Origin of the sequence: Tatumella sp. JGM118 (assembly GCF_018257515.1) — a bacterium.
GTDB lineage: Bacteria > Pseudomonadota > Gammaproteobacteria > Enterobacterales > Enterobacteriaceae > Tatumella > Tatumella terrea.
Genome location: NZ_JAERJR010000003.1, coordinates 203,432 through 305,242, shown reverse-complemented (window position 1 = coordinate 305,242; position 101,811 = coordinate 203,432). Strand labels below are relative to the sequence as shown.

Here is a 101,811-nt window from a genome sequence, read left to right as displayed (position 1 = left end):
GGAATAGCTCAGTTGGTAGAGCACGACCTTGCCAAGGTCGGGGTCGCGAGTTCGAGTCTCGTTTCCCGCTCCAGATTTTCTCCGGTATTTTCTTCCGTTTTACACTTCGCTTTTTTATCCTGTGCTGATTTGCTGATTTGCTGATTTGCTGATTTGCTGATTTGCTGATTTGCTGATTTGCTATGCCTGCAATAGCGGATAAAAAAATCAGCGCACCAGGTACGCTGATCGATATCACCGCAAAACAGGCAAGGCCAACGTTTGTCGGACCTTATCTGCTGTGTCTTCAGCCCTGAACTTTCTCTGAGGCTTCGGTAAAGGCCTGATATAACTCGCGGGCACGGGCACTGACAGGGCCACGGGTCAGCGCTCTGTCTTCGATACGGTTACAGTGCAGAACCTTACCATGGTTGCCGGTACTGAAGATTTCGTCCGCATTCAGGACATCTTCCGGGGTTAACGTCACTTCCTCTACCGTAATACCGTCTTCACGTAACAGGGCAATGACCCGCTGACGGGTGATCCCGTTCAGGAAAGTCCCGTTAGGCACCGGGGTATAAGCGATCCCGTTTTTGACGATCCACAGGTTAGCCGCCGCAAATTCTGCCACATTACCTTCACCGTCCAGCACCACCGCGGTGTAAAAGTCACGCTGGCTGGCTTCACGGATAATGCGTTGTGTGTTCGGATACAGACAGGAGGCTTTGGCTTCTGTCGGGGCCATGGTGGCATCCGGACGACGGAACGGACTGAATGTGGCGCTGAATCCGTTATCATCCGGCAGGGCCGTTTCAAAAATATGCAAAGCGAAAGTGGTACTTTCAGGATCCGGCAGCAGGAACCCGCCAGGAGAGAAGAACAGGACTTTAATATAGTAATCGGTATCGTGAGGAAGCTGTGCCAGTCCCTGGTGGACTAAACGAATGATTTCGTCAGCGGTAATTTTAGGTTCCATTCCCATAGAAAGCGCAGAACGAATAGCGCGCTGACAGTGGGCTTCCAGGTCCGGAAGATGGCCTTTCACAGAGCGTGCGCCGTCAAAAACGGTAGAGGCCATCCATAATGCATGATCGGTAATCCCAATCGCAGGTTTATCTGTTGTGCTCCATTCGCCTTTGAACCAGATAATTTCTTGGTTATTCATTGTTTTCCTCAATACCCATAATGCCCTGTTACCAGGTGGCCGATATAATTAATGTTTTTGTGAACTGTCTTTTGGAATGCCAGACGCCAGTACTAACAGTTAAGCTCAGCTTAGCAAGAAATCAGATATAGCTGAATAACTTCACCCCGCCAGCGGCGTCACTTTTTTTAACACCTGCCGGACGATCGGTAAAAGATCCTGATTTCTGTAAAGGATCCATTTAGCTTATTGATATTTATGATCTCTCAGGGACGGGCGGTTTTCATGGGCGGGTCAGAGTTTGCAGGGTTTGTACAAATAACCAACGGTCGGTATTTGTTAGTGGATTTGATGGTTGCTATCACTGTGTGTTCTCTGCATAATACGCCTCCCCGAAATACAGCGCCGATGGCATGCTATTTCGCGCCGCATTACAGGAAGCCTTTATTTTTACAAAAGATTCATCCTGGCGTGTCATTAACGGGCTTCGCTTCTGCAGTCTGTAAACAGAGTTATCCACAGTTTTATCTTTTTTTTACCCCCCGCTTTTTTGCGCACAGTGATCATTCACGATAGTTAGCAAGCAACTGATTTAAATCATAATGTCTTATTTTTTCTGCAATGTGACTTTAGTCATGTTCTTTCTGTATGCCTTGAATAAAAAAGATATTTTTATTTTTATCCACAGACAGAAATTCTCTGCAAAAAGAAACCCGGTAAAATGATTTAGCCCGGCATTTGTGTGGCAGACAGGCGCCGGTCAGGGACTCACTCCCTATTTTTTCCCGCTATGTTATTCTGTCGCCCTCTCTTTCCCGCGATTAAGAGGTCGTCAATGTCTGAGTATGATCAGGATCTTTCTTCATCATCATCGTCTGTCTGGCCGGTGAAAACCTTCCCTGAACTGGAACGCGCGCTGTGTGAAAGTCGTGGCATTACCTGCTGGCAACTGATGCAGCAGGCAGGTATGGCGGCGTTTACGTGTCTGCGGCAGACCTGGCCCGAAGCACGGCATTTACGCATCTTATGTGGATCCGGAAATAATGGCGGGGATGGCTATATACTGGCGACCCTGGCAAGCATGGCAGGCTATACCGTGAGTGTGATGGCCTGTGATCAAAAGGATCCGCCCGCGGAAGCCGCGCAAGCCAGAGAGCAGTGGCTGGCCTGTGGCGGTGAATGCCAGCCTGCTGAGGGGGAGTGGATCGGCAAAGAAGATCTGATCGTTGACGCCTTGCTGGGGATCGGGCTGAATCGCGCGCCTGAAGATCCTTATCTGTCACTTATCGAAAAAACCCAACAGCGTCAGGTACCGATCCTGGCTCTGGACATCCCTTCCGGTGTGATGGCGGATAGCGGGGCAGTCCCGGGAGCGGCTATCAAAGCCACCGTGACGCTCAGCTTTATCGCGCTGAAAGCCGGACTGCTGACCGGGAAAGCCCGCGACTATTGCGGTAAGGTCATGCTGGATCTCACCGGACCGTTACCCGCGCGGGAACAGGCTACACCGCCAGCCTGGCGCAGGACAGCCGGTGATCTTTCGCGATGGCTGCAGCCCCGGCAGGGGACCGCTCATAAAGGCAATAATGGCCGGTTAGTATTGATCGGCGGCGCCGAAGGGACCGGGGGGGCGATACGTCTGGCTGCAGAGGCCGCCTTACGCAGCGGAGCGGGCCTGGTCAGGGTGCTGACTCACGCTAAAAATGTGTCTGCCATTCTGAGTGCTCGTCCTGAGCTGATGGTGGCAGAAGCTTCAGACGAGAAATTAAAGGAATCACTCGAATGGGCCGATATAGTGGTGATTGGTCCGGGACTGGGGCAGAGCGCCCGTGCCCGTGAGATCCTGAATCAGGTAAAAAAAAGTAAAAAAGACACACTTTGGGATGCCGATGCCCTCAACCTTCTGGCAATCGATCCCGATACACGTCAGAATCGAATTCTTACCCCTCATCCGGGCGAGGCCGCACGATTACTCGGGGTGACGGTCAGTGCCGTCGAACATGACCGGCTACAGGCGGCGCGCGAGCTGACACGGCGTTATGGTGGTGTGGCCGTACTGAAAGGGGCGGGCACAGTGATTGCGGCTTCCGGTGACGGTATGACAATAGCCGATGTGGGAAATCCCGGCATGGCGACCGGGGGCATGGGTGACGTGCTGAGTGGTGTGATTGCGGCACTTGCCGGGCAGAAACTCTCTCTTTATGATGCGGCCTGTGCCGGTGTGGTTGCCCACGGCGCCGCAGCCGATGCGGTTGCCAGCGAATTCGGCATGCGTGGTATGTTAGCCAGTGATTTATTTCTTCCGCTTAGGCGATTTGTTAATCCGGATATGAACGTAAAATAAAGAATGAAAACCTCTGTTATCGCTTTACCTGATGAATCGGCCACTCTGGCTTTAGGCGCATCTCTTGCACAGGCCAGTCACCGGGCCACGGTCATCTATCTGTACGGTGATCTGGGGGCCGGTAAAACGACCTTCAGTCGCGGGTTTATTCAGGCCCTCGGGCATCAGGGAAACGTGAAAAGCCCGACCTACACCCTGGTAGAGCCTTACACCCTGGTAGAGCCTTACACCCTGGGGCAGCGCACTGTTTACCATTTTGATCTGTATCGTCTGGCGGATCCTGAAGAGCTGGAATTCATGGGGATCCGTGATTATTTCGGCGCGGAGGCGATCTGTCTGGTTGAATGGCCTCAGCAGGGAAAAGGCTTTTTACCTGAACCGGATCTGACGATTACCCTGAGTTACGTGGCCGATTGCCGGCAGGCAGAGATCGTGGCCCATACCCCGTATGGGGAAAACATTGTCGCGCAGTCAGGCTCAGACAGGGATGGAGTATGACCTTAGGGCAGTTGTATCGGCATGGACTCTTATTACTCATCCTCCTGTTGCCGGGGCTGAGTGTTGCAGCATCGTTATCCAACATCAGTGTCGATAATGGCGGTTCACTGGCCACGGTGACACTGCATTTTAACGGTAAACCTGCCTACTCATGGTTCTCTCTCCACAAACCCGAACGGGTTGTCATGGATATCAATCAGTCGGGGGTGATTAAAGGCCTGCCGCTGAATTTTAGTGGTGAGAATATCGTAAAGCGTATTCGTACCAGTAAACCGGTCAACACGCACAGTTTCCGGCTGGTCTTTGAGCTGACTCAGGCGGCGAAAACCACCACACGGATGGATGTGCAGGGAAATGATTACCAGGTGATTTTTTCTCTGCGCGGAAGAAACGCCGTCACTTCGGCCGCTAAAGCGACGCCGGCCAGTGATCCTTTCAAAGGGCAGAACGGCGCCACGGCGACCAATACCAACACGACGACCTATCCCGGCGGTAAAGTCCGTAATAACGAGCAGGTGATTGTCGCTATCGATGCGGGACATGGCGGCCAGGATCCCGGCGCCATCGGTCAGAACGGTCTGAAAGAGAAAAATGTCACTATCTCTATCGCCCGTAAGCTGCAAACGCTACTGAACGCCGATCCGATGTTTAAAGCGGTGATGACCCGGACCGGCGATTACTATGTCTCCGTGATGGGACGTTCAGAGGTTGCCCGTAAAGAAAAAGCCAACCTGCTGCTCTCCATCCATGCGGATTCTGCACCGAGCCATTCTGCCACCGGGGCCTCAGTCTGGGTGCTTTCTAACCGGCGCGCAAATTCAGAAATGGCTGGCTGGCTTGAACAGAGAGAAAAACAGTCTGAATTACTGGGCGGTGCGGGTGATCTGCTGGCAAATAATCAGGCTGACCCGTATTTCAGTCAGGCCGTGCTGGACCTGCAATTTGGCCATTCACAACGGGTAGGGTACGACGTTGCGGTTAAAGTCATCCAGCAACTGCGCGTAGTGACGACGATGCACAAGCGTCTGCCCGAACACGCCAGCCTCGGGGTATTACGTTCGCCGGATATCCCGTCCTTGCTGGTGGAAACCGGATTTATCAGTAACCGAAAAGAAGAACGTTTACTGGGGAGCGGGGCGTATCAGGATAAGATTGCCAAAGCGATTTACCACGGCCTGCGCAATTACTTTAAAGCGCATCCGCAGCAATATGTGCCGCAGCGGGAGAATAAAGCGCAACCCGCGACACCGGCAATCTCTGCCACACCAACGGTTCATGTGGTGCGATCCGGCGAAACACTGACGGGTATTGCACGGAGTTACGGGGTCACGAACCGTTCACTGATTGACCTTAACCGCCTGAAGAAAGAAACTGTCATGACAGGACAGCGTCTGAAAATCCCTGCGACCGCGACGAGCCCGCAAAATGTGAACTCCGCTAAACCTTCTGCCATTATCCGGCATAAAGTGGTCAGGGGAGATACACTCAGCAGTATTTCCGCTAAGTATGGTGTGAGCTCAACGCGTATAATGCAGCAAAACCATATGCGTTCTGAAAATGTTATGCTGGGCCAGACACTGACCATCTCTCCGCCATGATCCGCTGACAGAAGAGAACTTCTGGTCATCAACGTTCTGTGAGGAAGGGAATGACAATAAAAATATTACCACCTCAACTGGCGAACCAGATCGCCGCCGGAGAAGTGGTTGAAAGACCGGCCTCGGTCGTTAAAGAGCTGACAGAAAACAGCCTTGATGCCGGGGCGACCCGCATTGAAATAGAAATTGAGAAAGGTGGTGCAAAGCGGATATCCATCCGTGATAACGGCTGCGGGATAGCTAAAGATGAACTATCGATGGCACTCGCCCGTCATGCTACCAGTAAAATCGCCAGCCTGGATGACCTGGAAGCTATCATGAGCCTGGGGTTTCGCGGTGAAGCCCTGGCCAGTATCAGTTCTGTGTCACGACTGACCCTGACTTCCCGCCCGGAATCGCAGGAAGGCGCATGGCAGGCGTATGCACAGGGGAGGGAGATGGATGTTTCTCTCAAACCGGCGGCGCATCCCTGCGGGACGACCCTGGAAGTGCTGGATCTGTTCTATAACACACCGGCACGGCGGAAGTTTCTGCGTACCGAAAAAACCGAATTTACACATATTGATGAAGTGATCCGCCGCATCGCCCTGGTGCGTTTTGATGTGGAGTTCTCCCTCAGTCATAACGGTAAACGCATCCGTCATTACCGCGCAGCCAGTGAGCAGAAGCAGCAGGAGCGCCGGCTGGCGGCTATCTGCGGGTCTGCTTTTCTGGAACATGCCCTGCACCTTGAATGGCAGCATGATGCCCTGGGGCTGACCGGCTGGGTGGCGGACCCCCGTGCGGCGGGCCAGTTCTCAGAGTTACAGTACTGCTACGTTAATGGCCGTATGATGCGCGATAAACTCATTAATCACGCAATCCGGCAGGCGTATCAGGATAAGCTGGGGGCCGATCAGCAACCCGCCTATGTACTCTATCTGACCATCGACCCGCACCAGGTCGATGTCAATGTCCATCCGGCCAAACATGAAGTCCGCTTCCATCAATCGCGACTGGTCCATGACTTTATCTACCAGGGCGTACTGAGTGCGTTACAAAGTGCGACGGAACACCTGCCGGAGATGACGGAGGCCCCGGTAAGCACGGCGGCAGTGAACCGACGGGCCGCCGGGGATAATCTGTACTCTTCGCCACCGCGGCCTGCGGCTGTCGACCGCCCGGTTCCGGGCGATAATAGCGGCAGCATGCAGGGAAAACCCCCCGGCCGTGCGACCGGGACGGCGCCCCCGGCCGCCTATACCGCACCGCGCTATCAGACCCGGGAAGGGGAGCTGTACCAAAAGATGCTCTCTGCGGCTCAGTTACCGCCGTCAGCACAGGAGCAGGTTCCGGCGCCGGCACGGAGTCATCCACGGGAAACCGACGTGCCTTTAGTCTCACACCCGCGAAGTTTTGGCCGGGTGCTGACCGTGCTGCGCCAGGTGTATGCACTGACCGAACATCGGGACGGGGTGCAGCTGATCGCGCTGCCTGTGGCCTCGCGCTGGCTTATCCAGGCGCAGTTACAGCCGGGTGAGACGGGGCTTCGCTCCCAGCCATTGCTGATCCCTGTCCGGCTGAAAGCAGAAAAGTCAGAGCGTCAGGCACTGTCGGTACACAGTGACGCGCTGCACTCTCTGGGGCTGGACTTTGCGACGGATGCCCAGCATGTCACATTGCGGGGGGTGCCTTTACCATTGCGCACACAAAATTTACAAAACTTGATTCCGGAGCTGTTAGGCTATCTTGCCCGACAATCAGAGGTCAGTGCAGAGCAGCTTGCCCGATGGCTGGCAACCCGCTGTAATACCGGACACTCTGAATGGAATCACTCACAGGCTATTGCTTTACTGGCAGACCTGGAGAGGCTGACACCGTCGCTGGTTGCTGCCCCTCCTGCCGGATTATTACAGGCAGTGGATTTAAACAATGTATTTGAAGCGTTGAAAAATGAGTGAATTAAAACAGTCCGGCCGGCCGAAGGCTATTTTCCTGATGGGGCCGACGGCTTCCGGTAAAACGGCCCAGGCCATTGCGTTACGTCAGCAGCTGCCGGTAGAAATTATCAGTGTCGACTCTGCGTTAATTTATAAGGGTATGGATATCGGCACAGCCAAACCGTCAGCAGAAGAACTGGCTCTGGCCCCGCACCGTTTGCTGGATATCCGTGACCCGGCGCAGGCCTATTCGGCGGCAGAGTTCCGCCGGGATGCTCTGAAAGAAATGGATGAAATTTCACAGAGCGGGCGTATTCCGCTGCTGGTGGGCGGTACGATGCTTTATTATAAAGCCTTGCTGGAAGGGTTATCCCCGTTACCTGCGGCTGATCCGGAAATTCGCCGGCAGATAGAAGAAAGAGCGGAAGCGGAAGGCTGGGAAGCGCTGCATCGCGATTTATGCCGGATTGATCCCGAGGCCGGGCATCGTATTCATCCGAATGATCCCCAGAGACTGTCGAGGGCACTGGAAGTTTTTTATATTTCAGGTAAAACTTTAACAGGGCTGACAAAAACATCTGGCGAAGCGATACCTTATGATGTCATACAGTTTGCAATTGCTCCCTCCAGTCGCGAATTGTTGCATCAACGCATCGCATTGCGGTTTGAGCAGATGCTGGCGTTGGGATTTGAGGCAGAAGTGCGAAAATTATTTATGCGGGGTGATCTGCATACAGATATGCCATCTGTCCGCTGTGTAGGATATCGCCAGATGTGGTCATGGTTATCGGGTGAAATCGATTACGATGAAATGGTTTTTCGCGGGATCTGCGCGACGCGACAACTGGCAAAACGGCAAATCACCTGGTTACGGGGATGGGAAAATATCCACTGGCTTGACAGTGATCAACCCCGGTTAGCACAGGAAACGATAATGAAGGTTGTTAGTGCTAACATTGGGTGATTGTGTACAATTGACGGGTTACGGTGCGCAAAATTTTCGCAATTTTAAACTGTTGGTTCTGAAATAATAAACAACAAGCATATAAGGAAAAGATAGAATGGCTAAAGGGCAATCATTACAAGACCCGTTTTTGAACGCATTGCGTCGCGAACGTGTACCGGTTTCAATTTATCTGGTTAATGGTATTAAATTGCAAGGTCAGATCGAATCCTTCGATCAGTTCGTCATTCTGTTAAAAAATACCGTCAGCCAGATGGTCTATAAGCATGCTATCTCGACGGTAGTACCGTCACGACCGGTATCTCACCACACTAATGCGCCGACGGGTGGCAGTAACTATCATAATAATGGAACTGCATCTGCTCAGTCACAACAAGACGGTGATAGCGCAGAGTAATTTGTCACTGTAATTCCAGGGTCGGTGTCCGCAACAAGGTCGCCGCCCTGGTTTTTTTATTAAGAGAGGTTTTCGCTTGTTTGAGCGTTATGAAGCTGGCGAGCAGGCTGTTCTGGTCCATATCTGGTTTACCCAGGACCGGGATCAGGAAGATTTACAGGAATTTGAGACACTCGTATCTTCTGCGGGCGTAGAAGCCCTGCAGGTAGTGACCGGTAGCCGTAAGGCACCCCACCCCAAATATTTTGTGGGCGAAGGAAAGGCACAGGAAATTGCTGATGCGGTCAAAGCGACCGGTGCCTCCGTCGTCCTGTTTGATCATGCATTATCCCCGGCCCAGGAACGTAATCTGGAAGCTATCTGCCAGTGCCGGGTCGTCGATCGCACCGGATTGATCCTGGATATTTTTGCTCAGCGTGCACGTACCCATGAGGGTAAATTGCAGGTTGAACTGGCTCAGTTACGTCACCTGGCGACACGACTCGTCAGAGGCTGGACTCACCTGGAACGTCAGAAAGGCGGGATAGGCTTGCGCGGGCCCGGCGAAACCCAGCTGGAAACGGACCGCCGTTTACTGCGTAATCGCATCAGTCTGATCCTCTCGCGCCTGAGCCGGGTGGAGAAGCAGCGTGAGCAGGGACGTCAGGCACGCGCAAAAGCGGACATTCCTACCGTGTCGTTGGTGGGATATACCAACGCCGGGAAATCCACCCTGTTTAACAAGGTGACGTCGGCCGACGTTTATGCGGCTGACCAGTTATTTGCAACGCTGGACCCGACACTCCGTCGCCTGCACATCGCGGATGTCGGGGACGTAGTGCTGGCCGATACGGTCGGGTTTATTCGTCACCTGCCGCATGATCTGGTGGCTGCATTTAAAGCCACCTTGCAGGAAACCCGTGAGGCCTCTCTGCTGATACATGTGGTGGACGCGGCCGATCTGCGTCTGGATGAAAACATCGATGCCGTCGATGAAGTGCTGGCAGAAATTGAAGCCGATGAAATCCCGGCATTGCTGGTGATGAATAAGATAGACCGGCTGGAAGACTTTGAGCCGCGTATTGACCGTAACGAGGAAAATATGCCGATCCGGGTCTGGTTATCGGCACAAAGCGGAGCCGGCATTCCTCTGCTCTGGCAGGCGCTCTCTGAACGTCTGGCGGGGGAAATTGCGCAATATGAACTCCGCCTGCCGCCTCATGCCGGTAAGTTACGCAGCCGTTTCTACCAGTTACATGCGATCGAAAAAGAATGGAATGAAGATGATGGCAGCACAGGCCTGCACATCCGGATGCCCGTCGTGGACTGGCGCAGGATGTGTAAGCAGGAGCCATCGGTGATTGACTATATTGTCTGATTTAATTTTTCAATACCTGAACGACGTATCTCAGTATCCGATACCACCGCACTTACAATTTTCACCGCAATTACTATAAATGGAGTATAAGCATGGCGTGGAATCAGCCCGGTAATAACGGACAGGACCGCGACCCGTGGGGGAGCAGCAATAAAAAAGGCGGCAACTCCGGGGGTAATCGTGGCGGGCGTGATCAGGGCCCCCCTGATTTGGACGATATTTTCCGTAAACTCAGCGAAAAACTGGGAAAATTTGGCGGATCAAAATCGGGCGGTGCCGGCCAGCCGGGCGGGAAAATCGCCGGCGTGGTTGTACTTGTAGCGGTGGTTGTTTGGGCAGCCAGTGGTTTTTACACTATCGGTGAAGCAGAGCGTGGGGTAGTGACCCGTTTTGGTAAGTTCAGTCATCTGGTTGAACCCGGGCTGAACTGGAAGCCGACCTTTATCGACCATGTGCGTGCCGTGAACGTTGAAGCGGTCAGAGAGCTTGCCACCTCAGGTGCGATGCTGACGTCTGATGAAAACGTGGTGCATGTGGAAATGAACGTGCAATACCAGGTCACCGATCCGGAACAGTATCTCTATTCCGTCACCGATGCCGATGACAGTCTGCGCCAGGCGACAGACAGTGCCTTACGTGGCGTCATTGGTCGCTCGACGATGGATCGCGTGCTGACGGAAGGGCGTACGGTAGTACGCAGTGAAACCCAGCGTGAAATCGAAGAGACAATCCGTCCTTACCATATGGGGATCAGCATCCTGGATGTGAACTTCCAGGCGGCCCGTCCTCCGGAGCAGGTGAAAGCCGCGTTTGATGATGCAATTGCTGCCCGGGAAAACCGTGAACAGTACGTGCGTGAAGCCGAGGCATATGCGAACGAAGTCCAGCCAAGGGCAAATGGCCAGGCCCAGCGTATTCTGGAGGAAGCCCGTGCATATAAAGAGCGGACAGTCCTGGAAGCGCAGGGGGAAGTCGCTCGTTTCTCAGAAATTCTGCCGGAATATAAAGCAGCCCCTCAGATAACCAAAGAGCGTCTGTATATCGATACGATGGAGCGGGTATTATCCGAAACCCGTAAAGTGGTGGTCGGTGATAAGAGTAATAACCTGATGGTACTGCCCCTTGATCAATTAATGAATGGCGGATCGTCGGCGCAAAGTAACGGGACCCGTAAAACAGTACCTCCGTTAAAAGCGCCATCAGCGACTTCTTCGGCAACCAATGCACGTCGTGAAGCGTCGTCATTGTCGACGGAAAGCATTATGGATCAGCGCAGAGCGAATGCACTGCGTAATGATGGCCTGCGCGAAGGAGAGGAATAATGCGTAAATCTGTAATAGTTGTCGCAGTGGTCGTGCTGGTCCTGCTGTTTACCTCAATGTTTATTGTGCCGGAAGGGCAGCGGGGGATCGTTGTTCGCTTTGGTAAAGTATTACGCGATAATGAAAACAAGCCTCTGGTCTATTCGCCAGGCCTGCATTTCAAAATCCCGTTCTTTGAAACAGTAAAAACCCTCGATGCGCGTATTCAGACCATGGATAACCAGGCGGATCGTTTTGTCACCAAAGAGAAGAAAGATCTGATTGTCGATTCCTATATTAAATGGCGTATCAGTGATTTCAGCCGTTACTATCTGGCGACCGGCGGCGGCGATATTTCTCAGGCGGAGCTGTTACTGAAGCGTAAGTTTAGTGACCGTCTGCGCTCAGAAATGGGCCGGCTGGATGTGAAAGATATTGTCACTGATTCACGGGGTCGTCTGACAACGGATGTGCGTGATGCACTGAATACCGGGAGTGCCGGAACGGATGATGAAGTTCAGACTCCGGCCGCAGACGATGCTATCGCCAGTGCGGCAGCCCGGGTAGAGAAAGAAACTCAGGGCAAAGTCGCGGCCGTGAATCCGAACAGTATGGCGGCACTGGGTATCGATGTTGTTGATGTCCGCATCAAACAAATCAACCTGCCGGCTGAAGTTTCGGATGCGATTTATAACCGTATGCGTGCGGAGCGTGAATCTGTTGCCCGTAGCCAGCGCTCGCAGGGGCAGGAAGAAGCGGAAAAAATTCGCGCCCAGGCGGATTATCAGGTGACAAAAACACTGGCTGAAGCGCAGCGTCAGGCGCTGATCACCCGGGGTGAAGGGGATGCAGAAGCGACGAAACTGTTCGCGGATGCCTTCAGTAAAGATCCGGACTTCTTTACCTTTATCAGAAGTCTGCGTGCTTATGAAAATAGCTTTAAAGGTGATCGTGACGTGATCGTGATGAGCCCGGACAGTGATTTCCTGCGCTTTATGAAATCACCCGCTCAGACGACTCACTGACAGACGGTATTAAATGTTCAGGCCGGCCCTTCGCCGGCCTTTTTTATTGGATGGAGAGTATGAATTCAACAATATGGACGGCGCTGGCCCTGGTATTGGTGCTTGAAGGGCTGGGCCCGATGTTATATCCGGGCGGCTGGCGAAAATTTATTGCCGCGATGACTCGATTACCGGATACCTTACTGCGTCGTTTTGGCGGCGGGCTGGTGGTGGCTGGCATCGTTATCTATTACATGGTGAGCCGCTGATTACCGGAAAGGGCGGGTGTTGCGGCCTGTGACGGGATGCTGCAGATAACAGTATGATGAAAATTGCGTCAAAAAAAGTGCGCAATCGTATGCTAAAAATGCTGAAAGTGAATTTTTCAGATGGTAGAATCCTTTTTTAAGCAATCGGTGGTTTTGGAAAATGGGTAAGAACGTTGTCGTCCTTGGCACCCAATGGGGTGACGAAGGCAAAGGTAAAATCGTAGATCTTCTGACTGAACGTGCTAATTATGTTGTCCGCTACCAGGGGGGCCACAATGCCGGTCACACACTTGTCATCAACGGTGAAAAAACCGTCCTCCACTTAATTCCATCAGGTATTCTGCGTGAAAACGTTATCAGCATCATTGGTAACGGCGTCGTATTATCACCTGAAGCTCTGATGAAAGAGATGAAAGGCCTGGAAGATCGCGGAATTCCGGTACGCGAACGTCTCCTGTTATCCGAAGCCTGCCCGCTGATCCTTCAGTATCATGTCGCGATGGATCTGGCACGTGAAAAAGCCCGTGGCGATAAAGCTATCGGTACTACAGGACGCGGCATCGGTCCTGCGTACGAAGATAAAGTTGCCCGTCGTGGTCTGCGTGTCGGTGACCTTTTTGATAAAGAAACCTTTGCCGTCAAGCTGAAAGAAATTGTTGAGTATTATAATTTCCAGCTGGTCCATTACTACAAAGCCGAAGCCGTTGATTACGACAAAGTACTGAACGACGTACTGGCGATTGCTGACATCCTGACCGGAATGGTGGTGGATGTTTCTGAATTACTGGACAACGCGCGTAAACGCGGTGATCTGGTGATGTTTGAAGGGGCACAGGGGACACTGCTGGATATTGACCACGGTACCTACCCGTATGTCACCTCTTCAAACACGACCGCAGGTGGTGTCGCGACAGGTTCCGGACTGGGGCCGCGTTACGTAGATTACGTGCTGGGAATTGTTAAAGCCTATTCTACCCGTGTGGGTGGAGGTCCTTTCCCGACCGAACTGTTTGACGATGTCGGTGAGTACCTGGGGCAGAAAGGTAATGAGTTTGGCGCAACGACGGGTCGTCGTCGTCGTACCGGCTGGCTGGACGCGGTTGCTGTCCGCCGTGCAGTGCAGATCAACTCATTATCCGGTTTCTGCCTGACCAAACTGGACGTGCTGGATGGATTAGAGACCGTCAAAATTTGTGTCGGATACCGTATGCCTGATGGCCGTGAAGTGACGACCACTCCACTGGCTGCAGAAGGCTGGGAAGGTATTGAGCCGATTTACGAATCAATGCCAGGCTGGACGGAGAGTACTTTCGGTGTGAAAACGCCTGAAGGGTTACCGCAGGCAGCGCACAATTATATTAAGCGTATTGAAGAACTTACCGGCGTACCGATCGATATTATTTCTACCGGTCCCGATCGCAGTGAAACGATGATTTTACGCGACCCGTTTGATGCTTAATCATACTCTGGCCGGAAGTTTTCCGGCCTTTGTCTCTCCTGCTATCAACTGCTCTTTCCCTCTGTTTGCTGATCAAGTTCATCGGTTACTTAAATAATTCTCCGCAAATCCGGACTCTGGTTTATTATCAGTACACAGAGATGCCTTTTGCTTACCAGCCGTGCATCGGTTTTTGTTCGGTACACATTCCGGGGATACAGTGCAGCTAACCAGCTTTACAGATTACGCTCTTCGGGCATTAATTTTTATGGCGACATTGCCTGAAGGCCAGATGACCAGTATCACTGAGGTGACAGATGTCTACGGGGTTTCACGGCATCATATGGTCAAAATTATTAATCAGCTGAGCCATGAAGGCTTTGTGCAGACCAGTCGCGGTAAACATGGCGGGATCCGTCTCGGGATGCGTGCAGAGGCGATAAATCTGGGCCGCGTTGTCCGGCAACTGGAGCCTTTGCAGTTAGTGAATTGTGATGAGTGTGCTATTACCCCGGCTTGCCGCCTGAAAGCAGCGTTACATAATGCAATGGAACAATTTCTGAAAGAACTGGACACCTATACGCTTGCGGATATCGTTAGAGATAACAACAATTTATATAAAATTCTTATCACGGATGCCGCTGTGGTAACGACACATTCATGACATCGGAGGTACCTATGTCACAAGACCCTTTTCAGCAACGGGAAGCGGAAAAATACGAAAACCCGATCCCCAGCAGGGAGTTTATCCTTGCGCATCTGGAAAAACGCGAGAAACCTGCCCGCCGCGATGAGCTGGCACAGGAACTCAATATCACCAGCGAAGAACAAACCGAAGCGCTGCGTCGTCGTCTCCGTGCGATGGAAAGAGACGGTCAGCTGGTCTTTACCCGTCGTCAGTGCTATGCCTTGCCGGAACGGCTGGATCTGCTGCGCGGAAAAGTCATCGGCCATCGTGATGGCTATGGCTTCCTGAGACTCGAAAACGCGAAAGATGATCTCTATTTGTCGGCTGAGCAGATGAAGTTCTGCATGCATGGCGACATTATTCTGGCGCAGGCGGCCGGTGCAGACCGTCGTGGTCGCCGCGAAGCCCGGGTAGTCCGGGTCGTTGAACCCCGTAACAACCAGATCGTCGGGCGTTATTTTGTCGATGCCGGGGCCGGATTTGTGGTGCCGGATGATAGCCGCCTGAGCTTTGATATTCTGATTGAGCCGGAGCATACGCAGAATGCCCGTATGGGCGCTGTCGTGGTGGTGGAACTGGAAAAACGACCGACCCGCAGAGCAAAAGCGATTGGCCGGGTGATTGAAATCCTCGGGGATAATATGGGCACCGGGCTTGCTGTGGATATGGCCTTACGGACCCATGAAATTCCTCATGACTGGCCGGAAGCCGTTGAACAGCAAATGGCGGCGCTCAGTGAACAGGTCCCGGAAAAGGCGAAAGCCGGACGGGTGGACCTGCGCCAGTTACCCCTGGTCACCATTGATGGTGAAGATGCCCGCGACTTTGACGATGCCGTTTACTGCCAGAAAAAACGCGGTGGCGGCTGGCGTCTGTGGGTGGCTATCGCGGATGTCAGCTACTACGTACGTCCCGGGACCGAGCTTGATAACGAAGCCCAGGCTCGTGGCACATCGGTTTACTTCCCTTCGCAGGTCGTACCCATGCTGCCGGAGGTCCTGTCCAACGGACTGTGCTCGCTCAATCCTCAGGTCGACCGTCTGTGTATGGTCTGTGAAATGACCATCTCTGCCAGTGGTAAACTCAGTGGCTATAAGCACTATGAAGCGGTCATGAATTCGCATGCGCGTCTGACCTATACCAAAGTGTGGAATATCCTGCAGGGCAATGAAGAGCTGCGCGAACAGTATGCTCCGCTGGTCGGCGACCTGGAAGAATTGCACCGTATGTATCAGGTGCTGGAACAGGCCCGTGCTCAGCGTGGCGGTATTTCTTTCGAAACGGAAGAAGCGAAGTTCATCTTTAATGCCGATCGCCGTATCGAGCGGGTCGAGCGAACCGCCCGTAACGATGCTCATAAGCTGATTGAAGAATGCATGATCCTGGCGAATATCGCCTCGGCACGTTTTGTCGAAAAATATCAGGAACCGGCGCTGTTCCGTGACCATGATCGTCCTTCAGATGACAGCATCAAAAGCTTCCGTACCGTATTGAGTGAACTGGGCCTGACTCTGTCTGGCGGCACAAAACCGGCACCTGTGGATTATTCGGAATTGCTGGAGAAGATCGCGGGACGTCCGGATGCGGAAATGCTGCAAACTATGCTGCTGCGTTCCATGAAACAGGCGGTCTATGACCCGGAAAACCGCGGTCACTTTGGTCTGGCATTGACCTCCTATGCACACTTTACATCGCCTATCCGCCGCTACCCTGACTTATTACTGCACCGGGCGATTAAATACCTGCTGGCTAAAAATGCCAATGAACTGCAGGGGAACACGACACCGACCGGCGGCTATCACTATGATATGCAACAGATGCTGCAGCTGGGTCAGCATTGTTCCCTGACCGAGCGTCGTGCCGATGAGGCTACCCGCGATGTGGCAGACTGGCTGAAATGTGATTTCATGCAGGACCAGGTCGGGAATACCTTCAGTGGTGTTATCTCGAGCGTGACCGGGTTCGGTTTCTTTGTCCGTCTGAGCGACCTGTTTATTGATGGTCTGGTACACGTCTCGAGCCTGGACAATGACTATTACCGGTTTGACCCGGTCGGTCAGCGGCTGATCGGCGAGTCCGGCGCACATACCTATCGTCTGGGCGATATTGTTGAAGTCCGTGTTGAAGCTGTCCATATGGATGAGCGTAAAATCGATTTCGCACTGATTTCCAGCAAACGTCAGCCACGCGGTGCAGGAAAAACGGCGCGTGAAAAAGATGCCAAAGCGGGTACCACGGCGGGTAAAAGCCGCAAGGGGGCGCGTTCAGGGGCTAACTTCGAAGCGGATGAAACCTTCCGGAGTGAGAAGAAAAAGTCCGGCAAAAAACGCGGCAAGAAGAAGCCTGCGGCGAAAGAAAGTGCGACAGAAGCTCCGGTGAAGAAAGTTAAAAAAGTCTCGGAGAAAACACGTAAAATCGCCGCCGCGACCAAAGCGAAGCGGGCAGCAAAAAAAGATAAGTCTGCGACTAAAAAAGCGGACTGATTTCAACAGCACAGGTCCCCGTCGGGGATCTGTGCCTGGTATTTAACGTCTAACCATTGAACTGAGTTATGAGCGAAATAATTTTTGGCATTCATGCCGTTGAAGCCTTACTGGAGCGTGATCCTCAGCGTTTTCAGGAAGTTTATATTCTGAAAGGACGCGATGATCGTCGCCTGCAACCGCTGGTCTCCGCACTGGAAACTCAGGGGGTTGCTGTTCAGGTGACAACCCGTCAGTGGCTGGACAGCAAAGCCGAAGGTGCTGTGCATCAGGGCATTGTGGCGCTGGTAAAACCCGGCCGCCAGTACCAGGAAGGCGACCTTCCGGATCTGCTGGAAAAAACCGAACAGCCGTTTTTGTTGATCCTCGACGGTGTGACCGATCCCCATAACCTGGGCGCTTGTCTGCGCAGTGCGGATGCTGCCGGGGTACATGCCGTTATTGTGCCGAAAGATCGTTCTGCCTCGCTGAATGCGACTGCCAAAAAAGTGGCCTGCGGTGCGGCGGAGACGGTTCCGCTTATCCGTGTGACTAACCTGGCGCGTACGATGCGTCTGTTGCAGGAATACCATATCTGGATTGTCGGCACCGCAGGTGAAGCCGATCATACGTTGTATCAGAGCAAAATGACCGGCCCGATGGCGCTGGTGATGGGGGCTGAGGGTGAAGGAATGCGCCGTCTGACCCGGGAACATTGCGATGAACTGATCAGTATCCCGATGGCAGGTAGTGTGTCTTCACTGAATGTCTCGGTGGCGACAGGGATTTGCCTGTTTGAAGCCGTGCGTCAGCGTCAGAGCTGATTTGCCGGGCAGTGCTCCGCAGCCCGCTCAGGGCTGTGGAACGCTCACTGCACAGGAACCGGCATAGGTTCCGTAGAAGATTGCCTCCCCGTACCACTGCCCCGGAATGACCGTTTCACTGGTCATTATAATGCGATACCAGCGGACACCCGTCCGGTTAGCTTTTTCTGCGAAAGCCCTCTGTGCATCATCCGGTGACCCCCTGACAACCACATGTACCTCTGCGGTTTTACACAGGTCGTATGTCATGTTTTGGCTCAGCTCCTGAGCATAGGGCTGCAGAGGAGGGCGGGGGGCCGGAGCCGGCGTCAGTAACGCGCAGCCGCTGAGCCCGAAAATCAGGAAGACCGTCAATATCAGCCGATGCATCTCAGGCCCCGGACGACCGGACGTGTTGGCAGGACACGGATTATTTGTCCGTGTAGTTAAACGCCTGCGGATGATTCGCCAGGCTGCCGCTGAGGGCCGCATATAAAACGGTTTTCCCGTCAATCGACAGGGCATCACTGATATTCAGCCACTGTAACTCTTCACGATGGCGGGCTTCGTTGTTACGGGCGAACAGGCCACTCATCGTATTATCGGCGGGCGAGTAAATCAGCGCAAAATTCTCGCTGGCACAATCATGGGGTTTGCAGGCACTGTATACCTGATAAGTGACCCCCTTAAGCGTCACCTGCTGCATCGGACTTTCAACGCCGCCTTTGATTATCCAGTCCGGCAGGTGCTGATGGGCAATCAGTTTAGAAAAGGCGCTGCCCCCCTGCTGACTGGCCACCAGACTGCTCAGTGTGGGCGTCTGAGCCAGAGCGGTAAAAGAGATCCCCGTACAGCAAAGGGTAGTCAGAAGAGCCATTGTGCGAAATTTCATAATATCCCCGGTCCGTCATCATGTGAGTTTAAGTATATCGTGAATTCCGTGAATTACCGGGCGTAAAGGGAATTCTGCTGCCTGTGTAACGGAGGAGCGTATCAGGCCGTGTGGCTGTTTCTCTCTGCCGTGTGATTTAGCGATTTATTTGCTTGAGTTTCAGGCACCATATAAGTATTATTACGCGTCAATTTTTCAGCCGCATTTTAACACGTTCCTTGCTTCCATGGGCCGCGGCTGACCCTGACAGGAGGCTGAATAATCCGTAAGGAGCAACCGATGCGTCATTACGAAATCGTATTTATGGTCCATCCTGACCAGAGCGAGCAGGTTCCTGGCATGATCGAGCGTTACACTGGTGCTATCACTGGTGCTGAAGGCACGATCCATCGTCTGGAAGACTGGGGCCGCCGTCAGCTGGCTTACCCGATCAACAAACTGCACAAAGCACATTACGTTCTGCTGAACGTAGAAGCTCCGCAGAGCGTTATCGATGAGCTGGAAACTAACTTCCGCTTCAACGACGCCGTTATCCGTAGCATGGTTATGCGCGTTAAAAACGCGGTAACTGAAGCATCTCCGATGGTTAAAGCGAAAGAAGAACGTCGTGATCGTCGTGAAGACTTCGCTAACGAAACCTCTGATGACTCAAGTGCTGAGGATTCTGAAGAGTAATCCATGACGGTGGCGAATCGTCTGCGTCTGTCCGGCAATGTCTGTGGCAGAGTCGTCAGAAAGACCAGCCCCTCAGGAATTCCTCACTGCCAGTTTGTGCTTGAGCACCAATCGATGCAGGAGGAAGCCGGATTATCCCGGCATGCATGGTGTCGTATTCCTGTCATTATCAGTGGTACAGCACACCTGCAGATTACTCAACATATAACGGTCGGCACGCAACTCATTATTGACGGTTTCCTGCACTGCCATCAGGCAGCGACGGGACAGAGCAAAATGGTGTTACATGCCGAGCAGATTGAATTGATAGATTCTGGAGACTAGCCTAATGGCACGTTATTTCCGTCGTCGCAAGTTCTGCCGTTTCACCGCGGAAGGCGTTCAAGAGATCGATTATAAAGATATCGCAACGCTGAAAAACTACATCACTGAAAGTGGCAAAATTGTACCGAGCCGTATTACCGGTACTCGCGCAAAATACCAGCGTCAGCTGGCCCGTGCTATCAAGCGCGCGCGCTACCTGTCTCTGCTGCCGTACACTGATCGTCATCAGTAATCGGCCACTGTCCATTAACGACTTTGAGAGGATAAGGTAATGCAAGTTATTCTGCTTGATAAAGTAACAAACCTGGGTAACCTGGGTGATCAGGTCAACGTTAAAGCGGGCTATGCTCGTAACTTCCTGGTACCAAAGGGCAAAGCTGTCCCTGCGACCAAAACTAACATCGAGTTTTTCGAAACTCGTCGTGCTGAGCTGGAAGCTAAACAGGCTGAAACTCAGGCTGCTGCCAATGCCCGTGCTGAGAAAATCAACGCACTGGGTACTGTAACCATCACTTCTAAAGCCGGTGACGGTGGCAGACTGTTTGGTTCTATCGGCGCACGTGACATTGCTGATGCAGTGTCTGCAGCGGGTGTTGAAGTTGCTAAAAGTGAAGTACGTTTATCAGAAGGCGTTCTGCGCTCTACTGGTGAGTACGAAGTTAATTTCCAGGTTCATAGCGACGTTGTTGCTAAACTGGTTGTTAACGTTGTTGCTGCATAATCGCAGACAACATAAAAACGCCGGCCTTGTGCCGGCGTTTTTGTTTTCAGCGCGTACATTTTTGCGGCTGCGGATCAACGGGCCTGAATAAAACTGCCATCCTGTTGACGAACAAAGAGCACCTGACCCTTTTTAGTGGACAGTGTCAGTCCGGTCACTGTACCGCGATCATTAATTCGTAATCTCACTTCCTGGCCGGTCTGTAAGTTACTGAGCGGTTTATCCTGGTCTTCCACATCTGCCATGGCAAAGACATCCCCGACCGGTAAATTATTGTCACGGAATAACTGGGCCAGCGTTTGTCCGGCAGCAATATGGTAGCGATGCCATTGCCCCTGTGGGTCATCAGAAGAAGGCGGCGGAGATGCGTCGTTAGCATCCTGCGAGTTATCCAGTTGTGCCTGCATCACCGTGGACGACGGTGGGATGGCATGTTCCACCGGGAACGGTTGTCTCTCGCCCGGCAGCAGAACCCCGACGATCAGCATGACCAGTCCGGCAAAAATACCCCAGCGGTGAAACAGCGACAGTGGATCCATCCAGTGCAGCTTTTCAGGCCAGTGCGCCATCGTGCTGACAAACGTTGTGCTACCGTTAATTCTCTGTTTACGCATCGCCGTTTCCTCGCCCGGGGATACCTCTTTCCTGACCAGGCCTTGATATGACTTTAATTTTTCCGTGATACGGTTACGGATTCCGTTGTGTTGCCGACGGGCGAAATGGCCCATAGAGTTTCTCACTTATAACACGGGTGATACCCGGGGATTGATATACCGTCATAGTGTTTATAGCAGAACGACGGATATCTGCATTTTAAGTGTCATATTCTTCATCTTTCTCAAAAAAAAGTCATCAGTGACAGGTTCGGTTTTACCCGGGAAGCATGCGCTGTTATGCTTTCGTTTCACATATAGTAGATAAATCAGGAACAGAAATGACGACTCTTTCTTTTGATAGCGTTGAAGCGCAGGCGAGTTATGGTATCGGTCTGCAAGTGGGACAGCAGCTGCTGGAATCAGGTCTACAGGGTTTACAGCCTGAAGCGTTACTGGCCGGTCTGCGTGATGCGCTGGAAGGAAACTCGCCTGCTGTGCCTGTAGATGTCGTTCATCGCGCCCTGCGCGAAGTGCATGAACGTGCTGAAGCCGTTCGTCAGGAACGTACACAGCAGATGGCAGCAGAAGGCCTGAAATATCTTGAAGAGAACCGTCAGCGTGAAGGTGTGAACAGCACCGAATCGGGTTTACAGTTCCGGGTGCTGAAACAAGGTGAAGGTGCTATCCCTTCACGTCAGGACCGCGTACGTGTGCATTATACCGGTAAACTTATCGACGGAACGGTCTTTGATAGTTCGGTTCAGCGTGGCGAGCCTGCAGAATTCCCGGTCAGCGGTGTGATTGCGGGCTGGATTGAAGCACTGACGTTGATGCCAGTCGGTTCTAAATGGGAACTGGTGATCCCTCAGCAGCTGGCCTACGGTGAGCGCGGTGCCGGCGCGTCTATTCCGCCACTGAGCACATTAGTCTTTGAAGTTGAGCTGTTAGAAATCCTGTAAGCGATTAGCATTCAGGACAGTAATCAAGCCGGTCAGATGACCGGCTTTTTTTATCCCCTGAACCTGAGCGTGCCGGGTCTTCTCCGTCCTATCGCTGGCTCTGCGTTAAAGAAAAAAATCGGTTACACTGACAGAACACGCTGAAGATAACGCACCTGTCCGCGGGGTGCCGAAAGTAACGAGGTGAATGATGCTGGAACAAATCTGTCAGCTGGCACGGGATGCCGGACGGGAAATTATGGAGATTTATAATGCGGCTCATCCTGCCGAAGTTTCGCATAAGGCCGACAATTCGCCGGTGACGGCTGCGGACATTGCCGCACATCATGTGATCCTTCACGGGCTGACCCGGCTCACCCCGGAGATCCCGGTGCTTTCTGAGGAGTCACCGACGGACTGGGAGGAGCGCCGTCACTGGCAGCGTTACTGGCTGGTTGACCCGCTGGACGGCACGAAAGAGTTTATTCAGCGTAATGGTGAATTTACCGTAAATATCGCGCTGATAGAGCAGGGCGTGCCGGTCTCGGGCGTTGTCTACGCACCCGCCAGTGACCTGATGTATCTGGCTGCCGGGGGAAAAGCCTGGAAAGAAGAGAACGGGGTCCGCACGCAGATTCGGGTACAGGAAGCCCATCCTCCCCTGGTGGTAGTGAGTCGTTCCCATGGTGATGCGGAATTAGCGGAATACCTGCAACAATTAGGTGAGCATCAAACTATTGCCGTTGGGTCATCGCTGAAATTTTGTCTGGTGGCGGAGGGGAAAGCGCAATTGTATCCGCGTTTCGGACCGACCAATATCTGGGATACCGGGGCCGGACATGCCGTTGCTAAAGCGGCCGGTGCCCATGTGACTGACTGGACAGGTAAGACGCTCGATTATACGCCGCGTGAATCTTTTCTGAATCCGGGGTTTCGTGTGAGTCTGTTCTGAAAATAAGGCGAACGGAATATTCACCGTGCTGAGAATAAAAAACCATAGCCGAAGTCATCACTCATAAACCTGAGAAATAATCCCCCGGTTTTCCCCGATCCTACACCCGGTGACTTACCGCGACATCGCACCGCTGAGTGAGCGAATATGTCCAGGACGAGCCGCAGGGACGCGGCGAGAGGTCACGCTGAGCAGGAGCGAATCGTGACCGGTCCGTAAAGGACAAATGAGTAAGCGAAGGTACCGCGCAGCGGCGGGCAGGCTTGTCGCCAGGCCCGGAGTGCAGAGGGCGCTGCCCTGTGCCCTTTGCCCGGTCGCCCCCGGCGGGGCTAAGGCAGCCTGCCTTAACATAAAGCGAACGGAATATTCACTGTCCTGACTATAGAAATCCACAGATGAACCGAACACTCACCGTCCCGGGAAAAAAAAATCAGATATCTATAACCTGCCAGCTTTTCTTTTACTGCAAAAGATACATCCACTTTTCCGCGGATATCTGCACCGTTGGTCGGGCGACATCGCACCGCTGAGCGAGGGAGTGCGTCCAGGACGAGCCGCAGGGACGCGGCGAGAGGTCACGCTGAGCAGGAGCGAATCGTGACCGGTCCGTCAAGGACAAATGAGTGAGCGAAGGTACCGCGCAGCGGCGGGCAGGCTTGTCGCCAGGCCCGGAGTGCAGAGGGCGCTGCCCTGCGCCCTTCATTTTATTGCAATATCCTTCCGCCAGAATATCTCTCCGGTTAAATGTTAAAACTTTGTGTACAAACGCACAGTTATGATTTTTGTCCTGTATTAATATCGATATGCAAAATATAAGACTAATCCATAGCGAAAATGTGGTTTATCTGATGGGTAATGCGGCACTTTTTCGGTAACCTGTTGTCTTAACCGTGCCAACTGAGTCTGAGTGCAGGGGGCATAGTGATACAGGACATAAGTAAGTAAGGATCAAAAGGATGAAGATTTTTCAGCGATATAACCCTTTGCAGATTGCCAAATACGTCAAGATTTTGTTCAAAGGGCGCTTATATATCCGCGGTATCGGTACGTTCGATTTCGATAAAGGCAGAGTGTTACTGCCTGTCGTGAAGGATAAGCAGCAACTGAATGTGATGTCGGAGATCAACCGGCAGGTGCTGCGTTTACAAGCGGATTATCGTTAGTGATGACGGGGGCGGATGCCGCCCCCGTGGCAGCAGAAATTATTCGGCGGCGAGATTTCCGACAGGTAAAACGGCAGGGCGCTCGTCAATACGGGTGACCAGTAATTGATCGATGCGATAGCTGTCGATATCTACCACTTCAAACTTATAGCCGGAAAACATCACGAAATCAGTACGTTTCGGGATCTTCCTTAGCATATACATCATAAATCCGCCGATCGTTTCGTAGTTACCGGATTGCGGGAACTCATCGATGTTCAGAACCCGCATCACATCATCGATAGGCGTTCCGCCTTCCACCAGCCAGGAGTTCGCGTCACGGGCAACAATCTGCTCTTCAAAGCCCTGGCCGACCAGGTCTCCCATCAGGGTGGTCATCACATCATTCAGCGTAATGATCCCTACCACTAATGCATATTCGTTCATGATCACGGCAAAGTCTTCACCGGCAGACTTAAAGCTTTCCAGCGCTTCTGACAGGGTTAAGGTATCCGGCACAATCAGTGCCGAGCGGATCTGAACACCGCTATTCAGCGTCAGACTCTGATTGCCTAATACCCGTAACAGTAGTTCCTTAGAGTCCACATAACCAATAATGTGGTCAATATCGTTGTTACAGACCAGGAACTTGGAGTGCGGATGGCGGGCAATTTTCGATTTAAGCGTGGCTTCATCTTCGTTTAAATCGAACCAGACAATATTTTCCCTCGAGGTCATGGATGAAGGTACGGTGCGTGATTCCAGCTCGAACACGTTTTCAATAAGCTCATGTTCCTGTTTACGCAGTACCCCGGCAAGGGCGCCGGCCTCAACCACCGCATAGATATCATCGGGTGTAATATCGTCTTTGCGGACCATCGGAATTTTAAACAGCCGGAAAATGTTGTTCGCCATTCCGTTAAAGAACCATACCAGTGGACGGAACACGGTCAGGCAAAACCGCATCGGATGAATAATCCGTAACGCGATAGCTTCCGGGGCAATCATACCGATACGTTTCGGTGTTAAATCCGCAAATAAAATAAACAGGCTGGTGACTATCGTAAATGAACAGATAAAACTCAGCTGTTCTGCCCATTCGGGAGAAAGGAAACGTAAAAATAACCGGTTAAATGCCGGGGAAAACGCCGAATCACCAACGATACCACCGAGGATGGCGACCGCATTCAGTCCGATTTGTACCACGGTAAAGAACATCCCCGGGGATTCCTGCATTTTCAGAATGTGTTGTGCGCGCACATCACCGTCATCTGCCAGCAATTTCAGTTTAATTTTGCGGGCTGCAGCCAGAGAGATTTCAGAAAGAGAGAAAAAAGAACTAATAACAATCAACAATAAGATGACAAGTAAGTTATCTAACATAAGAGATCCAATTTTTATACTCTTGTCATTTTTGGCCTGGGCAACACAATCACGGGTTACCGTACAACAGCACAGTCCCGTGGGCTATCCGCGCCAAAAATGTCTGTCCCGCACCCGGGGCGGGCACTTGTCGGACAGAAACACATCAGGATGACCTGAAGCGCCCATTATAACAGCAGCCGAAGAGAGCCTGCCAGAGGCAAAATTGATTAAATGTTAGCCGGTTTTCTGTGCGCGGATACCCCGGACGTTGCCCGGGTTAAGGCACGACGGGGCAGATAAATACAGGAAAATACCGGTGAACAGTGTTTTATCTGTTCTCAGGTGTTGTGTTAGCCGGAGCATTTTCAGACAATACCTGCCTGCAGGCGGAGAGCATTTTTTATCGGTTTTTCTCTCCGGTTTCGGAATGGACGACTACGCTGTAGTTAAGCAATTTCATACTGTCAGGGAAATCTCCCCGCAGAAGAGAACGGTTTTTTAACAGGAGTTTACGTGCCACGTCTACGTTTATCACTGTATGGTATGACACTGTTGCTGCTGGCTGCACCAGCAATTCAGGCGGCGACCGTTCGGTTACAACTGGAAGGCTTGTCGGGCGAATTACAAAATAACGTCAGACTCGGTCTCGCCTCCATATCCAGTGAGGAAGTCTCAGCAGATAGTCGCTTTCAGGCACGTTTGACGGATTCAATCAAAAAAAGCCTCAGTGCTCTGGGATATTTTCAGCCGGTAATCACCTTTCAGACATTACCTGAAGCACTGAGCACAAAAAACAGTGTGATTAAAGTGACGGTTGACCCCGGGCCACCGGTCAAAATTGCCGGCAGTACGATCGTGCTGGAAGGGGAAGCCAGACTGGACCCGGAATACCAGGCCTGGATAAAAAAAGGCCGGCCTGTCACAGGGACCATCCTGAATCAGGGTGATTATGATAGCTTCAAAAATGGTTTCTCAAGTCTTGCCCTGCGTAATGGCTATTTTGACGGTGAGTTTAAAAAAAGTCAGCTTGGCGTTTCTGTCGACAGGGGAGAGGCCTTCTGGGATCTGGATTATGACAGCGGTAAACGCTACCACTTTGGTGATGTCAGCTTCCAGGGGGCCCAAATCCGTCAGGAATACCTGCGTCGTCTGGTTCCGTTCCATCAGGGCGATAAATACAGTTCGCTGGATCTTGCTGAATTAAACCGTCGCTTATCGGCGACCGGCTGGTTCAGTTCCGTGGTTGCCTCTCCTGATTTTTCTAAAGCACATACCACAAAAGTATTACCTATCGATGCAGTACTGACCCCCGCGGTGAAAAACAGTGTCGAAACCGGGGTGGGTTATTCCACCGATGTCGGCCCGCATGTCAAAGCGACCTGGAAACGTCCCTGGGTGAATGATGACGGGCAGAGTATGTCTTTCAGCACTTACCTGTCTCAGCCTGAACAGCAACTGGATATGAGTTACAAAGTCCCGTTACTGAAGAGCCCGCTGGAGCAGTACTATCTCTTCCAGGGCGGACTGAAACGAACCGATCTGAATGATACCAAGGCCGATACCTCTACCCTGGCGGCGTCCCGTTACTGGGAAAACAGCTCTGGCTGGCAGAAAGCGCTGAACCTGCGCTGGAGACTGGACCACTATACTCAGGGAACCGTCACGGATACCACGATGCTGCTCTACCCGGGCGTCAGCGTCAACCGTACCCGCTCGCGGGGAGGTATGATGCCAACATGGGGTGATTCACAACGTTACTCTGTGGATGTTTCTGATACCACCTGGGGCTCTGACATTGATTTTGTCATTCTGCAGGCACAGAACGTCTGGATCCGCACACTGGCTGAACGTCACCGGTTTGTGTTCCGCGGCAATGTGGGCTGGATAGAAACCAATGACTTTGATCGCGTGCCGCCGGATTTACGTTTCTTCGCCGGGGGGGATCGCAGTATCCGTGGTTATAAATATAAAGATGTCTCGCCGCGAGATTCCGATGACAAGCTGACCGGGGCTTCTAAAATGGCGACCGGTTCGGTGGAGTATCAGTACAACTTTACCGGCAAATGGTGGGGCGCCGTGTTCCTTGATTCCGGTGAAGCGGTAAACGATATCAAAGATACCGACATCAAAACCGGTACCGGGGTCGGGATCCGTTGGGCTTCGCCGGTGGGGCCAATTAAACTGGATATTGCCCGTGCGGTGGGTGATAAAGATGAACGCGGATTACAGTTTTATATCGGGCTGGGGCCGGAATTATGACGCTATGGAAGAAAGTCCTGACAGGGATCCTGGTATTCTTATTACTGCTGATAGTGATTATCGGGTTGTTGATCGGGACAACACCGGGACTGCATCTGGTTCTTAATAGTGCTGCCCGCTGGGTACCGGGGTTGAAGATCCAGCAGGTGAACGGTGGCTGGAAAGATCTGACCATTAAAGGCCTCGGCTACCAGATGGATGGGGTGAGTGTATCCGGTGGCGAGCTGCATTTATCGCTGGATGCCGGATGTCTGATCCACTCCTCGGTCTGTGTTAATGATATCACGCTGAAAGATGTGAGCGTGGTGGTGGATAGCAGCAAAATGGCCCCGTCATCGCCCGCCAAAAGTGAGGACAAAGGCAGCGGAGAAATCTCAACCCCTTATCCGATACTGCTGCGGCATGTGGCTTTAGAGAATGTGAATGTCAAAGTCGATGACACCGCCATCTCATTGGGGAGCTTTTCCACGGGGCTAAACTGGCAGGGCCGTCAGCTGACGCTGACCCCGACCCGGATAGAAAACCTGCTTCTGGCCCTGCCAAAAGCGAAAACCGCGGTGGCAAGTGCGGCGACCGATGTCGCGACAAAAACTGTCAACAGTACGCCGGCGAAACCTGCGGCGCCGGGCACAGAGAAAACCGCTCCGGCGGCGGAGAAAGTTCCGCAACAGTCACCGGCAGACATGCTGAATGGGCTTTTTGCCAAACCGTTGCTCAACCTTCCTGAATTCCGTTTACCGCTGGATATTCGTATTGATGAAATCCTCGGTGAAAACCTGCGCCTGACGGGAGACACCGATATTACGGTGAACCGTCTGCAATTAAATGCTCAGGCCATCGATAACCAGGTAAATTTACAAACCCTGCGCATCAATGCACAGCAGGGGATCCTGAGCGCTACCGGACAGGCGACCCTCAGTGGTGACTGGCCGGTGAACCTGACCCTGAACAGCGATGTGAATATGGCCCCGGTGAAGGGTCAGAAAGTCAGACTGCTGATCGATGGTGCGGCGAAGAAACAGGTGAACCTGAATCTGAATCTGTCCGGCCCTGTCCGTGCGCAGCTGCAGGCAATGGCTCAGCCTGCCGTGACCGGACTGCCATTCTCTCTCCGTCTGACCAGCCCGCAATTACGCTGGCCTCTGAGCGGGCAGTCCGAATGGCTGGTGAATAATCTGGCATTAACGGCCGGCGGGAAAGCGACTGACTACACTATCGCGTTCCGGAGTTCGGTGTCGGGCAGCACTATTCCTCCTGCAGATATTTCGCTGGACGGGAAAGGGAATACGCAGCATTTCTCACTGGATAAACTGCATATCGGTGCATTACAGGGAAGTGCGGATGTTAAGGCTCTGGTTGACTGGACGAAAGCTATCAGCTGGAACAGCCAACTGACGCTGGCCGGCATCAATACCGCGAAGCAATACCCGCAATGGCCGTCACGTCTCGACGGGACGATCACCACCCGGGGCAGCCTGTATGGCGGAAGCTGGCAGGTCAGCGTTCCGACGTTATTACTGAAAGGGAACGTCAAACAGAATGCGGTGAACGTTAAAGGCTCCCTGTCGGGTAACAGTTATAACCAGTGGACGATCCCCGGAGTGACCGTGGCGCTGGGACAAAACCGGCTGGATATTAAAGGGGCGCTGGATAAAAAAATCAGTCTCGATGCTGATATTGACGCCTCGCACCTGGATAACGCACTGCCAGGTCTCGGCGGCAGGGTGAAAGGGTCGGTGAAAGCACGCGGCACACTGGAAGCCCCGGAAATTCAGGCCGACCTCGCGGGCCAGGCATTACGCTGGCAGCAGTTACAGATCCATGATTTCAGTCTGAAAGGTAACGTCAGTTCCGGAAAAGAGATTGCCGGAAAACTGGCCTTACGGCTCAACCAGCTCCGGCAGGATTCGCTGGATATCCGTAGTGTGGTACTGGATGCCAGTGGCAGTGAAAAACAGCATCAGCTCACACTGACGGTAGAAGGCAAGCCGGTTTCCGGGCAGTTAACCCTGAAGGGCAGTTTTGACCGTCAGCAGCAACGCTGGCAGGGGTCTCTCAGTAATACCCGCTTTGCGACCCCGGTGGGTGACTGGCGCTTAAGCAAAGCCGTGAGTCTGGATTATAAAAACACGCTGAAGAGTATCACTGTCGGCAGCCATTGCTGGCTGAATCCGGATGCGCAGATCTGTGTACCGGAACCGATTGTCGCCGGCGCGGACGGGCATGCGCGTATTCAGTTAGTCCGTGTTGATTTAGCGATGCTCAAACCACTGTTACCCGGCACGACGCAACTGAAAGGGGTGTTCAGTGGCGATGCCCGCGTAAACTGGAAAGCCGGTTCAGGCTTACCTACCGGGAATGTTGTGCTGGACGGTAAAGGGGTCGAGGTAAAACAGGAGGTTCAGGGGAAAACTCTGCCTGTCGCATTTGATGCCCTGAACCTGAAGGCGTCGCTGGTCAACGGTAAGGCGCAACTTGGCTGGCTGATCCGGATTGCTAATAACGGTCAGCTGGACGGAAACATATTGATTAATGACCCGCAAAAAGTCCGTAATCTGAGCGGTAACGTCAATATCAATAACTTCTCTCTCGGGTTGTTTAATCCGGTGCTGGCCGCAGGAGAGCAGATCAAGGGGGTACTGAATAGTCAGTTACGGCTGGGCGGAAATCTTGCTAACCCGCGGGTCTACGGCCAGACTGCACTGACCGATGTGGATATCAACGGTAACTTTATGCCGATCGATATGACCACCGGCAACCTGAAGCTGGTGTTCAACGGTGTCAGTTCCACTCTTGAAGGGATGATCGGCACACGGCAGGGGAACCTCAATCTGACCGGCAATGCAGACTGGAGTCAGCTGGATAACTGGCGGGCGAAGATTGCGGCGAAAGGGGAAAAGATCCGTGTCACCGTGCCACCGATGGTCAGAATGGATGTTTCTCCGGACCTGGTGTTTGAAGCCACGCCGGCTGCATTTAATCTGGATGGCCGGGTGGATATCCCATGGGCAAGAATTACTGTACAGTCCGTGCCGCAAAGTGCCGTCGGTAATTCATCAGATCTGGTAATGCTGGATGATAATTTACAGCCTATTAAGCCGAAAACGACAGCAATTCCTATTAATAGTAATTTAATCATACATATAGGTAATGATGTCCGTTTGTCCGCCTTCGGTCTGGATGCCCGGCTGAACGGAGATTTGAAAGTATTACAGGATAAGAATGGACTCGGGCTGAATGGACAGATTAATATCCCTTCAGGACGCTTCCATGCGTATGGTCAGGATCTTGTGGTTCGTAAAGGACAGTTACAGTTCTCCGGACCGCCTTCTGAACCCTATGTCAATCTGGAAGCTATCCGTAATCCTGAAGCGACAGAGGATGATGTTACCGCAGGTATTCGTGTCACCGGTCTGGCAGATGCACCGAAAGTTGAAGTGTTCTCTGACCCGGCAATGTCACAGCAGGAAGCCCTGTCGTATCTGTTACGCGGGCAAGGCCTGGGCAGTGATGGTGACAGTAATGCGCTGACATCGGCTTTGATTGGCCTCGGGGTTGCACAAAGCGGACAGGTGATGGGCAAAATTGGTGAAACCTTTGGTGTCAGTAACCTGGCGCTTGATACCGCGGGTGTCGGCGATAGTCAGCAAGTGCAGGTCAGTGGATATGTCCTGCCGGGACTGCAGGTAAAATATGGTGTCGGCTTATTTGATTCACTGGCGACACTGACACTGCGTTACCGGCTGATGCCTAAACTCTATTTGGAAGCCGTGTCTGGCGTTGACCAGGCGCTCGATTTGCTTTATCAGTTCGAGTTTCAGTAATGCGAATAATTGTCTATGGCAGTTTAAGGCGCAAGCAGGGAAATAGTCACTGGATGACCAATGCGCAGTGGTTAGGGGATTACCGGGCCGAGGGATATGAGCTTTATCATCTGGGGCTCTATCCCGGGGTGGTTGAGGGAGAAGGTAGCGTCTATTGTGAGGTCTACCGGATTGATGCCACCACACTGGGGGAGCTGGATGCGTTGAGAACACGCGGGGGGGAATATTCACGCCGGTTAATCTCTACCCCTTACGGCAGCGCATGGATGTATATTTATCAACGTCCGGTGGCCGGGCGTCAGCGAATTGACAGCGGCGACTGGCTGGAAAGGGACTGAACATCGCCATCAATAAAAAAACGCCGTCTGTTGACCGGACGGCGTTTTTTTTCGTTCAGCAGAAATTACTTCTGAGCGCGTTTGAAAGATTCCAGAATTTCAGCTTTCGCTGCAGCCGCATCGGCCCATCCGTCAACTTTCACCCACTTACCTTTTTCCAGGTCTTTGTAGTGCTCAAAGAAATGTGTGATCTGAGCGCGCAGTAATTCCGGAAGATCAGTCACATCTTTAACGTGATCGTACTCTTTGGTCAGTTTGCTGTGCGGTACAGCAACGACTTTAGCATCTTCACCGGACTCATCGGTCATTTTCAGTACACCCACCGGGCGGCAACGGATCACAGAACCATGCTCTAACGGGTACGGTGTAGGGACCAGTACGTCTACCGGATCACCATCCAGAGACAGGGTATGGTTGATGTAACCATAGTTACATGGGTAGAACATGGCAGTAGACATGAAACGATCGACAAACAGAGCACCTGAGTCTTTATCTACTTCGTATTTGATAGGATCAGCGTTCGCCGGGATTTCAATGATAACGTAAATATCTTCTGGCAGATCTTTACCTGCCTCAACCAGGTTCAAACTCATCGTTTAATTCCTTTAGTGACGTAAATTAAGTGCCCGGTATTATAGCTAACTGACAGTGAAAGTATTGTCTCTTTTTCTTCTTTCAGAGTGATCCCCCCGGGCGGAATAACGTGGCCGGCCAGGTCGGGGGATACGATGGATAAAAAACCGTCAGTTGCCGCAGGGGCAGGGCGAAGATACGGGGAGAACGTCAGCGTGAGCGGGGCAGGCCCTCACCGGGAGACGGGAAACACCGCAGACCCGAAGTCAGTGGTCACGATGTCTGTCGTAAGGCAGACATCGTGACTGACACGGCTCCCGGACAGTGTCGCAGAGCTTAGCGTGGCGCTTGTTCAGGGTTCTCGCGCATAAAACGTTCCACGTCATCGACCATGGAAGTGTTACCGACGAAGAACGGGCTCCGCTGGTGGATAGTCTGGGGTTTCAGTTCCAGAATACGGTTTGCGCCGTCACTGGCTTTCCCTCCGGCCTGCTCCGCCAGGAAAGCCATCGGATTACATTCATACAGTAAACGTAATTTACCGTTCGGGTACTGAGCGGTGCTCGGATAGAGGTATATACCGCCTTTCAGGAGGTTGCGGTGGAAGTCGGCAACCAGTGAACCAATATACCGTGAGGTGTACGGGCGGCGGCTGGCTTCATCATCTTCCTGACAGAATTTAATGTATCTTTTTACTCCTTTCGGGAAACGTGAGTAGTAGCCCTCGTTTATGGAGTATGTACTGCCCTGTGGCGGAAAGGTCATACGCTCCTGGCTCAGACAGAACAGGCCGAGTGACGGGTCATAGGTAAAGGCATGTACTCCATGGCCGGTGGTGTAGACCAGCATAGTGGACGACCCGTAAACCACATAACCTGCGGCCACCTGCTGCGTACCCGGTTGCATAAAGTCTTCTTCGGTCACCGGCGTTCCGGTCGGGGTGATACGATGATAAATAGAGAAAATGGTGCCGACTGAGACATTGACATCAATGTTAGAAGAGCCGTCGAGGGGATCCATCAGGACCACATACTTACCGTCCTCGACCCCTTCAAAAATGACGAACTCGTCTTCCTCTTCGGAGGCAATCCCGGCGACGATCCCGCGGGCTTTCAGGGCAGATTTCAGTTTTTCGTTGGCGAACAAATCCAGCTTCATTTGCTGCTCGCCCTGAATGTTTTCGACACCGCTGGTACCAAGAATATCCACCAGGCCGGCTTTATTAATATCACGATGAATCACCTTTGCACCCAGCTTGATAGCCGAGATCAGTGCGGTAAGTTCACCGGTGGCATGAGGAAAGTCATGCTGCTTCTCAACAATAAATTCACCCAATGTTTTCATAACAATTCTCTGATTTGTTAATTAATGACTCACCTGATATTAACACTATCGCAACCTTATCGGGGTGCAACAACTTAATCAATCATCTGTTTCTTAGTTGTCGGCTCAGGAGTTACACTGTAGCTGAACTTTTGGGTAATGGATCTGTTTATGCGAATTCACATTCTGGGTATTTGTGGCACATTTATGGGCGGGTTAGCAATACTCGCCCGTGCGCTGGGACATGAAGTCACCGGCTCGGACAACAATGTTTACCCGCCAATGAGCACGCTGCTTGAACAACAGGGTATTGAATTAACTCAGGGTTATGACCCGGTACAACTGGATCCGGCCCCTGACCTGGTCATTATTGGTAACGCGATGGCGCGGGGGAATCCCTGCGTGGAAGCGGTGCTGGAAAAAAATATTCCGTATCTGTCCGGTCCTCAATGGCTTCACGATTTTGTGCTGCGTGACCGCTGGGTGCTGGCGGTCGCGGGAACACACGGTAAAACCACCACCTCAGGGATGGTGGCCTGGATCCTGGAAGCCGCCGGGCTGGCACCGGGATTTGTGATTGGCGGTGTGCCGGGTAATTTTGATGTTTCCGCCAGGCTGGGGGACAGTCCGTTTTTTGTGATCGAAGCCGATGAATACGACAGTGCCTTTTTTGATAAGCGGTCAAAATTCGTCCATTACTGTCCGCGTACTCTGATCCTCAATAACCTCGAGTTCGATCATGCGGATATCTTCGATGACTTACGGGCTATTCAGCGTCAGTTCCATCACCTGATACGCATCGTGCCGGGGCAGGGGAAAATCCTGTGGCCTGAACAGGACAGCCATTTGCGTCAGGTCATCAATATGGGCTGCTGGAGTGAACAGGAAACGCTGGGCGAGCATGGTCACTGGCAGGCACAAAAGCTCACGGCAGATGCGTCACGCTGGAAAGTTTTGTATGACGGCGAGCCGGTGGCAGAGGTCAACTGGTCGCTGGTCGGTGAACACAACATGCATAACGGGCTGATGGCGATGGCTGCCGCGCGACATGTCGGTGTGACCCCGGAAAATGCGGCGCTGGCGCTGAATGACTTTGTGAATGCGAAACGACGTCTGGAATTGCGGGGACAGTTTAACGGTATCGATGTGTATGATGATTTTGCACACCATCCGACGGCCATACTGGCGACCCTGTCAGCGTTGCGCAGCAAAGTCGGCAATGGCGGCCGGATTCTGGCAGTCCTTGAACCCCGCTCCAATACCATGAAACTGGGCATCAGTAAGAATGAACTTGCCCCATCGCTTGCCAAGGCTGATCAGGTCTTTCTCTATCAGCCACACCATATCGGCTGGCAGGTATCTGAAGTGGCAGAAGCTTGTCTTCAGCCGGCACACTGGAGTGCGGATATCGATACGCTGGTGGAGATGATTGCCCGGGAAGCAAAACCAGGGGATACCCTGCTGGTCATGAGTAATGGCGGATTTGACGGTATCCACCAGAAACTTCAGCAGCGGTTACTTCAGGCGGGATAAGATCTCAGCCGGGCGAGGAGACTCGCCCGGTCTGAACGCTTATTCTGCTTCTGCCAGCTCACGCAGATACTGAAAGATTAACCGCGCAGATTTCGGCGCTTTGTTTGTCGCCTTCTCTTTTTGTGCGTTGCGGATAAAACTCCGTAGCTGCTGCCGGTCAGCGGCCGGGTAGAGGTTAATGACTTCAGCGATAGCATCATCACCTTGCTCAATTAACCGGTCACGGATCCCTTCCAGCTTATGGAATAACGCGACCTGCTGATTATGGCGGTTTTTCAGCTTATCCAGCGCCTGGCGGATAGGCTCGACATCGCGGGAGCGTAACAGCTTACCGATCAGCTGGATCTGCCGGCGGCGGGCTTCTTTCTTAATACGCTGCGCCAGTTCAATCGCTTCACGTAATTGCTCATCCAGCGGTATACGCTCCAGAGAACTCTTACTCAGGTCGATAAGCTCGGCTCCGAGGCGTTTCAGTTCTTCGGCGTCACGCTTTATCTCACTTTTACTGACCCAGATAATCTCATCATCTTCATCTTCTAGCGGGTCCGGCTCGTGGTCGAGCCACTCTTCGGGTTGTTTTGTCATTATCTGGCTCCTGAAAAAAGAGGCTAATGCTAACAGGTTACAGGGTGACTGCGAAATTGTTCTCTGACTCTGATAGACTGATTATATTCATACATAAGAGTAGACGGCAGATCGATGAACGTATCAACTCAGGTTGCAGAACAACGTAAAGTACTGGAACAGGCAGTTTCTCACGCGCTTGAACTGGCGAAAGCCACCACCGATGGCGCGGAAGTCGCAGTAAGTAAAACGACGGGACTCAGCGTCAGTACCCGCTATGGCGAGGTGGAAAATGTTGAATTCAATAGCGATGGTGCGTTAGGGATCACCGTTTACCTGCAACAGCGTAAAGGCAGCGCTTCTTCGACTGACCTTAGCCCGGAAGCTATTCAGCGGACGGTGCAGGCAGCGGTAGATATTGCACGTTATACCTCACCGGACCCTTATGCCGGTGTCGCAGAAAAAGATCTGCTGGCCTGGAATCCGCCCGATCTGGACCTGTTCCACCCGCTGGACATCGGGGTTGACCGTGCGATTGAACTGGCGGCAGAAGCCGAGCAGAGCGCCTTACAGGCGGATAAACGCATTGTGAATACCGAAGGTGGCAGTTTTAACACCCATGCCAGTATTCGCGTATTCGGTAACAGCCACGGTCTGCTGAACAGCTATTGCAGCAGCCGTCACGGCATTTCCGGCAGCGTAATTGCGGAGCAGGACGGGCATATGGAACGTAACTATGCCTACACCGCGGCCCGTGACTTTGCCGATTTGAAATCTGCGCAATGGGTCGGCGAAGAGTGCGCGCGCCGTACACTGGCCCGCCTGGCCCCGCGTAAACTGGCGACCATGAAAGCGCCGGTGATCTTTGCCTCCGAAGTGGCGACAGGATTATTTGGTCATCTGGTGGGAGCGATCAGTGGCGGCAGTGTCTACCGCAAATCCACTTTCCTGCTCGACTCGCTGGGGAAAGAAATTTTTCCGCACTGGCTGACGATTGAAGAACGACCGCACGTACTGAAAGGCGTGGCTTCCACGCCGTTTGACAGTGAAGGTGTCACGACCCGCGACCGGACGATTATTGATCACGGTGTCTTACAGCAATGGCTGCTGACCAGTTATTCGGCCAGGAAACTGGGGCTGCACAGCACAGGACATGCCGGTGGCATCCATAACTGGCGTATCGCCGGTCAGGGACATACCTTTGACCAGCTACTGAAACAGATGGGCACCGGGCTGGTGGTGACTGAACTGATGGGGCAAGGGGTCAGTGCCATGACCGGAGACTACTCCCGTGGCGCTTCCGGCTTCTGGGTAGAAAATGGCGAAATCCAGTATCCGGTCAGTGAAATCACCATTGCCGGAAATCTGCAGGATATGTGGAAGAATATCGTCACCGTGGGTGATGATATCGAAACCCGCAGTAATATTCAGTGTGGTTCCGTTCTGTTACCGGAAATGAAAATTGCCGGTCAGTAGACCCGACAGTAAAATAATATAAGAAAGGGGCCGCTATCGCGGCCCCGTTTACCGTAAGGAGTGAGCAATGCGTCTGTCTTCAGTGGTGGTTCTCACCGCATCATTAATATGCTTCCCGCTCATCGCCAATGCGCTGCCCCTCGAGCAGGACATGGACATTCTGGGTTCTGAACTGGTCACCGTACAGAACGCCGGTAATGCTCAGGAGATGCATCAGTCGCTGGAAAAAATGCGTCATGCCGCAGAAGATGCCAGAACAGGTACCCCGTATACTTTGCAGGGTCAGGCCGCTGACAGCGAAAATATGAAGGCCTACCGTGCCGGCATTGATCAGTTGATTGCACAAATTAATGTTGTGGATGCACTGGCGGTGAAAAATAAATTACCGGAAGCCAAAGCCGCGGCTAAAAAGCTGATTGATATCCGCAATCAGAACCACCGCAAGTTCCGCTAATCACGGAGCCACCACAGCACCCCTGTTGCCCGTGGTGGCCGTGAAACGGGGGCGCGGTATCTCAGTGGCGATCGTCCGCCTCTAACCAACGTACCAGTGCGTCCCAGTGCTTCTGAGTGACCGGATCATTGCCGTCGCTGAACCGTGCAGACTGCTCCCGGACTTTTTCTATTGCCTGTCGCGGCGCCGGCAGAATATTATCCCGTCCCCCGGCCAGAGCGGCTATCTGGATATTACAGGCCCGCTCAAGGACATGCAGATGACGGAAAGCCTGAGCGATATTCTTACCGGCCGCCAGCAGCCCGTGATTACGCAGGATCATCACATCGCTCTCCCCTAAGTCACGAACCAGTCGCTGCTGTTCATCCAGGTCCAGGGCGACCCCTTCGTAATCGTGATAAGTGATGCGGGAATAGAAACTGAGCGCATGCTGGGACAGCGGCAATAAACCGTCCCGCTGAGCGGAAACGGCGGCACCGTCCCGGGTATGGGTATGCAGGATCACTTTCAGGTCCGGTCTTGCCCGGTGAATAGCACTGTGGATCACATATCCTGCCTGATTGATCCCAAGCCCGGTCGGGTCATCGATAATATGACCGTCCACATCGATTTTGGTCAGGTTTTCCGGGGTGATCTCCTCAAACAGCAGCCCGTAGGGATTAATCAGGAAGTGTTCCTCCTCGCCCGGCACCCTGGCAGAGAAATGGGTATAAATGTGGTCGGTGAATTTCAGCTTTGCTGCCAGGCGGTAGGCCAGGGACAGATCGCGGCGAATACGTGCTTCTTCTGCAGACCAGCGACTATGCTGGCCAGGCGCTGGGCGGACTAATATTTCTGTACTCATTACAACTCCTGTTTTTCAGGGTTACCAGTCTGTTCCCTGGCCGAGCAGGGCCAGGATCTCCTGCCGTTGTTTCACCAGCAAGGGGGAATCGCGATGGCGCGGGAAAGGGGCGGGATTATGGAATTCCGCCAGGATCCGGGCAGGCCGGGGGGAGAACACCACGACGCGGTGACTCAGTAATAACGCCTCTTCAATATCGTGGGTCACCAGTACGCTGGTATATCCCTGACTTTGCCACAAGGTAATCAGCTCACTCTGCATCCGGATACGGGTCAGCGAGTCGAGTTTACCCAGCGGTTCGTCCAGCAGTAACAGGCGCGGTTCATTCAGCAGTGCTCTGGCCAGCGCGGCGCGCTGTGCCATTCCGCCGGATAACTGTGCCGGCCAGGCCTGAGCAAACTCCTGTAAGCCGATGCGTGAAATTAACCGATCTGCCTGAGGGCCTAACCCTTTCAGTCCCCTGGCCTGCGGCCCCAGTAAGACATTCTGTCTGACCGTCAGCCAGGGATAGAGTGTCGGGTCCTGAAAGACCAGGATCCTGTCCGGCCCCGGGGCGGTTACCGGTTGCCCGTCAGCCAGCAGTTGCCCCGCCTGTAAGGGCTCCAGACCGGCCAGCAGACGTAACAGCGTCGATTTACCGCAACCCGACGGACCCAGCAAGGCCACACTCTCGCCCGGCGCTATTTGCAGGCTGACATTGTCCAGTACCGGCAACTGCTTATCTTTCAGAGTGAAACGGTGACTGATATTCTTCAGGCGAATGGCCAGCCCGTCAGCATCCGCTATGTTTTGTGCCGCATTTACCATTTCATCGTTCCTTTTTGCCAGCGTAACACCCGGTTTCTGACTAAAAACAGCAGGCTTATCAACCCGGAGCAGAGCAGGGCCATCAGCAGTAAGGCTGCATACATATTGGGATAGGCCGCCCAGCCCTGGGCCCACTGCAGGTAGAAGCCAATTCCCGATTTAACGCCGACCATTTCGGCCACAATCAGTACTGAGAACGACGCCCCCAGCCCCATAAATAAACCGACAAACACACTGGGCAACGCCGCAGGAATAGCCACGCGTAAGATGAGAAAGCGGGAGTTTCCGCCCAGTGTTCTTGCCACGTCATACCAGGAGGTATCGATAGCCGCGACGCCGGACCAGGTCAGCACCGTGACCGGAAACCAGGTGGCCAGGGCAATCAGAAACACGCTGGCATCGTGACTGGTCGGGAACAGAAAAAAGCACAGCGGTAACAGGGCGGTCGCCGGTAACGGCCCCAGAATACGCAGTAAGGGATGCATCCAGTAGCCAACCCGTGGAGACCAGCCGATAGCGAGGCCCGCAATAAATCCGGCCAGGGTTCCCAGCACCACCCCACTCAGTAATAACGACAATGAGTGATAAAGACTGTCGAACAGCCGTGGCCAGTCATCGTGAAAGACCTGGATCAACGCCTGTGGCGGAGCAAAAAAAGGGACCGGCAGGATCAGCAACTTCGCGGTTAACAGCTGCCAGACACTGAGTAATACCGGTAAGGCAATCAGCCAGGCACCTGCGTATTTCAGACGCGGGAGATGCAACGACCACTGGCGAAATGTGAGCGACAGGATCAGTAACAGCAGGGCAATGCCGGCATGACATTCTGCCCAGAGTTGAGAATAGGGCCACAGCCTGCTGCCGTCCGGCCAGTATTGTGTGATGGCGGCCGAAGCGAGCCAGGCACCGGCGGCTATGACCCCCTGTGTCCACAGCGGCGGCAATAGCCGTGCGGGCCTGTCGAACACCGCCTCAGGCGAAGACATTTGCATAGATACTCTCCGCAAACTGATGAGGATTGACTGACGCACTGATCACCTGTACCCGCTGCAGATCGGTGACGTATTGGGTCATTTCGTTCACAAAGGCCTGGCCGACCGCGTGGTGGCTATGGGCCTGACTCATTAAAATCGCGGATACTTCCTGCGGAGTCGTATTCAGGGCATGCGCCATGAATTCCGTGCCCACTTTTTGAGGATTTGTGGCTGCAAAGCTATGAGCATCCAGCAACGCCTGGGTGAGTGCCGCCGCTGCCGGTTTATGTTTCCTCACCAGGGCACCGCTGACACCAATAACGCAGCAGCTCAGATGCGCGTATTCACCGCTCATATTACTGGCCAGCAGATGATATTTTCCGGTATCCAGTAACCGGGTACTGAAAGGTTCACTGCCACTGATGGCGGCTATCTCGCCTTTATCCAGGGCCTGGCTCATCAGGTCTGCAGGATAGACTTTCCATTCGACCTCTGTAATGGGATCGATACCGTGATTGTTCAGTAAAATGGCAAAGAAATTCTTATCCGGCCCGGCCATATCGGTAACGCCGATAGCCTTACCTTTCAGGCTTGCCAGCGAGGTATACGGCGAATGATTGGCGGTGATCAGGCTCAGGCAACCGCCGTGGGTGCCGGCGGTCAGTTTGACATCAAACCCCTGCTCCAGAGCTTTAAGCCAGCGTAACGCCATGCCAATACCGGCATCGGCTTTACCGGTCGCAATCGCCTGCAGCAGAACATCGGTCGAATTACCAAAATTAACGAATTCAACATCCAGATTATATTTACTGAACAGATTCTGTTGCTGAGCGACGGTAACCGGCGCGATACAGATAGCGCTCTGATTGATGGCCAGCTTCAGTTTAAAGGGTTCGGCCAGCCGCAGTGATGAGGTATCGGTCTGTCCGCCGGGCGTATTATCGGCCGTTTGTATCCTGTCTGCCATACCTGGCATGGCACCGGCACTGTCTGCCCATAACGGGGCGGAGAAACCGCCAAGCAGCGAGGTCGCAGCCACACCGGAGCCGAGCGTCAGAAAACGTCTGCGGGAGAATACGGAAGAGCGCATAAGTCAGTTCCTTTTCATCATTCCCCTGTCCGGGGAGAAAGAGTGAGTCACAAAAGTATTTGTCCGGCCCTGATCATCCGGCCGGGAGTGGCGGCAGAGAGGGTCAGGGCAGACCTGCCTCCAGCCGTTGCCGGCCGGCACTTAGCCAGGCACTGTCCTGTTGCGGCGTATGTACCCGGCCACATAAAACGTTCCGGTAATGTCGTTCCAGCGGGTTACGTCTCGTCAGCCCGTAATTTCCTGATAACCTGAGCGCCAGGTCGACAACCGTGATCGCATTATCTGTGATAGTGTTTTTAGCCAGCCCGGCCCCGACCGTGGTGAAGCCTTCCGCCGCCGCCCGTTCCAGCAGCGTGCTGTTCACCAGTAACAGCGATTCCATCTGTCCGGTCTGTTCCTGAATCCGCGGCAGCGTCGCCAGGGGTTTTCCGGTCCCCGCCGGAATGCGTTGTTGCAGCCACCCGGTCAGCCAGTCGGTAGCGGCACGGGCTATTCCGTCGTAAATGGCCGCCAGCAGCGCAGTATTGGCATTCGCTGAGAGCGCTGCCGCCCGGTCATCGGCAGGTGGCTGATGGCCCAACGGGCTGACGGCGGCGGCATAGCTGAGTGGCACAGTGACCTCCTTCAGGATCACTTCATGGCTGCCCGTGCCGCGCATCCCCAGGTGATCCCAGCTGGGAATAATGCGGATGCCGGGGGCCGATTTTGGCACCAGCCAGCTTCCGACCAGCGGAGGCTCATCGTCACTGCGGGCCCATACCGCCAGCCAGTGCAGGCCTTCAATACCGGTGGTGTATAATTTATGGCCATTCAGGACCCAGCCGGTGGCCGTCCGTCTGGCCAGGGTCTGCGGCAGTCCCCCGCGTGCCGGAGATCCGAGTTCCGGTTCGACCCGCAGGCTGTTGATCAATGCCCCCTCCGTCACGGCGGTTTCACTCACCTGACGGACCAGGCTGGCAGGCCAGTTTGCGGGCTGACGCAGACGTAAATGGTGCAGGTAATGCATGCAGACAATCAGCGCGGTTGAAGGCTCAGCCAGGGCAATCGCACGGATCACCGCCTGCAGGGCCGGCAATGAAGCACCGCCACCGCCATAATGCGAGGCCGTCGCCAGTGACAGCAGCCCTTGCTGACGTAACCATGCCAGATTCTGATGCGGGAAAGCCCCCGTCCTGTCGGTCTGCTCTGCGTTTTCAGCCATCGCCTGCGTGATGGCCGCGGCGGGGATAACGCCAGGTGGATGCCCGTTGATCTGTGGCGCACTCTGCTGATTAACCTCAGGCACGTTGGCGTACCTCCTGCTCCTGTTCACGGCGGGCTACTTTTTCCCGGGTGAGCGGTATTAAGGCCTTACCGTAATCAACGGCATCGTTGAGGGGATCAAAACCACGGATAAGAAAGTGACGGACACCGAGGTCGTAGTAGTCGAGCAGGGCATCCGCAACCTGCTCCGGTGTACCGACCAGTGCCGTAGAGTTCTGGCCCCCTCCGACCAGTCGGGCGATCCCTGTCCACAGTCGTTTGTCGACAACCTTTCCCGACTCCGCAATAGCCCGCAGCCGTTGTGCCCCGATACTCTGGGGTTTGTTATCCCGTTTCAGCGGTCCGCTGTGACGCTGACGTTCGGTCGCCACCGCGAGGATGTGATCGGCCTTTGCCCAGGCCGCCTCTTCCGTATCGGCGATAATCGGACGAAATGACACGCTGAAACCGACGGTCCGTCCATGGCGTGCGGCTTCAGCACGGACACGTTCGATGGTCTCTTGTGTCCCGGCCAGCGACTCCCCCCACAGGGCGTACACATCCGCATGCTTACCGGCGACCCGGATAGCCGCTTCGGAGGAGCCCCCAAAAAATACCGGCACAGGGTGCTCAGCCGGAGGACGGATCGCCGAGACGGCCTGTTCTGCCTGATAAAAATCGTTACGGATATCGAGAGGTTTATCACTGGTCCAGATATCACGGACCACCTGCAGGAAAGCCTCTGAACGGGCATAGCGCTGGTCATGATCCAGATAATCACCATCACGGCGCTGTTCGGCATCACTGCCACCGCTGATGATATGAACCGCCAGACGGTGATTGAGTAACTGATGCAGGGTGGCAAATTTGCGGGCAGCCAGTGTCGGCGAGACAAAACCGGGACGATGAGCTAACAGAAATTTAATTTTTTCCGTCGACAAGCCGGCGAGAGCGGCGACCAGAAAGCCATCCGGCTGGTCAGAGGCATGGGCGACCAGCAGACGGTCAAACCCTGCGGCTTCATGGGCCCTGGCAATACGCGTGATGTAATCAGCATCAAATACCGGACCGGAGGGAGGGAGGGTTTCTGAGGCCAGGCGATGGCTGATCATACCGATAAACTCAATGCTCATAATGGGTTCCCGTGCGTCATGGTCATATCAGGCACGCTCCTGTCAGGGGCGCGTATTTTTTATACTGTAAAACGGCGGTTAATATGATCAAAATTCATTTTTAACATTAGTTACTATGCTTATTTGATATAACAGGCCCCAGACCTTCTTACCGGAGGAAATCCGGCGCGGCATGCTCACTGACATGCACTTTTTCCGGGAGAATGCCGTAACCATAAAAGCGATCGGCGGTGGCCTGCAGACTGGCAATATCGCTGGCATTGACACTGCGCGAGCCGGAAGGCGCCCGTGAGGTGATTAATTGCGCGGTGCGGTAGGGGAGCTGGCTCAGCTGAGCGTAGCTTTGGGCATATAACGCCGGATGGCGGATAGCCCACACTCTTGCCCGCAGAACGCGGCGCGCAAAATCCCGGATCGCCTGACGTTTGGCAGGGGAGTCCAGTGACGCGGTGGTGGCTGTCAGGAAAGAAAAAGAGGGCGTCAGCTGACTGGCATCGGTAAGTTTTCGGGCACCATTCTCTTCAGCCACGGCGAGATAGGGGTCAAAGGTTGCCCACGCCCCGATTTGCCCGCTGCTAAAGGCGGCGCTGGCATCGGTCGGCAGTACGAAACGGATCGGCGCATCCTGCCGCGATAACCCGGCCTGCTGCAGTGCCAGGTAGAGCAGATTTTGAGAAATGCTGCCTGCCGCCGAGGAGACGACGACCTGCCGGCCTTTCAGATCACGGATACTTTTCAGGGGGCTGTCAGCCGGCACGATGATCGCATTGCCTTTTCCGGTCCCTGTTTCGGTGAGAATAATGGTCAGTTTTACTCCGCCCGCCAGGGCCTGAATGACCGGTAAGTCTCCGGCGTAGGAGGTATCTACCGCATCTGCCCGCTGGGCCTCAAACAGCGGGGCCGCTCCCTGAAAGTTAGCCCAGCGCAAATGGTAGGGGATGCCCTGTAACACTCCGGAGGTTTCCAGCAGACTTCGTAAGATCCGGGCCTGGTCGCCGATCACCAGGGTGGGTTCTGCCGTATTAGCGTACGAGTTGCCGGTCAGGGTCAGCCAGATCCCCAGCAGACCAGTAAGCAAAGTTAAACGTGAACGGGGCATAAAAGGATAATGCATAACAATTCCCTGCAACTATGAAATGTGATATTTACGTTAGCAAAGGGATTTTCATTCCTAAAATTCAATTTTAAGCTAAGTTAATATGCGTAAAGTTCATAAGAGACGGGTATGCGAATAGACGATATCGACGCACTGCTGGCAGTCGTGCAGTTTTCTTCTCTGAGTCAGGCGGCAGATCATCTGGGGATCACCCAGTCAGCCATTACCCGCCGTTTGCAAAGTCTGGAGCAGTCTCTGGGTACCCGGCTGCTTGACCGGCAGACCAAACCTTTACGCCTGACTACGGTCGGACAGCGGGTCTACCAGCAATGTCTGACGCTGAAGCGTGAAGCCCGGCGTCTGTATGCCCTGGCTAATGAGGAAGGAGAGGCCCGTGGCCCGCTGCGTCTGGGGTTACCGCAAAGCCTGAGCGAACTCTGCCTGTCCCGGACACTCGCCGGCCTGAATGCGCATTCGGCTGAGGCCGATGTGACGGTCAGTTGCGGCTGGGGAGGCCAGTTATTATCACGGCTGGAAAACCTTGATCTGGATGCGATGCTGGCTATCGGACCGGCAAATCTGACCATCCCCGACACGCTCCGCGCGACCCGGCTCAGGCCTTTGGCGGTGGGCGTGATTGTCCGTCAGGGAGTATTCAGCGAAGGTATGACGCTCAGTGAGGTGGCCAGGCTGGGCTGGGTGGTGAACCCGGAAGGTTGTGGCTTACGCGCCGGCGTCATCCGCTATCTGGAGCAGCAGGGAAGCCCGTTTAAAGTGAATGTGGAAAGCGCCGGTATCCATCTGCAGTTACAGCTGGTGGCGAACGGGGCAGGGGTGGGCATTGTGCCTCTGGCGGTGCTGGAAAACAGCCCGTTACGCGAAAGCCTGCAGGTGATTGCCAGCGAAGAGTACTGCCCGGAAAACTATCTGTGGCTATTATCTGCCCCGGACCAGGGCAATCTGGCACCGGCAATCCGTGAGTTTGCGCAGCTGGTCTCAGAGCAGTTGCCCTGACGTTCAGACGTTCCTGCGGGGGGAGGCCGGCGATGTCCGGCACCGGCCGGGCGTTGCCAGGTCATGCCGGCAGGCCATATCAATCCGCGCTGGCAGAGAGCGGAAACAAAAAGGGGCTGCTCCTTCCGCGCCCGGTTATCCGGTATGCGGTAAGAAACAGCCCCTGATTGTATCGAATGAGTCGAAGCTGACCGGTAAGCCGGGTTCTGTCGTGGACAGTCATTCGTCTAGGCCAGCAATCGCTCACTGGCTCAAGCAGCCTACCCGGGTTCAGTACGGGCCGTACCATGTGAACCCCTATTTGGCCTTGCTCCGGGTGGAGTTTACCGTGCCACGGACTGTTGCCAGCCGCGCGGTGCGCTCTTACCGCACCCTTTCACCCTTACCTGATCCCGTAAACGGGCCATCGGCGGTTTGCTCTCTGTTGCACTGGTCGTAGGCTTGCGCCTCCCAGGCGTTACCTGGCACCCTGCCCTATGGAGCCCGGACTTTCCTCCCCTCCGCCCGTCTCCCCGAAAGGACGACGACGAAGCGGCGACTGTCTGGTCAGCTTCGGCGGCGGATGATAGGGCATTTGCCACCGTTTGTCACGCGTCTTCCTGATCTTCCTTCTGATCCAGCGCGTACCGGTATAAAGCATTTTTCTTCACGCCATGAATTTCAGCGGTGAGGGCGGCGGCTTTTTTCAGCGGCAGTTCGCGCTGCAGCAGGCCGAGTGTCCGTAAGGCTTCCGGAGGCAGTGCTTGTTCATCGGCATGATAACCTTCGACAATCAGCACCATCTCACCTTTACGGCGGTTATCATCCTCGCGGACCCAGGCGAGCAGCTCCGCGACCGGCGCGCCGTAAATGCTTTCCCAGGTTTTAGTAATTTCCCGTGCCAGCACCACATAGCGGGAGCCACCTAACTCCTGCACCATATCCTGCAGGCAGTCCAGTAAGCGGTGGGTAGATTCATAGAAAATCAGCGTCCGCGGTTCCTGCACTAAGGCGCGGAGGGCATCGCAGCGGCCCTTGGTTTTCGCCGGCAGAAATCCTTCGTAACAGAATCGATCGGACGGTAATCCCGAGGCACTTAATGCTGTGATCGCCGCACAGGCACCGGGGAGGGGGACAACTTTCAGTCCGGCTTCCCGGCATTTACTGACCAGATGATAGCCGGGATCATTGATTAATGGCGTACCTGCATCGGAGACCAGGGCTATACTTTGACCCGCCTGTAAGCGGCTGATGAGTTGGTCAGCTTTTTGCTGTTCATTGTGATCGTGCAGTGCGAACAGGCGCGCATTGATTGCGAAATGTTGTAGTAACATACCTGTGTGGCGTGTATCTTCTGCGGCAATCAAGTCTGCATCTGACAGGACAGTCAGCGCACGCTGAGTGATATCGCCCAGGTTACCAATGGGGGTCGGGACAATGTAGAGCGTGCCCGCAGAAATCTCTGTCTGATCGTTTTGTTTCATTGTTTCATCCGAATTGCCGATTTAATATTAGGCGTTCTGAGAAAAACATAACCGGATACCGTATGCTTCTTTCAAAAGTGAATCGTCGTAAAGCAGGGCGTTTTGTCCCCGTCGTTCTCGCCGGGCTGATTCTGGCGGCCTGTACCACTCAGCAGCCCCCGGCACCTGCTGTTGATGTGCAGGGCGCGGAAACTGGCACCTCTGCCTATTACCTGCAGCAAATGCAGCAAAGTCGTGATGATAGCAAGACCGGCTGGCAATTACTCGCAATCCGCGCGCTAATCAACGAGGGTAAAGCCCCGGACGCTGCAAAACTGCTGCAGACACTCCCTGATAACCTGACGACAGTGCAAAAGCAGGAGCTGAGCTTACTGAAGGCGCAATACGCGGTATCTGTGCATAATGCCGCTGACGCCGTGCCGTCGCTGAAAGCGATTGACCTGAGCAGCTTATCTGCCGATCAGAAGGGCCGGTATTACCGTACCTATATTGCGGCAACCGCCGCACAACCGACGCTGGATACCCTGCGGGCCTTTATTGCTCTTCAGCCTCTGTTGCCGTCTGCGGACGAACAGCAGAAGAACATTAATGCGACCTGGCAGGCACTGCGTGCGATCCCTCAGCCGCAGGCAAATAACTTTGTCATTAATGCCAACGAAAATATTCTGCAGGGCTGGCTCGATCTGCTGGGAGTGTACTACCGCAGCAATAATAATCAGGATGCACTGAAAGCGGGGGTTAAAGACTGGCAGATCCGTTATCCGGATAACCCGGCGTCGAAACGACTGCCTGCCGGATTGCTGCAGAGTATGAATATGACGGCGGCCTCGACCAACACTATTGCTCTGTTACTTCCGTTAAGTGGCCCGGCGGCGATTTTCTCGCAGGCTATAGAGCAGGGGTTTGAGGATGCCCGTAACGGTGTGCTGGCGCAGGCATCGTCACCGCAAACCTCAGCAGCCTCCGCAGGACAAGCTTCGCCTGCAACGGCGGCACCGTCCGGGACCTCAGCACCGGTGGTCGGCAGTGCTGATATGCCTATCAGCGCCACCCGTCCTGCGGCCGCCGCCGCTCCCGCCGCTCCGGTCAGCCAGAATGCGGTGGTCAGTCCTTCCGCCGCGTCGGTGACATCGCTGACGGACCCGGCAACGGGAAATCCCTCTGCTGCGTCGGCAGGGCAGGTGAACGCGACTCCGGCAACACCCGCCACCCCGGCACTTCCTGCTACCGCACCGGCGAACAGTGAGGCGCAGATCAGGGTCTATGATACCAATACCAGGCCCGTGGATCAGATACTGCAGCAAGCTCAGAGCGACGGCGCAACCCTGGTCGTTGGCCCGTTGCTGAAAGAGAATGTGCAGCAAGTGGCGAATACGTCCACCCCGCTCAATATCCTGGCGCTGAATGAACCGGACGGCTTACAGAATCATGCCAATATGTGCTATTTCGCCCTTTCTCCGGAAGATGAAGCCCGTGATGCGGCTCGCCATATCCGGGCGCAAAATAAGCAGATGCCACTGCTGTTAATTCCCGCGAACAGTTATGGGCAACGGGTGGCGAATGCCTTCGCGCAGGAATGGCAAAAGCTGGGCGGTTCCCAGGTTGAAGAGCAAACTTTCGGTTCGATTGCCGACCTGAAAGCCCGTATAAACAGTAATTCGGGCATTGCAATGACCGGAACACCGGTCACGGTGCAGCCTGCGAATAACACCGCCGGTTCTGCGGTCTCCGTGGCGGGGATGACCTTTAATGCACCACAGACGGCTCCTGAGGCTCCTGCCGCGGCATCCGGCAATATCGATTCTGTGTACATTGTGGCCAGCCAGGGTGAACTTGCGCTGATAAAGCCGATGATCACCATGCGCACCGGGTCCCGCAGTAATATTGCCCTCTATGCCAGCTCCCGCAGTTCTCAGTCCGGAGCCGGCCCGGATTTCCGTCTTGAGATGGACGGGCTGCAGTTCAGTGATATCCCATTGCTGTCCGGGGCGAACCCTGCTTTGATGCAACAGGCAGTGAAGAAGTTTAATAACGACTACTCACTGGCACGCCTGTATGCGATGGGGGTGGATGCCTGGACGCTGGCTAACCACTTTAGCCAGTTACGGAACAGTACCGGTTATCAGATCGACGGAAATACCGGTATTCTGAGTGCCGGCTCAAATTGTGTGATCGACAGGACGTTGTCATGGAATCAGTATTCTCAGGGAGAAATCGTGCCGGTGCCACAGACCGCACACTGACCGGTAAAGGGTATGAGTGGCGGGCACGCCACTTTTTACAACAGGCCGGACTGGAGTGGGTCGCCAGTAATGTTCGCTACCGTTACGGTGAAATAGACCTCATTATGCGTGATACCTGTGGATGGGTATTTGTTGAAGTCCGTTTCAGAAAAAATGATCACTTTGGCGGTGCGCTGGCAAGCATCACCCGTGAAAAAAAGCGGCGTCTTCTTCGCGCCGCAGCGGCATGGCTTGCCGCCCGCCAGCAAAGTTTTGCTACGGATGACTGTCGTTTTGATATCATTGCCGTCACAGGAAGTGATGTGCAATGGATTAAAAACGCTTTTGATACCGAAATGTAATTATCAGGTGGTCGTGTGCAGGAAAGAATAAAGTCTTGTTTTACCGAAAGTATTCAGACGCAGATAGCGGCGGCAGAAGCATTACCGGATGCGATTTCCCGGGCGGCGCTGACGCTGGTTCAGTCGTTACTTAACGGGCACAAAATACTGAGCTGTGGCAACGGTGCCTCCGCCGCTAATGCTCAGCATTTTACTGCAACGATGATAAATCACTTTGAAAATGAACGACCCAGCCTGCCGGCAGTCTCATTAAGTGCCGATAACATTATGCTTACCGCCATCGGAAACGATCGGCAACATGATGAAATCTACGCTAAACAGGTGCGTGCGCTGGGCCAGGCGGGTGATGTGTTACTGGCAATCTCGACCCATGGTAACAGCCGGGATATCGTCAAAGCCGTGGAAGCTGCAGTGACCCGCGATATGACGATTGTCGCATTAACCGGCTATGATGGCGGAGAACTGGCGGGGTTACTGGGTCCGCATGATGTCGAAATTCGTATTCCCTCTCATCGCAGTGCAAGGATTCAGGAAATGCATATGCTGACGGTGAATTGTCTGTGTGAACTGATCGATAACACGCTGTTTCCCCAGCAGGAATAATTGAAGGAGCATTGATGAAAATATTTTCTGTGTTAGCCGTAGTGATGTCTGCTCTGTTGTTACAGGGCTGTGCTGCTGTTGTGATTGGTAGTGCTGCGGTGGCCACAAAATCCGCGACTGACCCGCGTACCGTCGGGACTCAGGTGGATGATGGCACGCTGGAGCTCCGGGTCGCTAATGCCCTGGCGACAGATAAGCAGGTCAAAGCCGCGCATATCAACGCCACCGCTTATCAGGGTAAAGTCCTGCTGACGGGTGAGGCTCCGGATCAGTCTGTCGCGGATAAAGCGAAGCAGATCACCGCCGGTGTCGAAGGGGCTACCGAGGTGTATAACGAAATCCGTATCGGACCCAATGCAAGCCTGGGTACCTCCTCGACAGATACATGGATCACCACGAAGGTACGTTCACAGTTGCTGGCCAGCGACAGAGTGAAATCGTCGAATGTGAAAGTGACCACAGAGCAGGGAGAAGTCTTTCTGCTGGGACTGGTGACGGCACAGGAAGGCCAGGCCGCCGCAGAGATTGCCAGTAAGATCAGCGGAGTAAAACACGTTACGACCGCATTTACTTTACTGCAATAACAGCCCTGTCAGGCAGCCGTTCAGGCTGCCTGCTCACTCCCGCAACAATCAATAATCAGCAACCGGCAGTCGCTTACGGCGGTAATATTCAGCTGTTTTTCATCGCTGATAAATACACCGTCTCCGCAACCGGCCTGAAGGGAAGTATTCTCTCCGCCCAGTGCCACTTCGCCATACACAGACTGCAGATAGCAATGTGACCCGTGCAGGGGAAAATTCTGTATCTCTTCCTGCTGTAACGAAAGCTGAAAGACCCGGATCTGCTGACGGAGTTTGAGACTGCCTTGCTGCCCGTCGCCAGAGGCGATCAGTACAGACTGCTCATTGGCCGGTAACGGCCGGTGTTGCAGGATAGGCGCATTTTGTTCCGGACAGGTCTGCAACCACAGTTGTAAACGGACGAGATCGGTCGCCGGTGAGGGATTACTTTCGCGGAAAATCGTATTATCACCGGCAAACAGCAGTGCATCCCCGGCGCGTGCCGATGTCACCTGACCGTCACTGCTACGGTATTCGGCTTCACCTTGCAAAATAATATTCAGGACATCCACTCGCGGGAAACTGCGTGGCTGAAAGGTCGATCCCGCTGCCAGCACTTCCTGATTAAGTACCTGCAGATAGCCAAAACCGAGTAATTGCGGGTCAAAGTAGTGTCCGAAGGAAAAACTGTATCGGGACTTCAGCCAGCCATAGTCAGCACTGCCACACTTTTCAGCGGCTCTTAGCCTAAACATTTTTTTCCTCCGGCCAGTGATATTCTGCATTTATCTTAAAGCGCTGGACGGCTGAATGTTAGCCAGTTAATCTGCCTGCTCTGTTCAAATTTACTGAAAGAGAATCCGATTGTGAGAGAACGGGCACTGACACTTGAAGCGCTGCGCGTGATGGATGCCATTGAGCGGCGCGGTAGTTTTGCCGCCGCAGCTGATGAACTCGGTCGGGTTCCTTCAGCCCTCAGTTACACCATGCAAAAGCTGGAAGAAGAGCTGGATGTGGTGCTGTTTGACCGCTCCGGGCACCGGACAAAGTTCACTAATGTCGGTCGCCTGTTGCTGGATCGCGGCCGGGTGTTGCTGGACGCGGCAGATAAACTGACGACGGATGCGGAAGCCCTGGCGCGTGGCTGGGAACCCCATCTGTCCATCGTGACGGAAGCGCTGGTGCCTTGTGAACACCTGTTCCCCCTGGTCAATCGTCTGGCCGAAAAGGCGAATACTCAGCTCTCACTGCAGACCGAGGTTCTGGCCGGTGCCTGGGAGCGTTTAGATCAGGGGAAAGCCGATATTGTGGTCGCCCCGGCACTTCATTTCAGAACCTCCAGCGAAATCAATACCCGTAAACTTTACAGCATGATGAGCGTGTATGTGGCCAGCCCGGATCATCCTATTCATCAGGAACCGGAGCCGCTCTCAGAAACCACCCGGGTGAAGTATCGTGGGATTGCCGTTGCGGATACCGCCCGTGAACGTCCGGTGATTACGGTTCAGTTACTGGATAAACAACAGCGACTGACCGTGAGTTCACTGGCAGATAAACGCAAGGCCCTGCTTGCCGGTCTCGGTGTGGCCACCATGCCCTGGCCCTGGGTAGAAAAAGATGTCGCCGAAGGGCGTCTGAAGGTGGTGAGTCCGGAGTATAAAGCCGACATTAATATCATTATGGCCTGGCGACGGGACAGTATGGGGGAGGCGAAAGCCTGGGCCCTGCGCGAGATCCCGCGCTTACTGACAAAATATCAGACTTCCTCGCGGTGGTAACACCGCGCAGCCGGAAGCGGTACTGTCGTCAGCCGGCATCCCTGTGATGCCGGGCAAGCCTGTCGAGCTGCAGAAGGCCTGGCACAATGCCGCCGCCTGCGGTCCCCGGCAGCGGTACTGTCGTCAGCCAGCATCCCTGTGATGCGGGGCAAGCCAGTCATGCTGCAGACGGTCGGGCACAATGCCGGCGGGATTAAGATGCGGATGGCTGCGGTAGTAGTGGTGACAAATATGGCGGAGGTCCACCGTATCGGCAATACCGGGCTGTTGATAGATATCGCGTAAGTAGCCGTAGAGATTCGGGTAATCGCTGATGCGACGGCGATGGCATTTAAAATGCGTCACGTAGACGTCATCGAAACGGATCAATGTGGTCCACAGACGAATATCGGCTTCGGTCAGTTGTTCTCCGGCCAGATAACGTTGCTGTGACAGGATCTCTTCCGCTTTATCCAGCCCGTCGAACACCGCGTCTGCCGCGCTATCGTAGGCTTGCTGGCTGGTGGCAAAGCCTGCCTGATAAACACCGTTGTTAATTTGCGGATAGATCCATGCATTGAGGGCATCGATCTGTGGCTGCAATTCCTGAGGATAATAGTCGGGCGTTATGGCAGCCATCTCTGTAAACGCCGTATTCAGCATACGGACGATATCTGCTGATTCATTACTGACTATCGTTTCACGATGCTTATCCCATAACACGGGAACCGTAACCCGTGTCGTCGCCTGAGGATCGGCTTTCTGATACAGCTGATACAGGTAGTCCAGCTGATAAAGTGGATCACCGTCTGTCCTGGGAAAATCCCGGGCGAATGTCCAGCCATTTTCCAGCATCAGCGGGTGAACGACGGAGACGCTAATGAGCTTCTGTAATTGCTTCAGTTGTCGCAGGATAAGCGTCCGGTGTGCCCATGGACAGGCCAGCGACACGTACAGATGGTAGCGTCCCGGCTCAGCCGCGAAGCCGCTCGCTCCGTGCGGCCCGGCCTGACCCTCGGCCGTGATCCAATGGCGCCATTGTGACTGTGTACGGACAAATTTGCCCTGACTGGCTGTCGTATCATAGCCAATGTCGACCCAGCGACCTTCCTGTAGCATGCCCATCCAGTGCTCCCGGGATAACGTTCTGTGTGATAGAAAAAAGGTGAGTATCAGGCGTGACGGGGAATAAAAGGGCGGCGAAGTACAACTTCGGCCTTATTCCGGCCTGTGGGGGGAAGAGCTTTTCAGTCAGCGAGCCGCTGACTGAAAAGAGAGTCGCTTATTAGCGCCGTGGCAGCGCTTTACGGATCATCCGCCAGCTGCTCCATAAACCGAACCCACGCTTGGCCCAGCGGACAATAAACGCAGGATGGCGCATAGACCAGACCGCCGCCAGTCCGCTACCGATCGCAATATAACGGCGTAATCCTACGACGGTATGCCACAGAGTGTCATACCGGGCAGTCCCCTGATACCAGTCACGCTCGCAGGCTTTTAAATCCAGCCGTTGTTGCTGAACCAGAACCAGCAGGGCATTTTTACGTCGTTCTATATCGCGACGGCTCATGACTGACGCTCCTCCAGTAGCTTACGATCCGTGGAAAGTTCTTCACGGGAACTGCTCAGCAAGGTCGAACGCCGGGATTTAACAATGACCCAGATACCCAGTATCAGTGCCAGAGCAAACAGCACCCCGGTGGTAACAGCAATTGCCATCAGACGATATTGAGGCTCTACAGCAACGATAACCAGGATCATCAAACTCATCAGTCCGAACGCTGTAAAAAGCATGGTTAATCCGACCATCAGCAACATCTGGATCAGATTCGCCTTTTCCTCTTCTAACTCGACAATTGCCAGACGAACCCTGGTCTCTACAATACTGACCAGGGTCGTGACCATGCGCTGGCCGACATTGATAAGGCCTTTTCCCGGACCTTCGTTCGGTGAATGATTATCCATAATTATCGACGCGAGATAAGAATACCGAAGACCACACCAATCGCCGCACCGATCCCGACGCCGTGCCATGGATTGTCGCTGACATATTCATGGGCTTTTTGTGCCGCTTCACGGGTGGTTTTACTGAGCTGCTGACCGGATTCCCCCAGGCTTTCCCGGGTCGAGTCTAATGTTGCCCGTGCTTTTTTATGTAACTTATCGACTTCAGATTTTGATTTATCACTGGCCCCGCTCAGTACTTCTTCCAGTGTGTCCGCCAGGGCAGACAGTTCAGCACGCAGATCCTTTGAAGATGGAATATCAGCCATATAAAACTCCTTCTGAAAGATGTTGGTTGGCTCCGCCGGGCGGAGAAAAGCACACAGGCACTTAAAAGAGACTTTTCAAACCGCAGAAAAAGGGTCTCTGTTTCTGCGTTATCAGGGCGATGCCGGGTGTGGCGCAGCACGGGTGACCTTGCTGCGGGAGCACTGGCGCTGAATTCCGGCTAATGCCTGTTTCAGGCCGTCGATCCTGTGCTGATTGTGATGCTGCCTCGCCAGTGAGATTTCATACTCAATGTTGTTAATGTTGTCCTGAGGGTATCGCGGACAGTGGGTCCCGCGGGCACCGGCAGTGACCGGTAATATCATCAGCACAATTAGCAGACCATCTACGCTCTTCATCAGGATCTCTTATCCCGGGCCTAAGTGCATGACATCTGTGTGATGTCACTGCAAATTTACCTGACTGTTTTACTTAGTTATCTGAGTATAGATAGCCCTGGCAGAAAGTTCAAAGTCAGGGCAGAGAGGAAATAAAGAAAGCGCCTCTTTCCGGCATGCTGCCGCCGGGTCAGGCCGTGATATACCCTGCCGATAAGATGTGACTAAGGATACGCCGGGCAGCCAGTTGCTGCTCTTCATTTTCCAGGTGGATCACCAGACTATCAGGGCCCGGGGTAATACTTTTTATCGTGATCCCTCTGGCGGTGAGCTGCTGGTAAAGAAAGAAACCATCCGGCAGGCTCATCCCTTTATGGGTCACCATAATCCGTACGACCGGGTCACTCACGACCATGCCAGGCATCAGCCGTATCGTCGCGAGGATAATCAACGCGACGATCACGATAAAAGGGAGCAGCCGATACCTGGAGAACAGCGTTTGGCGGGACATTACAGAGATTTCCCGCCTTGCTGAGAACGTTTACGCCACAGAACATACAACGAGCCGAACAGACCAAAAACCAGCAACACCAGAGGTAACAGCATCAGACAAAACATCAGCTGATCTTCATACTTCTGGAATAAGGGGGTTTTACCGAGGGCGAAGCCGGCGCAGGTCAGGATAACAACCCAGAGTAATCCGCTAAACCAGTTAAAAAACTGGAACCGGGCGCTGCTCAGTCCGGAAATACCCGCAATGGTTGGCAGCAATGTGCGGACAAAGGCAATGAAACGGCCGATCAGTAATGCAGATAATCCGTGCCGGTGAAAAAGTGCATGCGCCCGCTGGTGATATTGTGCCGGAAGGTGAGACAGCCACTTCCTGACCAGCGGCGTATTGCCCAGCCATCGCCCCTGAATATAGCTGACCCAGCACCCCAGACTTGCCGCAACGGTGAGGATAAACAGGGTCATCGGGAAGCCCATGGTCCCTTTTGCGATCAACACGCCGACCAGGATGAGCAGGCTATCGCCCGGTAAAAATGCCGCAGGCAGCAGGCCATTTTCCAGGAATAAAATGATAAATAAAATGCCATAAATAGCCCATACCAGAGAAGGATCGGCGAGCGTTTCAAAATCCTGTTGCCAGAGTGCGTGCAGTAGGGCGTGTAAGGTATCCATTAACTGTTCCTGACCATCATTAATATTCCGGAAGAAGTCTTAAAGATAACGCATTCCGGAAAACCCGGAAGGGCAATGAGGTGACTTCTGAACACTTCACCACTGTTATCCGGGGAAGGATAACAGCAAATAATTGTAACAAAAAATAAGTAAGGGCAGTAAGTTTAATCGCGCAGAGGCACAGAGTTTTACCTGTTCTGCGCGATTAAAAAAGGATATTTACACGGACTGACATTCTCCGTGGCTCTGCCGTGCAGAGAAGTCTTGCCGGTAAAGCCGGGAAACGGTGGCGAGTGCAAAGAGGGGTACCGTGACGGCGCGGAAGAGATCCCGCACCGTCTCAGACCATTATCTGACCGACGCCTGGCGTTCCGGGCTTTCAGCCGTTCCGGAGACGGATTTTTTCATCGCTTCTGACTGGCAGACCGCGGCGGTAAACAGAATATCGGTGGAAGAGTTCAGTGCAGTTTCCGCAGAGTCCTGCAACACACTGATTAGGAACCCGACGGCGACGACCTGCATGGCGATATCATTAGGGATCCCGAACATATTACAGGCCACGGGGATTAACAGCAGAGAACCACCAGCGACTCCGGAAGCTCCGCAGGCACATAATGATGCCACCAGGCTCAGGACGACCGCCGTCGGTAAATCGACAGCGATGTTCAGGGTATGTACCGCCGCCAGGGTCATCACGGTGATGGTGACAGAGGCACCTGCCATACTGATATTGGCTCCCAGCGGAATCGAGACGGAATAGGTGTCTTCATCCAGATTCAGGCGCCTGGCAATCGCCATATTTACCGGAATATTGGCGGCGGAGCTGCGGGTGAAAAATGCAGTTACACCACTTTCCCGCAGGCATAAGAACACCAGCGGATAAGGGTTGCGGCGAATTTTCCAGAAGACCAGTAACGGGTTGACGACCAGTGCCATAAACAGCATACAGCCCAGGAGCACAGACAGTAAGGTCGCATAGCTCCACAATGCAGAGAAGCCGTTGGTGGCCAGCACCGAGGCGACCAGCCCAAAAATACCCAGCGGAGCACAGCGGATCACCTTACGTACCAGCCAGGTGACCGCAGAAGACATATCATTCAGCACCTGTCGGGTGGTATCACTGCTGTGCCGGAAAGCAAGGCCCAGGCCGATAGCCCAGACCAGAATACCGATATAATTAGCGTTCAGCAGTGCGTCAAACGGGTTAACGACCACACTAAGCAGTAAGCCGCGCAGGATCTCCTCAATGCCCCGGGGCGGAGTGACTCCCTGATGGACATCGGTCAGGCTTAATACCTGAGGGAAGTGGAAACTGGCAACCACGGCCACCACCGCAGCAAAGAAGGTACTGAGCAGATAAAGAATAGCGATCGGTTTGATATTCGTTTTCTGCCCCTGAGCATGGTTGGCGATCGACGAGATCACCAGTACCAGCACCAGTATCGGGGCAACGGCTTTTAAGGCATGAACAAAGAGTTCACCCAGTAACCCGACGTCGCGTGCACTTTCTTTTGACACCGCTGCCAGCAAAATACCCGCCAGCAAACCCGCAATGATCTGTCCAATCAGATTACCTGAGCTCAGCCAGAGCATCAGTTTGTTATTTTTTTTAATCATATAATATTTACTTATTTTTTAAGGAATTCTCATTTTCCTGACGTGGTTAGCGTCACTGAAAATAATGGGTCGCGGGCAAGTATAAGTAAAAGATATACATAATAAAGAAGAAATCAGACCGCCAGATTCTGCAGCCAGTGTGAAAATATCTTCAGGTGTGCGCTTGTTAGCGGTAAATCATGCAGATTGATTTTTACATGAAGGATTTGAGGGGGTTTTCACCCCCCTTTGGGATATTGTTTCGTTATAGCTTGTGCGCCATCTGACGGTTTTTCAGATGATTTATGCCCAGGGTGATCAGCAGGATGGCGGCAACCACCGTCAGGGATACTGCGGTCGGAATATGATAAACCTCCAGCAGCAGCATTTTTATGCCGATAAAGACCAGGATCACGGCCAGGCCATACTTCAGTAATGAGAACCGCTCAGCAACCCCTGCCAGCATAAAATACATGGCCCTCAGACCGAGGATGGCGAACAGATTTGAGGTCAGTACGATGAAAGGGTCGGTCGTGACGGCGAAAATAGCCGGAATACTGTCTACCGCAAAAATAACATCACTGAACTCCACCATGATCAGGGCCAGAAACAGGGGAGTGGCATACCTGAGCCCCTGGCGTTTAACAAAAAAGCGTTCACCCTCCAGGGATTCTGTCATACGTATATGGCGGCGTAACCAGCGGACGACCGGCTTTTCTGTGCTGCTGTCTGCTGCTTCGTCGGAAGGGATCGCCATCCTGACCCCGGTGATCACCAGGAAGGCACCGAACAGATAAAGGATCCAGCTGAACTCACTCACCAGCCAGCTGCCGGCAAAAATCATGGCGGTACGCAGTACGATGGCACCCAGAACACCGTACACCAGGACCCGTTGTTGCAGGGCGGCCGGAATAGCAAAATAATTGAATAACATAAGCCAGACGAATACGTTATCTACCGCCAGTGCTTTCTCCAGCACATATCCGGTGAGAAAGGCCAGGGTTTGCGAAGAGGCAACCGCCGGACCTGCATGTTCCCGTAAATACCACCACAATGCGGCACTGAACAACAATGAAAGGGCGACCCAGACAACGGACCAGAGGGCGGCCTGTCTGACCGTCATACCGGCACGATCGCGGCGACCCTGTAAGCGAAGATCAACTAACAGCATGATCACGACAACTACGATAAAACTGCCCCAGAGGAGTGGGTTACCCACGCTGTGCATAATGTTTTCCCCGAAAAAAAACGGCTGAGATCAGAAGATATCAGCCGCTGTGGTGTGACAGGCAAACCTTACCTTCCGGCAAGGTCTCACTTGCAACACCGGATTTCCGGGTTGCGCGGCGACCGGTTGTTATACACAACGTAATGACGATCAGCCGGCTTTTAAGTTACTCCCCTTTGCTTTCTACAGGCTAGGAGGGATCAGGCATAAATTCAAGTAAAAAAGAAATAAAATGAAACATTCTGATAAATCTGTTCACTTAATTGCGGTAAACAGAGCCGATTGCCTCCGGCGGGCGACAGTTTTATCATAGCGGTTCTCCCTCCCGGCCCAGGATACTCAGTGAAAGAAGGTAAGCACGCACTCCGATGGATGGCACTACTGATAGCGATTCCGGTCGGATTCGCCGGCGCGATGGTTACGCTGGCTTTTCGTCATACCCTTGATTTTTTCAATCGCCTGCTGTTCGGGCGTAGTGATGATATCACTCTGGCGATGCATGCCTGGCCCTGGTACTGCTGGCCACTGATTGTGGGGGGCGGGGGACTGATAGCCGGTATCTTCCTGCAATATGCGGTCAGATTAGAGAAAAAACAGCGTATTAATACCGACTATCTGGATGTCATCAATGCCAGGCTGGATGCCGTTCCTACGCGTACCTCGTTGTTTCGGGCACTCTCGTCGATCGCCAGTATTTCCAGTGGGGCCTCCATAGGGAAAGAAGGACCGATGGTCCAGTTAGCGGCACTGTGCGGCAGTATTATCGGTCGTTTTCTGCCCGCCGCGACCTTGCTGAAAAACAGTGATGTTGTGGCGATGGCTGCGGCTGCCGGTCTGGCTTCGGTTTACCATGCACCGCTGGCCTCTGCGATTTTTGTCGCCGAAGTGGCTTTTGGTATCTCCGCCTTGCAGCGGTTGATCCCGCTGGTGATTTCAGCCGCCGTCTCGGTAATGACCCTGTGGTGGCTCGGTGACCGATCAGCCCTCTATCCGCTGGCTGAGGTACAGTTCGATGTCAGTATTGCCAGCGTCGTGACGGTGGCGGCGATTGGCTGTATCGGCGGCCTGGCCGGGGCCGGATTTATCACCCTGACCGGCTACAGTAAAAAACAGTTTTCCCGGATCACCCGTCTGCCTTACCGGCTGGCGAGCGGGGGGATCGCTGTGGGCCTGTTAGCCATACTGTCCACGGATATTCTGGGAAATGGCTATGAGGTGATCGTCAATATCTTTCGCGGTCACTACCTGTTGTCCGGGCTGTTGCTGGTGCTGGTGTTAAAATTGCTGGCGACCTGTTGCTCCGTCGGCTCTTCTGCGGTCGGGGGCATGTTTACGCCTTCATTACTGATAGGGGCGCTGGTGGGGGCAATGTTTACGGTGCTGACGGTACACCTCGGGTTTGGCACACAGCCTGGCTGGCTTTACGCGGCCGTGGGGATGGGGGCCGTGCTGGCGGCTATCAGCCAGGCACCGTTAATGGCGATGCTGATGGTGATGGAAATGACCCTGAACAGCAGCCTGCTGTTCCCGTTGATGATAGCCACGGTACTGGCCACGATGGTGACCTATCGCCTGCAGTCCGCCGTGACTTATCCGCTGATCGCTACCCACTTTTCCCGTGCCGAAGCGAAGTTTGATTTTGATAACACCTCGATTGCTGAACTGATCATCCCCGGGGCGGCTATTTTGCCGGGAACCCCGGTCAGTGATGCTCTGGCGATCAGTACACTGAAGCGTGAACGCTACGTCTATGTCATCAATGAAAGCGGGCGCTTTCTGGGGGTGGTTTCTATTCATGAAATCGCAGCCAGTGTGCTTTCCCAGAAGATCACCTCAGACTCTCCGGTCAGTACCGTGATGGATAACGAGTTTCCGTATGTCTGCCAGGGACAGAGCCTGCGGGAAGGCTGGGAGGCCTTTGAGAAGGTCACGTTAGAGCGTCTGCCGGTACTGAGTGATGATACCGGGCGCTATTTCCTGGGGGCGCTGACGAAAACCAGTCTGGTCCGTAAAGCCGGAGCCTTTATCTGAGCCAGCCGGAACCGGTCTTTGCGGTTGGGTTTATCGGCTAAAGCCAGTATAACTGCGCCCCTTTTCAGAAGCCCCTGTTTGCCAGACCCGTGCCGGAGATATCATGACCCTATTTGAAATGAGTGATTATTCACTTAACCTGCAACGCTTTCCGCGGACAGGCGATGACAGTGCTTTACAGGCCTGGGATGCCGCAGATGAATATCTGTTACAGCAGGAGATACCTCAGGGGCCGGTGTTTGTCTTTAACGACAATTTCGGGGCGCTGACCTGTGCGCTGGTCCATCAGGGGCGTCAGGTCTGGCACATCAGCGACTCACTGAATAGCCAGCAATCGGCACAGCAGAATCTGGCACTGAATGGCCTGGATGAAAGTCATGTCACCTTTGTCGATAGCATGACAGCGCTGCCGTTAACCCCCGCGGTTGTGCTGATTAAAGTGCCAAAAACTCTGGCCCTGCTGGAATTCCAGCTCGGGACGTTGCGTGATGTGCTGCAGCCGGACACGGTGATCATTGGCGGAGCGAAAGCGAAGGATATCCATAATTCCACGCTGGCGCTGTTTGAACGTATTATCGGCGAAACAAAAACCTCACTGGCAAAGAAAAAAGCGCGACTCATTTTCAGTCGCTTCACGGTGGCAGAAATGACCCCGCGTGATGTTGCCGAGCGGTGGCCGCTGGAAGGCACCCCGTATATTATCCATAACCACGCGAATGTTTTTTCCCGTCAGTCGCTGGATATCGGTGCCCGTTTCTTTATGCGTCACCTGCCTCGCGGTCTGGAAGGGGAGATCATTGACCTCGGCTGTGGTAACGGCGTGATCGGCCTGAAAGCGCTGGTGGAGAATCCTGAGGCTAATGTTCACTTTGTGGATGAGTCCTGGATGGCCGTCGCCTCGGCACAGATTAATGCGGAAACGAACCTGCCCCATGAGCTTTCCCGCTGCCGTTTCACGGTGAACAATGTGTTGAGTGGTTTCGCCCCGGACAGCTATTCGGCGGTGTTATGTAATCCGCCCTTCCATCAGCAAAATGCGATTACGGAGCATGTCGCCTGGCAGATGTTCCGTGATGCGTTCCGTTGCCTGCAATACGGCGGGGAATTAAGGATTGTTGCCAACCGTCACCTTGACCATGATCGAAAACTGAAAAAGCTTTTCGGTAACTGCCAGGTGGTGGGTTCTGATACAAAATTTGTCGTGCTGCGTTCCGTTAAACTCCGCTAAGCCGCAGGTCACCGGTGGGCCACTGAGTGTGGCCCACCGGTCGTCAGGCCCGTTCTGCGCATGCTTTCAGGCTTAATTCCCGCCACCTTTCTGCGGGGCCCGGGTCCCGGGACCAAGCCGTAGCCCTTTAAGCCGGTATCGTCTGTAAAACCCGATACCTGTTGTGCTGTCCGGTATAGTGCCGCAAACCCCGATATTCGATGAAATAAGTGACGCGCCAGCGAAAGCGCATTTCCTCCGGGACCCCCGATAACTACTGTACAGTCCGGCATAGTGCCGCAAACTCCGATATCCGGTGAAATGAGTGATGCGCCAGAGAAGGCGCATTTCCTCCGGGAACCCCGATACCTGCTGTGGAATCCGGCATAGTGCCGCAAACCCCGATATCCGGTGAAATAAGTGATGCGCAGCGACAGCGCAATTCCTCTGTTAACGCCGGCATCTGCTTCGTAGTCCGTTGCTTTCTGTTTCCTGTGGCTCTCTCTGGTCGTCAGTCAGCCTGCGGCCGCGCGGGTAAATCACTGGCAATCCATGAAAAGCGTAACTGATAGCCTTCATCCGTATGAGTATTACGCCGGTAACTGGCCCCCGGTTCTGCCATACAGTAAGTACACTGATTCAGGTTATCGATCCGCGATGCCGCAATTCCTTCCTGCAGTAACATCCGGGTGGCCAGTGCCGGTAAATCCAGCCAGAAAGCGGGCTGTGTGGAGGGTGCGGTCGGGCGCAGAGCGCGGGGATTTATCGCCGGGTGAAAGGCGCCGGGGAGCGGCCCGCTGACATAACGGCAGGCTTTAATCTCTTCCACCAGGGGTAAACCCAGTTCATAGCAACAGGGGCCTATCGCCGGGCCGATCGCCACGAAAAGATCAGCGGCGGTGGATCCCGCCTGAAAAAACTGTCTCAGGGTCTGTTGCAATATCCCGGCCAGCGTACCTTTCAGCCCTGCGTGGGCTGCCGCCACCTGATGTGTTTTTTCTGATGCGATAAGTACCGGTAAACAGTCGGCAGTATAGATGGCGACCGGTTGCCCGTGATGGCTGAACAAGGCATCCGCCACCGACTGCTTCGGGGGAAAGTTACTCTCTGCCGGACAGACGGTGGCGGTATGACGCTGCAGAGCATAGGCCGTGTTATCGGGAGGACGCTGACCTGAAGGTAAAAAGCTATGTCTGACCCAGCCGAGAGAACGGAGAAGGGACGATTGCTGACCTGCGGAAGAGGGAAGGGACATAGGCATTTCCTGTTGAATAATTTCATCCAGCGATTGCATTTATAGTGAAGATACTGCGATAGTCCTTACGGGGTCAATGATTGAATATTAACAATAAGATGAGGAAATTAAATGAAAAAGCGCTGGCTTTTAACCTTACCTGCGCTGGTAGTTCTTGGACTATCCGGCTGTGCGCAAAACACACAACAACGACTCAATGACCAGACGGTGACTGCGGTAAACTGGATGCAGCAATCCGGTGAATATCAGGCACTGACCTGGCAGGCATTCAATGCAGCCACGGCCGCGTTCGATCATGCCTCCTCGCTGACCGGTAAACCGAAAGCGGTGATTGTTGATCTGGATGAAACCATGCTGGATAACAGCGCCTATTCGGCCTGGCAGGCGAAGAATGGCAAATCTTTCAGTGATGCGACCTGGTCTGCCTGGACACAGGCGAAGCAAGCCCGTGCTATCCCGGGGGCGGTAGAGTTTGCCCGCTATGTCGACAGTCATGGCGGTACGGTGTTCTATGTCTCTAACCGTGATCAGAAAGACTATCAGGCCACCGTCGAAAATATGCAGGCACTGGGCTTTCCTGGTGTGAACGAAAAAACCGTGTTCCTGAGTACCGGTTCGTCTAATAAGCAGGCCCGTTTTGATCAGATCACCCAATCCGGGGCGAATGTGGTGCTGTATATCGGTGATAACCTCAATGACTTTGGCGGGGCGACCTGGCATAAAGGGAATGCTGAGCGCCGTAACTTTGTCAGCAGTAATCATCAGTTGTTTGGTACCCGTTTTATTATTCTGCCCAACGCAGAGTACGGTGACTGGGAGAGCGGAATGGCTCCCGGCTATAACTCTCTGACCGACCAGCAAAAAATCGATGTCCGTGAGCAGCATTTGCGTGCATGGGACGGAAAATAAAGATTAAGCGTTAAGCGGGCGCCCTCTGCGGGGCGCCTTTTCACGATTAAATCCGGCCACCGACCGATATTCACTCTGTCAAAGCCTCCTCCGGTGCAGTAAAATTCCTAACTTCATCCAACATCCGTCGCTCCGTCATCAGAACCCTGACACTGAACGCCTGTCATCGCACACCCGATTGTGCGGTGTATGTTTCGGTTGACTGCGGTTTTACCTTCAGGCAGGTCATTACGTTCTGCTGATTTCCGGGTGGTCTTTATCTGCGTGGTCCGCTGAGACACACCTAACCGGGGCCGCAGGGATCCCGGTTTATGAAGACACGAGCAGGCACCGCCTGGGGTAGTAAGTCATGACATTTCGGGTATTCCGTGAAAAAAATACCGTTGCCAACGGACTGGTCATTTTTTTCTTAACCGCCTTCTTATGCGCTATCGGCAGCCATTTGCGTTTGCCGATGGTGTTATCGCTGTTCTGGATAGTCAATGCGGTCATTGCAGGGTTATTTATCCGTAAGCCCTGGCTGCACACGCCGCTGAACTATCTGTGGTGTTATGGCGGTATGGTGGCCAACGATGTACTTTTTTCCGGGTGGGCGATGGAATCGTTTACGATCAATATCGCAAATATTATTTTTATTCTTATCGCCTCCTGTGCCCTGAACCGTTACCCGCCTTATTTGCAGGGGAAAGCCAATATTCGTCATATTATGCTGATTTTCCCCGTCTGTTTGCTGGCGGCATTGGCCTGCGGTCTCTGGGGGGCACTGGCCTCGGGGGGGATCAATAGCGGGATCGCGTTTATGCTGTCTGCCGGCGACTGGAGCAGTGAACAGTTTTCGACCGGCCTGCTGTTATTACCCCTGATCCTGACGTTTTATCGGAAAAGCGACTATCACTGGCGTCTGCATTCTTTGTTACCGATAGGGTCGGTGATCCTGTTATTAGCCGCCGCCATTATGCTGGGCGGGCCGGGTAGCCTGGCGCTCCCCCTGCCCGGGCTTATCTGGTGTGCACTGGTGTTACCGATTTCCGTGACCTGTCTGATGACGTGCCTGACCGGTGTGGCTGAAATCATGCTGATTTATATGAATATTATCCGCGTCAGTTCCGGCTTTTTACCTTCGGCGGTGACACCGCTGATTTCGGTACGTCTCGGGATTGCGGCGCTGGCACTGACGCCTTATATGGTAGCGGTCAGTCTGGAGGCTATTCGGGAGTTAAACCGGCAACTGGCGACGCGTGCTAATTACGATTTCCTGACCCGCCTGCTCTCGCGGGCCGGATTATTCGACAGCCTGACCCGACAGCCTTTCCGCCCCGGTAAGACGATGGGGTTGATCCTGCTGGACGTGGATTTCTTTAAGCAGATCAATGATAACTACGGCCATGATGGCGGTGATTTGGTATTACGGGAAATCAGTCGCCGTCTGGCGGGATCGGTAGTCCCGTCGGCCAGACTGTCACGCTTTGGTGGTGAGGAGTTTGCTGTGGTTCTGTTTGAATGTGATGAACCCCGATTATACCGGCAGGCTGAGGCTTTACGCCTGGCCGTCTCCGGTGAGCCTTTTACCGTAGTACAGGGAGAAATTCCTGTGTCGGTCAGCCTGGGCACTGCGCTGGAAATTGCCGGTGAGGACAAGAACTGGACCACAGTAATGAACCGTCTGGTCAGCGTGGCGGACAGTCATCTGTATAGTTCAAAACGTAGTGGCAGAAACCGGACAACTCCGGTCTGGCAGGAGCCTGCCAGACCGGGGGAACCTGACATCGATTAGTGGTCAAAGGCCGCTGTCATTTGTTTATCCTGGTCATAACGTTCAAACGCCAGTTCAATCAACCGGGTGATCAACTCACTGTACCCGAGACCACTGGCCTGCCAGAGTTTAGGGTACATGCTGATATTGGTGAAGCCAGGTAATGTATTGATTTCGTTGATAATAACCTGGTTTTCCGGTGTCAGGAATACATCGACACGCGCCATGCCACAACATTCAAGTGCCTGAAACGCCTGCAGTGCGATTTCACGGATACGGCTATCGGCATCCGGGGATATCTCTGCCGGTACGACCACCTGTGCGCCTTGCTCATTAATGTACTTGGTCTGATAAGAGTAAAACTCATCACTGAGCACGATTTCACCGCAGTGGCTGGCTTCAGGCTGGTCGTTGCCGAGCACAGCACATTCGATTTCACGTCCGACAATGCCGGTCTCGATCAGCACCTTACGGTCATAGCGGAACGCTTCTTCTAACGCAGGCAGTAATTCGCCGGCATGGTGAACTTTACTGACCCCGACAGAAGAGCCCTGGTTCGCCGGTTTTACGAACAGGGGCAGCCCCAGCTCTGCGATCACCGCAGCCGGATCGATCTCCTGCTGGCGGTTACGGTAAGCGGTAATGAAAGGTGCAACCTGTAATCCGGCATCCCGTAACAGGCGTTTAGTGACTTCTTTATCCATGCTGACCGCGGAGCCGAGGACGCCGGAGCCGACAAAGGGCAGGTTTGCCATCCGCAGCAGCCCCTGAAGAGAACCGTCTTCACCCAGCGTGCCGTGGACAATCGGGAAGATGACATCGACCTGCGGCACAGGTGCCAGTACGTCACGCTCAATTAACTGTTGCTGCTCCTTACCGGGAACCAGGGCGACCTCGCGGGCCGAACGGTTAAGCGCAATATGCTGAGGGTCATTAGCATGCAGTAAGAAATCAGACTGCTCATTCAGTTGCCAGTATCCCTGCTTATTAATCCCCAGAAGCACAACTTCAAATTTTGTTTTATCAATAGCATCAATGATATTTTTGGCTGACTGTAATGAGACTTCATGCTCAGCCGATTTCCCACCAAAAATAATTCCTACACGTTGTTTTGTCATTCTGGTCTGCCTGAATAGCCTGGTACAAGGGCACAACATACCATGCAGCGAATGGCGACAACAGTACTCTGCTTGATTACACGCCGGGTGGCTCATTTTTCAGACCAAAGATAAGCGTTGTTACTGTCCTGTCCACTCGCGCAACAGGTTATGGTACAGATGCAGTAACGAAACACCGACCGCCGGGGCTTCTGCGTTTTGTTGCAGAGTGCGGATGTTTTCATCGAGAGAGATCAGCATGGCACGTTTGTTTTCATCACGGATCATCGACTGGATCCACATAAAGGAGGCCAGGCGCTCTCCGGACGTCACCGGTGTCACACAATGCAAACTGCCGGAGGGGTAGAGCACCAGGTCTCCCGCGGGTAATCTGACCCGGTGCTCGCCATAGGTATCCTTGATCACCAGTTCTCCGCCCTGATAACTGTCCGGGTCTGAGAGAAATAAGGTGGCGGAAATGTCTGTTCTCAGCCAGGCGTTGCCTTCACGCCGCACGGCCCCGTCGACATGAAACCCGTAGGTGCCCCCTTCGCGGTAACGGTTGAATAGCGGGCTGGAAATATTGACCGGCAGAGTGGCCGAGAAAAACTGCGGGTGGCTGTTGAGTTTATCCAGCACAAAACGTTGTAACTCCTGCCATTCATGGCTGGCGGTATCGACCTGCTGGTTAGACTTGACCTCAGCCCCCAGATGGCCGGTGGTGGCCCGGCCATCGACCCAGGGGCTGACCGCCAGTTTATTACGGATCAGTCTGACTTCGTCCGGGCTGAGCAGGCCGGAGATTTTTTGCATCATAAACAGGTTCCTGCAAAGATGCCGCAGCCAGGCTGCGGCATGTCGGGGATCAGAAATGAACGTTGGCGGTCAGCATCCAGCTGCGCTCTGCGCCCGGGAAGTACCGGTAGCCGCTTTTGTTTATGGACGCCACATAATGGGTATTAAAGACGTTATAGACGTTCAGTTGCAGATCCAAATTATTGTTCACACGGTAGCCGGCCATGGCGTCGGCGACCCAGTAATTATCAACTTTATCCGGTGTTCCTGCCGCACCATCGGACCCGCGATGCATGCTGCCCACATAGCGGGCCCCGGCCCCGGCCAGCAGCTTATCGGTCAGCTGATAGGTCGTCCAGGAGGTGAATGCATGTTTCGGGGTATAACTCAGCGCAGAGGACCCGTCATTACTGACAGTACTGCCTTCTTCGACGACGGCATTCTGCAGGGTATAGCCCATCATCAGATGCCATTTATCGGTCAGATTACCGCTGGCAGTCAGTTCGTATCCCTGTACGCGCTTGCGCCCGGTCTGGACATAGTCGAGCGTGATCGGGTCCTGGGTCACTTCATTACGGATATCGGTACGGAACAGTGCACCGCTCAGTAACAGGGTGTCATCAAACAGGCTCCACTTGGTGCCTACTTCTGCCGTCGCGGTTTTTTGTGGCTGGAAGTCGGTACGGTTCGCACTGTTGCCGCTTCCGCTTTCGGCCAGCTGGAAGTTGCTGCCGCCCGGAGGTTGCTGTGAAACGCCATAGTTAATATAGACGTTCCCCTGCGGGGTCAGATGATACAGGGCACCGGCTTTCCAGTTAAACAGTTTACCGCTTTTGGCGGTGTCTACCGTCGATACCGGTGTCCCGGCAGAGACTCCTGCCGGACAACTGACGGCACCGCGTCCTGTTCCTCCGCAGACCGATAAGGCGCTATAGCGGGTACGGTAACTGTCCAGTCGGACACCTCCGTTCAGCTCGAACGCTGGTGTGACCTGTAAGGTATCAAAGGCATACACGCCAAAGGTATCGGTCGTTCCCCGCGCATCGGCCCCGGTCGGGGTCAGTCCGCCAATGGAAACATCACTGTCGGGATGATAGATATTCACCGCCGGTGCCGTCAGAGATTTCACACCGTAGTTGACCTGTGTTTCCCGCGTCACTTCTACCCCGGTACTGATATCGTGGCTCACGGCCCCGGTGGAAAAACGGGAGGTCAGATTGGTCTGGTTAGTGACTATCTTGTTCAGAGCATCTTTGGTGTTGATCAGTCGCGCCCAGTCCCAGTCACCCGCAGAGGCGGAGCCGTGGGTCGTGATCTGGGTGTTTCCGCCCATAATCGACGTCAGTAAATATTTCTGACGTGTCTCTGACCAGCGGGTGGTGTTACGCAGCGTCGTGTTGTCAGAAAAATCATGTTCGAAACGCAGGGTCGCGGTATCACTGTCGGAAATATCAAAATCAGAGTCCGTGCCGTAATAATTGTGGGTGTTGACCTTCCCGCTGCTATTCAGTGCTGCAAAGCCTGCCGGGGCGGTATAGCCCGGCAGACCGATCGTCGGGATACCGCCATCCGGAGTGTTGTGTTGATGTACATGTTCATAATCCAGATAGAGCCGCGTTGGCGTATCCAGTCCGAAAGCTATTGAAGGGGCAATCCCATACTTTTCATGGCTGATATTATTACGGGTATTGCTATGACCTTTGTCACCCATCATGTTGACACGAAAAGCGGTCGTATCATTAATCATCTGATTATAGTCGACGGTGGCACGTCGTTCAGAACCACTGCCATAGCTCACCGATCCTGCGACAGAGGTTCCTGCCAGTGGCTGTTTGGAAATCCGGTTGATGGACCCGGACGGGGCGCTGCGGCCATAATCCGACCCGGAAGCCCCTTTAATGACTTCAACGCTCTCGGTGTTGAAGGTGTCGCGGGTCGTGGTGCTGATATCGCGGATCCCGTCCAGATAAATACTGGACGACGTATCGATGCCGCGCATATAAATCGTATCTCCGGTCGAGGTACTGCCGTTTTCCCCGGCAAAAAATGCCCCGGCCCCGGCGACGTTTTTCAGCGCATCCGTCAGGGTCGTGGCCTGCTGCTCCTGCATCACCTGTTGCGGAATGACCGTGACCGTCCGTGTGGTGTCAGCCAGCGGGCGGGTAAATTTCGGGTCAGACAGTGTCTGTGGCAGGTAAAGCGACGGTAAGGTGCCTTTGACCACCAGGGTCTCGTCCGGGGCAGAGGCTTTTTTCGGGCTTCCGGCGACAGGCGTCGGTGGGGTTAATGCGGTCTCAGTGGCTGACATCGCGGGTGCAGAAAGGCCGACACACAGACTGGCGAAAATGGTCAGTGTGCCTGAGACAGGGAAAGCCGGTGAAATATTGGAATCAGGTTTCAAACGAAAGGTCTCCGCAAATGCTAAATGTAATGAGAATTATTATCATGATAATTCTCATTATGGCGTCTTTCATTTTTCAGGTAAAGGGATGTAAATGAATATTGCTGAAAAGAGGTGAAATTGACAAAACCTGAAGAAAAAACCGACAGAAGACCAAAAAAAGGGGCAGCCATGGCTGCCCCGCAGGGAAGATCTTATCAGATTACTTACGTAACGGTGCCGTGCGTGCCGGAGCATCACCCGCGATAAAGTACGGCGCGGTGCTGCGTGGCAGTGGCTGACGACCACGAATGATGTCGGCCATCTTCTCACCGATCATGATGGTGGTAGCGTTCAGGTTACCCGTGACAATTTCGGGCATGATCGACGCATCGACCACACGCAGTCCCTCAAGCCCGTGGACCCGGCCTGCGGCATCAACCACTGCCATCTCATCGTTACCCATTTTACAGGTTCCGCAAGGGTGGTAAGCCGTTTCCGCATGGTTACGTACAAACTCATCCAGCTGTTCATCGCTCTGGCAGTCCATGCCCGGGCTCAGTTCTTTGCCGCGATATTTATCCAGCGCCGGCTGATTGATGATCTCACGGGTCAGGCGGATACAGTCACGAAATTCCTGCCAGTCCTGATCATGAGACATGTAGTTAAACAGAATCGACGGATGCTCATGGGGATCGCGTGATTTAAGCTGGACACGACCGCGGCTCGGAGAACGCATGGAACCGACATGACACTGGAAGCCGTGGGCTTCAATGGCATTGGTGCCGTTGTAGTTAATCGCCACCGGCAGAAAATGGTACTGGATGTTCGGCCAGGTAAACTCTTCGCGGCTGCGGATAAATCCGCCGGCCTCAAACTGGTTACTGGCACCGATGCCGGTACCGTTAAACATCCATTCAGCGCCAATCTTCGGCTGATTCCACCATTTCAGTGCCGGATACAAAGAAACCGGCTCTTTACATTCATATTGCAGATACATTTCCAGATGGTCCTGCAGATTTTCCCCGACCCCGGGTAAATCGTGAACCAGCGGAATATTGAATTTTTTCAGTAACTCTGCAGGGCCGACGCCGGAACGTTGCAGGATCTGCGGTGACGCGATGGCCCCGGCAGACAGCAGCACTTCTTTGCGTGCGGTGGCCCGGACAGGGGTTTTATTGTCCCCCTGCAGATATTCCACGGCGATGGCCCGCTTACCTTCAAACAGAATACGGTCCGTCGTGGCGTGGGTCACAATGGTCAGATTACTGCGTTGTTTGGCCTGATCCAGGTATCCGCGCGCGGTACTGGAGCGGCGGCCGTTTTTAGTCACGGTACGGTCCATCGGGCCGAAACCTTCCTGCTGGAAACCATTCAGATCATCCGTCCGCGGGTAACCTGCCTGTACACCGGCTTCAACCATGGCGTCGAATAACGGGTTTTTATCCGCTTTCGGGGTGGCGACACTGACCGGGCCTTCACCGCCGTGATAATCGTTCGGGCCGATATCGCGGGTTTCCGCCTTACGGTAGTAGGGCAGGCAGTCCGCATAGGTCCAGTTTTCCAGTCCCGGTGCTTTAGCCCAGTTTTCCAGGTCCATCGCATTACCGCGGATATAGCACATGCCGTTGATCAGGGAGGAGCCGCCGAGGCCTTTGCCGCGTCCGCACTCCATGCGGCGGTTATTCATATGCGGTTCCGGGTCAGTTTCATAGGCCCAGTTATAACGCTTACCCTGCAACGGGTAGGCCAGTGCCGCCGGCATCTGAGTGCGGAAATCGGCACGATAGTCAGGGCCGCCCGCTTCCAGCAGTAAGACTTTCACATTGCTGTCTTCGGTAAGGCGGGTAGCCAGTACGTTGCCGGCAGAACCGGCACCGATAACAATATAATCAAATTCCATCATCATTCCTCAGGCTGAGTGTTTAAAATACGGACTGGAAGGTTTCCAGTTCGACCTGAACAGATTTCACCCGGGTATAACTTTGCAGTGTCATTTGTCCGTTTTCGCGGCCAATCCCTGAATGTTTGTAGCCACCGACCGGCATTTCTGCCGGGGACTCTCCCCAGGTATTGATCCAGCAAATGCCGGCTTCCAGCTGGTGGATAATGCGATGAGCCCGGTTGATTGAAGGCGTGACGACGCCTGCCGCCAGACCAAAATCGGTATCATTAGCCCGGCGGATCACTTCTTCTTCGCTCTCATAGGTCAGAATAGACATCACCGGCCCGAAGATCTCTTCACGGACAATTTCCATATCATCTGTGCAATCGGTAAAGACGGTGGGGGCAACCCAGGCACCGTCGTCAAAGCCCGCTGAGGTCAGTGGTTCACCGCCGCACAGCAGGGTGGCACCATTCTCAACACCGGAACGGATGAAACGCAGCACATTATCGCGATGAGCAAAGCTGACCAGCGGTCCGAAGTTAGTATCCGGCTGTTGCGGATCACCGGCACGGATGCGGGCAACGCGGGTCAGGATCTTTTGTTCAAACTCTTTTTTCAGTGCCGACGGGATGAAGACACGGGTGCCGTTAGTACAGACCTGACCCGAGCTGTAAAAGTTAGCCATCATGGCAATATCGGCCGCCAGATCCAGGTCAGCATCATCACAAATCACCAGTGGTGATTTGCCGCCCAGTTCCATGGTGACTTCCTTCAGGGTAGAGCCGGCAGAGTTCGCCATCACTTTACGGCCACTGACCACGCCTCCGGTAAAGGAGACTTTATCGATGCCAGGGTGTTCAGTCAGGGCCTGGCCGGTAACCGCTCCGGTACCCGGTAATACGTTGAAGACGCCATCCGGTACACCGGCTTCGGTATAGATTTCGGCCAGTTTCAGTGCGGTCAGCGGTGTGACTTCACTGGGTTTGAAGATCATGGCATTACCCGCAGCCAGCGCCGGGGCAGATTTCCAGAGGGCAATCTGGATCGGGTAGTTCCAGGCACCGATACCGGCGACCACACCCAGGGGTTCACGGCGGGTATAAGCAAAGGAGGTATCCCGCAGCGGGATTTGCTGGCCTTCAAGGGTAGTTGCCAGCCCGGCATAATATTCCAGCACATCCGCCCCGGTGACGATATCGACCGCCTGAGTTTCGCTCAGGGGTTTTCCGGTATCCAGTGTTTCCAGTACAGCCAGTTCGTCGTTGCGTTCACGCAACAGATCCACGGCTTTGCGCAGGATGCGCGAACGCTCGACGGCAGTCATGGCTGCCCAGATTTTCTGACCCCGGCGCGCGGCGGCCACTGCCAGATCCACATCCTGCTGGCCGGCTTCATGCACCGTGGCGAGAACTTCTCCATTGGCGGGGTTCACCGTCTGAAACGTCGAACCGCTCTGTGCGGGCACACTGGCCCCGTTGATGTACAGTAACTGTTCTGCGAATCGTGACATAGTTTATTCTCCGTCAGTTGATTTTCTGTCCGCCAGCTGCTGGCGGATGAATTGGGTGGTAAGCGCTTTCGCTGACGCCTTGTCGAAAGGTTTTCCGCTCAGCGCGGCGCGCAGCCATAACCCGTCAATAAGTGCTGATAATCCGTAACCGGCAATTCTGGCCTTGTCCCTGGGCAATTCACGGCGGAATTCAGCAATCAGTGTCGAAAGCAGCCGCTGGCTGCTGGCTATCTGTAACCGGTGCAGCATCGGCTGGTGCATACTGCTGGCCCAGAAATCAAGCCAGGCCTTCATTGCGGCACTGTGCAACTGTGTATCATCAAAGTTACCATCAACGATCGCCGACAGACGAACACTGGCATCGGCCGCCGGGAGTTGCTTCAACCGGCTCAGCACGGCAATCCGAAGCTGTGACGTGATGTCACGCATCGTGGCTTCCAGCAGTCCGTTTTTATCCCCGAAATAGTGACTGATGATCCCTGTTGAAACACCGGCGCGTTTGGCTATCTGTGCAATAGTGGCGTAATGCAGCCCGACATCATTGATAGTTTCCAGTGTGGCATCGATAAGCTGACGCCGACGAATGGGTTGCATACCTACTTTAGGCATACCGCTGACTCCCCGAGACTTTGTTATGCAGTATTAAAACTTTTTTTGATTGGATGTTCAATATAAAAAAAGAAATTGTTATGATTAACCCCTCAGACTGCTATACGGTCAGGAGAAACGTCCTGACTTCATAATAAATAACTGCTACAGGGAGTATTAGCAGAGACTATTGTCAGCCCGTGGGTGTCCGGGGGTTATCCACGGACACCCACGGGCAAGCCTGCAGTTTTCACATCGCTTAGTTACCGGAGGTATTGAATGAATCACCCGCCCGCCGAAGGAAAAGACAGAATTAACCCGGTGGTGTTTTACACCTCCGCAGGATTAATTTTGCTGTTTTCGCTGATGACATTCTTCTTCAGCGACACCTCAGCCAGGATAATTCAGTCGACAGTCAACTGGGTGTCCGCCACTTTTGGCTGGTATTACATGCTGGCCGCGACCCTGTATATCGTCTTCGTTCTGTTTATGGCCGGATCACGCTTTGGTGCGATTAAACTTGGCCCCGAACACTCAAAACCGGAGTTCAGCTTACCGAGCTGGGCGGCCATGCTGTTTGCCGCAGGTATCGGTATTGACCTGATGTTTTTCTCGGTTGCCGAACCGGTTACCCAGTATATGCAACCCCCGGAAGGGTCGGGTCAGACACTGGAAGCCGCCAGACAAGCGATGGTCTGGACCTTATTCCATTACGGAGTGACCGGCTGGTCGATGTATGCCCTGATGGGAATAGCGCTGGGCTACTTCAGTTATCGCTATAACCTCCCTCTGACCATCCGTTCGGCCTTATACCCGATATTTGGTAAACGGGTAAACGGCCCTATCGGGCATACGGTAGATATCGCCGCCGTGGTGGGTACCATTTTTGGGATCGCGACCACGCTGGGAATTGGTGTGGTACAGCTGAATTACGGGTTGAATGTGTTATTTCACATCCCGGACAGCCTCAGTACTAAAGCCGCCCTGATCGTGCTCTCGGTGGTTATCGCGACCATTTCGGTCACCTCCGGGGTGGATAAAGGGATCCGGTTGCTCTCCGAACTTAATGTCCTGCTGGCGCTGGGCTTGATCCTCTTTGTTTTATTCTTCGGCAATACCGAATTTTTACTGAATGCGCTGGTGCTGAATGTCGGTGATTATATTAACCGCTTTATGGGTATGACGCTGAACACCTTTGCTTTTGATCGTCCGACCGAATGGATGAATAACTGGACCCTGTTTTTCTGGGCCTGGTGGGTGGCCTGGTCGCCGTTTGTCGGCCTGTTTCTGGCGCGTATCTCCCGTGGCCGTACCATCCGCGAGTTTGTGCTTGGCACCCTGATTATTCCGTTTGCCTTTACCCTGTTGTGGCTGTCGGTGTTCGGAAATGCTGCGCTCTACCAGATTATTCACGGTAACCTCAGCTTCGCCAACGATGTTATGCAGCATCCTGAGCGCGGTTTTTATAACCTGCTGGCACAATATCCGGCCTTTACCTTCAGTGCGTCGGTGGCCACCATTACCGGCCTGCTGTTTTATGTGACCTCTGCGGACTCGGGGGCGCTGGTGCTGGGGAACTTCACCTCGCGTCTGAAAGATATCAACAGTGATGCCCCTAACTGGATCCGTATCTTCTGGTCTATCGTTATTGGGGTACTGACGCTGGGAATGCTGATGGCTAACGGGATTTCGGCGCTGCAAAGTACCACCGTGATCATGGGGCTGCCGTTCAGTTTCGTCATTTTCTTTGTGATGGCGGGGCTGTATAAATCGCTGAAGGTTGAAGATTACCGTCGTGTCAGTGCCAGCCGTGATACCGCGCCTTATCTGGCAACGGCCCATGACCGCCGTAGCTGGAAAAAACGGCTTTCCCGGTTGATGAACTATCCGGGCACCGGGTATACCCGCGAAATGCTTGAGCAGACCTGCTGGCCGGCGATGCAGGAAGTGGCGAAGGAGCTCGAATTACGCGGTGCGCATGTGACCTCTGAAAACCTGCTGCCGGAAGGGGATGACGACCTGGGCCATCTTTCTCTGACCGTGAATCTGGGGGAAGAGCAGAACTTTGTTTATGAGATCTGGCCACAGAAGTATTCGATTCCCGGCTTCACCTATCGGGCACGCAGCGGCAAGTCCAGTTACTATCGCCTGGAAACTTTTTTGCTTGAAGGGAGCCAGGGCAATGATTTAATGGACTACAGTAAAGAGCAGGTGATCATTGATATCCTTGATCAATATGAACGCCATCTGAACTTTATTCATTTACACCGGGAAGCACCTGGAAATCATATCAATTTTCCGCACTTGTAAGGATGATTGACCCGGCAGGGGGAAGCCTCTGCCATTCTCTGCGGGGCCGGGGAACGGCCCCGGTCAGCATGTTTTTCCGGCGTTATCGCATCCTGTGAACTGCACTCAGGGAGATGTAATGCAAAAAATCCTCAATACCTTTCTGCCCCTGTACACCACCACACTTCTGATGCTGCTCGGCTCCGGCCTGCTGACAACCTATGTTTCATTGAGACTGGCCCACGAAAATGTGAGCGGTACGATGATTGGTCTGATCACCGCAGCAAACTATGTCGGGCTGGTGGTCGGCGGAAAGATTGGGCATAACCTGATTGCCCGTGTGGGACATATCCGTGCCTATGTCGCCTGTGCCGGGATTATTACCGCGTCAGTCATTGGTCACGGACTCAGTAGCTATATTCCGGTCTGGATTGTGCTGCGCTTTATCATCGGGTTATGCATGATGAGCCAGTATATGGTGCTGGAAAGCTGGCTCAATGATCAGGCAGAGTCTGATCAGCGTGGCGTTATTTTCGGTTTTTATATGGTGGCGACATACCTGGGGTTATCTGCAGGGCAGATTATCTTATCGCTGGAAACCGGCTTCGGTATGCTACCGTTATTGATCGTTGCCCTCTGTTTTGCCTTGTGTCTGGTACCGATTGCCTTAACCACACGAACAAAAGTGCAGCCCATGTCACCGGCTCCGCTGGAACTGGGCTATTTTCTGAAGAAAATCCCGAAAATCCTGATCATTACCCTGATCACCGGCATGGTGATCGGCGCGTTCTATGGCATGGCACCGGTCTACGCCAGCCAGATGGGGCTGTCCACCTCACAGATCGGTACCTTTATGGCTGCCACTATTTTTGCCGGACTGGTGACGCAGTTTCCGCTGAGCTGGTTATCCGACCGTTATGATCGCGGGCATCTGCTCTTTTTTATCGCGATTTTATTTCTGGTCGTCTCGCTCCCGCTGGCATTCATGGAACATCTGAGTTTTATCGCTATCCTCAGTATTTCTTTTGTGGTCAGTATGATGCAGTTTGCGTTATATCCGCTGGCGGTGGCGATGGCCAACGACCGGATTGTGGCTGAACGCCGTGTCTCTCTGACCGCATGTCTGCTGATGTCCTATGGTATCGGGGCGAGTATCGGGCCACTCCTCACCGGTGCGGTCATGCAGCCTCTGGGGGGCAATATGTTGTATCTGTTTTTTGCCCTCTGTGGCGTGGTGATTATCGGCCTGACCTGGTTCAGATCGCCGGTCCCGGTTGCGCTGCAGGAAAGCCAGGTTCCGCACGTCCCTCTGACCGATGGTCTGGTGAGTTCACCGCTGGCAGCGGCATTGAACCCGACGCTGGATGAAGAAGATATTCAGAACACGATGGTGACCACGCCGGAAGATGAGGCGGCAGAAACTGTTACCGACCCGGCCGCGATGCCGGAAGAGGAGAAGGCTGCCGTGCAGCACCCGCCGGAAGAGGAGCATCAGCGTGAGCCCTGGCCCTGAGCGCGGGTATCCATGGCCTGACCGGCAACAGCCAGCGGAGCACGTCTCTGTGCCGGCTGCTGCCGGATATTCGTCCGTCTGCTGATACCCGGCTTTAAAATATATCAGGAAACTGTAGAGAGTGGCATACAGGCTGGCGGAGCACGTCCCTGCGCCGGTCGGATCTGCTGACGGTTATTTGTCCGTCTGCTGATACCAGGCTTTAAAATATTTCAGGAAACTGTAGAGAGTGGCATACAGGCCGGTGGCGGCACCGACCTTGCCTTGCCGCCAGGCGCCACTCATCAGATACCATTTGAAAAATGCCCCGATGGCGCTGATCACTCCGCGCAACAGTGAAGGCCGGATTTTCCGGAAACGGACCAGCCGGGTGGTGTAAGCATTCATTTTGCTGAACATTTCATGTAATGAGTAAAAGGTATCATGCCGCACATGGCCCGGGATTATCTGCGTCAGCACCGGGCCGGTGACTTCATCGTCGACCGGACGGTCATTAAACCGGGCAACGGTACGGTTAAACAGACGTACAGGATAGTCGGGGGAGGAGACCGGATAAATCGTCTTAACCTGTTCTCCCAGCACGTACCAGTAGCGTGAGATGCACCACGCCTGCTCCGGGGGTAAGGGGGCAGGTGAGTCTTTTAACCGGCGCAGGTAAGTGATAGTGGCCTCATCGAGGATCTCATCACTGTCCAGACAAAAAACCCAGTCATGCTCTGCCAGGGCGATCGCGTTATTCATCTGTTTACCGTGCATTTCATACGGGCAGTAGCGTGGCTCAATACCGTACTGACGGCAGACAGACAAGGTCTCATCATTGCTGCCGGAGTCGAGGACAATGACCTGATCGGCAAACTGAAAAACCGGGGCTAACACGGCCTCCAGGGTGCGTGCGGAATTATACGTCAGCAGACAGACGGTTATTTTTATCATAGGCGGTCTGACCAGGATCATCCTGTAAAAGAGTCGATTATAATTAACCGATGCGCCTTCTGATGGACTTTTGATGTGAACGTGCTGGTATTTCAGCAAAGTGTGATCCCGGCCGGAAGGGCAGGGGCACCGGGAAAGCAGCGGCAGGTCGTCTGCAAAGCATCGCAGAAGGTTTTCTTAATTTGTGAGCAACTTCTTTATAAATATTCATTTTAAATCATCATTTGCCCGGCGTATGGTGTATCCATTCTCCCTGACATTGCAGTAAGGATTTCTTATGACTGATTATGCATTATCTCTGAACCCCACTACCGGTGAGGAAATTGCCCGTTATCCGTTTCAGGGGAGCGATGCCATCGAAAGCAGCCTGCAGCGCAGTACTACCGCTCTGAAAGAGTGGCGGGTCACTTCGATGGATGATCGTGTTGAAGTATTACGCACCCTAGCGGTTCGTCTGCGTGAACGTTGTGATGAACTGGCGGAAATGATGACCCTGGAGATGGGTAAGCCGATCGCCCAGGCCCGTGCCGAGGTCAACAAATGTGCGCAGGTATGTGAATGGTATGCGGACAATGGCCCGGCCGTCCTGGCGGCACAGCCGACCCAGGTGGAAAATCAGCAAGCCTGGCAGGAGTTTCGTCCGCTGGGCGTGATCCTCGCGGTGATGCCGTGGAACTTCCCTTACTGGCAGGTGCTGCGCGGGGCCGCCGGGATGCTGCTGGCGGGGAATACTTATGTCCTGAAACATGCGCCGAACGTCATGGGATGTGCATCGTTACTACAGGATGTGATGAATACCGTAGGCTTCCCGGAAGGGACATTCGAATTACTGAATGTGACCAATGAGGGCGTATCTTCACTGATCAAAGACCCGCGTGTTGCCGCCGTGGCCGTGACCGGCAGTGTCGGTGCGGGTGCAGCGATTGCCAGCCAGGCCGGTGCAGCACTGAAGAAAACGGTTCTGGAACTGGGCGGTTCCGACCCGTTTATCGTGCTGGCCGATGCGGATCTGGACGAAGCGGTAAAAGCGGCAGTAGCCGGTCGTTATCAGAATACCGGACAGGTCTGCATGGCCGCAAAACGCTTTATTATCGAAGCGCCGGTGGCGGCTGAATTTGAAGCCCGCTTCCTGGCGGCGGTACAGGCGCTGAAGATGGGCGACCCGCTGGATGAAGCGAACTACCTCGGTCCGATGGCGCGTTATGATCTGCGTGATGAACTGCACAATCAGGTCACTGAAACCCTGAAGCAGGGCGCGCGTCTGGTGTGCGGTGGTGAGAAGATTGAGGGCGCCGGTAACTATTATGCGCCGACGATTCTGGCCGATGTCACTGAGTCAATGACCGCGTTCCGCCAGGAGATCTTTGGTCCTGTCGCGGCCCTGATCACTGCAAAAGATGCCGACCATGCGCTGGAACTGGCTAACAATAGCGATTTCGGTCTGAGTGCGACCGTATGGACCGCGAATGAAGCCGTGGCGGATCACTTCGCGCTCACTCTGGAGACCGGCGCCGTCTTTATTAACGGTTATGGCGCTTCAGATCCACGGGTAACCATCGGGGGTGTGAAGAAAAGCGGTTATGGCCGTGAGCTAAACCACTTCGGACTGCATGAGTTCTGTAACATTCAGACGGTCTGGCGTAACCGCCGTTAATCTGAATCCTACCCTGTCTTAGCAGACAGGGTATTTTTTTAGCTATCGCCCGGTGACAGAGGGCGCACGCGACAAAGTCCGGCATTGATCAGACATTGTCTCAGCAGATGAAACGCCGTGAAAATCTGCTGTTCATTAACACAGGCATATCCCAGCAGTAACCCGCGTTTTTTCTGACGTTGCATGTAATATTGCGATAATGGTCGCACGCTGACACCTTTACGCAGTGCGTCATGGGCAATGGCAACATCATCACTCTTATCCGGTAATCTCAGTACCAGATGCAGCCCTGCATCATGGTTATAGGGTGGCATAAAGGCTTCACCCAGATACCGCTGGATAAGCCCCAGCAGAAACCGTCGCCGCTGACTGTAGAGCAGGCGCATCCGGCGGATATGGGCCGCATAATGGCCCTGGCTGATAAATTCCGATACCGCCCGCTGAATAATTAAATGTCCTCCGCGATATAACTCGGCCGCTGCCGTGCGCAAGGGTTGCTGCAGGTTTTTGGGGACCACCAGATAACCGATACGCAACGCGGGATAGAGCGTTTTACTGAAGGTCCCCATATAAAGTACCGGAGCATCTTCTTCCAGGCCCTGTAGCGAAGGATACGGGCTGCCTGAGAAGCGAAATTCGCTGTCATAATCGTCTTCAATTATCCAGAAACGATGACGACGTGCCATCGCCAGCAGATGTTTCCGGCGACTCAGGCTCAGGTGAACCCCTAACGGATACTGGTGGGAGGGGGTGACAAACACCATTTTCGGGGCCGGATGGCGGGCGGTAATTTCGGGGATCATCCCTTCTTCATCGACCGGAACAGCATGCACATCCAGTCCGTTGATCCTCAACAGGTTACGGGTTCCCCAATAGCCAGGTTCCTCTATCCAGACCGGATCATTCTGGTCACAGAGTACCCTGGATACCAGGTCAACGGCCTGGTGGATCCCTTCGGTAATGATTATCTGATCGGCATCGGCCCGGATGGAACGGACAACCCGTAGATAATCCGCCAGCGCCTGACGCAGGTGCGGGCATCCGCCGCCATTACTGTAAATAAGCTGGTCGATTTCCGGTTGCTGGTGCAGTTTCGCCTGGATTTTACTCAGTGTTTTATGCGGGAACGCCGTCACATCCGGAGCGCCGGGCACAAAAGCCCCCCACTGATGCGGGGAGGCTGTGGCATAACCGAGCAGTGCGGCACCGCGTGACGAAAGGCTGGGCGGCTGGGTCTGCGCGGGATGAGGAGGCTCAGCGGATTGCGCACTGTTCAGGCAGAACTCAGGCAGGGTGCTGGCTACCCGTGTTCCGCTGCCGGTGCGGGATGTGACATAACCTTCTGCCAGCAAGCTGTCATAGGCATTCATCACGGTGTTACGTGAAACGCCCAATTGTTTTGCTAAATCACGGGTCGATGGCAAGCGTGTTTCCGGCGGAAAGACACCGTCGATAATTGCCTGCTGTAAGACCCGCAGGACGCGCTGATGCAGTCTGCCATGCTGCTCAAACTGTAAACGCTCCAGAAGGTGGTCGGTATAGAGTGTCCGCAATTGGCTCCCTCATTTTGATGATGAATGGCTCTGGAAACTACCTCAAATGGCAGGATAAATAAACGGAGTTTATTAATAAAAGTCCATCAGCCAGATTAACGAGGCAGGAACATCATGAGCGATTCTAAAAATACATTAAACCAACGCAAGCAAAATGCGCTGCCACGTGGCAATGCTGTCATGTGTGACTGGTATGCCAGCAAAGCCGAGAATGCCACACTCTGGGATACTGAAGGACGTGAAGTTATTGATTTTGCTGGTGGCATCGCGGTACTGAATACCGGGCATCGCCATCCGAAAGTCGTGGCGGCGGTCAAAGCACAGCTGGATAAATTCACGCATACGGCTTTCCAGATCGTGCCTTACGAAAGTTATATCTCTCTGGCGGAACGTATTAACCAGCGTGTTCCGGTGGAAGGCCCGGCTAAAACGGCTTTCTTCTCTACCGGTGCAGAAGCGGTAGAGAACGCGGTGAAGATTGCCCGCAGCTATACCGGCCGTCACGGCGTGATCACCTTCGGTGGCGCGTTCCATGGTCGTACCATGATGACGATGGCGATGACCGGAAAAGTGTCTCCTTACAAACAGGATTTCGGGCCGATGGTTCCTTCCGTGTTCCACGGACGTTTCCCGGATGAAAAAGAAGTCACTGTTGAGCAGGCCCTGAACAGCCTGGACGATATCTTCCATTACGATATTGCGCCTCATAACGTGGCGGCTATCGTGCTGGAGCCAGTACAGGGTGAGGGTGGTTTCCGTGTGGCACCGAACGCCTTTATGACCGCGCTACGCGAACTGGCAGACAAACATGGCATCCTGCTGATTGCCGATGAGGTGCAAACCGGGTTTGCCCGTACCGGGACGCTGTTTGCGATGGAAAACTTCGATGTGAAACCTGACATTATCACCATGGCGAAAAGCCTGGCCGGTGGCTTCCCGCTGTCAGCCGTGGCTGGTCGCGCAGAAGTGATGGATGCCCCGAACCCGGGCGGTCTGGGGGGTACCTATGCCGGTAACCCGCTGTCGATTGCAGCAGCACATGCGGTACTGGATGCCATCGATGAAGAACAGCTGTGTCAGCGTTCAGTACAACTGGGCGGTGAGCTGGTGAGTTGTCTGCAGGAGCTGCAGGCCCGTTGTCCGGCCATCAACGAAGTTCGTGGACTGGGCTCGATGGTGGCCGTGGAATTCCATCAGGCAGACGTTGCCCGTAAGGTGCAGGCGGCCGCCATGGAAGCCGGTTTATTACTGCTGACCTGTGGACAGAAAGGCAATGTTATCCGCTTCCTGTACCCTCTGACCATCCCGACGGAACAGTTCCGTCAGGGACTGACCATCCTGACCCGGGCACTGCAGGAAAACGCTGCCTGATCACGAGAGTTTCTCATGTGCTGTTCCGGAGACCGTTCCTCTCCGGACAGCCTGGTAAAGTACTTCCCGCTCAACCGCAGGTGACTGAATCTTCAGTCACTTAGCAAAAAAACTATTATGAGGGAAAACCATGAGCGTTACTTCTTCTGGTACTGATTCATTATCTCCGGGGCTGAAATCCCGTCATATCCGTATGCTCTCGATTGCCGGTGTGATCGGCGCGGGATTATTTGTCGGTTCCGGCCATGCGATTGCTGAAGCCGGACCCGCTGTTCTGATCGCCTATATTATCGCCGGCGGGCTGGTAGTATTAATTATGCGTATGCTGGCGGAAATGGCCGTCAGTACCCCCGACTCCGGGTCGTTTTCCACTTATGCACAAAAAGCCCTGGGCCGCTGGGCCGGGTTTACCATCGGCTGGTTATACTGGTGGTTCTGGGTGCTGGTGATCCCGCTGGAAGCCAATGCCGCGGCGACCATTCTTAACGCGTGGTTCCCGCAGGTGGCTATCTGGCAGTTCACGCTGGTGATCACCCTGCTACTGACGGCAAGTAACCTGTTTAGTGTGAAACATTACGGTGAATTTGAGTTCTGGCTGGCGCTGGTGAAAGTCGTTGCGATTGTGGCGTTCCTGGTGCTGGGATGTGTGGCTATCTTCGGTCTGATGCCTGGTAGTCAGGTCAGCGGTATGTCGCATTTATACGATACCGGCGGCTTTATGCCCCACGGCTTCGGTGCAGTGCTGGCGGCTATCCTGACCACCATGTTCTCTTTTATGGGCACCGAGATTGTCACGATTGCGGCGGCTGAATCTAAAAACCCGGGCCGTGAAATTTCACGGGCAACGAACTCCGTTATCTGGCGTATTTCTCTGTTCTACCTGTTATCTATCCTGTTTATTGTCTCTCTGGTGCCCTGGAATACCCCGGCACTGGCAAAAAACGGGTCTTATCAGACGGTGCTGGAACTGATGAATATTCCGCATGCCCGGCTGATTGTCGATATCGTGGTGCTGACCGCGGTGTGTAGCTGTCTGAACTCTGCCCTTTATACCTCATCACGTATGCTCTATTCACTGGCCACCCGTAAAGATGCCCCTGCGGCAGCGGCGAAAACCAGTAACAGCGGAACACCGTGGGTGGCCGTATTGTCTTCCACCGCGGCCGCGTTCCTGGCGGTGTTTGCGAACTACTTTGCACCGGCAGAAGTGTTTGACTTCCTGCTGGCCAGCTCAGGCGCGATTGCCTTGCTGGTGTATCTGGTCATCTCCTGCTCGCATCTGGTGATGCGTAAACGTATGGAAGCACGGGGTGAGGTGCTGGATTACAGAATGTGGCTGTTCCCTGGCCTGACCTACGCGGTGATAGTGGTGATTGTGGGTATCCTCTGCTCAATGTTGTTTATGCCTGCCCACCGTAGCGAGATTATTGCGACCGGTATTCTGGCGTTACTCGTCGTACTGGCAGGGATGGTGATCCACCGTCGTCAGCGCAACAACCGCTCTGAACCATCATTGCAGGAAAACGGTATCTGATAGCCGTGACCTGTTATAAAGAGCTTCTCTGAAGAGCTGATAATCATAAAACCGCAGACAGAGTGACTGCGGTTTTTTTTGTCTGAACCGGGGCTGGCAGACCGCGAAGCTGTCCTGTAAGCGGTCTCCGTGTTCCCGGGGAGTGAGTGTTTATTCTGAGGTTATCGTAAGAGGTGGTCATGAAATTTACACAAGTCATAACCCGGTTACCGGCCCTGAATTGCGCGGAAGGGCAAACCACAGCGGATGACGGGCGGCCGGATAGCGGGAAAACCCGCCAGCAATTTTTCAGGTATATCGAAATTATGCTGGAACTGGGGATCCGGGTCACTATCCTGCCGGCAGAGCCAGATTTTCCGGATGCACACTTTGTGGAAGACCCGGCGGTGATCCTTCCTGAGCTTGCCATTATCACACATTCCGGGGTACTCAGTCGTCAGGGGGAAGGTGCATTGCTGGCACCTGAACTGGAGAAGTATCGCCCGCTGTATGTGATGAGTGATAAAGGGCAGCTTGATGGCGGGGATGTGTTACTGGCGGATAAACACTTTTTTATCGGGATGACCCGACGCACCAATATGGCCGGGCTTGATGAGTTTGCCACGGTGGTGGCGCCCTTAGGCTACCGGGTGACGCCGGTTGCGGTGGATTCCGGACTGCATCTGAAGAGTGTGGTGAATTATATTGGTCAGAATACGCTGCTGATGACGTCGGCGTATGAAGCTCTGCCCGCGTTTGCCGGGTTCCGGCGGCTGGTGATCCCCGATGATGAAGCCTATGCCGGGAATACCTTACTGATTAACGGCACCCTGGTGATGCCGGAGGGATATCCTGTCACCCGGGAAATCCTCCGTCAGACAGGCATGCCTGTGGTGACCCTGGATACCAGTGAATTTAAACGGATGGATGGCAGTTTGTCCTGTCTTTCGTTACGTTTCTGACCCCTCAGATTGCTGAGCCACTCAGGATCTCCTGTTTATCCTGCCGGACGTCGGGTCCGGCTTTTTTGTGATTACGCTCTGTTGCGCCCTTTACCCCCTGCAGCCGAAGACTGAACCCGGCCCCCAACCCGACTCAGACCCCGATCCGGACCCCGACTCAGACCCCGATCCAACCCCTGCTCAGACCCCAATCCAACCCCGGTTCAGACCTCAATCCAAATCCTGCTCAGACCTCAATCCAAATCCTGCTCAGACCCCAATCCAACCCTGACTCAGACCCCGATCCGGACCCGGACTCAGGAAAATACACAGGCCGAACCCAACACACAACCCAAAACCCAAAACCGGCTTTTATCCGATATCGGTGCCTGAGGCGGAGAGCCGCGACAGGGCGGCCGTCTGCGTTTTTTTTTCTCTGTCATCGGGCAGTCCCCGATGACAGAGAAAATCTGATAAGTATTTAGCTGGGCAGTCAGTATAAAAAAAATAATTTCTCTGCCGCCGGCCTCCGGTGATGATGGCCGTTATCAGACTGCGGGGTCATGGTTGCCGGATGCCGGTAACGGAGATGCAGCACGAGCATGACTAAGATATCCCCGCGCAGACATCACATACCGGTTAACGGGGGCAGACCGTGCCGGATCTCTCATCATGACCGAAGGAAGGACGTATCCTATGACAACACCGACCCATACCCGGATCCGAATGTTTAATACCAAAGAGACTTACCCGAACCAGTCTCTGGACAATGATTTATGTCAGGCCGTGCGTGCGGGCAATACCGTTTATGTCCGCGGTCAGGTCGGTACAGACTTTGAAGGGCGTCTGGTCGGACTGGGCGATGCGCGTGCCCAGGCAGAGCAGGCGATGAAAAATGTGAAGCAGTTGCTGGAAGAAGCGGGCAGCGAGTTGTCACATATTGTGAAAACGACGACCTATCTGATCGACCCCCGCTACCGCGAGCCGGTCTATCAGGAGGTCGGTAAGTGGCTGAAAGGTGTATTTCCGATCTCCACCGGACTGGTCGTTTCCGCGTTAGCTCAGCCACAATGGCTGATGGAAATTGATGTGATTGCAGTGATCCCTGATACACAATCCACTGAATAATCTGAGGTGCGACGATGACATTTTCTATAGCCGCCCGTTGTGCGGAGACCGGACAGCTCGGTATTGCAATCAGCTCATCCAGTATTGCGGTAGGTGCGCGCTGCCCCTGGCTGCGTGCCGGTGTGGGGGCCGTCTCCAGTCAGAACATCACCCTGCCGGCCCTCGGGCCACAGATCCTCGCCAGGCTTGAACAGGCCAGCCCGCCGGTACAGGCGATTAAAGAGGTTCTTTTTAGTCAGGGGTACAGCGAATACCGGCAGGTACTGGCGATTGATGCCGGGGGAAATACGGCTTTTTTTAGTGGCGAAAAAACGCTGGGGACCCACCGCGGTGTTGCCGGTAAAGACTGTGTGGCGGGCGGTAATATGCTCCGGACCCCGAAGGTTGTCGACGCGATGGTGAAGGCTTTCGAAGACGCCAGTGGATTGCTTGCCGAACGATTATTGGTCGCCCTGCAGGCGGGACTGGCGGAAGGGGGCGAAGCCGGCCCGGTGCACTCGGCGGCACTGAAAGTGGTGGGAGACCTGGTCTGGCCGGTGGTTGATCTTCGTGTCGACTGGGCAGATAACGATCCGATCGGTGAACTGCAACGGCTGTGGCGTAGCTATGAACCGCAAATGGACGACTATATTTTACGGGCTATCGATCCCTCATTAGCCCCGGGCTACGGAGTCCCCGGCGATGAACGTTAATGTCAAAGAGTGGCTCTCGCGGCTGATTGCCTTCGATACTACCAGCCGGCTGTCGAACCTGCAGTTGATTGAGGCGATAGCCGGGTATCTTTCTGAACTCGGGATAACCCATCAGCTGATCTATAACTCTGAACGCAGTAAAGCCAATTTATATGCGCGGATCGGGCCGGTGACTGCGGGCGGGGTGATGTTGTCCGGACATACCGACGTAGTCCCGGCTCAGGGACAAGTCTGGCAGATGCCTCCTTTTCAACTGACCGAGCAGCAGGGCAGGTATTACGGACGCGGCACTGCGGATATGAAAGGCTTTATCGCCTGTGTGCTGGCCGCTCTGCCGGATTTTCTGACCGCGCCACTGCATGTCCCGCTGCATCTGGCCTTCTCCTATGATGAAGAGGTTGGCTGTCTGGGGGTAAGAAGTCTGATCGATGCTATCCATGACCAGCCGTGTAAACCGGCGCTCTGTATTGTGGGGGAGCCGACCGGAATGCGCCCGGTATTCGGTCATAAAGGGAAAGCGGCCATGCGTTGTCATGTCCGGGGGCATGCCTGTCATTCTGCTTACGCCCCGGAAGGGGTCAATGCGGTGGAATATGCGGCCAGACTGATAAGCCATATGTGCACTCTGGCGGAGACGCTGAAGCAGCATCAGGACAGCCGTTTTTCTCCGCCCTTCAGCACATTACATACCGGAGTGATCTGCGGCGGGAATGCCCTCAACATCGTCCCTGCGGAATGCAGTTTTGATTTTGAATTACGTCATCTCCCCGACAGTTCCCCGCAGGCTACGCTGGATGCGATCACCGGCTTCGCCAGACAGCAGTTGATACCGCAGATGAAACAGACTGAGGAGACGTGCGATATCCGTTTTACCCGGCTGAGCGAGTATCCGGGCCTGTGTACGGACGTTGAATCCGTGGCGGCGCGGCAGATTATGGCCTGGAGCGGCGTCAGCGACGCCGGTACGGTGCCCTATGGCACAGAGGGTGGATTATTCCATGAAGCAGGCATACCGACCCTGGTCTGTGGCCCGGGAAATATGGATCAGGGTCATAAGCCCGATGAATACGTGGCCATCGATCAACTGGATCAGTGCAGCGCGATGCTGCAGAACCTTTGCCGGTGGATGCAGTCGTCAGACTGATCCCCGGCGGGATCGTTTTCAGGCATCCTCAGCCAGCATTTCTTTACAGAAATCAACAAATAATCGTGCCGGTTTGGTCAGCTGTGTCCGGGTCAGCCAGGCGGCAGAAAGACCCGAGCCTTCCACTTCTTCGCTGATTTCAAGCGTGACCAGCGGCTTACCATCATAACTGAACGGGCTGTGCGGACAGGTTACCAGTAAGGCGAACCCGAACCCGTGACCGACCATACCGCGCACCATTTCGATGGAGGGCGAACTGAACACAATGTTAGGGGTCAGGTCGGCCTGCGTGAACAGATCGACGAAATAGTTACGGCTTGGCTGTACATCGAGCAGGATCATCGGTTCGGACGCGAGATCTTTCAGCGATACCGATTGCTGTTGAGAAAAACGGTGGCCTGCCGGCAATAAGACATAGGGCCTGGAAGGAGGCATCAGAGGCTCGGTGGTAATACTCTTATCCAGCTCATGTTTATACAATAACGCCAGATCGAAACTGCCGGCAGTCAGTCCCTGCACCAGTTCATGCTGTTCGCCATCCCGCAGGATAAACTCGACCCCCGGGTAGCGTTGTTTGAAACCGGCAATCAGTTTAGGCAGGATCAGCGGGGCAACGGTTTCAAAACAGCCAATATCAATCTGTCCCGCAACAATATCGTTATCGGCCAGCGCGTTTTGTTCAAACTCATGGGCCATACGCAGGAGTTTCTGGGCCTTACGATAAAAGCGTGCACCGGACGGCGTCAGTGAGACTCCCTGCGCATGGTGTCGGATAAAGAGTTGTACCCCGAAGCTGTCTTCCAGTCCTTTAATCGCCGTGGAAATGGAAGGCTGCGCGATATACAGCTTACGTGAGGCTTCTGCCACACTGCCGCATTCCACCGTGGTAATAAAATACTTCAGTTGGCGCAGCGTATAGTTAGCCATTAGTTCTCTCCGGTCATAGCCATTTCCTATGATCAAGCAATTAACATGCCATCAATTCCCTTGTTATTGTGTGGTTTTTGGGTGGGCAGGGTCCCGGATAACATCGTTGCCGGTGAGTTATTTTTTTACCGTCCGGGGTCAACGACCGCGGTTAGTTTTTTTAGTGTCAGGGCCAACATATTTAATAATTTTCAGCGATGCCAAAAGCCCTGAGGATGGAGGTGAAGGAGATCCTCTCCGTTCCTCAGTATCTGCCGCTGTGGTTTCGCAGCCCTCGTGCGAATACTGACGTCAAAGCAGAATAAAGGGCGCGCATATGACGTTTGACTGGAGTTATTTATTCAGCCTGTTCAAAGATACGGATTTCTGGTGGGCCACCTGGACCGTGATCCGGCTGAGTCTGTTAGCCTGGGCTATCAGTATGGTACTGGGCTTCGGGCTGGCACTGGCTAAGCAGTCCGCAAAGCCCGTTCTGCGTTTTCTGGCAAATCTGTATATCTGGTTCTTTCGCAGCCTGCCATTGCTGGTGTTACTGATTTTTGTCTACAACATGCCACAGGCCATTCCGTCCACGTCGGGGGTATTGAGTAATCCGTTTTACGCCGGGCTGATCGCGCTGGTACTGAGTGAAACCGCCTATATGGCAGAAATTCACCGCAGCGGCCTGTTGTCGATAAACAAAGGGCAGTACGAGGCCGGAAGGGCGCTGGGGCTGGCCTATGGCGGTATCCAGTGGAAGATCATTATTCCGCAGGCGGTGCGCGTCGCTCTGCCCGGGCTTGCCAACGAATATATTTCTATCGTCAAACTGACCTCCCTGGTCTCTATAGTTTCTCTGACGGAGATTCTGCTGGTGGGACAGCGCCTGTATTCAGAAAACTTTCTGGTCATGGAAACGATGACGGCGGTCGCTTTCTACTACATTCTGGTCGTGACCGTGTTTGATTTTTTGCTGAAACAGCTGGAGAAATATCTGGATGTTACGCGCAAAAAAGGACGACAGGTCCCTTCGCAATGGCTGGAACTGGCGCAGACCCCCGTCGCGGTAGTCAGCCCTGCCGCAACGCGGGGAGAGGTTCCGGCGCTGTCAGCGCGGCGGTTACATAAAGCGTATAACAACGTCGAAGTCCTCGGTGCGGTGGATCTGAGTGTCAATGCGGGTGAGGTGGTCTCGGTGATCGGGCCTTCCGGGTCCGGGAAAACCACATTGATTCGTTTGCTCAATGGTCTGGAAAAACTGGACCAGGGGGAAGTGAAAATGAACGGTGAATCCTTTATTCATCTGAAGCAGTCTGGCGCATCGTTACCGGTATTTACCGAAAATACGGCCTTGCGATTAAATATCGGGATGGTCTTTCAGAGCTTTAATTTATTTCCCCACCTGACGGTGATGGACAACTTACTACTGGCACCGCAGTATCACCATATCGGTGATAAGGCTTCACGGTTGCACCATGCCTGTGCATTACTGCAGAAAGTGGGCATGCTGGAACATGCCTGCAAATATCCTCACCAGTTGTCAGGCGGCCAGCAGCAACGAGTGGCTATCGCCCGGGCGTTGATGATGCGGCCACAGATTATGCTGTTCGACGAACCCACATCGGCGCTGGACCCGGAGAAAGTTAATGAAGTCCTTGGCGTGATTGAGAGCCTGGCCCAGGAAGGGATCACCATGGTCATCGTCACCCATGAAATGAACTTTGCCTTCGGGGTATCTGACCGGATTGTCTTTATGGAAAAAGGGCGGGTTGTCGTAGATGAAGCCCCCGGACTGCTACGGCAGGGCAGCAATGCAAGGGTCGCAGATTTTCTGAAAGACGTCACGCTGGCCGGATGATCTCCGGAACAACGTGGGGTATCTGATAGCGTCCGGCACCACCTCTGAGAGAGCGAGAAAAGTATGTCGTTAACACCTGAGCAGCAATTACGTATTGATCTGGCGGCCGTCTTCCGGCTTTCGGCTCAACTGGATATGCATGAAGCCGTCGCTAACCATTTCAGTGCAGCCGTGTCTGAAGACGGTAAAAAATTTCTGATTAACCCGAAATGGGTACATTTTTCGCGACTCCGGGCCAGCGATTTACTGCTGCTGGATGCCGATAACCCGGAGGACGGCCTGCGGGACGATGTGGATCCTACCGCCTGGGCGATCCACGGGCAGATCCATCAGCAGTTACCGGAAGTGCGGGTGGTGCTGCATCTGCATCCGGTGTATACCACCGCCATATCCTGCCTGGCGGATCCGGTGATCCCCCCCATCGATCAGAACACGGCACGCTATTTCCGGCGGGTGGCGGTCGATACGTTATATGGCGGCATGGCGGATACGGAATCGGAAGGCAAACGACTTTCTGCCTTGCTGCAGGGCAAACAACGACTACTGATGGGAAACCACGGTGTGATGGTGACTTCAGGGAATGTGGGAGAAGCCTTCGATGATATTTATACCCTGGAGCGTGCCTGCCGGATCCTGACCACCGCCTGGTCCACCGGTCAGCCGCTGAAAGTGCTTTCCGATGAAGTCGCTGAAAAAACAGCTCAGGACTGGGAGAAAATTACCGACTTTTCCCGCCGGCATTTCGAGGAAATGAAGCTGTTATTGATGAAAAGCGATCCCTCATTTATGGAGTAGTCGTATGACATCCCTGCCGCTATCCCCCGACACAGCAACGTTCACGGGCGGTGCCGTATTTTTAGATTATGCGTCTCTGGATTTCGGAGACCTTGATGCGGCGGCCCTGTATCGGGTATTTCCTGACCTGACGTTGCATCTTCACACCACTCCCGCGCAGATAGCTGAACGTCTGGCCGGGGCGGAGGTCGCGATTGTCAGCGATCTTCATTTGCCGGCAGAGATCCTTGGCCGGCTGCCGCGGCTGAAGCTGATCCTGCTGGCCTCCACGGGGACGAATGCGGTCGATCTTGCTGCGGTACGGCGGCTGGGGATCACCGTATGTCACTGCCAGGGGTATGGCACGCATGCTGTCGCTCAGCATACTCTGGCGCTGATACTGGCGCTGACAAATCATGTGGCCCGTTATTCTGCACTGGTCAGTGCCGGCCAATGGTCTGCGGCTGATCGTTTTTGTCTGACGGATTATCCGATCAGCGGGCTGAACGATAAACGGCTGGCGATTGTCGGGCAGGGTGAGCTGGGACGTCGGGTGGCGTATCTGGCGGAGGCCTTCGGAATGCAGGTCAGCTTTGCCGGACTCCCCGGACGTGAGGGTCCGCAGGATAAAATCGCTCTGGATGAACTGCTGCCCCTTGCCGATATCGTGAGCCTGCATTGTCCGTTGACGCCGGAAACGGCCGGGCTGATAAACACGCGGCGGCTCGGGCTGATGAAACGCTCAGCATTGCTGATCAATACGGCCCGGGGCGGTCTGATCGATGACACTGCCCTGGCCGGGGCGTTACGGGAGGGACGGCTTGCCGGCGCGGCGCTGGATGTACTGAGTCAGGAACCCCCTCCGCACAACCATCCGTTACTGACCGGCGATATTCCGAATCTGCTGATCACGCCGCATGTGGCCTGGAGTACGACCGGGGCCAGGCAGTGCGCTTTGCAGCAACTGGCCGAAAACGGACAGGCCTGGCTGGCGGGCCAGCCGATCCGGGTCGTGAGTTAAGCGGCCGACAGGAGGCATTCTTTTGGCGAGGTTAGTCACCTTTCTCCCCGGCACCAACACACCGGATCCGTAAGACGGCAACAAATGACAGGATCCTGTATGGCTGAGACGGCCACCCTGGTCCGGCGGGCAGGGGATCACCGGGCTATGCTGCGTTTCAGTGATGGTCTGCCGGCTGGTTGTTTTCTGACTGCAAAGCCCTCTCTGCAAGACGAGCGAGATAGCGGGAAACCGGTAACAGAACATCATCATTGATGCGGAAGGCAGGGTGATGTAAAGCATACTGCTGGCCTGTTCCCACCATCACAAACGCTCCGGGAAGTTGCTGCTGATAAAATGCAAAATCTTCACCAATGGGGCTGGCTTCAACCTCTCTGGCTTCAAAACCGCTGGTGGTGGCTTGCTGAAGCGCAAAACCGGCCCAGCCGGCATCATTAATGACCGGTGGCGGACCGGCCTGCCAATCCAGGCGGATTTCAGCCTCAAACCCAGCGGCAATGCCGTTCAGCAGATTTCGTAAACGGGTCTCAATCAGCTGACGTGTCGCGGGCGAAAACGTCCTAACTGTGCCTTCCAGCCAGGCACTGTCCGGGATAACGTTCCATGTCGTACCGCTGTGCATCTGTGTGACAGAGACCACGGCATTATCGGCGGAAGGTGTATTCCGGCTGATCAGCGTCTGTAATGCCGTGACCAGCTGACCGGCGATGACTATGGGGTCATTGCCCTCATGGGGACGGGCGGCATGACTACCCGTACCGGTGATAGTGATCCTGAATTTATCCACCGCCGCCGTCAGCGCTCCCGCTTTCGTGCCAATAACACCGGCAGGCAAGGTGGGATCATTATGTAACCCGAAGATCGCAAATGCTTTCTTTAACGCACCGGTATTAATGATCTCCGGTGCGCCCTGACCGGTTTCTTCTGCGGCCTGAAAAAGGATCCTGACCCGGCCCTTCAGCGTGGCTTCCTGTTTTTTTAGCAGAATGGCTGCACCCAGTGCGGCGGTGCAATGAAAGTCATGGCCACAGGCATGCATGACGCCCGGATTTTGTGAACTGTATTCAACGCCGGATTGCTCTTCAATGGGCAACGCATCGATATCTGAGCGTAATACCACCAGCGGGCCCTGAGGATCCCCCACCTCGGCCACTAATCCGGTCTTCAGCGGCAGGTCCAGAATGCGGATCTGGTAAGATTCCAGCCGGGCACGCAGCCGGGCAGTGGTTTCAAATTCCTGATTCGATAGCTCGGGAAAACGGTGCAGTTCATGACGAAAGGCGATAAGGTTTTCAGAAAAGCCGGGTTCAGTTAATTCAGTCATATTTTTCTTCTATCCGGTGATTGGTGATCGGCGATAATGCCTGTTGTGCCAGCCAGAGAGTGTGTGCGGACTCATCAAGGATTTTTTTCATATACAGGGTGATATGGCCTTTTCCTGAATCGGCGGTGTGCATAGGTATAAATCCTCGTTTCCGGTACATATTTTTCAGCCAGGGATGACTGATTGCCGTACCCAGTGAAACGGCCGGAGCCCGCAATTGTTCTTTCAGTATTTTTCGTTCTACCTGTTCCATGACCTTCAGACCGTAATGCCTGCCAGGATAATCAGGGTGTGCAGCAAACCAGCCAATGTGTGGCAAGCCGAACGGGCCAGGCAGAGGGCCCCAGGGATAGCGAACAGTGGCCGATGAAACCAGTGTTGTTCCGTCGTAAAGTGCGTATACCCCATGATCTTGTATGTGCTGCCGTGTTTTTTCCCGGCTGGTACTGGCGGCATCAAAATGAATACCCAGCGCTTTCGTCGCAGCATAAGCCGCCAGAATCAGCGCCTGATAGTCATCCGTTTCATCTTCCCTGACCTGACGAAAATCAAGAGACATACACTTTTCCTTACCGGTAAACGATGAATAAATAATAACGTTAGCTGCCAGTTATGGATAAGTTATCAGTAAATGAATGCAGAGGGATAGTTAAAGTCCGCATAAGCTAATGCATAGTCGATATTTCACAGGCTGTTTATTTCATAACGTCTTTTGGCTGATGAGGTAAGGCCGGAAATTATTTCCCTGTGGATATCGACGGGGAGGAATAGAGTATTTTTTCTTTACTGATATATTCATAGTAAACCCGGTCCAGTGATCTTTACGATGTTTACGCGATCTGCGGAAATAACGATCTGACATGGGGTAACAGATATTTTTAGTGTTATAACGTGGCGATATAATGAGGAAAGTTTAGTTATTACAGTGGGTAACATTGACTTCTTCACGAGTGAATAATTCCCGCTGCAGCGCCCGGAGGCATAATCTGCTGCAGGGTTGATGCCATGTTATCAATGATAAGCGGGCAGATAAGATGACTCCTGCGGGTATTTCTGATGATGGTTCACAGGTTTATTTCATATTATTTCCTGCAGCATTCCGTTATTATCCCGACATGCTTATGCACCGGGGAATATTCTGCTTCATATTTTACGGTCGGTTGTTAATACCGGTGATATAAAGAATAGTAGCCTGTACCAGGCATTCATGGAGGAATACCGTTACGCAGATGCTGCTGCCGGAAAAATACGGGAAGTCCCCTGGCTGGAAAAGCCTCAGCAAGACGCGAAGCCCCGTCTCTGATACCGTCGGGCTTACCGGCAATATTAGTCGCGTATCACTGTATCGTTATTCCTGAGTATCATAAAACGGTACTCAGCGGAGTATTGTTTTCGGATGCTCCGCTGAGCCTCTCTGCCTGCGGGTATTTTTTGCTGACTATCGAGGTCCGGTAAACAGGATGGTGGTAAAAGGGGCTGCTTTCGGACGATGATTTTTATCACGAGCCTGATATGATGAAGGCGGTTTTTCGGTGAGGGTCCGACAGGATTACAACGCGAGTCTGTTACTGTCCGTGTTTCGGCCGCTGTGCCGGATGGCTTGCTCCAAAAACCGGTAGCGTACGTTGTGACACTGATCGTGTTATTATCCGGTAATACACACTTTTCGCGCCTGTCGGTGAGGAAGTGTCCTTGTGCAGAGCGCAGGGGGACGCTGGCAGAATGATACAGATGACCCGCAGAGCCGGGAACCGGTCGCTGGCTGGCGTCACGGACAGGGAAAAGCCGTCGGCAAACCTTTGCTGATGTTCTGCAAAACCTTGTCACAGATGAGGACAGGAAAAAGCGGCGTAATGCTGTTCTACTTAGTGCCGGATAAGCTATAAACCTTTGTGTTAACCTGTCGCCTTTATTACTGCCCGTCGTGGGAAAGTTTGTTAGGGAGTTTTTATGCGTAAGCCGTTTGTTTTAGCCTCATCTGTCATGCTGATGACGGTGAGTTTACTGGGTGTCAGTCAGGTCAATGCGGAAGATGCCCCTGTAACCCCGGTCACTTCTGCGCCTGCGGCCTCTCCGGCACCGGCAGCCTCTCCGGCCCCGGCAGAAGCCCCGGCAGCCTCCGCTCCCGCGACCGCGCCTTCAGGCACGTCAAAAGATCCGCTGGATCGTGATACGGTTTTTGGTGATTTCCATCACTATGCTATCGGCGATGTTGTTCCGCCGTTGTACCGTTCAGCGACCTACAATATTGCCAAATGGCAGTTGAGAAAATTACCGGCGCCGGTTGCCGGCAGTCACTGGACCTATATGGGCGGTGATTACATCCTGATCACCGATGCGGAAGGAAAAATACTGCGTATTATTTCCGGCGATATTATCTACCGTTAAGCTGTTTTCTGCAGAGGGGGCGTGATGCCCCCTCGCTTATTTCTGAACACGCCTGCCTGTCAGGGCTGACCGTCCCCGGTGATGATCTGTAATGACTGTAAGCCTATCCCCAGTTTACGCGGATCCTGTCCGATAATATTATCCAGCATACTTTCTGTAGGTTCCGGCGGGGTCAGGGTAATAACACGGCTGCCTGCCGGCGGCGTGAAATGCAACTGATACTCTGCGAATGTCGCCGTCGGAATAAAGGTCTGTTGCTGATCACCGACCGTCACCTTCACTGGCTTGCCGATATTCGGGCCAAAACCTTTGGCGGTGATCCGCAGCGTGAATGTCGCCGGCAGAGGCATTTTATAGGTCAGTGTCACGGCCGGGGCAAGATTCGCATTGGACCAGCGACCCCAATTCTCGTTTCTTGACAAGCCACTGAAGGACATAACGGACTCCGGCGCACCTGGCAGGTTAAAAAGATAGACGGCCGACGGGTAGCGGATAGCGTTGTCGGGCATTTTCAACAGAGAGATCGCCTGCTGATAGAGGTCTGCCGAAGGAAGTGCCGGTGTGAAAACCACCTTGCCCTGGAAGAGACCGCTCCCGAGTTCGGTCACCTCCGGTGTCCCTCCTAACTGGCCGTGGGTATAACAAAGCGCATCGCTCAATGCCAGCGAGGGTGCCCACAGACGGCCGGCTTTATAACATTTATCGATCCAGACAAATTTATCCCCGGCCGCAAACCGGCTAAGCCGTGCAGTCAGAGTTTCAGCATAGACGCCTTCAGGAATAGGCTCGACTTTGTCGGCATCGACTTTAATCAGCACCGGCAACCGGAAGGTGGAGCCGGAAAAACTCAGGGTATTTTTCTGCTGATCGACGGTGAAGTGATCTATTTTCCGGGGGAAGTTCCAGAGCTGAATAATATCCGGCTTCCACTGCAGTACTTTCTGCGACAGGTTATCAAACACCTCTGACAGAGAAGTTCCGGAAAGCGTACTGCGTCCCAGACCGATAAAATTATCGCCGCCCAGGATATCCAGTACGGTAGCACCATTATCCATCGTATTACGTTTGTTGTTCAGGGTAACGGCATCAGGCTTATCGCCGCGGATCACAAAGAACGTATCGTGACGAGGATAGCGGGTCAGGTAACGGTAGGCCGTATTATTCATCGCCAGGTGATCTGACCCGACAACAATGACCGTGTTTTTAAAGCCGGGGGATTGCTTTATCCGTGCGATCAGTCGCGCGATGTGTTCCTGAGAGCAAGCCACCGCACTGAAGGAGAGATTATTTTTCCCCTCGTAAGGATAGGTTTTCCGCTGACAGGACGCAGAGATAAAACCATCCGGATGATGGGTATCGACAGTCAGCGCAAACAGAGCAAAGCGTTGATTCTGCGCCGACAGTTGCTGGTATTTATCGAAAACTTTATCCAGCACGGTATCGTCATAAAACCCCCAGTTATTCCGGTAGCCGGGGTCCGCGACCTGCGTTTTTAGCTCTTCCGAGCCTTCCATATGCTGCGTTTCAAATCCATGAGAGCGCAGGAAGACATCTTTTCCGCCAAAGCGTAAATCGGCGCCCTGAATAAACCAGTTCTGGTAACCGGAATTTTTCAGAATATCGCCGAGGCAGATATTTTGCGGATAAAAACTGGAAAGCGAAGACGATGCATTCCCTTCAAACGGGGCAAACAGAGGGATCCCGCACTGCGAAGCGACCATGCCGGCGATGGTATAGTCGGTGCCGGGTAACTGTGCGGTGGATGTGAAATCGATGCCTGACTGCATTTGCCGGATCAGCTCCGGGGCAAGATCCGGGAAGGCCTGCTGGTTGAAATACGTTCTTTCCAGACTTTCTGCATAGATATAGACCAGATTCAGGTGAGGTTTTTTAATCGTGCTGTCAGGGATTTTATAATAGTCATCGAAATCAGACCCTTCCTGGAAAGAGTGCGAGGCAATCAGGGTCTTTATCTGCTGATAGGCCGGACTGGTATTAATGGAAAGACCGGCCAGCAGACAGGCAAAAATACTCCAGCCGAAATGGTGCTGATGATTTTTATTCCGCAGAATACGGGTCAATACCAGAAAAATGAGTACGATAGCGAGGAGTAACGCAGCGGCGGGTAATAGATAGCGTCCGGTACCGGCTCCGGTCAGGTTATTTGTCAGAGTATAAATAACGGCTTCGGTTATTCCGTTGCCGGTAAAGTAATTACTGGCAAATAATGTCGCATTCAGCAGCAGAAAGCTCATCAGCAGCAGAGTAATAATAACAAACCAGAGCCGGTGACGGCCGGCTTTACGGGCGTAAATAATGACCGAGGCCGCAAAAAGTCCTGATGAAATAAGCTCTGAAACCAAAATGCTCTCCTGTAAAGCGTAGGTGGCGGCCAGGGGCCGGGGGCCAATGACCGGAAGGTGCCCGGTGGCCGTGTCAGATTTTTATGCCGGGCAATGTGCTATTTTCCGGGGGTTAGGACAATGTTTTTCTCTTTATTTAAAATATTTTTTTTGAACCAGGTCGCGAAGCTGAGATAAAAAACCCTTTTTCGTTCGTGACTATGCAGGAAGGGTGTCATATTACTGACATATCTTTACGCTAATTTCCTCTGCAGTGCAGGGGCTAATTACCGTCTTTCTGCACTAACAATGTGATTTTACTCTCAATAACCGAATGATTAATTCATTTGAAACAGGAAAACGTCTGAGGATTATAAAACACAATGGATTTTCTGTGCGTTTTTTCTTGATTTATCTACGCGCGTAGATAAAATTCCTGCCGAAAAACGCCCACGAAAAATCGGTGCAATCCGGTCATTCAGTTGCTCTTGTAACATTTAAATGATTAGTCATCTAAGACTGGCACAAATGACAAGCGAATATTCCGACACCAGGGAATTTCTTCTGATCTCCGTATGCCGGAGAGCCATTGCGTACTGTGGGCGTTTTTCACTCAGTACTGCAGAAAGCCACTTTCTGAACCGACCGATAGGGAGTACTGAGTTATGACACATCCTCCCGGGCATCAGACCCGTCACCCCTTGCTGATCCTGGCAGAAGAGAGAGAAGCCCGCCGTGATTTCCGGCGCGCAACGTTTTCCTGCTGGCTGGGCACCGCGATGGAATATGCTGACTTCGCACTCTACGGCTTAGCTGCCGGTATTATCTTCGGGGATGTCTTTTTCCCTGAGGTCACCCCTGCCATGGCGCTGCTGTCCAGTTTTGCCACCTGGTCGGTGGGTTTTATTGCCAGGCCCATCGGGGCACTGTTCTTTGGCTGGCTGGGGGATCGTCACGGGCGTAAATCGGTCATGGTGATCACTATCCTGCTGATGGGGCTGTCTACCATGCTGATAGGGCTTATTCCGGATTACCGGACTATCGGTTTCTGGGCACCGGCCTGCCTGGTGATATTGCGTTTTACCCAGGGGTTGGGGGCCGGGGCTGAGCTGTCCGGGGGAACGGTTATGCTGGGAGAATACGCCCCACCGGCAA

At 53.8% G+C, this 101,811-nt stretch carries 91 protein-coding genes and 1 other RNA gene (1 of these 92 running past the window's edge); 52 read left to right on the top strand and 40 right to left on the bottom strand.

Going from position 1 to position 101,811, the window contains the following annotated elements:
- Nucleotides 1–286 precede the first annotated feature (286 nt).
- Entirely contained in the window at nucleotides 287–1,144 is an 858-nt protein-coding gene (locus JK223_RS05515) for a branched-chain amino acid aminotransferase (RefSeq protein WP_212713208.1), read from the bottom strand.
- An 814-nt stretch (nucleotides 1,145–1,958) separates the two neighbouring features.
- On the opposite strand from JK223_RS05515, the gene nnr reads away from it, so the two are divergent.
- From nnr to rlmB, 14 genes are all read left to right on the top strand, one after another.
- Nucleotides 1,959–3,467, top strand: coding sequence for a bifunctional ADP-dependent NAD(P)H-hydrate dehydratase/NAD(P)H-hydrate epimerase (gene nnr, locus JK223_RS05510; protein WP_212713207.1), 1,509 nt, complete (start codon nucleotides 1,959–1,961; stop codon nucleotides 3,465–3,467).
- A 3-nt stretch (nucleotides 3,468–3,470) separates the two neighbouring features.
- On the top strand, nucleotides 3,471–3,965 hold the full coding sequence (gene tsaE / locus JK223_RS05505) for a tRNA (adenosine(37)-N6)-threonylcarbamoyltransferase complex ATPase subunit type 1 TsaE (protein ID WP_212713206.1): 495 nt from the start codon (nucleotides 3,471–3,473) through the stop codon (nucleotides 3,963–3,965).
- A complete protein-coding gene (gene amiB, locus JK223_RS05500; RefSeq protein WP_212713205.1) occupies nucleotides 3,962–5,563 on the top strand; it encodes an N-acetylmuramoyl-L-alanine amidase AmiB in 1,602 nt (533 codons plus the stop codon). The genes tsaE and amiB overlap by 4 nt, the downstream gene beginning before the upstream one ends.
- A gap of 50 nt (nucleotides 5,564–5,613) precedes the next feature.
- Nucleotides 5,614–7,503 carry a DNA mismatch repair endonuclease MutL gene (gene mutL / locus JK223_RS05495; RefSeq protein ID WP_212713204.1) on the top strand — a complete coding sequence of 630 codons (1,890 nt, stop codon included), beginning with the start codon at nucleotides 5,614–5,616 and terminating at the stop codon, nucleotides 7,501–7,503.
- Nucleotides 7,496–8,446 (top strand): tRNA (adenosine(37)-N6)-dimethylallyltransferase MiaA, encoded by a 951-nt coding sequence (miaA, locus tag JK223_RS05490; protein WP_212713203.1) that lies wholly within the window; start codon nucleotides 7,496–7,498, stop codon nucleotides 8,444–8,446. The genes mutL and miaA overlap by 8 nt, the downstream gene beginning before the upstream one ends.
- Nucleotides 8,447–8,543: 97 nt before the next feature.
- The gene (gene hfq, locus JK223_RS05485) at nucleotides 8,544–8,843 is read left to right on the top strand and encodes an RNA chaperone Hfq (protein WP_212713202.1); all 300 of its coding nucleotides are present in this window, start codon (nucleotides 8,544–8,546) and stop codon (nucleotides 8,841–8,843) included.
- Between the two features lie 76 nt (nucleotides 8,844–8,919).
- On the top strand, nucleotides 8,920–10,200 hold the full coding sequence (gene hflX, locus JK223_RS05480) for a ribosome rescue GTPase HflX (RefSeq protein WP_212713201.1): 1,281 nt from the start codon (nucleotides 8,920–8,922) through the stop codon (nucleotides 10,198–10,200).
- A 92-nt stretch (nucleotides 10,201–10,292) separates the two neighbouring features.
- Entirely contained in the window at nucleotides 10,293–11,522 is a 1,230-nt protein-coding gene (gene hflK / locus JK223_RS05475; protein WP_212713200.1) for an FtsH protease activity modulator HflK, read from the top strand.
- Nucleotides 11,522–12,526 (top strand): protease modulator HflC, encoded by a 1,005-nt coding sequence (gene hflC / locus JK223_RS05470; protein ID WP_212713199.1) that lies wholly within the window; start codon nucleotides 11,522–11,524, stop codon nucleotides 12,524–12,526. Before hflK ends, hflC begins: the two co-directional genes overlap by 1 nt.
- A gap of 59 nt (nucleotides 12,527–12,585) precedes the next feature.
- A complete protein-coding gene (locus JK223_RS05465; RefSeq protein WP_212713198.1) occupies nucleotides 12,586–12,774 on the top strand; it encodes a DUF2065 domain-containing protein in 189 nt (62 codons plus the stop codon).
- Between the two features lie 160 nt (nucleotides 12,775–12,934).
- The gene (locus tag JK223_RS05460; protein ID WP_212713197.1) at nucleotides 12,935–14,233 is read left to right on the top strand and encodes an adenylosuccinate synthase; all 1,299 of its coding nucleotides are present in this window, start codon (nucleotides 12,935–12,937) and stop codon (nucleotides 14,231–14,233) included.
- Between the two features lie 199 nt (nucleotides 14,234–14,432).
- The gene (nsrR, locus tag JK223_RS05455; protein WP_212713196.1) at nucleotides 14,433–14,876 is read left to right on the top strand and encodes a nitric oxide-sensing transcriptional repressor NsrR; all 444 of its coding nucleotides are present in this window, start codon (nucleotides 14,433–14,435) and stop codon (nucleotides 14,874–14,876) included.
- Between the two features lie 14 nt (nucleotides 14,877–14,890).
- Nucleotides 14,891–17,383, top strand: a complete 2,493-nt coding sequence (rnr, locus tag JK223_RS05450; protein ID WP_212713195.1) for a ribonuclease R — start codon at nucleotides 14,891–14,893, stop codon at nucleotides 17,381–17,383.
- 68 nt (nucleotides 17,384–17,451) lie between these two features.
- Nucleotides 17,452–18,186 carry a 23S rRNA (guanosine(2251)-2'-O)-methyltransferase RlmB gene (rlmB, locus tag JK223_RS05445; protein WP_025901091.1) on the top strand — a complete coding sequence of 245 codons (735 nt, stop codon included), beginning with the start codon at nucleotides 17,452–17,454 and terminating at the stop codon, nucleotides 18,184–18,186.
- 27 nt (nucleotides 18,187–18,213) lie between these two features.
- Here the strand turns inward: rlmB and bsmA are convergent, their stop codons facing one another.
- Nucleotides 18,214–18,555, bottom strand: coding sequence for a biofilm peroxide resistance protein BsmA (bsmA, locus tag JK223_RS05440; protein ID WP_212713194.1), 342 nt, complete (start codon nucleotides 18,553–18,555; stop codon nucleotides 18,214–18,216).
- A 40-nt stretch (nucleotides 18,556–18,595) separates the two neighbouring features.
- Nucleotides 18,596–19,057, bottom strand: a complete 462-nt coding sequence (locus JK223_RS05435; RefSeq protein WP_212713193.1) for an Ivy family c-type lysozyme inhibitor — start codon at nucleotides 19,055–19,057, stop codon at nucleotides 18,596–18,598.
- Between the two features lie 279 nt (nucleotides 19,058–19,336).
- Between JK223_RS05435 and rpsF the strand changes: the two genes are divergently transcribed.
- From rpsF to rplI, 4 genes are read left to right on the top strand one after another with little or no spacing between them, the layout of a single operon-like run.
- Nucleotides 19,337–19,732 carry a 30S ribosomal protein S6 gene (gene rpsF, locus JK223_RS05430; protein WP_025901094.1) on the top strand — a complete coding sequence of 132 codons (396 nt, stop codon included), beginning with the start codon at nucleotides 19,337–19,339 and terminating at the stop codon, nucleotides 19,730–19,732.
- A 3-nt stretch (nucleotides 19,733–19,735) separates the two neighbouring features.
- Nucleotides 19,736–20,056 (top strand): primosomal replication protein N, encoded by a 321-nt coding sequence (gene priB, locus JK223_RS05425; protein ID WP_212713192.1) that lies wholly within the window; start codon nucleotides 19,736–19,738, stop codon nucleotides 20,054–20,056.
- Between the two features lie 4 nt (nucleotides 20,057–20,060).
- Nucleotides 20,061–20,288 (top strand): 30S ribosomal protein S18, encoded by a 228-nt coding sequence (gene rpsR, locus JK223_RS05420; protein WP_000135199.1) that lies wholly within the window; start codon nucleotides 20,061–20,063, stop codon nucleotides 20,286–20,288.
- A 39-nt stretch (nucleotides 20,289–20,327) separates the two neighbouring features.
- Nucleotides 20,328–20,777: a 50S ribosomal protein L9 gene (gene rplI / locus JK223_RS05415; protein ID WP_212713191.1), complete on the top strand. Its 450-nt coding sequence runs from the start codon at nucleotides 20,328–20,330 to the stop codon at nucleotides 20,775–20,777.
- A gap of 74 nt (nucleotides 20,778–20,851) precedes the next feature.
- On the opposite strand, the gene JK223_RS05410 is transcribed toward rplI, so the two are convergent.
- Complete coding sequence (locus JK223_RS05410; protein ID WP_212713190.1) at nucleotides 20,852–21,391, bottom strand: LysM-like peptidoglycan-binding domain-containing protein; 540 nt, start codon at nucleotides 21,389–21,391, stop codon at nucleotides 20,852–20,854.
- Nucleotides 21,392–21,711: 320 nt separating this feature from the next.
- Here JK223_RS05410 and fklB point away from each other — a divergent pair, with 320 nt between their 5' ends.
- From fklB to JK223_RS05395, 3 genes are all read left to right on the top strand, one after another.
- The gene (fklB, locus tag JK223_RS05405) at nucleotides 21,712–22,332 is read left to right on the top strand and encodes an FKBP-type peptidyl-prolyl cis-trans isomerase (RefSeq protein WP_212713189.1); all 621 of its coding nucleotides are present in this window, start codon (nucleotides 21,712–21,714) and stop codon (nucleotides 22,330–22,332) included.
- Between the two features lie 190 nt (nucleotides 22,333–22,522).
- On the top strand, nucleotides 22,523–23,263 hold the full coding sequence (cysQ, locus tag JK223_RS05400; protein WP_212713226.1) for a 3'(2'),5'-bisphosphate nucleotidase CysQ: 741 nt from the start codon (nucleotides 22,523–22,525) through the stop codon (nucleotides 23,261–23,263).
- A 956-nt stretch (nucleotides 23,264–24,219) separates the two neighbouring features.
- Nucleotides 24,220–24,426, top strand: coding sequence for a DUF1107 domain-containing protein (locus JK223_RS05395; protein WP_212713188.1), 207 nt, complete (start codon nucleotides 24,220–24,222; stop codon nucleotides 24,424–24,426).
- A gap of 39 nt (nucleotides 24,427–24,465) precedes the next feature.
- Here the strand turns inward: JK223_RS05395 and JK223_RS05390 are convergent, their stop codons facing one another.
- The gene (locus tag JK223_RS05390; RefSeq protein WP_212713187.1) at nucleotides 24,466–25,788 is read right to left on the bottom strand and encodes a hemolysin family protein; all 1,323 of its coding nucleotides are present in this window, start codon (nucleotides 25,786–25,788) and stop codon (nucleotides 24,466–24,468) included.
- 525 nt (nucleotides 25,789–26,313) lie between these two features.
- Between JK223_RS05390 and JK223_RS05385 the strand changes: the two genes are divergently transcribed.
- Genes JK223_RS05385 through JK223_RS05375 form a run of 3 tightly spaced genes read left to right on the top strand, consistent with a single transcriptional unit; the run spans nucleotide 26,314 to nucleotide 32,191 of the window.
- Nucleotides 26,314–28,029 carry an autotransporter assembly complex family protein gene (locus tag JK223_RS05385; RefSeq protein ID WP_249213498.1) on the top strand — a complete coding sequence of 572 codons (1,716 nt, stop codon included), beginning with the start codon at nucleotides 26,314–26,316 and terminating at the stop codon, nucleotides 28,027–28,029.
- Entirely contained in the window at nucleotides 28,026–31,853 is a 3,828-nt protein-coding gene (locus JK223_RS05380; RefSeq protein ID WP_212713185.1) for a translocation/assembly module TamB domain-containing protein, read from the top strand. The genes JK223_RS05385 and JK223_RS05380 overlap by 4 nt, the downstream gene beginning before the upstream one ends.
- Complete coding sequence (locus JK223_RS05375) at nucleotides 31,853–32,191, top strand: gamma-glutamylcyclotransferase (protein WP_212713184.1); 339 nt, start codon at nucleotides 31,853–31,855, stop codon at nucleotides 32,189–32,191. The genes JK223_RS05380 and JK223_RS05375 overlap by 1 nt, the downstream gene beginning before the upstream one ends.
- Nucleotides 32,192–32,256: 65 nt before the next feature.
- Here JK223_RS05375 and ppa read toward each other — a convergent pair whose 3' ends face one another.
- Nucleotides 32,257–32,784: an inorganic diphosphatase gene (ppa, locus tag JK223_RS05370; protein WP_212713183.1), complete on the bottom strand. Its 528-nt coding sequence runs from the start codon at nucleotides 32,782–32,784 to the stop codon at nucleotides 32,257–32,259.
- 316 nt (nucleotides 32,785–33,100) lie between these two features.
- Complete coding sequence (fbp, locus tag JK223_RS05365) at nucleotides 33,101–34,108, bottom strand: class 1 fructose-bisphosphatase (protein ID WP_212713182.1); 1,008 nt, start codon at nucleotides 34,106–34,108, stop codon at nucleotides 33,101–33,103.
- Nucleotides 34,109–34,258: 150 nt separating this feature from the next.
- On the opposite strand from fbp, the gene mpl reads away from it, so the two are divergent.
- Nucleotides 34,259–35,620, top strand: a complete 1,362-nt coding sequence (gene mpl / locus JK223_RS05360) for a UDP-N-acetylmuramate:L-alanyl-gamma-D-glutamyl-meso-diaminopimelate ligase (protein ID WP_212713181.1) — start codon at nucleotides 34,259–34,261, stop codon at nucleotides 35,618–35,620.
- A gap of 39 nt (nucleotides 35,621–35,659) precedes the next feature.
- Here mpl and yjgA read toward each other — a convergent pair whose 3' ends face one another.
- Complete coding sequence (yjgA, locus tag JK223_RS05355) at nucleotides 35,660–36,205, bottom strand: ribosome biogenesis factor YjgA (protein WP_212713180.1); 546 nt, start codon at nucleotides 36,203–36,205, stop codon at nucleotides 35,660–35,662.
- A gap of 114 nt (nucleotides 36,206–36,319) precedes the next feature.
- Here yjgA and pmbA point away from each other — a divergent pair, with 114 nt between their 5' ends.
- Both pmbA and cybC read left to right on the top strand, forming a co-directional pair.
- Nucleotides 36,320–37,660: a metalloprotease PmbA gene (gene pmbA, locus JK223_RS05350; protein WP_212713179.1), complete on the top strand. Its 1,341-nt coding sequence runs from the start codon at nucleotides 36,320–36,322 to the stop codon at nucleotides 37,658–37,660.
- A 67-nt stretch (nucleotides 37,661–37,727) separates the two neighbouring features.
- Nucleotides 37,728–38,114, top strand: a complete 387-nt coding sequence (gene cybC, locus JK223_RS05345) for a cytochrome b562 (RefSeq protein WP_212713178.1) — start codon at nucleotides 37,728–37,730, stop codon at nucleotides 38,112–38,114.
- A 61-nt stretch (nucleotides 38,115–38,175) separates the two neighbouring features.
- Here cybC and JK223_RS05340 read toward each other — a convergent pair whose 3' ends face one another.
- From JK223_RS05340 to JK223_RS05310, 7 genes are all read right to left on the bottom strand, one after another.
- Nucleotides 38,176–38,958: a class II aldolase/adducin family protein gene (locus JK223_RS05340; protein WP_212713177.1), complete on the bottom strand. Its 783-nt coding sequence runs from the start codon at nucleotides 38,956–38,958 to the stop codon at nucleotides 38,176–38,178.
- Between the two features lie 21 nt (nucleotides 38,959–38,979).
- Nucleotides 38,980–39,765 (bottom strand): ABC transporter ATP-binding protein, encoded by a 786-nt coding sequence (locus JK223_RS05335; protein ID WP_212713176.1) that lies wholly within the window; start codon nucleotides 39,763–39,765, stop codon nucleotides 38,980–38,982.
- A complete protein-coding gene (locus JK223_RS05330) occupies nucleotides 39,759–40,757 on the bottom strand; it encodes an ABC transporter permease (protein ID WP_371813065.1) in 999 nt (332 codons plus the stop codon). Before JK223_RS05330 ends, JK223_RS05335 begins: the two co-directional genes overlap by 7 nt.
- On the bottom strand, nucleotides 40,738–41,829 hold the full coding sequence (locus tag JK223_RS05325) for an ABC transporter substrate-binding protein (RefSeq protein ID WP_212713175.1): 1,092 nt from the start codon (nucleotides 41,827–41,829) through the stop codon (nucleotides 40,738–40,740). Before JK223_RS05325 ends, JK223_RS05330 begins: the two co-directional genes overlap by 20 nt.
- A gap of 103 nt (nucleotides 41,830–41,932) precedes the next feature.
- Nucleotides 41,933–43,030 (bottom strand): acyl-CoA dehydrogenase family protein, encoded by a 1,098-nt coding sequence (locus JK223_RS05320; RefSeq protein ID WP_212713224.1) that lies wholly within the window; start codon nucleotides 43,028–43,030, stop codon nucleotides 41,933–41,935.
- 76 nt (nucleotides 43,031–43,106) lie between these two features.
- Entirely contained in the window at nucleotides 43,107–44,204 is a 1,098-nt protein-coding gene (locus tag JK223_RS05315; protein WP_212713174.1) for an LLM class flavin-dependent oxidoreductase, read from the bottom strand.
- Nucleotides 44,205–44,352: 148 nt separating this feature from the next.
- The gene (locus JK223_RS05310; protein WP_249213484.1) at nucleotides 44,353–45,318 is read right to left on the bottom strand and encodes an ABC transporter substrate-binding protein; all 966 of its coding nucleotides are present in this window, start codon (nucleotides 45,316–45,318) and stop codon (nucleotides 44,353–44,355) included.
- A 111-nt stretch (nucleotides 45,319–45,429) separates the two neighbouring features.
- Between JK223_RS05310 and JK223_RS05305 the strand changes: the two genes are divergently transcribed.
- Nucleotides 45,430–46,314, top strand: a complete 885-nt coding sequence (locus tag JK223_RS05305) for a LysR family transcriptional regulator (RefSeq protein WP_212713173.1) — start codon at nucleotides 45,430–45,432, stop codon at nucleotides 46,312–46,314.
- 179 nt (nucleotides 46,315–46,493) lie between these two features.
- On the opposite strand, the gene rnpB is transcribed toward JK223_RS05305, so the two are convergent.
- Both rnpB and rsmI read right to left on the bottom strand, forming a co-directional pair.
- An RNA gene (gene rnpB, locus JK223_RS05300) (RNase P RNA component class A) lies at nucleotides 46,494–46,868 on the bottom strand.
- 33 nt (nucleotides 46,869–46,901) lie between these two features.
- Entirely contained in the window at nucleotides 46,902–47,777 is an 876-nt protein-coding gene (gene rsmI / locus JK223_RS05295; RefSeq protein WP_212713172.1) for a 16S rRNA (cytidine(1402)-2'-O)-methyltransferase, read from the bottom strand.
- A 62-nt stretch (nucleotides 47,778–47,839) separates the two neighbouring features.
- Between rsmI and JK223_RS05290 the strand changes: the two genes are divergently transcribed.
- Genes JK223_RS05290 through dolP form a run of 4 tightly spaced genes read left to right on the top strand, consistent with a single transcriptional unit; the run spans nucleotide 47,840 to nucleotide 51,548 of the window.
- The gene (locus tag JK223_RS05290; protein ID WP_212713171.1) at nucleotides 47,840–50,020 is read left to right on the top strand and encodes a penicillin-binding protein activator; all 2,181 of its coding nucleotides are present in this window, start codon (nucleotides 47,840–47,842) and stop codon (nucleotides 50,018–50,020) included.
- Entirely contained in the window at nucleotides 49,966–50,361 is a 396-nt protein-coding gene (locus tag JK223_RS05285; RefSeq protein ID WP_212713170.1) for a YraN family protein, read from the top strand. Before JK223_RS05290 ends, JK223_RS05285 begins: the two co-directional genes overlap by 55 nt.
- Before the next feature lie 15 nt (nucleotides 50,362–50,376).
- On the top strand, nucleotides 50,377–50,964 hold the full coding sequence (gene diaA, locus JK223_RS05280; RefSeq protein ID WP_212713169.1) for a DnaA initiator-associating protein DiaA: 588 nt from the start codon (nucleotides 50,377–50,379) through the stop codon (nucleotides 50,962–50,964).
- Nucleotides 50,965–50,978: 14 nt separating this feature from the next.
- The gene (dolP, locus tag JK223_RS05275) at nucleotides 50,979–51,548 is read left to right on the top strand and encodes a division/outer membrane stress-associated lipid-binding lipoprotein (RefSeq protein WP_212713168.1); all 570 of its coding nucleotides are present in this window, start codon (nucleotides 50,979–50,981) and stop codon (nucleotides 51,546–51,548) included.
- A 20-nt stretch (nucleotides 51,549–51,568) separates the two neighbouring features.
- Here dolP and JK223_RS05270 read toward each other — a convergent pair whose 3' ends face one another.
- Nucleotides 51,569–52,282 carry a pirin family protein gene (locus tag JK223_RS05270; protein WP_212713167.1) on the bottom strand — a complete coding sequence of 238 codons (714 nt, stop codon included), beginning with the start codon at nucleotides 52,280–52,282 and terminating at the stop codon, nucleotides 51,569–51,571.
- A 108-nt stretch (nucleotides 52,283–52,390) separates the two neighbouring features.
- Here JK223_RS05270 and JK223_RS05265 point away from each other — a divergent pair, with 108 nt between their 5' ends.
- Nucleotides 52,391–53,305, top strand: coding sequence for a LysR family transcriptional regulator (locus tag JK223_RS05265; RefSeq protein WP_212713222.1), 915 nt, complete (start codon nucleotides 52,391–52,393; stop codon nucleotides 53,303–53,305).
- 123 nt (nucleotides 53,306–53,428) lie between these two features.
- Here the strand turns inward: JK223_RS05265 and JK223_RS05260 are convergent, their stop codons facing one another.
- The 9 genes from JK223_RS05260 to JK223_RS05220 all read right to left on the bottom strand — a co-directional run bounded on the left by JK223_RS05260 (nucleotide 53,429) and on the right by JK223_RS05220 (nucleotide 59,899).
- Nucleotides 53,429–54,409, bottom strand: coding sequence for a glutathione S-transferase family protein (locus JK223_RS05260; protein WP_212713166.1), 981 nt, complete (start codon nucleotides 54,407–54,409; stop codon nucleotides 53,429–53,431).
- Between the two features lie 160 nt (nucleotides 54,410–54,569).
- Nucleotides 54,570–54,854 (bottom strand): YqjK-like family protein, encoded by a 285-nt coding sequence (locus JK223_RS05255; protein WP_212713165.1) that lies wholly within the window; start codon nucleotides 54,852–54,854, stop codon nucleotides 54,570–54,572.
- A complete protein-coding gene (locus JK223_RS05250; RefSeq protein WP_212713164.1) occupies nucleotides 54,851–55,249 on the bottom strand; it encodes a phage holin family protein in 399 nt (132 codons plus the stop codon). Before JK223_RS05250 ends, JK223_RS05255 begins: the two co-directional genes overlap by 4 nt.
- 2 nt (nucleotides 55,250–55,251) lie before the next feature.
- Nucleotides 55,252–55,557 (bottom strand): YqjD family protein, encoded by a 306-nt coding sequence (locus tag JK223_RS05245; protein ID WP_025901122.1) that lies wholly within the window; start codon nucleotides 55,555–55,557, stop codon nucleotides 55,252–55,254.
- 111 nt (nucleotides 55,558–55,668) lie between these two features.
- Entirely contained in the window at nucleotides 55,669–55,914 is a 246-nt protein-coding gene (locus tag JK223_RS05240; protein WP_212713163.1) for a DUF1090 family protein, read from the bottom strand.
- Nucleotides 55,915–56,083: 169 nt separating this feature from the next.
- The gene (gene mzrA / locus JK223_RS05235) at nucleotides 56,084–56,404 is read right to left on the bottom strand and encodes an EnvZ/OmpR regulon moderator MzrA (RefSeq protein WP_212713162.1); all 321 of its coding nucleotides are present in this window, start codon (nucleotides 56,402–56,404) and stop codon (nucleotides 56,084–56,086) included.
- The gene (locus tag JK223_RS05230; RefSeq protein WP_212713161.1) at nucleotides 56,404–57,075 is read right to left on the bottom strand and encodes a DedA family protein; all 672 of its coding nucleotides are present in this window, start codon (nucleotides 57,073–57,075) and stop codon (nucleotides 56,404–56,406) included. Before JK223_RS05230 ends, mzrA begins: the two co-directional genes overlap by 1 nt.
- A gap of 348 nt (nucleotides 57,076–57,423) precedes the next feature.
- Complete coding sequence (gene sstT, locus JK223_RS05225; RefSeq protein ID WP_212713160.1) at nucleotides 57,424–58,692, bottom strand: serine/threonine transporter SstT; 1,269 nt, start codon at nucleotides 58,690–58,692, stop codon at nucleotides 57,424–57,426.
- Between the two features lie 244 nt (nucleotides 58,693–58,936).
- Nucleotides 58,937–59,899, bottom strand: coding sequence for a TerC family protein (locus JK223_RS05220; RefSeq protein WP_212713159.1), 963 nt, complete (start codon nucleotides 59,897–59,899; stop codon nucleotides 58,937–58,939).
- A 342-nt stretch (nucleotides 59,900–60,241) separates the two neighbouring features.
- Here JK223_RS05220 and JK223_RS05215 point away from each other — a divergent pair, with 342 nt between their 5' ends.
- Together JK223_RS05215 and rlmG are read left to right on the top strand one after the other, a co-directional pair.
- Nucleotides 60,242–61,930 (top strand): chloride channel protein, encoded by a 1,689-nt coding sequence (locus JK223_RS05215; protein ID WP_212713158.1) that lies wholly within the window; start codon nucleotides 60,242–60,244, stop codon nucleotides 61,928–61,930.
- A 103-nt stretch (nucleotides 61,931–62,033) separates the two neighbouring features.
- A complete protein-coding gene (gene rlmG, locus JK223_RS05210) occupies nucleotides 62,034–63,158 on the top strand; it encodes a 23S rRNA (guanine(1835)-N(2))-methyltransferase RlmG (RefSeq protein ID WP_212713157.1) in 1,125 nt (374 codons plus the stop codon).
- A gap of 490 nt (nucleotides 63,159–63,648) precedes the next feature.
- Here the strand turns inward: rlmG and JK223_RS05205 are convergent, their stop codons facing one another.
- Nucleotides 63,649–64,392 (bottom strand): polyphenol oxidase family protein, encoded by a 744-nt coding sequence (locus JK223_RS05205; RefSeq protein ID WP_212713156.1) that lies wholly within the window; start codon nucleotides 64,390–64,392, stop codon nucleotides 63,649–63,651.
- Between the two features lie 111 nt (nucleotides 64,393–64,503).
- Between JK223_RS05205 and JK223_RS05200 the strand changes: the two genes are divergently transcribed.
- Together JK223_RS05200 and JK223_RS05195 are read left to right on the top strand one after the other, a co-directional pair.
- Complete coding sequence (locus JK223_RS05200) at nucleotides 64,504–65,301, top strand: 5'-nucleotidase, lipoprotein e(P4) family (protein ID WP_212713155.1); 798 nt, start codon at nucleotides 64,504–64,506, stop codon at nucleotides 65,299–65,301.
- A 349-nt stretch (nucleotides 65,302–65,650) separates the two neighbouring features.
- On the top strand, nucleotides 65,651–67,075 hold the full coding sequence (locus JK223_RS05195; protein WP_212713154.1) for a GGDEF domain-containing protein: 1,425 nt from the start codon (nucleotides 65,651–65,653) through the stop codon (nucleotides 67,073–67,075).
- Here JK223_RS05195 and ddlA read toward each other — a convergent pair.
- From ddlA to betI, 6 genes are all read right to left on the bottom strand, one after another.
- Nucleotides 67,072–68,172, bottom strand: a complete 1,101-nt coding sequence (ddlA, locus tag JK223_RS05190) for a D-alanine--D-alanine ligase (RefSeq protein WP_212713153.1) — start codon at nucleotides 68,170–68,172, stop codon at nucleotides 67,072–67,074. The two genes, JK223_RS05195 and ddlA, sit on opposite strands and share 4 nt — an antisense overlap.
- A gap of 120 nt (nucleotides 68,173–68,292) precedes the next feature.
- On the bottom strand, nucleotides 68,293–68,967 hold the full coding sequence (locus JK223_RS05185; protein WP_212713152.1) for a Fe2+-dependent dioxygenase: 675 nt from the start codon (nucleotides 68,965–68,967) through the stop codon (nucleotides 68,293–68,295).
- A gap of 49 nt (nucleotides 68,968–69,016) precedes the next feature.
- Nucleotides 69,017–71,254: a catecholate siderophore receptor Fiu gene (locus JK223_RS05180; RefSeq protein WP_212713221.1), complete on the bottom strand. Its 2,238-nt coding sequence runs from the start codon at nucleotides 71,252–71,254 to the stop codon at nucleotides 69,017–69,019.
- Between the two features lie 295 nt (nucleotides 71,255–71,549).
- Nucleotides 71,550–73,229, bottom strand: a complete 1,680-nt coding sequence (gene betA, locus JK223_RS05175; protein ID WP_212713151.1) for a choline dehydrogenase — start codon at nucleotides 73,227–73,229, stop codon at nucleotides 71,550–71,552.
- Nucleotides 73,230–73,251: 22 nt separating this feature from the next.
- Entirely contained in the window at nucleotides 73,252–74,724 is a 1,473-nt protein-coding gene (gene betB / locus JK223_RS05170) for a betaine-aldehyde dehydrogenase (RefSeq protein ID WP_212713150.1), read from the bottom strand.
- A 3-nt stretch (nucleotides 74,725–74,727) separates the two neighbouring features.
- The gene (gene betI, locus JK223_RS05165; RefSeq protein ID WP_212713149.1) at nucleotides 74,728–75,333 is read right to left on the bottom strand and encodes a transcriptional regulator BetI; all 606 of its coding nucleotides are present in this window, start codon (nucleotides 75,331–75,333) and stop codon (nucleotides 74,728–74,730) included.
- Nucleotides 75,334–75,591: 258 nt separating this feature from the next.
- Here betI and JK223_RS05160 point away from each other — a divergent pair, with 258 nt between their 5' ends.
- Together JK223_RS05160 and JK223_RS05155 are read left to right on the top strand one after the other, a co-directional pair.
- A complete protein-coding gene (locus JK223_RS05160) occupies nucleotides 75,592–77,622 on the top strand; it encodes a choline transporter (protein WP_212713148.1) in 2,031 nt (676 codons plus the stop codon).
- 118 nt (nucleotides 77,623–77,740) lie between these two features.
- Nucleotides 77,741–79,114 carry an MFS transporter gene (locus JK223_RS05155; protein WP_212713147.1) on the top strand — a complete coding sequence of 458 codons (1,374 nt, stop codon included), beginning with the start codon at nucleotides 77,741–77,743 and terminating at the stop codon, nucleotides 79,112–79,114.
- 174 nt (nucleotides 79,115–79,288) lie between these two features.
- On the opposite strand, the gene JK223_RS05150 is transcribed toward JK223_RS05155, so the two are convergent.
- The gene (locus tag JK223_RS05150) at nucleotides 79,289–80,047 is read right to left on the bottom strand and encodes a glycosyltransferase family 2 protein (RefSeq protein ID WP_212713146.1); all 759 of its coding nucleotides are present in this window, start codon (nucleotides 80,045–80,047) and stop codon (nucleotides 79,289–79,291) included.
- 277 nt (nucleotides 80,048–80,324) lie between these two features.
- On the opposite strand from JK223_RS05150, the gene JK223_RS05145 reads away from it, so the two are divergent.
- Nucleotides 80,325–81,701 carry an aldehyde dehydrogenase family protein gene (locus JK223_RS05145; RefSeq protein ID WP_212713145.1) on the top strand — a complete coding sequence of 459 codons (1,377 nt, stop codon included), beginning with the start codon at nucleotides 80,325–80,327 and terminating at the stop codon, nucleotides 81,699–81,701.
- Between the two features lie 38 nt (nucleotides 81,702–81,739).
- Here JK223_RS05145 and JK223_RS05140 read toward each other — a convergent pair whose 3' ends face one another.
- Nucleotides 81,740–83,254 (bottom strand): PLP-dependent aminotransferase family protein, encoded by a 1,515-nt coding sequence (locus tag JK223_RS05140; RefSeq protein WP_212713144.1) that lies wholly within the window; start codon nucleotides 83,252–83,254, stop codon nucleotides 81,740–81,742.
- Between the two features lie 114 nt (nucleotides 83,255–83,368).
- Between JK223_RS05140 and gabT the strand changes: the two genes are divergently transcribed.
- The 6 genes from gabT (at nucleotide 83,369) to argE (ending at nucleotide 90,043) form a co-directional block, all read left to right on the top strand.
- Nucleotides 83,369–84,625, top strand: a complete 1,257-nt coding sequence (gene gabT, locus JK223_RS05135) for a 4-aminobutyrate--2-oxoglutarate transaminase (RefSeq protein WP_212713143.1) — start codon at nucleotides 83,369–83,371, stop codon at nucleotides 84,623–84,625.
- A gap of 130 nt (nucleotides 84,626–84,755) precedes the next feature.
- Complete coding sequence (gene gabP, locus JK223_RS05130) at nucleotides 84,756–86,159, top strand: GABA permease (RefSeq protein WP_212713142.1); 1,404 nt, start codon at nucleotides 84,756–84,758, stop codon at nucleotides 86,157–86,159.
- A 179-nt stretch (nucleotides 86,160–86,338) separates the two neighbouring features.
- Entirely contained in the window at nucleotides 86,339–87,100 is a 762-nt protein-coding gene (locus tag JK223_RS05125) for a dimethylarginine dimethylaminohydrolase family protein (RefSeq protein ID WP_212713141.1), read from the top strand.
- Between the two features lie 675 nt (nucleotides 87,101–87,775).
- Complete coding sequence (locus JK223_RS05120) at nucleotides 87,776–88,207, top strand: RidA family protein (protein ID WP_212713140.1); 432 nt, start codon at nucleotides 87,776–87,778, stop codon at nucleotides 88,205–88,207.
- 14 nt (nucleotides 88,208–88,221) lie between these two features.
- A complete protein-coding gene (locus JK223_RS05115; RefSeq protein ID WP_212713139.1) occupies nucleotides 88,222–88,899 on the top strand; it encodes a DUF1028 domain-containing protein in 678 nt (225 codons plus the stop codon).
- Nucleotides 88,889–90,043 (top strand): acetylornithine deacetylase, encoded by a 1,155-nt coding sequence (gene argE / locus JK223_RS05110; protein WP_212713138.1) that lies wholly within the window; start codon nucleotides 88,889–88,891, stop codon nucleotides 90,041–90,043. The genes JK223_RS05115 and argE overlap by 11 nt, the downstream gene beginning before the upstream one ends.
- A gap of 18 nt (nucleotides 90,044–90,061) precedes the next feature.
- On the opposite strand, the gene JK223_RS05105 is transcribed toward argE, so the two are convergent.
- Entirely contained in the window at nucleotides 90,062–90,970 is a 909-nt protein-coding gene (locus JK223_RS05105; RefSeq protein WP_212713137.1) for a LysR family transcriptional regulator, read from the bottom strand.
- A 316-nt stretch (nucleotides 90,971–91,286) separates the two neighbouring features.
- Between JK223_RS05105 and JK223_RS05100 the strand changes: the two genes are divergently transcribed.
- The 3 genes from JK223_RS05100 (at nucleotide 91,287) to JK223_RS05090 (ending at nucleotide 94,602) form a co-directional block, all read left to right on the top strand.
- Complete coding sequence (locus JK223_RS05100) at nucleotides 91,287–92,807, top strand: amino acid ABC transporter permease/ATP-binding protein (protein ID WP_212713136.1); 1,521 nt, start codon at nucleotides 91,287–91,289, stop codon at nucleotides 92,805–92,807.
- Nucleotides 92,808–92,870: 63 nt separating this feature from the next.
- Nucleotides 92,871–93,602 carry a class II aldolase and adducin N-terminal domain-containing protein gene (locus JK223_RS05095; RefSeq protein ID WP_212713135.1) on the top strand — a complete coding sequence of 244 codons (732 nt, stop codon included), beginning with the start codon at nucleotides 92,871–92,873 and terminating at the stop codon, nucleotides 93,600–93,602.
- Between the two features lie 4 nt (nucleotides 93,603–93,606).
- On the top strand, nucleotides 93,607–94,602 hold the full coding sequence (locus tag JK223_RS05090) for an NAD(P)-dependent oxidoreductase (RefSeq protein ID WP_212713134.1): 996 nt from the start codon (nucleotides 93,607–93,609) through the stop codon (nucleotides 94,600–94,602).
- 157 nt (nucleotides 94,603–94,759) lie between these two features.
- Here the strand turns inward: JK223_RS05090 and JK223_RS05085 are convergent, their stop codons facing one another.
- Nucleotides 94,760–95,926 (bottom strand): amidohydrolase, encoded by a 1,167-nt coding sequence (locus tag JK223_RS05085; RefSeq protein ID WP_212713133.1) that lies wholly within the window; start codon nucleotides 95,924–95,926, stop codon nucleotides 94,760–94,762.
- Entirely contained in the window at nucleotides 95,919–96,485 is a 567-nt protein-coding gene (locus JK223_RS05080; protein ID WP_212713132.1) for a GNAT family N-acetyltransferase, read from the bottom strand. The genes JK223_RS05085 and JK223_RS05080 overlap by 8 nt, the downstream gene beginning before the upstream one ends.
- Before the next feature lie 1,135 nt (nucleotides 96,486–97,620).
- Between JK223_RS05080 and JK223_RS05075 the strand changes: the two genes are divergently transcribed.
- Complete coding sequence (locus tag JK223_RS05075) at nucleotides 97,621–97,812, top strand: hypothetical protein (protein ID WP_212713131.1); 192 nt, start codon at nucleotides 97,621–97,623, stop codon at nucleotides 97,810–97,812.
- A gap of 64 nt (nucleotides 97,813–97,876) precedes the next feature.
- Entirely contained in the window at nucleotides 97,877–98,314 is a 438-nt protein-coding gene (locus JK223_RS05070; RefSeq protein ID WP_371813064.1) for an RcnB family protein, read from the top strand.
- A 59-nt stretch (nucleotides 98,315–98,373) separates the two neighbouring features.
- Here the strand turns inward: JK223_RS05070 and opgB are convergent, their stop codons facing one another.
- Entirely contained in the window at nucleotides 98,374–100,680 is a 2,307-nt protein-coding gene (gene opgB, locus JK223_RS05065; protein WP_212713219.1) for a phosphatidylglycerol--membrane-oligosaccharide glycerophosphotransferase, read from the bottom strand.
- A gap of 641 nt (nucleotides 100,681–101,321) precedes the next feature.
- On the opposite strand from opgB, the gene JK223_RS05060 reads away from it, so the two are divergent.
- Nucleotides 101,322–101,811 carry the start of an MFS transporter gene (locus JK223_RS05060; protein WP_212713130.1) on the top strand. 881 nt of this gene lie beyond the right edge of the window, so only the first 490 of its 1,371 coding nucleotides appear in the window; it begins with the start codon at nucleotides 101,322–101,324; its stop codon lies off the right edge, out of view.

What these genes read in the sequence shown, in the direction of transcription:
- JK223_RS05515 (WP_212713208.1), bottom strand. Translation starts at nt 1,144, where the DNA reads ATGAATAACCAAGAAATTATCTGGTTCAAAGGCGAATGGAGCACAACA.
- nnr (WP_212713207.1), top strand. Translation starts at nt 1,959, where the DNA reads ATGTCTGAGTATGATCAGGATCTTTCTTCATCATCATCGTCTGTCTGG.
- tsaE (WP_212713206.1), top strand. Translation starts at nt 3,471, where the DNA reads ATGAAAACCTCTGTTATCGCTTTACCTGATGAATCGGCCACTCTGGCT.
- amiB (WP_212713205.1), top strand. Translation starts at nt 3,962, where the DNA reads ATGACCTTAGGGCAGTTGTATCGGCATGGACTCTTATTACTCATCCTC.
- mutL (WP_212713204.1), top strand. Translation starts at nt 5,614, where the DNA reads ATGACAATAAAAATATTACCACCTCAACTGGCGAACCAGATCGCCGCC.
- miaA (WP_212713203.1), top strand. Translation starts at nt 7,496, where the DNA reads ATGAGTGAATTAAAACAGTCCGGCCGGCCGAAGGCTATTTTCCTGATG.
- hfq (WP_212713202.1), top strand. Translation starts at nt 8,544, where the DNA reads ATGGCTAAAGGGCAATCATTACAAGACCCGTTTTTGAACGCATTGCGT.
- hflK (WP_212713200.1), top strand. Translation starts at nt 10,293, where the DNA reads ATGGCGTGGAATCAGCCCGGTAATAACGGACAGGACCGCGACCCGTGG.
- hflC (WP_212713199.1), top strand. Translation starts at nt 11,522, where the DNA reads ATGCGTAAATCTGTAATAGTTGTCGCAGTGGTCGTGCTGGTCCTGCTG.
- JK223_RS05465 (WP_212713198.1), top strand. Translation starts at nt 12,586, where the DNA reads ATGAATTCAACAATATGGACGGCGCTGGCCCTGGTATTGGTGCTTGAA.
- JK223_RS05460 (WP_212713197.1), top strand. Translation starts at nt 12,935, where the DNA reads ATGGGTAAGAACGTTGTCGTCCTTGGCACCCAATGGGGTGACGAAGGC.
- rnr (WP_212713195.1), top strand. Translation starts at nt 14,891, where the DNA reads ATGTCACAAGACCCTTTTCAGCAACGGGAAGCGGAAAAATACGAAAAC.
- rlmB (WP_025901091.1), top strand. Translation starts at nt 17,452, where the DNA reads ATGAGCGAAATAATTTTTGGCATTCATGCCGTTGAAGCCTTACTGGAG.
- bsmA (WP_212713194.1), bottom strand. Translation starts at nt 18,555, where the DNA reads ATGCATCGGCTGATATTGACGGTCTTCCTGATTTTCGGGCTCAGCGGC.
- JK223_RS05435 (WP_212713193.1), bottom strand. Translation starts at nt 19,057, where the DNA reads ATGAAATTTCGCACAATGGCTCTTCTGACTACCCTTTGCTGTACGGGG.
- rpsF (WP_025901094.1), top strand. Translation starts at nt 19,337, where the DNA reads ATGCGTCATTACGAAATCGTATTTATGGTCCATCCTGACCAGAGCGAG.
- priB (WP_212713192.1), top strand. Translation starts at nt 19,736, where the DNA reads ATGACGGTGGCGAATCGTCTGCGTCTGTCCGGCAATGTCTGTGGCAGA.
- rpsR (WP_000135199.1), top strand. Translation starts at nt 20,061, where the DNA reads ATGGCACGTTATTTCCGTCGTCGCAAGTTCTGCCGTTTCACCGCGGAA.
- rplI (WP_212713191.1), top strand. Translation starts at nt 20,328, where the DNA reads ATGCAAGTTATTCTGCTTGATAAAGTAACAAACCTGGGTAACCTGGGT.
- JK223_RS05410 (WP_212713190.1), bottom strand. Translation starts at nt 21,391, where the DNA reads ATGCGTAAACAGAGAATTAACGGTAGCACAACGTTTGTCAGCACGATG.
- fklB (WP_212713189.1), top strand. Translation starts at nt 21,712, where the DNA reads ATGACGACTCTTTCTTTTGATAGCGTTGAAGCGCAGGCGAGTTATGGT.
- cysQ (WP_212713226.1), top strand. Translation starts at nt 22,523, where the DNA reads ATGCTGGAACAAATCTGTCAGCTGGCACGGGATGCCGGACGGGAAATT.
- JK223_RS05395 (WP_212713188.1), top strand. Translation starts at nt 24,220, where the DNA reads ATGAAGATTTTTCAGCGATATAACCCTTTGCAGATTGCCAAATACGTC.
- JK223_RS05390 (WP_212713187.1), bottom strand. Translation starts at nt 25,788, where the DNA reads ATGTTAGATAACTTACTTGTCATCTTATTGTTGATTGTTATTAGTTCT.
- JK223_RS05385 (WP_249213498.1), top strand. Translation starts at nt 26,314, where the DNA reads ATGACACTGTTGCTGCTGGCTGCACCAGCAATTCAGGCGGCGACCGTT.
- JK223_RS05380 (WP_212713185.1), top strand. Translation starts at nt 28,026, where the DNA reads ATGACGCTATGGAAGAAAGTCCTGACAGGGATCCTGGTATTCTTATTA.
- JK223_RS05375 (WP_212713184.1), top strand. Translation starts at nt 31,853, where the DNA reads ATGCGAATAATTGTCTATGGCAGTTTAAGGCGCAAGCAGGGAAATAGT.
- ppa (WP_212713183.1), bottom strand. Translation starts at nt 32,784, where the DNA reads ATGAGTTTGAACCTGGTTGAGGCAGGTAAAGATCTGCCAGAAGATATT.
- fbp (WP_212713182.1), bottom strand. Translation starts at nt 34,108, where the DNA reads ATGAAAACATTGGGTGAATTTATTGTTGAGAAGCAGCATGACTTTCCT.
- mpl (WP_212713181.1), top strand. Translation starts at nt 34,259, where the DNA reads ATGCGAATTCACATTCTGGGTATTTGTGGCACATTTATGGGCGGGTTA.
- yjgA (WP_212713180.1), bottom strand. Translation starts at nt 36,205, where the DNA reads ATGACAAAACAACCCGAAGAGTGGCTCGACCACGAGCCGGACCCGCTA.
- pmbA (WP_212713179.1), top strand. Translation starts at nt 36,320, where the DNA reads ATGAACGTATCAACTCAGGTTGCAGAACAACGTAAAGTACTGGAACAG.
- cybC (WP_212713178.1), top strand. Translation starts at nt 37,728, where the DNA reads ATGCGTCTGTCTTCAGTGGTGGTTCTCACCGCATCATTAATATGCTTC.
- JK223_RS05340 (WP_212713177.1), bottom strand. Translation starts at nt 38,958, where the DNA reads ATGAGTACAGAAATATTAGTCCGCCCAGCGCCTGGCCAGCATAGTCGC.
- JK223_RS05335 (WP_212713176.1), bottom strand. Translation starts at nt 39,765, where the DNA reads ATGGTAAATGCGGCACAAAACATAGCGGATGCTGACGGGCTGGCCATT.
- JK223_RS05330 (WP_371813065.1), bottom strand. Translation starts at nt 40,757, where the DNA reads ATGCAAATGTCTTCGCCTGAGGCGGTGTTCGACAGGCCCGCACGGCTA.
- JK223_RS05325 (WP_212713175.1), bottom strand. Translation starts at nt 41,829, where the DNA reads ATGCGCTCTTCCGTATTCTCCCGCAGACGTTTTCTGACGCTCGGCTCC.
- JK223_RS05320 (WP_212713224.1), bottom strand. Translation starts at nt 43,030, where the DNA reads ATGGCTGAAAACGCAGAGCAGACCGACAGGACGGGGGCTTTCCCGCAT.
- JK223_RS05315 (WP_212713174.1), bottom strand. Translation starts at nt 44,204, where the DNA reads ATGAGCATTGAGTTTATCGGTATGATCAGCCATCGCCTGGCCTCAGAA.
- JK223_RS05310 (WP_249213484.1), bottom strand. Translation starts at nt 45,318, where the DNA reads ATGCATTATCCTTTTATGCCCCGTTCACGTTTAACTTTGCTTACTGGT.
- JK223_RS05305 (WP_212713173.1), top strand. Translation starts at nt 45,430, where the DNA reads ATGCGAATAGACGATATCGACGCACTGCTGGCAGTCGTGCAGTTTTCT.
- rsmI (WP_212713172.1), bottom strand. Translation starts at nt 47,777, where the DNA reads ATGAAACAAAACGATCAGACAGAGATTTCTGCGGGCACGCTCTACATT.
- JK223_RS05290 (WP_212713171.1), top strand. Translation starts at nt 47,840, where the DNA reads ATGCTTCTTTCAAAAGTGAATCGTCGTAAAGCAGGGCGTTTTGTCCCC.
- JK223_RS05285 (WP_212713170.1), top strand. Translation starts at nt 49,966, where the DNA reads ATGGAATCAGTATTCTCAGGGAGAAATCGTGCCGGTGCCACAGACCGC.
- dolP (WP_212713168.1), top strand. Translation starts at nt 50,979, where the DNA reads ATGAAAATATTTTCTGTGTTAGCCGTAGTGATGTCTGCTCTGTTGTTA.
- JK223_RS05270 (WP_212713167.1), bottom strand. Translation starts at nt 52,282, where the DNA reads ATGTTTAGGCTAAGAGCCGCTGAAAAGTGTGGCAGTGCTGACTATGGC.
- JK223_RS05260 (WP_212713166.1), bottom strand. Translation starts at nt 54,409, where the DNA reads ATGGGCATGCTACAGGAAGGTCGCTGGGTCGACATTGGCTATGATACG.
- JK223_RS05255 (WP_212713165.1), bottom strand. Translation starts at nt 54,854, where the DNA reads ATGAGCCGTCGCGATATAGAACGACGTAAAAATGCCCTGCTGGTTCTG.
- JK223_RS05250 (WP_212713164.1), bottom strand. Translation starts at nt 55,249, where the DNA reads ATGGATAATCATTCACCGAACGAAGGTCCGGGAAAAGGCCTTATCAAT.
- JK223_RS05245 (WP_025901122.1), bottom strand. Translation starts at nt 55,557, where the DNA reads ATGGCTGATATTCCATCTTCAAAGGATCTGCGTGCTGAACTGTCTGCC.
- JK223_RS05240 (WP_212713163.1), bottom strand. Translation starts at nt 55,914, where the DNA reads ATGAAGAGCGTAGATGGTCTGCTAATTGTGCTGATGATATTACCGGTC.
- mzrA (WP_212713162.1), bottom strand. Translation starts at nt 56,404, where the DNA reads ATGTCCCGCCAAACGCTGTTCTCCAGGTATCGGCTGCTCCCTTTTATC.
- JK223_RS05230 (WP_212713161.1), bottom strand. Translation starts at nt 57,075, where the DNA reads ATGGATACCTTACACGCCCTACTGCACGCACTCTGGCAACAGGATTTT.
- sstT (WP_212713160.1), bottom strand. Translation starts at nt 58,692, where the DNA reads ATGATTAAAAAAAATAACAAACTGATGCTCTGGCTGAGCTCAGGTAAT.
- JK223_RS05220 (WP_212713159.1), bottom strand. Translation starts at nt 59,899, where the DNA reads ATGCACAGCGTGGGTAACCCACTCCTCTGGGGCAGTTTTATCGTAGTT.
- rlmG (WP_212713157.1), top strand. Translation starts at nt 62,034, where the DNA reads ATGACCCTATTTGAAATGAGTGATTATTCACTTAACCTGCAACGCTTT.
- JK223_RS05205 (WP_212713156.1), bottom strand. Translation starts at nt 64,392, where the DNA reads ATGTCCCTTCCCTCTTCCGCAGGTCAGCAATCGTCCCTTCTCCGTTCT.
- JK223_RS05200 (WP_212713155.1), top strand. Translation starts at nt 64,504, where the DNA reads ATGAAAAAGCGCTGGCTTTTAACCTTACCTGCGCTGGTAGTTCTTGGA.
- JK223_RS05195 (WP_212713154.1), top strand. Translation starts at nt 65,651, where the DNA reads ATGACATTTCGGGTATTCCGTGAAAAAAATACCGTTGCCAACGGACTG.
- ddlA (WP_212713153.1), bottom strand. Translation starts at nt 68,172, where the DNA reads ATGACAAAACAACGTGTAGGAATTATTTTTGGTGGGAAATCGGCTGAG.
- JK223_RS05185 (WP_212713152.1), bottom strand. Translation starts at nt 68,967, where the DNA reads ATGATGCAAAAAATCTCCGGCCTGCTCAGCCCGGACGAAGTCAGACTG.
- JK223_RS05180 (WP_212713221.1), bottom strand. Translation starts at nt 71,254, where the DNA reads ATGTCAGCCACTGAGACCGCATTAACCCCACCGACGCCTGTCGCCGGA.
- betA (WP_212713151.1), bottom strand. Translation starts at nt 73,229, where the DNA reads ATGGAATTTGATTATATTGTTATCGGTGCCGGTTCTGCCGGCAACGTA.
- betB (WP_212713150.1), bottom strand. Translation starts at nt 74,724, where the DNA reads ATGTCACGATTCGCAGAACAGTTACTGTACATCAACGGGGCCAGTGTG.
- betI (WP_212713149.1), bottom strand. Translation starts at nt 75,333, where the DNA reads ATGCCTAAAGTAGGTATGCAACCCATTCGTCGGCGTCAGCTTATCGAT.
- JK223_RS05160 (WP_212713148.1), top strand. Translation starts at nt 75,592, where the DNA reads ATGAATCACCCGCCCGCCGAAGGAAAAGACAGAATTAACCCGGTGGTG.
- JK223_RS05155 (WP_212713147.1), top strand. Translation starts at nt 77,741, where the DNA reads ATGCAAAAAATCCTCAATACCTTTCTGCCCCTGTACACCACCACACTT.
- JK223_RS05150 (WP_212713146.1), bottom strand. Translation starts at nt 80,047, where the DNA reads ATGATAAAAATAACCGTCTGTCTGCTGACGTATAATTCCGCACGCACC.
- JK223_RS05145 (WP_212713145.1), top strand. Translation starts at nt 80,325, where the DNA reads ATGACTGATTATGCATTATCTCTGAACCCCACTACCGGTGAGGAAATT.
- gabT (WP_212713143.1), top strand. Translation starts at nt 83,369, where the DNA reads ATGAGCGATTCTAAAAATACATTAAACCAACGCAAGCAAAATGCGCTG.
- gabP (WP_212713142.1), top strand. Translation starts at nt 84,756, where the DNA reads ATGAGCGTTACTTCTTCTGGTACTGATTCATTATCTCCGGGGCTGAAA.
- JK223_RS05125 (WP_212713141.1), top strand. Translation starts at nt 86,339, where the DNA reads ATGAAATTTACACAAGTCATAACCCGGTTACCGGCCCTGAATTGCGCG.
- JK223_RS05120 (WP_212713140.1), top strand. Translation starts at nt 87,776, where the DNA reads ATGACAACACCGACCCATACCCGGATCCGAATGTTTAATACCAAAGAG.
- JK223_RS05115 (WP_212713139.1), top strand. Translation starts at nt 88,222, where the DNA reads ATGACATTTTCTATAGCCGCCCGTTGTGCGGAGACCGGACAGCTCGGT.
- argE (WP_212713138.1), top strand. Translation starts at nt 88,889, where the DNA reads ATGAACGTTAATGTCAAAGAGTGGCTCTCGCGGCTGATTGCCTTCGAT.
- JK223_RS05105 (WP_212713137.1), bottom strand. Translation starts at nt 90,970, where the DNA reads ATGGCTAACTATACGCTGCGCCAACTGAAGTATTTTATTACCACGGTG.
- JK223_RS05100 (WP_212713136.1), top strand. Translation starts at nt 91,287, where the DNA reads ATGACGTTTGACTGGAGTTATTTATTCAGCCTGTTCAAAGATACGGAT.
- JK223_RS05095 (WP_212713135.1), top strand. Translation starts at nt 92,871, where the DNA reads ATGTCGTTAACACCTGAGCAGCAATTACGTATTGATCTGGCGGCCGTC.
- JK223_RS05090 (WP_212713134.1), top strand. Translation starts at nt 93,607, where the DNA reads ATGACATCCCTGCCGCTATCCCCCGACACAGCAACGTTCACGGGCGGT.
- JK223_RS05085 (WP_212713133.1), bottom strand. Translation starts at nt 95,926, where the DNA reads ATGACTGAATTAACTGAACCCGGCTTTTCTGAAAACCTTATCGCCTTT.
- JK223_RS05080 (WP_212713132.1), bottom strand. Translation starts at nt 96,485, where the DNA reads ATGTCTCTTGATTTTCGTCAGGTCAGGGAAGATGAAACGGATGACTAT.
- JK223_RS05070 (WP_371813064.1), top strand. Translation starts at nt 97,877, where the DNA reads ATGCGTAAGCCGTTTGTTTTAGCCTCATCTGTCATGCTGATGACGGTG.